The sequence below is a fragment of the Neobacillus sp. PS3-12 genome, from assembly GCF_030915385.1.
Taxonomy (GTDB): domain Bacteria; phylum Bacillota; class Bacilli; order Bacillales; family Cytobacillaceae; genus JAEVLT01.
Window position 1 is genome coordinate 173,015 of sequence record NZ_CP133268.1, and the last position, 115,343, is coordinate 288,357.

At 36.6% G+C, this 115,343-nt stretch carries 114 protein-coding genes, 8 pseudogenes and 1 riboswitch (1 of these 123 cut by a window edge); of the genes and pseudogenes, 29 read left to right on the forward strand and 93 right to left on the reverse strand.

The features are described 5' to 3' along the window. Window positions 1-349 precede the first annotated feature (349 nt). The 3 genes and pseudogenes from RCG17_RS00955 to RCG17_RS00965 all read left to right on the forward strand — a co-directional run. Window positions 350-568, forward strand: a pseudogene (locus RCG17_RS00955) (aldo/keto reductase); the annotation flags it as partial. Window positions 569-773: 205 nt separating this feature from the next. Continuing rightward, window positions 774-998: pseudogene (locus RCG17_RS00960) on the forward strand (pyridoxamine 5'-phosphate oxidase family protein); the annotation flags it as partial. Window positions 999-1,588: 590 nt separating this feature from the next. After that, the gene (locus RCG17_RS00965) at window positions 1,589-2,101 is read left to right on the forward strand and encodes a staygreen family protein (protein ID WP_308173439.1); all 513 of its coding nucleotides are present in this window, start codon (window positions 1,589-1,591) and stop codon (window positions 2,099-2,101) included. A 6-nt stretch (window positions 2,102-2,107) separates the two neighbouring features. On the opposite strand, the gene RCG17_RS00970 is transcribed toward RCG17_RS00965, so the two are convergent. The 3 genes from RCG17_RS00970 to RCG17_RS00980 form a co-directional block, all read right to left on the reverse strand. After that, window positions 2,108-2,494: a pepsin/retropepsin-like aspartic protease family protein gene (locus tag RCG17_RS00970; RefSeq protein ID WP_308173440.1), complete on the reverse strand. Its 387-nt coding sequence runs from the start codon at window positions 2,492-2,494 to the stop codon at window positions 2,108-2,110. Then, a complete protein-coding gene (locus RCG17_RS00975) occupies window positions 2,491-2,754 on the reverse strand; it encodes a hypothetical protein (RefSeq protein WP_308173441.1) in 264 nt (87 codons plus the stop codon). The genes RCG17_RS00970 and RCG17_RS00975 overlap by 4 nt, the downstream gene beginning before the upstream one ends. A 395-nt stretch (window positions 2,755-3,149) precedes the next feature. Beyond that, window positions 3,150-3,671, reverse strand: coding sequence for a DoxX family protein (locus RCG17_RS00980; protein WP_308173442.1), 522 nt, complete (start codon window positions 3,669-3,671; stop codon window positions 3,150-3,152). A gap of 327 nt (window positions 3,672-3,998) precedes the next feature. Between RCG17_RS00980 and RCG17_RS00985 the strand changes: the two genes are divergently transcribed. Both RCG17_RS00985 and RCG17_RS00990 read left to right on the forward strand, forming a co-directional pair. Further along, window positions 3,999-4,853: a hypothetical protein gene (locus RCG17_RS00985; protein WP_308173443.1), complete on the forward strand. Its 855-nt coding sequence runs from the start codon at window positions 3,999-4,001 to the stop codon at window positions 4,851-4,853. A gap of 90 nt (window positions 4,854-4,943) precedes the next feature. Then, window positions 4,944-5,519: a DNA-3-methyladenine glycosylase I gene (locus RCG17_RS00990; protein WP_374120886.1), complete on the forward strand. Its 576-nt coding sequence runs from the start codon at window positions 4,944-4,946 to the stop codon at window positions 5,517-5,519. Between the two features lie 83 nt (window positions 5,520-5,602). On the opposite strand, the gene RCG17_RS00995 is transcribed toward RCG17_RS00990, so the two are convergent. The 6 genes from RCG17_RS00995 to RCG17_RS01020 all read right to left on the reverse strand — a co-directional run bounded on the left by RCG17_RS00995 (window position 5,603) and on the right by RCG17_RS01020 (window position 13,308). Beyond that, window positions 5,603-6,181 carry a hypothetical protein gene (locus RCG17_RS00995; protein ID WP_308173444.1) on the reverse strand — a complete coding sequence of 193 codons (579 nt, stop codon included), beginning with the start codon at window positions 6,179-6,181 and terminating at the stop codon, window positions 5,603-5,605. 284 nt (window positions 6,182-6,465) lie between these two features. After that, on the reverse strand, window positions 6,466-8,949 hold the full coding sequence (locus tag RCG17_RS01000; protein WP_308173445.1) for a glycoside hydrolase family 3 protein: 2,484 nt from the start codon (window positions 8,947-8,949) through the stop codon (window positions 6,466-6,468). 449 nt (window positions 8,950-9,398) lie between these two features. Then, window positions 9,399-9,881 carry a cupredoxin domain-containing protein gene (locus RCG17_RS01005; protein ID WP_308173446.1) on the reverse strand — a complete coding sequence of 161 codons (483 nt, stop codon included), beginning with the start codon at window positions 9,879-9,881 and terminating at the stop codon, window positions 9,399-9,401. Between the two features lie 343 nt (window positions 9,882-10,224). Beyond that, a complete protein-coding gene (locus RCG17_RS01010) occupies window positions 10,225-10,872 on the reverse strand; it encodes an HlyD family secretion protein (RefSeq protein ID WP_308175740.1) in 648 nt (215 codons plus the stop codon). Between the two features lie 55 nt (window positions 10,873-10,927). Continuing rightward, complete coding sequence (locus RCG17_RS01015) at window positions 10,928-12,511, reverse strand: DHA2 family efflux MFS transporter permease subunit (protein ID WP_308173447.1); 1,584 nt, start codon at window positions 12,509-12,511, stop codon at window positions 10,928-10,930. Between the two features lie 92 nt (window positions 12,512-12,603). Then, complete coding sequence (locus RCG17_RS01020; protein WP_308173448.1) at window positions 12,604-13,308, reverse strand: TetR/AcrR family transcriptional regulator; 705 nt, start codon at window positions 13,306-13,308, stop codon at window positions 12,604-12,606. 614 nt (window positions 13,309-13,922) lie between these two features. Here RCG17_RS01020 and RCG17_RS01025 point away from each other — a divergent pair. Next, window positions 13,923-15,047, forward strand: a complete 1,125-nt coding sequence (locus RCG17_RS01025; protein ID WP_308173449.1) for an AbrB family transcriptional regulator — start codon at window positions 13,923-13,925, stop codon at window positions 15,045-15,047. A 342-nt stretch (window positions 15,048-15,389) separates the two neighbouring features. On the opposite strand, the gene RCG17_RS01030 is transcribed toward RCG17_RS01025, so the two are convergent. From RCG17_RS01030 to RCG17_RS01060, 7 genes are all read right to left on the reverse strand, one after another. Next, window positions 15,390-17,246 carry an APC family permease gene (locus tag RCG17_RS01030; protein ID WP_308175741.1) on the reverse strand — a complete coding sequence of 619 codons (1,857 nt, stop codon included), beginning with the start codon at window positions 17,244-17,246 and terminating at the stop codon, window positions 15,390-15,392. 102 nt (window positions 17,247-17,348) lie between these two features. Further along, entirely contained in the window at window positions 17,349-17,900 is a 552-nt protein-coding gene (locus RCG17_RS01035) for a hypothetical protein (protein ID WP_308173450.1), read from the reverse strand. Between the two features lie 251 nt (window positions 17,901-18,151). Continuing rightward, a riboswitch (cyclic di-AMP (ydaO/yuaA leader) is annotated at window positions 18,152-18,296 on the reverse strand. A 500-nt stretch (window positions 18,297-18,796) separates the two neighbouring features. Beyond that, a complete protein-coding gene (locus tag RCG17_RS01040; protein WP_308173451.1) occupies window positions 18,797-19,447 on the reverse strand; it encodes a Bax inhibitor-1/YccA family protein in 651 nt (216 codons plus the stop codon). Window positions 19,448-19,618: 171 nt separating this feature from the next. Continuing rightward, complete coding sequence (locus tag RCG17_RS01045; protein WP_308173452.1) at window positions 19,619-19,882, reverse strand: hypothetical protein; 264 nt, start codon at window positions 19,880-19,882, stop codon at window positions 19,619-19,621. Window positions 19,883-20,291: 409 nt separating this feature from the next. Next, window positions 20,292-21,251 carry an aldolase catalytic domain-containing protein gene (locus RCG17_RS01050; protein WP_308173453.1) on the reverse strand — a complete coding sequence of 320 codons (960 nt, stop codon included), beginning with the start codon at window positions 21,249-21,251 and terminating at the stop codon, window positions 20,292-20,294. A gap of 564 nt (window positions 21,252-21,815) precedes the next feature. Continuing rightward, window positions 21,816-22,163 (reverse strand): pyrophosphohydrolase domain-containing protein, encoded by a 348-nt coding sequence (locus RCG17_RS01055; RefSeq protein ID WP_308173454.1) that lies wholly within the window; start codon window positions 22,161-22,163, stop codon window positions 21,816-21,818. Between the two features lie 115 nt (window positions 22,164-22,278). Further along, window positions 22,279-24,198 carry a 3'-5' exonuclease gene (locus RCG17_RS01060; RefSeq protein ID WP_308173455.1) on the reverse strand — a complete coding sequence of 640 codons (1,920 nt, stop codon included), beginning with the start codon at window positions 24,196-24,198 and terminating at the stop codon, window positions 22,279-22,281. Window positions 24,199-24,399: 201 nt separating this feature from the next. Here RCG17_RS01060 and RCG17_RS01065 point away from each other — a divergent pair, with 201 nt between their 5' ends. Together RCG17_RS01065 and RCG17_RS01070 are read left to right on the forward strand one after the other, a co-directional pair. Then, window positions 24,400-24,771, forward strand: coding sequence for an ABC transporter ATP-binding protein (locus RCG17_RS01065; RefSeq protein ID WP_374120887.1), 372 nt, complete (start codon window positions 24,400-24,402; stop codon window positions 24,769-24,771). Window positions 24,772-25,041: 270 nt separating this feature from the next. After that, window positions 25,042-29,907: an AAA domain-containing protein gene (locus tag RCG17_RS01070; RefSeq protein ID WP_308173457.1), complete on the forward strand. Its 4,866-nt coding sequence runs from the start codon at window positions 25,042-25,044 to the stop codon at window positions 29,905-29,907. Window positions 29,908-30,342: 435 nt separating this feature from the next. Here RCG17_RS01070 and RCG17_RS01075 read toward each other — a convergent pair whose 3' ends face one another. The 9 genes from RCG17_RS01075 to RCG17_RS01115 all read right to left on the reverse strand — a co-directional run bounded on the left by RCG17_RS01075 (window position 30,343) and on the right by RCG17_RS01115 (window position 41,467). Then, a complete protein-coding gene (locus RCG17_RS01075) occupies window positions 30,343-32,031 on the reverse strand; it encodes a ScoMcrA-related endonuclease (protein ID WP_308173458.1) in 1,689 nt (562 codons plus the stop codon). 56 nt (window positions 32,032-32,087) lie between these two features. After that, complete coding sequence (locus tag RCG17_RS01080) at window positions 32,088-32,315, reverse strand: HTH-like domain-containing protein (RefSeq protein WP_308173459.1); 228 nt, start codon at window positions 32,313-32,315, stop codon at window positions 32,088-32,090. A 202-nt stretch (window positions 32,316-32,517) separates the two neighbouring features. Continuing rightward, window positions 32,518-32,691 carry a hypothetical protein gene (locus tag RCG17_RS01085; RefSeq protein ID WP_308173460.1) on the reverse strand — a complete coding sequence of 58 codons (174 nt, stop codon included), beginning with the start codon at window positions 32,689-32,691 and terminating at the stop codon, window positions 32,518-32,520. 107 nt (window positions 32,692-32,798) lie between these two features. Beyond that, window positions 32,799-35,549 (reverse strand): AAA domain-containing protein, encoded by a 2,751-nt coding sequence (locus RCG17_RS01090; RefSeq protein ID WP_308173461.1) that lies wholly within the window; start codon window positions 35,547-35,549, stop codon window positions 32,799-32,801. 323 nt (window positions 35,550-35,872) lie between these two features. Next, window positions 35,873-38,305, reverse strand: a complete 2,433-nt coding sequence (locus RCG17_RS01095) for a DEAD/DEAH box helicase family protein (RefSeq protein ID WP_308173462.1) — start codon at window positions 38,303-38,305, stop codon at window positions 35,873-35,875. Continuing rightward, entirely contained in the window at window positions 38,298-38,624 is a 327-nt protein-coding gene (locus RCG17_RS01100) for a nucleoside triphosphate pyrophosphohydrolase (RefSeq protein WP_308173463.1), read from the reverse strand. The genes RCG17_RS01095 and RCG17_RS01100 overlap by 8 nt, the downstream gene beginning before the upstream one ends. A gap of 1,141 nt (window positions 38,625-39,765) precedes the next feature. Then, window positions 39,766-40,170, reverse strand: coding sequence for a hypothetical protein (locus RCG17_RS01105; protein ID WP_308173464.1), 405 nt, complete (start codon window positions 40,168-40,170; stop codon window positions 39,766-39,768). A gap of 477 nt (window positions 40,171-40,647) precedes the next feature. Continuing rightward, on the reverse strand, window positions 40,648-41,226 hold the full coding sequence (locus RCG17_RS01110) for a dienelactone hydrolase family protein (protein WP_308173465.1): 579 nt from the start codon (window positions 41,224-41,226) through the stop codon (window positions 40,648-40,650). Then, window positions 41,213-41,467 (reverse strand): dienelactone hydrolase family protein, encoded by a 255-nt coding sequence (locus tag RCG17_RS01115; RefSeq protein WP_308173466.1) that lies wholly within the window; start codon window positions 41,465-41,467, stop codon window positions 41,213-41,215. Before RCG17_RS01115 ends, RCG17_RS01110 begins: the two co-directional genes overlap by 14 nt. Window positions 41,468-41,727: 260 nt before the next feature. Between RCG17_RS01115 and RCG17_RS01120 the strand changes: the two genes are divergently transcribed. Further along, window positions 41,728-42,252, forward strand: coding sequence for a CotD family spore coat protein (locus RCG17_RS01120; protein WP_308173467.1), 525 nt, complete (start codon window positions 41,728-41,730; stop codon window positions 42,250-42,252). Between the two features lie 179 nt (window positions 42,253-42,431). On the opposite strand, the gene RCG17_RS28195 is transcribed toward RCG17_RS01120, so the two are convergent. The 7 genes from RCG17_RS28195 to RCG17_RS01150 form a co-directional block, all read right to left on the reverse strand. After that, window positions 42,432-42,806: a glycosyl hydrolase family 18 protein gene (locus RCG17_RS28195; RefSeq protein ID WP_374120888.1), complete on the reverse strand. Its 375-nt coding sequence runs from the start codon at window positions 42,804-42,806 to the stop codon at window positions 42,432-42,434. Beyond that, window positions 42,743-43,474, reverse strand: coding sequence for a glycosyl hydrolase family 18 protein (locus RCG17_RS01125; RefSeq protein ID WP_308173468.1), 732 nt, complete (start codon window positions 43,472-43,474; stop codon window positions 42,743-42,745). The genes RCG17_RS28195 and RCG17_RS01125 overlap by 64 nt, the downstream gene beginning before the upstream one ends. Window positions 43,475-43,719: 245 nt before the next feature. Then, window positions 43,720-44,133 (reverse strand): Fur family transcriptional regulator, encoded by a 414-nt coding sequence (locus RCG17_RS01130; protein WP_308173469.1) that lies wholly within the window; start codon window positions 44,131-44,133, stop codon window positions 43,720-43,722. Window positions 44,134-44,146: 13 nt separating this feature from the next. Next, on the reverse strand, window positions 44,147-45,070 hold the full coding sequence (locus RCG17_RS01135; protein ID WP_308173470.1) for a metal ABC transporter solute-binding protein, Zn/Mn family: 924 nt from the start codon (window positions 45,068-45,070) through the stop codon (window positions 44,147-44,149). Between the two features lie 38 nt (window positions 45,071-45,108). Then, window positions 45,109-45,930 carry a metal ABC transporter permease gene (locus RCG17_RS01140; RefSeq protein WP_308173471.1) on the reverse strand — a complete coding sequence of 274 codons (822 nt, stop codon included), beginning with the start codon at window positions 45,928-45,930 and terminating at the stop codon, window positions 45,109-45,111. Between the two features lie 26 nt (window positions 45,931-45,956). Continuing rightward, window positions 45,957-46,730: a metal ABC transporter ATP-binding protein gene (locus RCG17_RS01145; RefSeq protein WP_308173472.1), complete on the reverse strand. Its 774-nt coding sequence runs from the start codon at window positions 46,728-46,730 to the stop codon at window positions 45,957-45,959. Between the two features lie 240 nt (window positions 46,731-46,970). Continuing rightward, a complete protein-coding gene (locus RCG17_RS01150) occupies window positions 46,971-47,456 on the reverse strand; it encodes a YiiX/YebB-like N1pC/P60 family cysteine hydrolase (RefSeq protein ID WP_308173473.1) in 486 nt (161 codons plus the stop codon). Window positions 47,457-48,097: 641 nt separating this feature from the next. Between RCG17_RS01150 and RCG17_RS01155 the strand changes: the two genes are divergently transcribed. Beyond that, window positions 48,098-48,952, forward strand: coding sequence for a peptidylprolyl isomerase (locus RCG17_RS01155; protein ID WP_308173474.1), 855 nt, complete (start codon window positions 48,098-48,100; stop codon window positions 48,950-48,952). Between the two features lie 390 nt (window positions 48,953-49,342). Here RCG17_RS01155 and RCG17_RS01160 read toward each other — a convergent pair whose 3' ends face one another. Further along, a complete protein-coding gene (locus tag RCG17_RS01160) occupies window positions 49,343-49,909 on the reverse strand; it encodes a CBO0543 family protein (RefSeq protein WP_308173475.1) in 567 nt (188 codons plus the stop codon). A 200-nt stretch (window positions 49,910-50,109) separates the two neighbouring features. Next, window positions 50,110-50,556, reverse strand: a complete 447-nt coding sequence (locus RCG17_RS01165; RefSeq protein WP_308173476.1) for a hypothetical protein — start codon at window positions 50,554-50,556, stop codon at window positions 50,110-50,112. Window positions 50,557-50,868: 312 nt separating this feature from the next. Between RCG17_RS01165 and istA the strand changes: the two genes are divergently transcribed. From istA to RCG17_RS01190, 5 genes are all read left to right on the forward strand, one after another. Next, the gene (gene istA / locus RCG17_RS01170) at window positions 50,869-52,371 is read left to right on the forward strand and encodes an IS21 family transposase (protein ID WP_308173477.1); all 1,503 of its coding nucleotides are present in this window, start codon (window positions 50,869-50,871) and stop codon (window positions 52,369-52,371) included. Beyond that, entirely contained in the window at window positions 52,371-53,090 is a 720-nt protein-coding gene (istB, locus tag RCG17_RS01175) for an IS21-like element helper ATPase IstB (RefSeq protein WP_308173478.1), read from the forward strand. The genes istA and istB overlap by 1 nt, the downstream gene beginning before the upstream one ends. 122 nt (window positions 53,091-53,212) lie before the next feature. Next, a complete protein-coding gene (locus RCG17_RS01180) occupies window positions 53,213-53,536 on the forward strand; it encodes a hypothetical protein (protein ID WP_308173479.1) in 324 nt (107 codons plus the stop codon). Between the two features lie 378 nt (window positions 53,537-53,914). Next, the gene (locus tag RCG17_RS01185) at window positions 53,915-54,406 is read left to right on the forward strand and encodes a Dph6-related ATP pyrophosphatase (protein WP_308173480.1); all 492 of its coding nucleotides are present in this window, start codon (window positions 53,915-53,917) and stop codon (window positions 54,404-54,406) included. 8 nt (window positions 54,407-54,414) lie between these two features. After that, window positions 54,415-54,612, forward strand: a complete 198-nt coding sequence (locus tag RCG17_RS01190; protein WP_308173481.1) for a Dph6-related ATP pyrophosphatase — start codon at window positions 54,415-54,417, stop codon at window positions 54,610-54,612. Window positions 54,613-54,740: 128 nt separating this feature from the next. Here the strand turns inward: RCG17_RS01190 and RCG17_RS01195 are convergent, their stop codons facing one another. The 7 genes and pseudogenes from RCG17_RS01195 to RCG17_RS01225 all read right to left on the reverse strand — a co-directional run bounded on the left by RCG17_RS01195 (window position 54,741) and on the right by RCG17_RS01225 (window position 59,204). Continuing rightward, window positions 54,741-54,974 carry a hypothetical protein gene (locus RCG17_RS01195; RefSeq protein ID WP_308173482.1) on the reverse strand — a complete coding sequence of 78 codons (234 nt, stop codon included), beginning with the start codon at window positions 54,972-54,974 and terminating at the stop codon, window positions 54,741-54,743. A 404-nt stretch (window positions 54,975-55,378) separates the two neighbouring features. Next, a pseudogene (locus RCG17_RS01200) lies at window positions 55,379-55,585 on the reverse strand (DUF5412 family protein); the annotation flags it as partial. 5 nt (window positions 55,586-55,590) lie between these two features. Further along, window positions 55,591-56,094 (reverse strand): P-loop nucleotide/nucleoside kinase family protein, encoded by a 504-nt coding sequence (locus RCG17_RS01205; RefSeq protein WP_308173484.1) that lies wholly within the window; start codon window positions 56,092-56,094, stop codon window positions 55,591-55,593. Window positions 56,095-56,484: 390 nt separating this feature from the next. Next, entirely contained in the window at window positions 56,485-56,847 is a 363-nt protein-coding gene (locus RCG17_RS01210; protein ID WP_308173485.1) for a GIY-YIG nuclease family protein, read from the reverse strand. Window positions 56,848-56,908: 61 nt separating this feature from the next. Further along, complete coding sequence (locus RCG17_RS01215; RefSeq protein ID WP_308173486.1) at window positions 56,909-57,385, reverse strand: helix-turn-helix domain-containing protein; 477 nt, start codon at window positions 57,383-57,385, stop codon at window positions 56,909-56,911. Window positions 57,386-57,554: 169 nt separating this feature from the next. Beyond that, window positions 57,555-58,415 (reverse strand): thermonuclease family protein, encoded by an 861-nt coding sequence (locus RCG17_RS01220; protein WP_308173487.1) that lies wholly within the window; start codon window positions 58,413-58,415, stop codon window positions 57,555-57,557. 432 nt (window positions 58,416-58,847) lie between these two features. Further along, complete coding sequence (locus RCG17_RS01225; RefSeq protein WP_308173488.1) at window positions 58,848-59,204, reverse strand: hypothetical protein; 357 nt, start codon at window positions 59,202-59,204, stop codon at window positions 58,848-58,850. Between the two features lie 208 nt (window positions 59,205-59,412). Between RCG17_RS01225 and RCG17_RS01230 the strand changes: the two genes are divergently transcribed. Further along, complete coding sequence (locus RCG17_RS01230) at window positions 59,413-60,570, forward strand: DUF5667 domain-containing protein (protein WP_308173489.1); 1,158 nt, start codon at window positions 59,413-59,415, stop codon at window positions 60,568-60,570. Between the two features lie 199 nt (window positions 60,571-60,769). Here the strand turns inward: RCG17_RS01230 and RCG17_RS01235 are convergent, their stop codons facing one another. Continuing rightward, on the reverse strand, window positions 60,770-61,069 hold the full coding sequence (locus RCG17_RS01235) for a hypothetical protein (protein WP_308173490.1): 300 nt from the start codon (window positions 61,067-61,069) through the stop codon (window positions 60,770-60,772). Between the two features lie 277 nt (window positions 61,070-61,346). Between RCG17_RS01235 and RCG17_RS01240 the strand changes: the two genes are divergently transcribed. Beyond that, window positions 61,347-61,745 carry a hypothetical protein gene (locus RCG17_RS01240; protein ID WP_308173491.1) on the forward strand — a complete coding sequence of 133 codons (399 nt, stop codon included), beginning with the start codon at window positions 61,347-61,349 and terminating at the stop codon, window positions 61,743-61,745. 870 nt (window positions 61,746-62,615) lie between these two features. After that, entirely contained in the window at window positions 62,616-63,185 is a 570-nt protein-coding gene (locus tag RCG17_RS01245; protein WP_308173492.1) for a CotY/CotZ family spore coat protein, read from the forward strand. A 411-nt stretch (window positions 63,186-63,596) separates the two neighbouring features. Here the strand turns inward: RCG17_RS01245 and RCG17_RS01250 are convergent, their stop codons facing one another. The 6 genes and pseudogenes from RCG17_RS01250 to RCG17_RS01275 form a co-directional block, all read right to left on the reverse strand. Further along, window positions 63,597-64,061, reverse strand: a complete 465-nt coding sequence (locus RCG17_RS01250; protein ID WP_308173493.1) for an S-Ena type endospore appendage — start codon at window positions 64,059-64,061, stop codon at window positions 63,597-63,599. Window positions 64,062-64,491: 430 nt separating this feature from the next. After that, window positions 64,492-65,751 (reverse strand): hypothetical protein, encoded by a 1,260-nt coding sequence (locus RCG17_RS01255; RefSeq protein WP_308173494.1) that lies wholly within the window; start codon window positions 65,749-65,751, stop codon window positions 64,492-64,494. A 538-nt stretch (window positions 65,752-66,289) separates the two neighbouring features. Beyond that, window positions 66,290-66,572 (reverse strand): annotated as a pseudogene (locus RCG17_RS01260) (radical SAM/CxCxxxxC motif protein YfkAB); the annotation flags it as partial. 162 nt (window positions 66,573-66,734) lie between these two features. Then, window positions 66,735-67,013: a dihydrofolate reductase family protein gene (locus RCG17_RS01265; RefSeq protein WP_308173495.1), complete on the reverse strand. Its 279-nt coding sequence runs from the start codon at window positions 67,011-67,013 to the stop codon at window positions 66,735-66,737. A 980-nt stretch (window positions 67,014-67,993) separates the two neighbouring features. Next, the gene (locus RCG17_RS01270; protein WP_308173496.1) at window positions 67,994-68,266 is read right to left on the reverse strand and encodes a hypothetical protein; all 273 of its coding nucleotides are present in this window, start codon (window positions 68,264-68,266) and stop codon (window positions 67,994-67,996) included. Between the two features lie 328 nt (window positions 68,267-68,594). Beyond that, window positions 68,595-68,807 carry a hypothetical protein gene (locus RCG17_RS01275; RefSeq protein ID WP_308173497.1) on the reverse strand — a complete coding sequence of 71 codons (213 nt, stop codon included), beginning with the start codon at window positions 68,805-68,807 and terminating at the stop codon, window positions 68,595-68,597. A 331-nt stretch (window positions 68,808-69,138) separates the two neighbouring features. Between RCG17_RS01275 and RCG17_RS01280 the strand changes: the two genes are divergently transcribed. Further along, entirely contained in the window at window positions 69,139-70,134 is a 996-nt protein-coding gene (locus tag RCG17_RS01280; RefSeq protein WP_308173498.1) for a DUF3231 family protein, read from the forward strand. A gap of 575 nt (window positions 70,135-70,709) precedes the next feature. Continuing rightward, entirely contained in the window at window positions 70,710-71,015 is a 306-nt protein-coding gene (locus RCG17_RS01285; protein WP_308175742.1) for a CPCC family cysteine-rich protein, read from the forward strand. Between the two features lie 142 nt (window positions 71,016-71,157). Here the strand turns inward: RCG17_RS01285 and RCG17_RS01290 are convergent, their stop codons facing one another. The 3 genes from RCG17_RS01290 to RCG17_RS28200 all read right to left on the reverse strand — a co-directional run bounded on the left by RCG17_RS01290 (window position 71,158) and on the right by RCG17_RS28200 (window position 72,477). Next, window positions 71,158-71,715: an alpha/beta hydrolase gene (locus RCG17_RS01290; protein ID WP_308173499.1), complete on the reverse strand. Its 558-nt coding sequence runs from the start codon at window positions 71,713-71,715 to the stop codon at window positions 71,158-71,160. After that, a complete protein-coding gene (locus tag RCG17_RS01295; RefSeq protein ID WP_308173500.1) occupies window positions 71,669-72,073 on the reverse strand; it encodes an alpha/beta hydrolase family protein in 405 nt (134 codons plus the stop codon). Before RCG17_RS01295 ends, RCG17_RS01290 begins: the two co-directional genes overlap by 47 nt. Window positions 72,074-72,345: 272 nt before the next feature. After that, on the reverse strand, window positions 72,346-72,477 hold the full coding sequence (locus RCG17_RS28200) for a DUF5412 family protein (RefSeq protein ID WP_374120935.1): 132 nt from the start codon (window positions 72,475-72,477) through the stop codon (window positions 72,346-72,348). Between RCG17_RS28200 and RCG17_RS01300 the strand changes: the two genes are divergently transcribed. Then, window positions 72,436-72,585: a hypothetical protein gene (locus RCG17_RS01300; protein WP_308173501.1), complete on the forward strand. Its 150-nt coding sequence runs from the start codon at window positions 72,436-72,438 to the stop codon at window positions 72,583-72,585. The two genes, RCG17_RS28200 and RCG17_RS01300, sit on opposite strands and share 42 nt — an antisense overlap. Window positions 72,586-73,001: 416 nt before the next feature. Here the strand turns inward: RCG17_RS01300 and RCG17_RS01305 are convergent, their stop codons facing one another. Together RCG17_RS01305 and RCG17_RS01310 are read right to left on the reverse strand one after the other, a co-directional pair. Beyond that, window positions 73,002-73,229, reverse strand: a complete 228-nt coding sequence (locus tag RCG17_RS01305) for a hypothetical protein (protein WP_308173502.1) — start codon at window positions 73,227-73,229, stop codon at window positions 73,002-73,004. A 285-nt stretch (window positions 73,230-73,514) separates the two neighbouring features. Further along, window positions 73,515-73,847 carry a hypothetical protein gene (locus tag RCG17_RS01310; RefSeq protein WP_308173503.1) on the reverse strand — a complete coding sequence of 111 codons (333 nt, stop codon included), beginning with the start codon at window positions 73,845-73,847 and terminating at the stop codon, window positions 73,515-73,517. Between the two features lie 230 nt (window positions 73,848-74,077). Between RCG17_RS01310 and RCG17_RS01315 the strand changes: the two genes are divergently transcribed. From RCG17_RS01315 to RCG17_RS01325, 3 genes are all read left to right on the forward strand, one after another. Next, the gene (locus RCG17_RS01315; protein ID WP_308173504.1) at window positions 74,078-74,206 is read left to right on the forward strand and encodes a hypothetical protein; all 129 of its coding nucleotides are present in this window, start codon (window positions 74,078-74,080) and stop codon (window positions 74,204-74,206) included. Between the two features lie 129 nt (window positions 74,207-74,335). Beyond that, window positions 74,336-74,524 carry a hypothetical protein gene (locus tag RCG17_RS01320; protein WP_308173505.1) on the forward strand — a complete coding sequence of 63 codons (189 nt, stop codon included), beginning with the start codon at window positions 74,336-74,338 and terminating at the stop codon, window positions 74,522-74,524. 154 nt (window positions 74,525-74,678) lie between these two features. Next, a complete protein-coding gene (locus RCG17_RS01325; RefSeq protein ID WP_308173506.1) occupies window positions 74,679-75,113 on the forward strand; it encodes a VOC family protein in 435 nt (144 codons plus the stop codon). A gap of 264 nt (window positions 75,114-75,377) precedes the next feature. Here RCG17_RS01325 and RCG17_RS01330 read toward each other — a convergent pair whose 3' ends face one another. After that, a complete protein-coding gene (locus RCG17_RS01330; RefSeq protein ID WP_308173507.1) occupies window positions 75,378-75,659 on the reverse strand; it encodes a hypothetical protein in 282 nt (93 codons plus the stop codon). A 451-nt stretch (window positions 75,660-76,110) separates the two neighbouring features. Here RCG17_RS01330 and RCG17_RS01335 point away from each other — a divergent pair, with 451 nt between their 5' ends. Both RCG17_RS01335 and RCG17_RS01340 read left to right on the forward strand, forming a co-directional pair. Next, window positions 76,111-76,512 (forward strand): hypothetical protein, encoded by a 402-nt coding sequence (locus RCG17_RS01335; RefSeq protein WP_308173508.1) that lies wholly within the window; start codon window positions 76,111-76,113, stop codon window positions 76,510-76,512. A gap of 198 nt (window positions 76,513-76,710) precedes the next feature. Continuing rightward, window positions 76,711-77,703: an HD-GYP domain-containing protein gene (locus RCG17_RS01340; RefSeq protein WP_308173509.1), complete on the forward strand. Its 993-nt coding sequence runs from the start codon at window positions 76,711-76,713 to the stop codon at window positions 77,701-77,703. Window positions 77,704-78,086: 383 nt separating this feature from the next. Here RCG17_RS01340 and RCG17_RS01345 read toward each other — a convergent pair whose 3' ends face one another. Then, window positions 78,087-78,938 (reverse strand): aldo/keto reductase, encoded by an 852-nt coding sequence (locus tag RCG17_RS01345; protein ID WP_308173510.1) that lies wholly within the window; start codon window positions 78,936-78,938, stop codon window positions 78,087-78,089. A gap of 36 nt (window positions 78,939-78,974) precedes the next feature. After that, complete coding sequence (locus tag RCG17_RS01350) at window positions 78,975-79,958, reverse strand: aldo/keto reductase (protein ID WP_308173511.1); 984 nt, start codon at window positions 79,956-79,958, stop codon at window positions 78,975-78,977. Window positions 79,959-80,280: 322 nt separating this feature from the next. Here RCG17_RS01350 and RCG17_RS01355 point away from each other — a divergent pair, with 322 nt between their 5' ends. Then, entirely contained in the window at window positions 80,281-81,198 is a 918-nt protein-coding gene (locus RCG17_RS01355) for an AraC family transcriptional regulator (RefSeq protein ID WP_308175743.1), read from the forward strand. 114 nt (window positions 81,199-81,312) lie between these two features. On the opposite strand, the gene RCG17_RS01360 is transcribed toward RCG17_RS01355, so the two are convergent. From RCG17_RS01360 to RCG17_RS01395, 8 genes are all read right to left on the reverse strand, one after another. Next, the gene (locus RCG17_RS01360; protein WP_308173512.1) at window positions 81,313-81,516 is read right to left on the reverse strand and encodes a cold-shock protein; all 204 of its coding nucleotides are present in this window, start codon (window positions 81,514-81,516) and stop codon (window positions 81,313-81,315) included. Window positions 81,517-81,684: 168 nt separating this feature from the next. Beyond that, entirely contained in the window at window positions 81,685-81,882 is a 198-nt protein-coding gene (locus tag RCG17_RS01365) for a sporulation protein Cse60 (protein WP_308173513.1), read from the reverse strand. Between the two features lie 132 nt (window positions 81,883-82,014). Further along, the gene (locus RCG17_RS01370; protein ID WP_308173514.1) at window positions 82,015-82,521 is read right to left on the reverse strand and encodes a CBO0543 family protein; all 507 of its coding nucleotides are present in this window, start codon (window positions 82,519-82,521) and stop codon (window positions 82,015-82,017) included. Window positions 82,522-82,722: 201 nt separating this feature from the next. Then, complete coding sequence (locus RCG17_RS01375) at window positions 82,723-83,118, reverse strand: zinc-binding dehydrogenase (protein ID WP_308173515.1); 396 nt, start codon at window positions 83,116-83,118, stop codon at window positions 82,723-82,725. Then, window positions 83,111-83,287 (reverse strand): hypothetical protein, encoded by a 177-nt coding sequence (locus RCG17_RS01380; RefSeq protein ID WP_308173516.1) that lies wholly within the window; start codon window positions 83,285-83,287, stop codon window positions 83,111-83,113. Before RCG17_RS01380 ends, RCG17_RS01375 begins: the two co-directional genes overlap by 8 nt. Before the next feature lie 73 nt (window positions 83,288-83,360). Then, window positions 83,361-84,095: a hypothetical protein gene (locus RCG17_RS01385; protein WP_308173517.1), complete on the reverse strand. Its 735-nt coding sequence runs from the start codon at window positions 84,093-84,095 to the stop codon at window positions 83,361-83,363. A gap of 231 nt (window positions 84,096-84,326) precedes the next feature. Then, a complete protein-coding gene (locus tag RCG17_RS01390) occupies window positions 84,327-84,752 on the reverse strand; it encodes a hypothetical protein (protein WP_308173518.1) in 426 nt (141 codons plus the stop codon). A 132-nt stretch (window positions 84,753-84,884) separates the two neighbouring features. After that, window positions 84,885-85,364, reverse strand: a complete 480-nt coding sequence (locus RCG17_RS01395) for a PAS domain-containing protein (protein ID WP_308173519.1) — start codon at window positions 85,362-85,364, stop codon at window positions 84,885-84,887. Between the two features lie 420 nt (window positions 85,365-85,784). Here RCG17_RS01395 and dld point away from each other — a divergent pair, with 420 nt between their 5' ends. After that, a complete protein-coding gene (gene dld, locus RCG17_RS01400) occupies window positions 85,785-87,467 on the forward strand; it encodes a D-lactate dehydrogenase (protein WP_308173520.1) in 1,683 nt (560 codons plus the stop codon). A gap of 227 nt (window positions 87,468-87,694) precedes the next feature. On the opposite strand, the gene RCG17_RS01405 is transcribed toward dld, so the two are convergent. The 17 genes and pseudogenes from RCG17_RS01405 to lepB form a co-directional block, all read right to left on the reverse strand. Beyond that, window positions 87,695-88,477, reverse strand: a complete 783-nt coding sequence (locus RCG17_RS01405) for an HpcH/HpaI aldolase family protein (protein ID WP_308173521.1) — start codon at window positions 88,475-88,477, stop codon at window positions 87,695-87,697. Between the two features lie 194 nt (window positions 88,478-88,671). After that, a complete protein-coding gene (locus RCG17_RS01410; RefSeq protein WP_308173522.1) occupies window positions 88,672-89,322 on the reverse strand; it encodes an alpha/beta fold hydrolase in 651 nt (216 codons plus the stop codon). A 191-nt stretch (window positions 89,323-89,513) separates the two neighbouring features. Further along, window positions 89,514-90,527 (reverse strand): LacI family DNA-binding transcriptional regulator, encoded by a 1,014-nt coding sequence (locus tag RCG17_RS01415; protein WP_308173523.1) that lies wholly within the window; start codon window positions 90,525-90,527, stop codon window positions 89,514-89,516. A 160-nt stretch (window positions 90,528-90,687) separates the two neighbouring features. Further along, window positions 90,688-91,449 (reverse strand): SDR family NAD(P)-dependent oxidoreductase, encoded by a 762-nt coding sequence (locus tag RCG17_RS01420; RefSeq protein ID WP_308173524.1) that lies wholly within the window; start codon window positions 91,447-91,449, stop codon window positions 90,688-90,690. A gap of 117 nt (window positions 91,450-91,566) precedes the next feature. After that, window positions 91,567-91,950: a cupin domain-containing protein gene (locus tag RCG17_RS01425; protein ID WP_308173525.1), complete on the reverse strand. Its 384-nt coding sequence runs from the start codon at window positions 91,948-91,950 to the stop codon at window positions 91,567-91,569. Continuing rightward, complete coding sequence (locus tag RCG17_RS01430) at window positions 91,934-92,668, reverse strand: cupin domain-containing protein (RefSeq protein ID WP_308173526.1); 735 nt, start codon at window positions 92,666-92,668, stop codon at window positions 91,934-91,936. The genes RCG17_RS01425 and RCG17_RS01430 overlap by 17 nt, the downstream gene beginning before the upstream one ends. Window positions 92,669-92,700: 32 nt before the next feature. Continuing rightward, window positions 92,701-93,990 (reverse strand): histidinol dehydrogenase, encoded by a 1,290-nt coding sequence (hisD, locus tag RCG17_RS01435; protein WP_308173527.1) that lies wholly within the window; start codon window positions 93,988-93,990, stop codon window positions 92,701-92,703. Between the two features lie 153 nt (window positions 93,991-94,143). After that, complete coding sequence (gene hisD, locus RCG17_RS01440) at window positions 94,144-95,409, reverse strand: histidinol dehydrogenase (RefSeq protein WP_308173528.1); 1,266 nt, start codon at window positions 95,407-95,409, stop codon at window positions 94,144-94,146. Window positions 95,410-95,543: 134 nt separating this feature from the next. Next, window positions 95,544-96,782, reverse strand: a complete 1,239-nt coding sequence (locus RCG17_RS01445; protein WP_308173529.1) for an ester cyclase — start codon at window positions 96,780-96,782, stop codon at window positions 95,544-95,546. A 33-nt stretch (window positions 96,783-96,815) separates the two neighbouring features. After that, the gene (locus tag RCG17_RS01450; RefSeq protein ID WP_308173530.1) at window positions 96,816-97,721 is read right to left on the reverse strand and encodes a carbohydrate ABC transporter permease; all 906 of its coding nucleotides are present in this window, start codon (window positions 97,719-97,721) and stop codon (window positions 96,816-96,818) included. Next, complete coding sequence (locus RCG17_RS01455) at window positions 97,721-98,599, reverse strand: carbohydrate ABC transporter permease (RefSeq protein WP_308173531.1); 879 nt, start codon at window positions 98,597-98,599, stop codon at window positions 97,721-97,723. Before RCG17_RS01455 ends, RCG17_RS01450 begins: the two co-directional genes overlap by 1 nt. Before the next feature lie 125 nt (window positions 98,600-98,724). Further along, window positions 98,725-100,080 carry an ABC transporter substrate-binding protein gene (locus tag RCG17_RS01460; RefSeq protein ID WP_308173532.1) on the reverse strand — a complete coding sequence of 452 codons (1,356 nt, stop codon included), beginning with the start codon at window positions 100,078-100,080 and terminating at the stop codon, window positions 98,725-98,727. A gap of 330 nt (window positions 100,081-100,410) precedes the next feature. After that, window positions 100,411-101,721 carry an amidase gene (locus RCG17_RS01465; RefSeq protein ID WP_308173533.1) on the reverse strand — a complete coding sequence of 437 codons (1,311 nt, stop codon included), beginning with the start codon at window positions 101,719-101,721 and terminating at the stop codon, window positions 100,411-100,413. Between the two features lie 532 nt (window positions 101,722-102,253). Further along, window positions 102,254-102,790 carry a VUT family protein gene (locus tag RCG17_RS01470; RefSeq protein WP_308173534.1) on the reverse strand — a complete coding sequence of 179 codons (537 nt, stop codon included), beginning with the start codon at window positions 102,788-102,790 and terminating at the stop codon, window positions 102,254-102,256. A 63-nt stretch (window positions 102,791-102,853) separates the two neighbouring features. Next, window positions 102,854-103,029: pseudogene (locus tag RCG17_RS01475) on the reverse strand (6-carboxytetrahydropterin synthase); the annotation flags it as partial. 207 nt (window positions 103,030-103,236) lie between these two features. Beyond that, window positions 103,237-103,821, reverse strand: a complete 585-nt coding sequence (locus RCG17_RS01485) for a hypothetical protein (RefSeq protein WP_308173535.1) — start codon at window positions 103,819-103,821, stop codon at window positions 103,237-103,239. A 116-nt stretch (window positions 103,822-103,937) separates the two neighbouring features. Continuing rightward, on the reverse strand, window positions 103,938-104,522 hold the full coding sequence (gene lepB, locus RCG17_RS01490; RefSeq protein WP_308173536.1) for a signal peptidase I: 585 nt from the start codon (window positions 104,520-104,522) through the stop codon (window positions 103,938-103,940). Between the two features lie 462 nt (window positions 104,523-104,984). On the opposite strand from lepB, the gene RCG17_RS01495 reads away from it, so the two are divergent. Next, window positions 104,985-105,299 carry a YjgN family protein gene (locus RCG17_RS01495; RefSeq protein ID WP_308173537.1) on the forward strand — a complete coding sequence of 105 codons (315 nt, stop codon included), beginning with the start codon at window positions 104,985-104,987 and terminating at the stop codon, window positions 105,297-105,299. Between the two features lie 101 nt (window positions 105,300-105,400). Here RCG17_RS01495 and RCG17_RS01500 read toward each other — a convergent pair whose 3' ends face one another. From RCG17_RS01500 to RCG17_RS01545, 12 genes and pseudogenes are all read right to left on the reverse strand, one after another. Continuing rightward, on the reverse strand, window positions 105,401-105,790 hold the full coding sequence (locus tag RCG17_RS01500; RefSeq protein ID WP_308173538.1) for a thiol-disulfide oxidoreductase DCC family protein: 390 nt from the start codon (window positions 105,788-105,790) through the stop codon (window positions 105,401-105,403). An 893-nt stretch (window positions 105,791-106,683) separates the two neighbouring features. Continuing rightward, window positions 106,684-107,466: pseudogene (locus RCG17_RS01505) on the reverse strand (IS66 family transposase); the annotation flags it as partial. 7 nt (window positions 107,467-107,473) lie between these two features. Next, window positions 107,474-107,554, reverse strand: a pseudogene (locus RCG17_RS28205) (acyl-CoA dehydrogenase family protein); the annotation flags it as partial. Between the two features lie 141 nt (window positions 107,555-107,695). Continuing rightward, window positions 107,696-108,037: an enoyl-CoA hydratase/isomerase family protein gene (locus tag RCG17_RS28210; protein WP_374120936.1), complete on the reverse strand. Its 342-nt coding sequence runs from the start codon at window positions 108,035-108,037 to the stop codon at window positions 107,696-107,698. Continuing rightward, entirely contained in the window at window positions 108,004-108,387 is a 384-nt protein-coding gene (locus RCG17_RS01510; RefSeq protein ID WP_308173539.1) for an enoyl-CoA hydratase/isomerase family protein, read from the reverse strand. Before RCG17_RS01510 ends, RCG17_RS28210 begins: the two co-directional genes overlap by 34 nt. Window positions 108,388-108,480: 93 nt before the next feature. Continuing rightward, window positions 108,481-109,326: a 3-hydroxybutyryl-CoA dehydrogenase gene (locus RCG17_RS01515; protein WP_308173540.1), complete on the reverse strand. Its 846-nt coding sequence runs from the start codon at window positions 109,324-109,326 to the stop codon at window positions 108,481-108,483. 40 nt (window positions 109,327-109,366) lie between these two features. Next, complete coding sequence (locus RCG17_RS01520; protein ID WP_308173541.1) at window positions 109,367-110,545, reverse strand: thiolase family protein; 1,179 nt, start codon at window positions 110,543-110,545, stop codon at window positions 109,367-109,369. A gap of 192 nt (window positions 110,546-110,737) precedes the next feature. After that, window positions 110,738-111,532 (reverse strand): enoyl-CoA hydratase/isomerase family protein, encoded by a 795-nt coding sequence (locus RCG17_RS01525; protein ID WP_308173542.1) that lies wholly within the window; start codon window positions 111,530-111,532, stop codon window positions 110,738-110,740. Between the two features lie 197 nt (window positions 111,533-111,729). Beyond that, entirely contained in the window at window positions 111,730-112,707 is a 978-nt protein-coding gene (locus tag RCG17_RS01530) for an electron transfer flavoprotein subunit alpha/FixB family protein (protein WP_308173543.1), read from the reverse strand. Window positions 112,708-112,720: 13 nt separating this feature from the next. Next, window positions 112,721-113,488, reverse strand: coding sequence for an electron transfer flavoprotein subunit beta/FixA family protein (locus RCG17_RS01535; protein WP_308173544.1), 768 nt, complete (start codon window positions 113,486-113,488; stop codon window positions 112,721-112,723). Between the two features lie 40 nt (window positions 113,489-113,528). Continuing rightward, a pseudogene (locus tag RCG17_RS01540) lies at window positions 113,529-114,670 on the reverse strand (acyl-CoA dehydrogenase). Window positions 114,671-115,006: 336 nt separating this feature from the next. Beyond that, a protein-coding gene (locus tag RCG17_RS01545; RefSeq protein WP_308173545.1) for a beta-keto acid cleavage family enzyme crosses the window boundary here: on the reverse strand, window positions 115,007-115,343 show its final stretch. It continues 497 nt past the right edge of the window; 337 of the gene's 834 nt are visible here — the last part of the coding sequence; the start codon falls outside the window, past its right edge; it ends in the stop codon at window positions 115,007-115,009.

Genomic DNA, 115,343 nt, shown 5'->3' on the forward strand with positions numbered 1-115,343 from the left:
ACTTCTAGGCAATAGGTCATTTTTAGCTTTATTTGAGCCTTAAATGGAATACCCTTGAGGCAATTCTCAAGGGTAACGAGTAAAACTGTGGAAGATTACTTCCATTAAGGAGATATAAGTCAGTATTTATCGTAACTTATGACTCTTATAAAAACATTGATGCCTGTCAATTTCCTTTTCAATTTAAGAAACAAGGACGTTGAAAAGGTGTGCGTTTGGTAAGGTAAAATGCTGTAAGAAACCTACATAATTTGGATAGTTATTTTACCAATTCACAAACTGGACAGTGCGGTAAAAAGTATAGTAATTTTATTTTGTATAACGAAATAATTAGGGAGGGCTACATAATATGCAATATCGCCGTTTAGGAAATACCGGGTTAAAAGTCAGTGAAATTAGTTTAGGAAGCTAGCTTACATATGGTGGTTATGTGGAAGAGCAAAATGCCACTGCATCAATTGATAAGGCTTACGACCTTGGCATTAACTTTTTCGATACAGCCAATGTGTATATGCGCGGGGAAGCTGAAATTGTGGTAGGTAAAGCGCTTAAAAAATATCAGCGGGATTGGTCTTCTGTCCATCATTGTACTCATGAATGACATTTCCCTTATTTCCTAGCCTGGTTTTGTCCTTCATCGTACTCATGAAGGACATTTCCATTACTTCCTAGCATGGTTTTGTCTTTCATCTGTGTCCGCTTTAAAGAAGACTAAATTAAATTTTGCCTTCTTTTGTCCAAAGATGTCCATTTCTCAACAACCAGGCGAAGGCATCGTTGAGGATTTAGACAAGAAAAAAGAATTGTGAAGCAATGCATATGAGAAAATTATGCAAACTTCTTATGATGATCCTAACGTTATCTTGATAAAGATAAAAACGGAAGCAGCCGAATATTGGGAAACCGATAATTTTACGAAGAAAATCGCCTTTCTCTATAAACGCATGACAGGGCAAAGTACTAAATCGACAGATATTAATGAAACTGTTGAGTTCTGATTACAACCATAAGAATGTACCACTTCTGCCATGTTTTTTAATAAAATTTATCGATTCCCTTTCTTGTTCTTTTTTCAGCTCCACGGGCATCGAGAATCGTTATCAATGCCCTTAAACTCCGAGTTTTCATCTTTAAGGGCATTGAGACACTGGATCAATTCCCTTGTACACTATTTTTTCTACTCTATGGGCATCGAGACGACCGATCGATACCCCTTTCATCCCTTTTTTCACTTACAGGGTAATTGATAATTATTATCCCTTACCTCAAACTCTAATTTTTCTAAATAAAGGGCATTGAAACACAGGTTCGAAGTCAAGTCGATTAAATTGGTAAAAGTATTTCGACATGCTCAAAATTATGATTAGTGGACAACACTTATTTCGAATTTACATTGAGGGGCGGGCCAGGGGTTGTAAAACCCCTGGCTTTACATCATTGAAATGAAGTTTTACAACTGTTAAATGACATGAATTTATTAATAATAAAGAAGTAGCAAAATTCAATTACCTGATTTTACAATCATATTGTTAGTGACCCACATAAAGTAATACATAGTAATTTATTTTTTGGGAGAGGAAGGATTTATATGTCCGTTTTTAGCCCCCAGAAATTATCAGTAAATCTTATTCAGCCTGCTACTTTCGCTCGGCCAGTTGAAGGAAGGAAATATACTCTCACACATTCAGATATTACAGCCGAATTATTTTTGGATATTGGATATGTGTACAACGATAAATCCATTGACCCCAAAAAGCATGACGAAGTGTTGGCAGAATGGAAAAAAGATTCACATGGTCGTGTAAGTTTACTAGGAGGAGTGTATGTAGATGGTGGGGAGTTCAGTCAAAAAATTGCTAGAAACCGTTTTGGTATATTCAAAAAAGAAATGGCCACTGCACTTAAAGGAATTGTCTACGGAGACCAACCCTTTTACGTATATTATCCCTTCCTCCTTAATGCACCAATCTTTATCCATTACCTCTCTATATATCCAGAATTTAGGCAGATTATTTATTATGGCACACCACGCCAACATTTGAACCAAATCTACCAAACTTCATTTACTTATGATACGGTTCACCGTAACGCATCTAAATGAGGTTTTCTATTTTCTAAACGCTTGCTTTTCATTGAAATCAATGATTAAACCTGACATAATCATAAAATCGACACCAAGAATTCCATTGAATCCGTATGTCTCTTTTGTTATTCCTAATTGTATATGAAAGGAATCCAGAAGAAAATTATCAATTTCAAACTGTGTTACAGTCTGTTCATAACATAATTCACTTTCACCACCGACGCGATACATTCTTCTCGGTCTTCCATTTTTATGGTCTATAAATGAACCCACCTTTTCAACTTCATCTGTATCAAAAATGGTGGTTGAACAACCGGTATCCAAAAGTACGTTTTCTAATTTAAGTATTCTCCCATTATATCCAATTGAGATAGTAACTATCGGCAACCCATCTTCCATTTGAATATTCATTGGAGTCGTCTCCTAACCCCTATAAATTTTTGTTCTTTTACTTCGATTGTTTCATGGTCCGTATGAAAAATATAATATTCACGAGAAGGATTGGCTAAATGTAGATTTTTGTATTCTTTCCATGCAGAAGTAGACTCGGGGAAATTTGAAATGACTGCCATTTCTTCGATATGGCGAGTTGAATTTTTGGAGTAGGCAGAGATAGCTTCGACAAGTACCCACTGTTCCGGATAATGCTCACGAATTTGCTCCCATTTCATTTTTTGCACCTCCATTTTTTAGTAAGTCCAGTATATCACTAAAGTTTGTCTATTTGGACAAACCTTGAAAAAGAACATTACCTGCCTCCCCAATATTTTGCAAACAGGATTTAATATTCGGTGGTGATACTTCAGACCGACGAAAACAATACATTCCTCTTCCAACTGAAATAAAAGCCAAAAAGTGTGATCCTATACTAAAATGTGTAATTTTAATAGCTATAGATGCTAAATTTGCTACTAAACAATCTGGCCCGTGTTGCTGAAGACTGTTCTTATTTGAAAATCAATCAAATTCCAACTAGAAAAACTCAGATATGTTCAAAAAAAGGAGACTCGTTTTGAAATGAGTCCCCTTTTTATACGACCTATTTAAATTCTTGCCTTCCTATCGTTTAGGCACTATGTTTAACAGAATTGATGGTATCCTTTTCTTTACCAGCAAATTTATGAATAAATGGGATCACCCAACGGTCTAAACCGATACGGCCTGCATTGAACCCTGCAGCTAAGATAATCACTCCTAGAAGAATGTCTAATGGGTTGGATGATACAACACCAGCCATTACATATGAGAAGTTCATCACAAGACCAAAGAATGCAGCGGCAGTTGTTAAGCAGCCAAGGATTAAACCTAAGCCTACTAAAAATTCACCGTAAGGAACAAGGACATTGAAAAGATGTGCGTTTGGTAAGGCAAAATGCTGTATGAAACCTACATAATTAGGATATTCAACTGCTTTTGCAGGACTTAGAACTGGATTATGAATAGCTCCTGCTAAGAATCCACTTGCATCAAATTTACCACCAGATATTTTTTCAAAGCCAGCCAACATGAATTCATAACCAACGTATAAACGAATGATCGTAAGAATATAGGCTGCTATTTTATTTTCTCTAAGAAATTTGTTAAACATATAAAAGACCCCTTTTCTAAAATCAATATTATTAACTTGATTACATTGTTATTATAGATCTTTTTTCTTTAACGGAGAGTACTATGTTCAACAATTCACATATAGTTCAAAAAAGATTGAACATTTATTGACATGATTCGTTACCTTTTTTAAATTTTGGCTTTTCACAAAACTTCAACAATTCCTTCCGCCTTTCCTTAGAAAGAAACGATATAATACAAATAGTCCTCTCAAATTCTCTCTTAAATTCCTCGATTTAAAAATTCCCCAGAAAGTTGGTCGATGTCTATGATTAGAAGAAGAAAGAAATCAAAGCAGCCCCCTCCAATGAAACCTCAAGTTCGGGTTAAAACCATTCCTATTAAGGATGAAAAAGAGCGGCAGCAAATTTTTATGGATCTAGCTACTAGTTCGGAGTTTGACATGAGGCACCGAGGTGTTTTTGAGTATTATGGGAAAGATTTAATTACCTACAAACGCGAAAAACCTTCTGACCAAGAGCGCAACGAATTTCTCCGGATTTTCTCCAAATTTATGACCGATTGTATAGAAGATAACTGCCCTTCTTCCTGGAAACATTGTCAGCCATCCTTTTGGGAAGAATTAATTCTCACTTTCTACCCCCACACAATGACCATTTCACCAGACGAAAAATCCACCGAAAACTTTCTAGGCCAATTGCTTACTTTTGTCCGCTGGCTTGATAAGAAAAACGGAACCAGCCATTATCCCATTGTTGAAAACTATGCTCTGAATGCTGAATCTGAATTGAAAACATGCGAGCGTTTGTTAAATACCCTGTTTCTAATCCATTATCCGCGAATCTTTCACGATGATTGGGATTTCGAAGCAGATCATGAGCGAATGATGCAAAACCTTGATGAATGTGTTGACAAACGTAGCGATTTATTTGAAGTGACCAGTATTGAGGATGATTCTATTGTCCTAACCACATTCAATTCGAAAAAGTCCTATCGTGTTGATGGAATGCCGTCAGAACTGATGATTCCTAGCATGCTTTTAATGGGCATGCTTGGAAAACATCATCGTTCACAACATTGGAGTTGGATTCTTACTGAAGGCGTTTATCCCCCTAGTGGGAAAAGGTTTATTACTTTGATGCCTCCAAACGTGCCAATCATTAAGAATGTCTGTTTAATGGACCCAATCTCTCCGCTTTAATACAATATAAAGTTCCACTTCGAATCCATTTTTTATTATAATGAGAAAAGGTTTGTTTATTAGGAACGTTATTTAGAAGGGAGAACATAAATGATTAAACGATGTGGTTGGTCTTCTGATAAAGACTTGTATATTCAATATCATGATACCGAGTGGGGCGTTCCAGTATATGATGATCGGCTTCTCTTTGAGATGCTTTGCTTGGAAGGGGCACAAGCAGGATTGAGCTGGTGGACAATCCTCCAAAAACGTGAACATTATAAAAAAGTATTTGATCATTTTGAAGCCGAAAAAATCATCCATTATACAGAGGATAAGTTAGCTTCTTTGATGGAGGATAAAGGGATTGTTCGCAACAAACGGAAAATCCAAAGTGTTGTTACCAATGCGGAGGCGTTCTTGCGAATTCAAAAAGAATACGGTTCTTTCTCCTCCTACATATGGAATTTTGTTGGAGGAGATCCCATTATCAATCATTGGGAGACTCTTCAGGATGTACCAGCTTCCACTGAAATTAGCGACAAAATGAGCAAACAGTTAAAAAAAGACGGATTCAAGTTTATCGGTTCAACGATCTGTTACTCATTTATGCAGGCAGTTGGAATGGTAAACGACCATATACTTGAATGCTTTTGTCACCCGATTAATAAAATTACCAATCACTAAACGGTGTTTGGTTTGGGGTCCCTCCCTACAAAAAAACTCTGCCACTAAAAGGCAGAGTTTTTATTTTGGTTTCTTAAAACCTTCTATTTCGAAAATTCCACATTCATAAGTTGAAGTAATGGTGTCATTTTTTGTACCATCGCGGCCGAGTAGGAATCGGTAACATTATCTAAAGTTGAAAGAAAAACCATCGTATTATATTCTAAAAATTCACTCATATACTCATTATTTTCCGGATTTATAAATATGCTGAGAAATTCAAGCTCAATATTAAATTTAACCTTGAATATAGCATAATTTAATTGAGAGATTGAGATTGATTCGGAAATATCCTCTTTTTCTACATATAGCTCCTTGAACTTTTCTCTTAAACCAATTCGATCTTCTCCCATTTTCTTTTGGGTATTCAAAAAGATCTCTGTAAATTCTTTGACATCTGGAAAAAACTCTTCCTCAATACAATGCCCTAACATGGACTTGACGATATTAGCAGACTCGATCATATAAACTAAATGATCAGTAACCAAATGGAAATGATCAGCGGGATGCTGCACTTGTTTTTTAAAATTGATCAATTCATCGCTAATTTCATTTTGAATATTCCTATTTTCAACATTATTGCAGATTCTATCTACTATATTTGCTAAATCCTCCTGTAGCACTTTGTTCCCCCTAACACTATTTTTGTATCAATGGGCTACCGTAAAATAACCCTTTCAGGTAGTAAAAACAGAATTTCAGAAAATGAATTTCAAGTATTCTCCTATTAAGTATTCTACTATTTTCTCATGAAGTAAAAAATACTTGGAATTTATTTTAATTAAAATAACTCTGTTATCACTGAATGTTGATTTCACTATGTTTGAAAAAATAAAGGAATAAATCAAAAATGTTGTTAATTTCCTAATGATTAATTGATATAACAAAATAATCCGCTTCAATCAGTTTATTCTTTGTTTTTTTCAAGTTCACCTCCATAATAAGGAAGCCCATTTACTTTAGCGAATGGAGCGCTAATTAATACGAAACGCAATACATTAGCAGCACAACGCTGCAATTCCCCTAGGGTGATCCCTTCTGGTTTAGCATAGGACTTCAACAGCGATGGATCCTTCCTTCTTTTTCTGAACATCTTTCTTTTCCCCCCAGGCATCAGAACATCAACCTGTGCTCGAACTCGATAGGCATTATCCCGCAATTTTGGGAAGTTTGGATCCTTTGAAGATTGAATCCACCAATCTGTCATGACATTACCTTTGTACCCCCATTCCTCCCTTAAAATAATGGTGCTGAGTTCAAAATGATAATGGCCCCACACCCCGTTGATTTTATTATAAGAGGTCATGATGTTTTGCGGTTTTGCTTCTTTTACACAGATTTCAAAGCACTTTAAATAGATCTCTCTAAGGGCACGCTCCGATACTCGGGAATCATGCAAAGTACGATTTGTTTCTTGATTGTTGCAGGCAAAATGCTTGGGACAGGCCGAAACACCTTGGGATTGGATCCCCCTGACAACGGCTGAAGCCATACGTCCTGTTAACAATGGATCTTCAGAGAAATACTCAAAGTTCCGTCCACAAAGAGGGTCTCTTTGAATATTCATGCCAGGTGACAATAATACATCCGATCCTTTTTTCAGCATTTCCTGTCCGAGCATTTGATGCAAACGTTCAACCAAATCTTCGTTCCATGAACAAGCGAGATTGCTGCCAATAGGCAGCAGAGATGCATATGCACTCAAACGGATACCAGAAGGTCCATCAGACGTGGTAATGGGCACGATACCTTTGTCTCTTAGTGATGGTAACACCCCGCCGAACACGGCAGCATTACCTGGTGTTCCTAACGGACTGTTCATGGTATAGTCTCCTCGACATAGACCCTCCAGTTCATCCAGGGACAGCTGAGCAATAAATTCAGCCATTGTCACAGTACCTTTTTTAACCTCTATTAACTTATACCCCTTGTCTCCCGTTTGGGCAACGGGCTGCGGCAGTCGAGACTGAACCGTATCCTTTAAGTCCGTTGTCACGATCGGAACCGATTCATATGCCAAAGTGATCCGTCCTGCTTTGCCTGTCTTGGCCACCATGCGTTCAAAGCTATGTTCCGGCTTTACGGCTGCAGCTTCCGAAAACTGCTCGATCACCTTTAGGGTCGACTGAGTATATGTGCCCTGAACATTTGCTGTTTGGACATGATTGCCCACATAGATCGGATAGTCTCCGGCTTCGAGGACCCAAGCAGATTTGTAACCCGTCTTTCCACCATCATCGTAGGAGGCCATTTGTGCCACATTAAAAGCCAGCGTCAACGTTTCGCTCCTACCGGGCTGCAAAAGTTTAGTTTTTGCAAATGTTGCCAATGATTTTACTGCCTTCCCCAGAACTCCCTGGGGGGCACCGTAGTATACCTGCACGACTTCCTTGCCTGAATATTGATCTCCGGTATTCTTTACCGTCACGTTTACAAAAATCTGTCCGCCTTTTTCCTCCACACTCCGTGTGACAATTTTAAATGTCGTATAGCTTAAACCATAACCAAAAGGATATTTTACTGAAGTCTTGGCAAAAGTCTCAAAGTAACGGTAACCGACAAAAATATCCTCCACATAGTTGTTAAACTTTTTATTGCCAAAGTTTTTAGAACTGGGATAGTCCTCGTATCGGTTTGCAATGGTAGCGGTCAGTTTTCCTGAAGGCGTAGCAAGGCCGAAAAGAATTTTTGCCACGGCGCGGCCGCTCTCCATACCGCCTTGCCATACGCACAGAATGGCCTTAATTCGATCACCAAATTGTTCCACCCACGACATGTCGATAATAGTCCCAAAATTGAGCAGAACGATCACCTTTTTAAAAACAGCTGTAACCTTTTCCAGCAGATTCATTTCTTGATCAGACAAATAATAGCTGCCCTTTTCCAGCACATTCTCCCGGTCCTCGCCTGCTCCTCGGCCAATGACGACAATTGCTGCATTGGAAGCTGCAGCAGCCTGCATCACAACATTCTCCGTTATCGGCATTTCCCGATGGTATCTAGGCCAATTACCCCAGGAGCCGTGATTTGCTTTGTTTTTACGGCACCAGGTTTCATAAATAACGGCCAATTGTTCGTTGATCTGTATGTTTGGATTTTCCCTTAAGCCTTCCATTAAATTTATAATATAAGGTGGTTTAACATCGCCACCGGACCCATATCCCACAGAAAAATAATCGAGTTGAACCCGCCCAAACACCGAAACGGTTGTGTCTCCCATAAGTGGCAGAGTACCGCTGTCATTTTTCAGTAATACAATCCCTTCAGCAGCCGCGTCTCCTGCTAAGTCGGCTAATCCCTCCTGTAATTCCTCAGTCCCATAAATTTTCGTATTTTCATCTTGAGTCATCATACCCGTTACGAGGTTAGCAAGTTTTCGGCCAATATTCATGACATTCACCTTCCTCGACTACAATATAATTCGTCCCATCCGCTACAATAATCAATCAAATATTCTTCCTTAACCTATAAAACATTCTTATTTGCACTCACCACGAAATATGAAGGCATCGCTTCCTTCAGTCTCCACAGTTTTTTAAAATAAAACTGAGCAGTCCTCATCAATTAGTTAAGATCTCGACCACAGCAGTTCCTCCGATCTCTGGAGTAACGAATGGCTTCATACCCATTCAAAAAGCCCAAAAGCACTATCATTTTCGTGCCTTTGAGTGCCCCCCTCAGGTTCTGAGCCCTGCCATTTAGATAAATCTAAATTCTTGAAAAAGTCCTTCATCTGGACTATGAAGGAGGAAAAGTTAAATGTAATAATGACAAAGTAAAGAAAAAGCTGACTCAAAAGGTCATTAATTATTGACACTCTTAAGTCAGCCTCCTTATCCTCTATTGAACAATTAGCTTTCCAGTCATATTTGAATGACCTGATCCACACATAACAGAACAGAAAAATTCAAATGTTCCAGCTTTATCGGCAGTAAATTCTGTACTGCCATTCCCTTGGATATTTACATTGTAAGCAGGAATGGCCAAACCATGACCACCATCATCACTATGTAGTGTGATCTTTACTTTATCTCCCTTTTTCACAGTAATTACCTTTTTATCATATTCAAAATCCTTTGCGTTCACATTAATCTCAACTACGCCAGCAGCAGGGGCTGCAGAAGCATTTGCAGTCTTAGCTGCTGTTGTATTGTTTGAATCTGTTTTTGATTTAGATGATGTACTATTTGAAGTTTCGTCTTTCTTTGTAGCAACTTTTGCCGTAGATGATTGATTCGTCTGGCTTGAATTACTGCTGCATGCACTTAACATGACGATACTCAAAATAGAAGCAGTAATTAATAGAGTTATTTTCTTTTTCAATTTAATGTTCTCCTTTTTATCAATTTTTCTAACTTTAACAAAATATCACACTATTAAACTTGTTTAATTAAATTTCCATTAAAAATCCATTAAATTTTCTATGAACTTATGGAACAAATCCTTTAAAAAAAGCCAAAGCTATATACTTTGGCTTTTAGCAGGGATTATCACATTCCTTTGTCCAATCATCTTTCCAAGGTATTTCGTAAACTCCGATTCCCTCGAGTTAGATAAACACAAATACTCCTTCACTTTTGTCATTTATTATTTTATTTTTCCGCAAAAAATGTTTTTAAAACAAGCCAGCACTCTTTTTCTTTTGGATTTTATGGCTTTTCTATCATTATTTGTGTATACGAATTCTTACGTTCATTCCAGGGACTAGTCCTCCTGGATAATCATTCAATTTAATCATTACCGGGATTACTTGTGTCACTTTCGTAAAATTAGCAGTTGTATTGGATGAAGGCAGCAAAGAAAAGGTTGAGGCAGTGGCCAGCCCAATTGATTTGACACTTCCATTCAAAGTGGTTCCTGGAAATGCGTCCACGTAAACGTCAACAATATCTCCAACCTTTACGTCCTGAATCTTTGTTTCATCGATGTTCGCTGTAACAAATAGGTTGTTCATGTTATAGGCATCAGCCAGCGGCGTACCCGGTGCAACAAATTGGTCCGTCGTTGCATCGTTTTGTACGATGGTTCCATTTTGCGGGATGGATATAAGTATAGATTGAGTGGTATTTCCATTTTGTACTTCAATTTGACCAACAGAATCTCCTGAATTAAATTTTGTTCCAACCGTACCGCTCCAGGAAACCAGCTTACCTGCCGCTGGGGCTGCGATGCTGATATTTTGTCCACTAACCTGTGCGTTGTCTGTTTCTAAGTAAAGGGATGATTGGTTATAAAAATAGTAACCTGCAAATCCGACAGCGGCCACAATGATAATCACAATCATATTAATGACTATTAACTTCCTGGTATTCATCAACTTTTGTCCCTCCCGCTTTTTCACATGAATGAAGTTTAGCAGCTATTGGCGGCTAATCCTGTACTGCTTCTTGCGTTTTTTCCAGTGTTGCCTCTTCACGATGTTTATTTCTTCTATAAAAGAAGACCATAATAACCCCGAACGCTGTTAAAAAGGAGGCCACCATAAAGGAATCATTCATCCCGGATACGAATGCCTTTTGTTGAATGAACCCATTCATCATGGTAAGAGCAGCCTGTTTTGCTCTAGATACTCCCATGCCGGAAGCCTGCATGAGATGCTGCATTTTCAGCAAAAATTGGCCTGACTGTGAAGTGGGAGTTACCTGCCATGACATTTGGGCAGCGGTAATTTTTGCCTGAGTAGTCATATAGGTAGTAAGGAGGGCTGTTCCCAATGAGGCCGCAACCTGGCGTACGGTGTTATTCATCGCCGTACCTTGACTCGTCAACTCAAACGGGACGGAGTTCATACCGGCTGTCATAAGCGGCATCATCGCCATCGACACACCTGCACTACGTAGAATGTATAACCACTGGATCGTGTTTGCGCTTGTATCCACCCCCAAATTTGTAAATCCCAGCGTGGCTACAGTAACAACCACTAATCCGGCAATACCAAGTGGCCGTGCTCCGATTTTGTCAAATAAGCGGCCGCTGATTGGCATAATGACAGCAGATGCAAGCGCAGCAGGCGTCATGAAAAGTCCCGTCCTTACTGCCGAAAATCCTCGGATATCTTGAAGATAGAGGGGAAGAAAGAAAATGCCCACAAACATGGAAATACTCACAACCGAAATGAGGAGGAGACTCATATTAAATTGATAGTTTTTGAACACCCTTAATTGAATCATTGGATGTTTCACTTTTAGCTCAACAATCACCAAAATAATCAAACACAAGACGCCTATAGTGAGAAAAGACTCTACCCATCCTGAACTCCACCCGTTGGAGGGTACCTCGTTGAACCCATACAATAGGCATCCAAAGCCGACCACCGAGAAGAAAAAACCTAAAATATCAAACTTACCTTTTGACTCATATGGAAATTCGTGCATCATAAGAGCTCCAAGAATGATGGCGACTATCCCAATTGGTACATTAAGATAGAAAATATACCTCCACGACCAATATTCTACTAAATATCCACTTAGTGCAGGGCCAAAAGCTGGAGCGGCCATCATGGCAATGCCAAAGACGCCCATAACGGTTCCCCGCCGTTCGGGAGGGTAAATACGGAAAATCATCGTCATCGCAACCGGCTGCATTAACGCCCCGCCAATTGCTTGAATGATGCGAAAGATGATGATGGATTCAAGGTTCCAAGCAATCCCGCAGAGTGCCGACCCAATGGTGAATGTGGTTAAGGCAAAAAGGAAGAGCTTTTTCCCTCCAAATTTATCCGTTAACCATCCGGAAATCGGAACCAACATTCCAAGGACGAGCATATATCCTGTAACAACCCATTGGATTCGATCGATACTTGCGTTCAGGGCTGTCTCCATTTTGGGAATTGCAACATTCACTACACTCGTGTCCAAAATGGCCATAAACACGCCAAGAATAAGGATGGTCATCTGTAAACCCGGGGACTTAATCCGGTCTATTTCATATACTGGGCCCGCTGATTGTTCCATGTTCTACTCACACTCCATTAAAATATATTAAGTTACACGGAACATTTAATTGAGTACTCACTCAACTCAACCTATGAATCTATCCTATTTCATTACTCCGGATTACCTACTCCATGAAGAAAAATATCAATCATCCGTCGAATTTCCTGTTCATCATCCTGTGAATCCCGAGTTTCTGGGCACATCTGCTTGATCGTCCTATGGGCGAATATCATACCTATAAAGACCTTCATTGCCGCCAGACTATCCACTTTACGAAAAGTTCCGTTTTCAATCTCGGAATCGATAATTTCTCGATTCGCCTGTACGACACCAGGAAGAATCTTGTCTCGAATGGATTCATACAACTGAGGTTGAAACATCGTTTCTGCAACCATGGTCTTTACCAAGCCCCCATGCTCTTCAATAAGTTTCACTCGATCCAGGGCAAGCTTAGTAAGTCCATCCTCTACAGGAACCTCTGGTCGTGAGGAAAGGAACGCCTCGGTACCCTTAAGAATGAAAGGCCGAATGACAAATTGAAAAAACGGAAGTAATAGTGCCTGCAGCAAGTCGTTCTTCGTTTTAAAATAATTGAAGATGGTTCCTTCCGAAACACCTGCTGCTTTAGCTATTTCACTGGTTCGACCTGCTGTGTACCCCTTTTCAGAAAACACCCGAATGGCTGCCTCGATAATGTCCCAATGTTTTTGACTAAAGTTCATTTCATGACCAAGTTCATTTTTTATTTCGATTAAAGAAGATTGAATGCTTTGAAAGTCCAATTTTAAACATGGACAGCCTTCCTCATTTGTCATACATTCACCTCTGCTTTTTTTGATTGAGTACTCACTCAAAATATGCCAGTGAGTGAACTTTTATGTCTGTGGCTACTTAACCACGATTATTATGCTAACTTTGTCCGAGAATGCAGTTTTTTTCAAAGGCGAACAGTGACAGTCACTGTTCGCCAGTCAAGTCATCATACCCGTTACGAGGTTAGCCAGTTTCCGTCCAATATTCATGACATTCACCTTCCTCAACAACTATATAATTTTTCCGTTTTGGTTGAACGGTTACCTTATGGGAGGGATTCGCAATATTCTTCCGTAACTATAAAACATTCTTATTTGCTCTTAGCACGAAATATGAAGGCATCTCTTCCTTGGATTTTACGTTTTCTATCATGTTTAAAAAGAAAAATAGAAGTAAATAACTTTGGAGGTAGTTGACACAAAAGTCCTGCATACTTTAGCAATTCAGTGGTAACACGTAATTGGAAATGATAGTTGGAATGAATTTAGGTCACACAGCCTACTTACTTTTAATCGTCTACTATATTTTAAGGTGTAGTTCACCATTTTTAACTCACGAAATTTGTGTGATTTGCAAAACTATATTTCACCAAAAAAGGAGACTTAACGTACCTATTATGGAAAAGATTTATAAATTACATCTTAATATTTTTTTGATATTGCTTAGTATGTTGGGAGGGTTTATTTTTTCTTTCATCGGATCACCAATCTCTTGGTTGCTTGGAAGTTTAATCTTTGCATGGTTGTTATGCACCATCGGAGCAAAATGGCTTAAGCTTGAAGAAGAAAAGCGAATCCATCCTTTTTGGCGGCAACTTGGGCAAACCATTTTAGGAATTGAATTGGGACAAAACTTTAAAGTGTCGATTCTAGATACTTTTGAAGATCATTTTATAGTAATCGTTATTGCTTTACTATCCACCATAGCGATTTCTATTTTGTCTGGAATTTTGTTATGGCGCTTTAGCTCTGCAAGTATGATGACTTGCCTATTCGGTAGTACTCCTGGTGGAATATCTGCAATGCCTGCAATTGCAGATGAAGTAGGGGCAAATGCTTTGGTTGTTACGTTCATCCAAACACTTCGTATTTTACTAGTTGTTGGTATCCTTCCCTTTATTGTTGGGGTTCTGCCTTCCCATTCTGGAAAAATCGATCACATTAATCACCAAAGTTATTCGCTATTCAGTTCGTTTTGGACGTGTGTTTTAATTATAGGGGCGTGTGGGGGTGCGTTGATAGGAAAGAAAATAAAAATGCCTGCCCCGTGGCTAATCGGAAGCATGCTAGGAGTAACATGTATTCAATTTATCGTCACACTTGTTTTCAAGGATGGGGTTAAGGCTCTTTGGTCTCATAATCTTATCATATTGGCGCAAATTTTAATCGGATCAAGCATTGGCTCCCGTGTAGGTATGAAAATGTTTAAAGAACTAGGGCAAACTTTCTTTGTTAGTTTAATCAGTACATCAAGCCTTGTTATACTTTTAAGTTTACTTTCAGTAGGAATTTCAAAGATCACTCATATACCACTAGTAACATGTATTTTAGCCTTTGCACCCGGAGGAGTAGCTGAAATGACAACTACCGCTATTGCTCTTCATGCCGACTCTACTTTTGTTTTAGCGGTTCAATCGCTTAGATTAATGACGATCCTTATTCTACTGCCTCCTCTTTTTCGATTCATAAATGATCGAATCATTATCAACTCTGAACACAAAGAATCAATGAGTAAAACATAATGACACAGGTGTGAACCAAATCGATACTGTATTTGGCAATTATAAAATGCTATAAATGGCAGCATCTTTTTTGAATATAACAAGAGCCAAAATTCGCAAGCCGTGAATAAAAACTTGCATATTTTAGGCTCTTTAATTTTATTCTTTATTGTTTTAAAGCACCCGTTTGTTTAAGTGTAATCATTCACGATCTTATAGCCATATTTGGGTTTAAAAAACTACGGGGTTATTCCAAATCCATGTTTATTAAGAAATACGCTCGTACTCTCCCTACTGAGAAGTAGCAAAACGCAAGACAAACTAATTATAAAAGGCATGGGAAAATTCCCATACCTATGTGATTTATTTCTTTAAATGATAAGGTACTGTAGTAATAACAACATCTTTATGTCTCATTAACCATAGTCGAAGTAATAGAGCAGTTTGATTGTGCAGCAAATTATGCCACCACTTTTTCGGAATAAATTGAGGGATAATAACTTGGATTGGGGCATTCAAATCTTTTTCCTCAATTAAATGAATTAATCTTGATAAAGGTTCTAACACGGACCTATATTTACTCTTCAGCGTTACCAATCTGCATGGGTTTCCCCATTCTTCCCATTTTTGCTCCATCTTTCTAATCGATTCATCATCAAACCCTACATAAACAGCTATTAAATCAGCCTGGCTTACACCCATTGCAAAAGACAAGGTATTATGAACAACTCGATGCAAACCAGAAACAAGAACAATGGTGATCACCCTATTTGCTTCAGGTTTTAACAATTGAAGATCAATCTTTAACTCATCAGCAATGTCTTGGTAATGACGATGAATAGCCAATGAAAAGAAAATAATTAGAGGGATTACGATTAAAACAACCCATGCTCCCCCTGTAAATTTTGTGACTCCAAAAATTACCGCAACAACACTAGTGATTATTCCCCCCACTGTATTAATAATAAATTTAATTTTCCAATTTGATCCTTTTACGCGTTTCCAACGTTTGATTAAACCAAATTGAGCAACTGTAAAGGATAAGAAAACCCCGATTGCGTATAACGGAATTAAGGCATTGGTTTGAGCACGAAAGGCGATGATCAAAAGACTCGCAATACCTGCAAGTACAATAATGCCATTAGAGTATCCCAAACGGTCACCTCTGTTCGTCAATCCACGAGGCAAGAATCCATCGGCTGCAACGATGGCAGCTAATTGGGAAAATCCCGTAAACGTTGAATTGGCTGCAAGAATGAGGACGATAAATGTAAACCAGATGATTAATTGATATATAATGTTATGTCCGAAATAATACCCGGTTAATTGAGATAACATGGTATTATTAGGATCTGGACTAATGCCCCTTACATATAAATGATAGGCAAATCCTAAAAGGGTCACTGCTGTAATAGTTCCTAATGCAACATAAGTCTTAATCGCATTTTTTTGTCTCGGTTCTCTAAAAACAGGAACGGCATTTGAAATGGTTTCAATTCCCGTTAATGCAGAGCAAGCAGAACTGAATGCTTTTAATATAAGTAATAGGGTCATTCCCTTTGGGATCGTTTCAAACGATGGTGTGCTAGGTTGAACAAAACCATGCTTGGTCTCGTTAAAAAAACCAGTAAAAACGAGTAATAACATACATGCCATGAACCCAAATGTTGGCCAAGCAAGGATTTTCGCGGATTCAGCAACGCCCCGAAGATTCACCACTAATAAGAGAAAGACACAGAGAACAGCAAGAACCGTTTCATAAGGTGTAACGGTCGGATATGCCGAGGCAACCGCCTGTACCGCGGCGGATACAGAAACTGCCACCGTTAAGATATAATCGACAAGCAATGAACTTGATGCAATTAAAGAAATCCAACGTTGTTTAAAGTTATCCTTTGCAATGGCATATGCTCCGCCCCCATTTGGATAGGCTAGAACACCCATAATGTAGGAAAGAATCAGAATTGCCAATAATACAATCGTAGAGATGGTAATAGGGATGATATACCACTTTGCTTCATTCCCAAACTTCGCAAGTTCCGTTATTCCCGCCTCTGGGCCGTACGCAACGGATGAATACAGGTCCGCAGAAAGAATTGGCAGAGCAATATACCAAAGTAATTTATTGTGCTGAGCGTGCAGTTCAGCCGTTCTCATTGGTCTTCCGATTAATAAACGCTTTAAACTGTTAAAATTTGAAATCGAAAACCAAATACCCATTAAGGCTATTATTGCTAGTAAGTATTCAATAACTTGAGCTGGATGAGTCACATTATTTATTCCTTTCTAATAAAAAATGAAAACACAATTATAAAAACTAGCCTATCCTTTCATTTCGGTTATTAATTTTATGCTATGCTCTGTATTTACCAAATTCAAAAATGTCGTAATATCCTCTTCAGTTTCACATACCTGTAAGTGCTCCACCCAAATTGAGAATTGTTTTTTTTGTATACAAGTTAACACCATAGGGAAATCGTTGGTTGATTTTAAAACGTACCATCCTTTCCTTAAATCCTTCCATGGTCTTTTCCATATCGTTAATATAGGCAACTTTCTTCTTTCAAACCAATTTTGAAGCTCTTGTTCTAATCGAATGGATTGATATACTTCTTTTATATCTTCAAGGTTTGAAAGTTTGAACTCAAAATATCCAGCATTTTTTACATCAAATTGAATTTCGTCTTCGCTGTCTCCAAACCAATAATTTAAAATAATTTTTTTCCCATCCATCGATTTCCAAACTGCACCAAAAACTCTATATTTCATTGCATGCATATCCAAACAATCTTTTTTTAATCCAAAATAGATTGGAGAAGTTTCATCTAAATCAAGACATGCATATTTGATATGCTGATAAGAAGTTTGACTCATAAAACTTCCTCCCAAAAAGCAATACTATGGCAAAGAATCAGGAAAATTATCCAAAATTTATTTTCCCCAAAATAAATTTAAAAAAGCCAACAACTATTCAGTCATGGTTAAACATGGTCTCTCTCGACTATCATTTCTGTCTCCCATATTCCCTTTTCCTCAAAATAGGCATAATAAAAAGACCTACTTAAAATGCTCAAGCTACCTTTTTGCTTACTAAACAAAAAAGCCCCCTGATCAGGCGGTCTTCTGACCTCCTTCGCTTTAGCCGACGAAGTTAGCTGACGGGTAGGATGGCGAAAGAGCATCTCATCCCTTCTACAACTTGTAGAATTAACCCCAGAAAAATTGGTTCCTCCGTTCCTGAGTTTCCTCAGGATTAAGCCTATATATGAATTTTATAAAATCTTCTCTCAAATCGCCTTCCATCTTCTTTTTTGATTTCCATTACTTCCAGTGCCCCTATTTCAAATAAATATATATGTATTTTATGTTCGTTTAAATAAGAAATACAGTTAAGATGTTGTTAATTTTTTTGTTAATCGAATTCATTTTGAAATTTTTATATTATATTATTAAATACTCGCTGCTTATCGACCGGACTATCCCGTAACATTTGTTATTATGCCGATTGCTGCGATTATCACAAGTACATCGACGACAAAGGTAAAAAAAGCCCTATTTATACTTGGCTGTTAATCGGTTAATACAATAAGCCCACTTGACATATATACATAAATATAAGCGTTTATACAAATTTGCATTAAGTAATGATTCAAAATGAATAATAAACATACTGCCAAAACCTACATTATCTTAATGCCAGAAACAATCGAGACCCTCGGCTAATGTAAAAAGCAGTAAAAAGGCTATCTGAATCAGATAGCCTTTGATTTCTATTTTCTTGAACCAAACAACCGGAGAATATACAGAAACATATTAATAAAGTCGAGATACAAAATAAATGCACCAAGTACTGGATAAGTTGCATAGACTCTGTTTGTTGTTATTTTTTGCGTATCATATGCCGTTAGCCCAATGAATAAAACAACACCAATGATACTAATCACAAAATCCATCGGACCGCTTCCAATGAAGAAATTTACCACAGATGAAAGGATAAGCCCGATCAAACCCATGAGCAGATAGCCACCCCAGCTGTTCAAATTCCTTTTCGTTGTTAGTGCATAAAAGCTTGATAACCCGAAAACTCCAGCAGTAGTTACAAATGCTGAGGTAACACTTGATTGAGTGTAAGCGAGCAAAATTAGACTAAGAACAACGCCCGTAGAAATGGAATATATGATAAACAAACCAGTAGCAATGAGTGGATGAATTCTTGTAATAAAAAAGCTAAATACAACAACCAGCCCTAATTGAAAGAGCACAATAAGGAAAAATGTGTTTCTTGTTAACTCAAGTGCTGCTATGTTTTGTGATACTTCGTATGAAGTTAACGCAGTTATCAAAAGCCCCATGAACATATAGGCATATACTTTCGCTAAAACACTTTGTTGTTTTTCTTTCGATAAAGAAATAGTACTCATCTTTTTCACCTCTCATCTAGAATTATCATCATTATATATCCCTTATATGATATGTCAATTTCTTTTTGTATCCTTTGTAAAAAAGATGTTACCAACCATCCCTTGATCCCCTTCTCTACCTTTCTACGGCTTCCATCCACTCGAAATGAATAGATCAGGTATTGAATTTTCTTAGTTAGAAAGATGGAGCGAATCATCGATTATATCGTTACACTTATAAGTGTTTTCAATAAAATTATCCAACTCCTTTTGATCCACTATTTGTTCAAAATCATATGGTTGTCCTAAAGTAATTCCCCTTTGACTGGCAACTGAAATAATTAGCCCTAATTCATAATACATCTTTTTTGTTAATAAACCTTTTTCAATGTTTTTCATCATTTCATCGTAAAAAGCAACTAAAAAGTCGTTAGGTAATTTTTCATAAAAATCCACTATTACATCTCCCTTTTACTAAATGTAGGAAAATCTTTCTGGACAGTAATAGATTGCCACTAATTACATTATAAATCATCCATTGAAAAATCTTTGTCGATTTCAGTGAATATTTACAAAAAATTCAACAACCAATCATCTTTCACTTTCACAAGCTAAATGGGCAACTAAAACCTTTTTGATTTTTTTCTTTATCATGTGGAGCGTGAAAGTCCTCATGTTCTGTATTAAATGGAGATTCTTTCTCATAAAAAGTGAAAAGGTGCCGCTTGGTTTTAATTAATTATTATACTATAATAATATATTTGAGCGCTGGTCAAAGAATGATAAAGTTAAAAAAATATCAGCCATCATAATTAGACTTTTGTCCATTAAAGATGACTGACACTAGATTTTTCATAAAAGTCACTTATTTTAATGTAGAAGGGTTTGATGCTTCTGGCGAAGTTACCTTGTCATAAAAATCTACAAACTTATCACGATCATTACTCTCACGGTATGCCATTGCAACACGAGGATGCTCATTAAGAAGACCAGAAATCATGTAAGGAATGATATATCCCCACTCCCACTTTTGACGCATTTCCAGCATATGTTTTTCGATGATCCCCAGAACTGGCTTAACCTCATAGCTTGGTTTTGGAATGGAGCCTACCAGGAGTTCTGTGTTACAATTACCGGCTGCACGTCCCATGCCATAAACAGAGGAATCCAGGAATGTAACTCCATTACGCAGCGCTGTTAAAGTATTGGCGAATGCTAATTGCATGTTGTTATGTGTATGGATTCCAAGCTGTTTATTAGGCAGCATCTCCTTGAACTTTTTCACCTGATGCTCGATATCCGCAGGATCTAAGCTTCCAAATGAGTCAACAATATAGACAACATCTACAGGACTTTTTTTCACCATTTCAAATGCTTCGATTAGCTGGTGCTCTGGTGCACTTGATAAAGCCATTATGTTTAGGGTTGTCTCATAGCCCAAGTCATGAAACATTTTTACAAGCTCTAAACCTTTATCCACTTCACGGACATAACATGCCACCCGAATCATATCTAACACACTTTGTTCACGCGGAAGGATGTCATTTGGGTCAACTCGTCCAATATCAACTAAAGCAGAAAGCTTCGTATACTTTTTCTCAGGGATAATTTCCTTTAGAAAGTGATCATCAAGAAATCTCCATGGGTTTGGCTCAGTTGCCTTAAGAAGTCTCGCGGAATTTTTATAACCAAGCTCCATATATTCAACGCCTGCTTCACTCAGGCCATTATACAAATCTTGAACAAATTCAACACTGAAATCCCAATTATTAACCAATCCTCCATCACGAATCGTACAGTCCAAAATTTTGCATTGATATTCCATGTTCGTTTCCCCCCTATGTAAAATTTTATTTTTATTATTTTTCCGTCGTACTCTTATATACCAAAATCACTTAAAGTGTTTATATCACCATTCGACCATAAATGTCAAATTTTTTCAAAAAATTCGATCAACTGTTTACCATGTTTCATTTTGGCTGGTTGGATTATACAGTCCAAATATTCATAAACAGAACGCATGTTAATTTAACTGGCTTTTTTGACTTTATTAACGTTTAATTGAGAAAAATTACCACAAAGTTCAAATCCAGCATTCACGATCTAAACGTTTGTGCAGAACGTCTGTTCAATTAATTGCTTTAAAAAGATTTAAATCTTATTGTGTTTTTAGCACATAGTGTAAGAAGTTAATTTGATGTGTGAATTTTAATGATGAACATTGTATCCTAATCTTAGTTTACATAAAATATTTACCGTTAAGTTTCCCTGAAAATTATTTTTAAATATTTTCAATTCCAGTAGATAACTACTAAAAATGGAAAATGAATATTACTTAAAACTTAACATTCGTTTATTTAACCACTTTTTAAACCAAAAAGCCTAAATATTAAACCTCAAACTCCATTAAATAGACCTTTTGTTTAAATCCCCCTTTTTCTTCAACCTTCCGTTTACGAATCTCTTCGATCTCATCTATAGTTACGCCATGATATTCAGCAAGGGCATATATGACCTCCAGTACATCAACTAATTCGGCAATCGTTTCTGCTTGGCTTTTTGAATGAATGTACTCATCCAATTCTTCGTATACTTTTTTCCATAATTCTTTCAGATATTCTTGGTTGTCTAATATTTTGCTAGTATACTGTTTTCCGTTTTTTTCGATTATTTCAGGGATGCGGTCCCTGACTAGTTTGTTATGTACCAAGGTCTTTTCTTTCAGTCTCCATTTCATCGCTCCCTTATATCTGTATAAAGATGTGCATGAACGGACCCGAACCATCCTAATCCTTTATTGGTCCGAATATGCTAAAAGTGGTATTTATGTTCTTACACCAAAAATTAATAGACTATAAATTTTGGCTTTTAGCAGGGATCTTTGTATTCCTTTGGTTTACTATTTTTTCAAGATATTGTGTAAACTCCGATTCCCCTGAAAAAGATAAACACAAATACTCCTTCGCTCTTGTCATTCCGATATAAAGAAGTGATACCTCCCGCTCCCGATCTTCCTCTAAAGGAAATGGCATAGAATCAGCATTAACAATAAAAACTGCTTGAAAGTCCAAGCCTTTACTGCTATCGATTGTGCTGATTTTGATTTTCCCATCTTCCTTTTCAAATGATCGTTTCGATGTGTCACTTTCTGTGATCCAGTAATAAGGAAGACCTTCCTCGGCTAAAGACCGCTTAATAATATCAATAATCGGGTATTTATGTGTCCGTTTCACCCGATAAAGAATCAGCATCTCATTTAAAGGAACTTTTCGTTCTACATGCAGCTTCTTCATTTGCCTTGCCACGATTCTCATTTCATCGAAAAAATTAGGAGCTTTGATGACGCCTGGTTCTGGTCCTTTACGCTTCGTACTTTGCGGTGCAATGATCTCCCCATCTAGATTCCGATTCACCACTTTATTTTTAAACATCGAATGCTCACGGTAAAAATCCCAAGCAAACTTCACAATTTGCGACGTGTTTCGATAGTTAATCGATAAAACTTTTGACCTTCCTTGAAAGCTCAATCCAGTATCCTGTATGTAAGACCGTTTACGCCTATAAATGGTTTGTGCCCTGTCCTCGACCAATAATAAAGATTGCGTTTCTTCATTGATTAGTAAGCTGACAAGTCTCAGCCAATCTGCTTCGAAATCTTGGCCTTCATCAATGAGAACCGCATCATAAGTGGGCAAAATTGTTTCCTTTCGCTCAATCTTTTCAATAATTTCAGGAAGTTGCTGCTCTCTTATTTTTAGATCATTTTTTAACCATGCATGGAAATTACGAACGACGATGTTCTGAGAAGATAATGGTTCATTTACACCCTCACCCGAAAAATCAAAGTCAAATAGATCTTCCGGTTCATTCAGCATATGATAGATCATTTGCTGAATAGCATTTGCCAGCGAGATATTATAGCAAAGGATCAAAATCTTCCAATCGGGATTTTGTTTGGAGAGCATCTTCGCCCGACTGGCTAAAATAATCGTCTTACCGCTACCTGCAACACCGCGAATCAAACGATTTTTATCCCCTATTTGTTTGGCCAGATTTTCCTGGTGAAGATCCATTGTTTTAATGTCATGAAGGGATAAAAGCAGTTGATCCTGATAAGGAACAGGCGGTTTGAATTCAGCGCTAATTCTGACTTCTGGGAATAAATGATAGCGAATGGCATTAATGTCTTCCATCGAAAGTGGTTCTCTTAATCGAAATGGAACAACAAACATATTCAAAATCTTTTCCATAAGGATTTCTTCAGAGAATTCATCCTTATCGGGATCAATTTCTTCTCTCGTTAAACAAAGATTTGGTTCAATGACAGAGTAAAGTCCCTCTTCAACAAAATCTTTTGCAAACATTCTCGTAAAAACAACACCAAACCCATAGGGGAATTTTAAATTGAATTTATATTTTCCATCTAATTGAATTAAGTTTTTATCCTTCTTTAGTACATCCACTACATGAAACATATTATCCCTAGCCTGTTTCATAGGACTTTTAATAATCGCTTGGTCCCCTGAAGTGGTAATAATATGCCATTCTTCATGATTGATTTGAAAAAGTGTCTTTTTGGTATAGTCCTTTACTTCTAGTACCAGAATTCCAAGATCAGGCCCAATAATCACAAAATCAGGTCTTTTGCCCTGAATTTCTGGTTCGAAATAAACAATATAATCATTCGGTAAAAATAGTTTTAATGTCCGAAATAATAACCGCTCACCCGTTGTAGCAGTGGATCGAATGGTTTCGGGAACAGTAATCGCCATATAACCACTCCAAATTTTGCATTTTTCTCCATTATACAACAAATAGTTCAATTTTCTTAACTAATCACAAATTATAGGTCTATAAAACTAACAATTTTCTCCAAAAAGTATTGTTTTTTCCATCTTTTCTTTTAATATTAAAGTTATAGGAAATTCTCGAATACATATAACAATTACTAGACAAATTAGGAGGTGGTTATTTTGCTTAAGGGAATAATTGAAAAATTATTTAAACCAGAACAAAAGCCAACCCAATCAGAAGTACCAACCATTAGCCATGAGGATGTAGAAGCACTAATAGATGCAAAGTTGAAAGAACATACTGCAGCGATCGAAACGTCAATTAAAGAAAATACCCAAATTGAACAAAATCAAGAAGATAATAAATTAACCGCAAAACAGGTTGATTATGCCCTCTCACTCATTGCCAAATTAAATGGAGAATATGTGTTGGCTGCTGAGCCATCTGACTTAACACTTAAAGATTTAAATCGTTTAATCGGCTATAACCGTTACAAAAACAAAGGGATTCTTGTTAATTTAGCTAAAAAAGGAGTACTGAAGAAGGGATAGCTTGAAGTAATATTCAAAGAAACCCCATCGTTAATTCAACTGGGGTTTCTTTGCTTTTCATTCAAATTGATAATGTAACCTATATTCAAATATCCTTTGTCCAATTAAATAATATCTGTTGATCTTCCGAAACAACATCCATTTTCAATATAAAACTATTATTTTCAAATGTAATTAATCCCTTATAACTTCCGCTCTATTCCATGATATAATTTTATGTTGTAACACGCATTTTTGTAAATTTATGTAAAATGATGGAGGATGATTAAAATGGAGGTTACTGCTCTCCATAAAGATAAATCGGAAAGACTTTTTACCTATTTAAAAGAACTTTCCATGTTAAGATCCCCATTAATTAGGGATTTACAACAATATGAAAATATTTTATTTTTAAACGATATACCAAAGAATCCGGAATGCATTTCTCCTTTAAATGACAATATAAAGGATTCATGGATTGAAATAAAAAAACCGATCAAGCCTCAATTTCCCACTCCTCCTAAAGAATTACTGGATTGGCTGGACCCTGCTACCCCAATTGATAATGTGAAATCAGTCATACAATTAGTAGATAACATTCCAAATCCAGACTATGAAGACGGGAATTCTGATGATATTGAAGAGGAAGAAAGAAATAAATACCTTTACCTTATGGATCATCCTGACATTTTACCAATCTTTGATTCTTATATAAGAAATGATTGGAATCGATGGAAAGAGGAATTTATTCGATATGATAAAATTCAAGAGATTTACACGAAATTATTCTCCATATATCAACAGCGAAAAAAACTTGGAGAACAATATGAGCTTGTAATCGGAATCGGATTATTAAATTGGAAAACATCTGATGGTCAGTTGGCCCATCGGCATGTCCTAACCGTTTCATGTCTTTTTCAATTTGATTCGTCAAATGGAATTATAAGAGTTGTCCCCTCAACAGAAGATATCAAACCAGAAATTGAACAGGATATGCTAGAGCTTGATTTCCGTTTAGATCAGAAAGCTCTTACTCCTATCAAAGAAGTTGTGGCAGATTTGCAATCTGATTTATGGAATAAGTCACTACTAGATTCTCTTTTTAGATCGTTTGTTTTTTCTTTATCAGCTAATGGTAACTATCAAGCTGATTTTTTTGATAACAAAAAAGAAGCATCGAAGGAACCTACTATTTCTTATAGTCCTGCTCTAATTTTTAGAAAAAAGACAGAAAAAGGTTTCCAACAAGCGTGTTCGACCATTATCGAGAATTTGAAAATTGGTGAAATAGCTATTCCTCAGGGTATTCTGAGAATATTTGAAGAGCTAGATGATTACAATGAGCAAAAAAGTCCCGAACAAAACCAAAATCATTGGGATGATCAAGACCAAACCATCTTCTTTCCGCTTGATGCAAATGATGAGCAAAGAAAAATCATCACAAATTTAGAAACAAGAAATGGGGTTTTGGTTCAAGGACCTCCAGGTACAGGAAAAAGTCATACGATTGCCAATCTTACCTCTCACCTTCTGGCTACAGGACGAAGAGTTCTAATTACAAGTGAAACGCCTAGAGCGCTGAAGGTTTTAAAAAACAAAATACCAAAAGAACTACAAGCTTTGTGTGTAAGTTTATTAGGAGCTGATTCACAGTCATTTAAGGACCTAGAAAGCGTGGTTCAGACGATATCGAATCGCCGAGATACGTGGGACAAAGAAAAAACAGAACAAAATATAAAGCAGCTCACGAATAAATTAAAACTAGATAATGAAAAAAAATCGGAATTACGGCTAAAATTACGATCAATAAGAGAGAAAGAAACATTTGAACATCATTTATTAAATGGGACATATAAAGGGACTGCACAAAAGATCGCAATGAAGATTGCTGCTGAACGTGCAAAATATGAGTGGTTTACAGATACCGTTGAAATGAATGCTGCTCCCCCACTCTCAAGTAATGAAGCGTCAGAACTATTGGAATTGCTTAATGAATTAAACGATAATATTCAGGAACAAATTCAGTTATTTCTTCCGTCACCTGACCTTTTATGGAGTGAAACTGATTTTAAACAAAAGGTAAATCGTGAACAAGAATTATTAGTAGCCATTGATCAATACCAAGATATAAGTGAAGATCAATTGGAGCCATTTTTCCTTTTAGACATTGAAAAGAGAAACGATCTTTCATCCTTGCTAAATGAACTTTCAAACCATTTATTGAAAGTTTCTGCAAAAAATGAACCGTGGATATCAACTGCTTTATCAGATCTTTTAGAAGGAAAGTTTAGACCTTGGGAAGAATTTTTCAATCAGATTAATGTTTATCTTCAAGATATCGAGAATCTTTCCAGCAAACATAACCTAACTGAAATAACAGGGCATGAACAGGTAAGTTTTACTCAACTACATTCAGATTCAAAACTGCTGCGTTCTCATTTTGAAAGTGGTAAAGGCCTGGGAATGCCAGGACTTCGACCAAAATTAGTAAAAGACGCCTGGTATATCATAAAAGAAGTCCGAGTTGATGGACGTAAATGCGAGTCACTTGAGTCAGTCACCTTATTAGAGGAAGTAGTTCATACCGATCATACGTTAAAGATGATCGAACAAATGATTACCGAGCAACTAAAAGTAGAAATGACGACAGTTAACTCACGTTTATTACGTCTGGCAAATATTAAAAATACTTTGGAGCCATTCAGCTTACTCCTTCAATCCAAACAATCATTGGAAACGATCAAGCAGGAGTTTCAAAATGTTCATTTCATAAGTCAAAATGTACTAAACAAAGAAACGATTACTGATCTAAATTCCCAGTTGGAATATGTAAATTTAAAAGAATCATTAGATGCCCTTCAATTGGAATGGTTCCAATTAATAGAAAATATCAAAAAGGTATCTGGATCCGATGGTGCCCACCCTGTTGTGGAAGTTTTAACAAACTCCATTCAAAGTCGTGATGTAGAAAATTATGTCTATGCTAGAGAGACAACTTTAAAGCTGGATGAATTCAGCCGTAAAAGTATCCGATGTGAGGCGTTATTGCAAAAAGTAAAAAGATTGCTTCCAAGGTTATATTCAAATCTCGTAGCAGACTTTGATTATACCTATTGGGCAAACAAATTTAGTGATTTTGAAAAAGCATTTGAATGGGCAAAGGTAACTACCTGGTACACTCAGTTTACTTCAGCCAATGAAACAAAGCTGGAAAAAGAACTAGACGAACTTGAAAATTCAATCAAAAAGTCCATTTCGCTATTAGGTGCCCAAAAAGCTTGGTATTCTACTTTGGAAACAATGACAGAGGGACAACGGCAGCATTTATTAGCTTGGACCACTTCGATGAGAAAAGTAGGAAAAGGCACTGGTAAGAATGCGTATATTCATTTACAGGATGCTCAAAAACATATGGCTGAATGTCGGGATGCCATCCCAGCGTGGATTATGCCATTATACCGGGTATTTGAAACATTTGAGGTAAAACCAAATCTTTTTGATGTCGTCATTATTGACGAAGCCAGCCAGTCGGGACCAGATGCTGTCATCTTGCAATACATTGCCAAAAAACTGATCGTTGTTGGAGATGATAAGCAAATTAGCCCAGAATATGTAGGGATTAACCGCGAAGATATTCAATATTTACGGAAACAGTATTTATATGATTTCAAGCTGGCTGATATGCTGGATATTGAGAACTCATTTTTCGATTTGGCCAACGTATTATTTGGCGGAAGAATTACTCTTAGAGAACATTTTAGGTGTATGCCAGAGATCATTCAGTTTTCTAACCGTATCAGTTATTCAAATACACCACTAATTCCGTTAAGGCAGTATCCGCCTAACCGATTGGATCCAGTAAAAACGATACATGTTCCAAATGGATATCGTGAAGGTGCGGGATCAAAGGTATTTAACCGTCCCGAAGCTGAAGCAATTGTTGCACAAATAAAAGCATGTATTACAGATTCCCTGTACAACGGAAAATCTATGGGAGTAATTAGTTTACAAGCCGAAGGCCAAGCCCAATTAATTGAAAAACTATTAATTGAAGAAATTGGACCAGAAGAGATGGAAAAACGCCATATTATATGCGGGGATGCTTATGCCTTTCAGGGTGACGAGCGGGATATAATGTTTTTAAGTCTTGTTGCGGCACCAGGTCAAACTGTGATGCGTGCATTGGTAACAGAGAAAGATAAACGAAGATTCAATGTTGCTGTAAGCCGTGCAAAGGATCAATTATGGCTAGTCCATACACCAACCATTAATGATATACGCAATAAGGATTGCTTAAGGTATCAACTGATCTCCTATTGTGAGAACCCAGAAAAAGAAATTTTGGAGTCTGATCGAGCATTATGTGAAAGTGAATTTGAAAAAGCAGTCTTTGATCAAATCACTTCCAGAGGATACCGTGTTATTCCACAGGTTGAAGTTGCCGGATATCGAATTGATCTTGTCGTGGAAGGGTCAAAAGGAAAAATTGCTGTTGAATGTGATGGAGATCAATGGCATGGTCCAGATCGCTTTGATTATGATATGAACCGCCAAAGAATCCTTGAACGTTGCGGATGGAAATTCTGGAGAGTTAGAGGCAGCGATTATTATTATAATCCCGAAAAAGCCCTTGCTTTCTTGTGGGACACACTCCATTATTACGGAATTCAGCCTGTGGAATCTATTTCTTCAAGAACAGAACCATTTGTTAAAAAAACAGATTCTACTTCCATACAAGATAATGTGGTAGAAAAGCCTTCTAGAAAAGAAAATGTTGAATCTAAAATGGAAATAGAAACAGCTGCTCCCCCTTCTGATATGTTCTTAGCTTTCCATGAAGCTGCAGCTGGGCTGGATGAAACAACCAGTGCAAATATTAATCACAATCATAGAGAAGAAAACACTCAAACGACGGAACAATTGGAATCAGTTAACACCCTATCACCAGTAAACGGATTAGAGAAGTACCTGATAGCCAATGGTTTTGAAGTGGTTGATAAACGGGATAAAGGTGGAGCTCTATGGCTTATAGGCGGCGAAGAACTTTCCCCTATCATTTCTGAATTAAGAGAATATCATATTCCATTTACATTTGCCTATAACGGAAGTAAAACAACTGACAAAAGACCAGCTTGGTACACAACTTATCAGGATTAAATATTAGGACCAATCAGAATAATGATTGGTCCTTTTGCTTGTAAAAAAGACTTGACGGGCAAGCATGTTCACTTAAAGAGAACGATTAGTTATTGACTGTTTTTTTATGATAAACTGATTTCTTGTTATACCTTCGTTTAAGTATGTCTATAAACTTTTGATAATCAAACTTTTGGAATTTCCCATTCCTTCTGATTGATTATCTTCTTCAAATAAAATGTGAACTGGGATTCCCTTTAAAGGATCAGAATTTCAAATCGGGATAAATAAATAAACCTGCATGGATCATTTTAACAATAATGATTGATTTTGATACATGCCTTTTTAGATTTTACCATGTCAGTGACATAATCTGTCTGAAATAGAAACGAATGCTTTGAATTATGGAATAACTTTTGAACCCAATACAGATTCCAATAGTATTGAATGGATCAGCTATATTTCATACAATTTAATTCCTACGATTTCATTAGCTTTAATGATGAAATCCTTATATGGTGATAATGGATTATCTGTATATTTCCAGTGTTTGGTATTTTCTTTCTTGCAATCCCAAATGACTCCTGTTGGCCAACCTTTTGGAATTATTCGATCAAAGAATACAGCAGCACCAAAAGTCGGACAGTTCCAATGCCTAGAGGCACCAGCAAAACCATGTCTAGCAAAGAACACATCCCCAGAAATGTCCTCTCCTATCGGATTAAATTGATGAACTAAATTTAAGATCACATCTACACCAGGATTCTTTAAATTTTGCTTTTTTACTCCGAAGCTGTCATAACATACAGCCAGATAGAACGTCCTCCCTTTAAGTTCAAATACTCTTGAATAACCATCTTCTAAAGTCAGGTAAGTATCAGCCCTTTCTATTTCTTCATAAGAAGTAGGATAAAACTTCCTTGCCAATGCTTTAATCCCTTGGTGTGTAATTATAACTCCCAATTGATCAAAACCATATCTTCCGTCAATGCCCAAACAAATAACTAAATGGCTGTTTTTTGTATGTAAAAATTTACCTATTTCCTCACTAACCTTTTTGTATAAAAATTTTGGAAAGTCCTTCGTCTCATAAAATCCTGCAGGCAAAAGCAATAGATCTGTTTTATCATCCAAGGATTCCACGATTTTCTTAAGTAACTCCGTTCTCTTCTCGTTCGTGTAGTTGCGGTCTGACTGTATGCAAGCAGTCGCAATATGTATTTTTTCTTTTAATTTCCGATCCTTCTCAGATCTCGTAGCTGTTTCTTCAAAAACGATCGATTTAAACTTAGATACATCTTCTTCCTTGTTCGGGTCAAGCTCACACCAAGTAAAATCCGCCATTGAAATCCGAACCGTTGGTTTTAACTCTTTAATGAACGGTAAAAAGTCTCGTAATGTGTCATACCAGGCTCTTTGCTCGTCCCTGTATACAGGATTACTGTCTTTAGCATTGATTGTTTCACATTTCTCTATCAACTTACTAACATTGAATCCCGTATTTAATTGATCAGGATAATTTGTTAATGCAATTTTTCTTGGTATTGAATAATGCTGGTTCTCATCAAGTTCAACAATAAAACCAGGAATTGGAATGTATAAATCACATGGCTGCAAAAATTTACTACGAACAAAATCTTGATTACCTTTATATGATTGTAACTCTTTATAAATGACTACCATGTCCTGATAGTAACTTTCATTTTTATAGTCTTCTAGGCGGGACTTAATTTGCGTTTTATGTTCTATCTTTACATTACCGTAAATGTGTCTAAACATTTCAATGATCGTATTTTTACACTCGCTGCAGTGTTGACTATGTTTTACAGCCTTCTGCTCTTTCTTTACGTAATTTGGCTTTTCTTCTTGAATTTTTTTGGCTTTCTCACTTTTTTTCGAGATAATGTTGAATCCTCTTTTTATAAGAAATTTATTAGATTCATCTCCCCCACTAAATTCCTGAGGATCTAACTCGAAACCACTAGAATACATATGAGCAATTGAAATAATATATTTAGGTGGATAACATTTACCCTTAAAGGAAAGTTGAAATTTGGTAGATTTGCGTTTCGTTGGTATCCCCTTTTTATCAATTTCATCAATTGCCTTCAAGATGTCTTTTCTACTTATGCTTTCAGGAATCAATTTTTTCCTCTCCCACAAAGAAATAATTGCAATATGTCAAATAAAAACCACTAAAATTATGGCTTTGGAATAACGTAATTAGATAGTTTTATACCTTTACTTACCTCTGTTGCATAAGTTGGATTAAGTCCGGAAAATGCAACTATATTTTTAACATTAAGATGGTTTCTTTGAATAATTGAAGCATACTTTACACCAAAGAAATGTATGTTTGCAACTTGATATCCTTTCGGTGCTTTATTATACAAATCTTTTAATATTTCCCCTAATTCCTTTTCATTCATTGTATCCAACTCCATTTATTTAAATTCTAAGTGAATAAAAAAATTACTGACTAACAGTAGATTCTTCATCCTTTCTTTCCCAAATATCCAAGTCATAATATCTAGCCCATTATTGGATCCAAAATATCTTCTACTTCTTTTGTTGTAAGCTTGTCGAATTTCAGTGCTTCGCCAACAATATTAAAATATTTACTGTGGTTCCTTATTTGTTAGCCACTCCAAGCATATTATTACGTTCAATTTCGAATGCGCATAAACCACATAGAACTACTTTTGTAAAAGAAACTTTTGCATATGGATGCAGTATTTTAAAGGCTTCGTGTTCTGACTCATTAAAATATTCACCATTACGGTCCACATAATAATATTGAGTCATAGAATCAAATCCTCCACATTTTTCGCACTTCAAGCTGGTTTACCCCCCATTATTTAAAATTTATGTTTTTGTAGATTAATTGTAACTCTTATTACAAAGTTACCATGTTAAGCAGAAACTTTAGTATCTAGATGTAATATTTCCATCAATTTTTGCCGCAGTCTTTCTTCTTCTCCACTCTCAGTAGTTTTCATTCTGATAATTGGTATATTGTATTTTCTCAATATATCATCCTTCATTTTGTCACGCTTCAGTTGAGTTGGATTATTTGCATGAAAAGAATACCCATCCACTTCTACAACCAATATAGGCATTTTATCGAGCTTGTTAAAAATAACAAAATCAGTATGAGTTAGCATATTCATCGTAAACCTTAACTCTTCACCACTAAGTTTAGCTGGGTCTTTTATCAACATACGAAGTGGTTGATGCAGAACCCAATCATAGCTTTGGAACTCAGATGAACTTAATACCTTTTCAATTACTGCGTTCATTAGATTTTCCGATCGATACTCCGACACTTTCTTTGTTTTTTTAAGTACTTCTAATAATTTCTCACTATAAGAGTTATAGAGAAGATCGAATACTGAATAAACCTGGCTTTGTATCATTTCAAAATTATGATATTGAATATATTTAACTAAATCCCCGATATTTGTTCCTTGCCAACTCTCACTCCCTTCCGAAACAACAACGATCAATTTATCAACTGCCCGAGAAACAGCAACATTTATTAAATTGGCATTATCGACAAAATCATTTACTTTAATATCATTGGAAACAGTTGTAAGAATCATAATATCTCTTTCCCTACCTTGATATTTATGAACAGTATCTGCATCAATGTTCTGTGTTCCAATAACCCTCTGTAGTTCATTAGCCTGTAAACGATAAGGTGAGATGATACCCACTGTTTGCTTTTCAATATCTATATGTTGTTCTGGGATAATTTCATTAAAGATAACGTCAATCTGCCTTTGATTGAACATCCCCCTAGCATGATTCCCTTTAGCCGTTTTATATAGAATAAGAGGTTTATCATTTTCCTGTTCATTTGTAAGAATAATAAGTTCATTGTTATAGAATTTTTGGTTACAGAATCCAATAATTTTTGGATGACACCGATAATGCTCTTTCAGTAGGGTTTTAGGAATGTTTTTGTATAAAGCCAATATTGATGACAATAAACTTTGATTTGCATAATTATATGATTCATTTAGGTCAAACGAATCAAATATTCTTTTCGTAGTATTTGCCACTTCGGGTGGAACAACATTTGGAAGCTGCTTTACATCCCCTACTATAACGACATTTTTGGCGCACGAAAGAGCCAAAGCACCTGTCAATAAATCAACCTGGGAAGATTCATCAATAATGACATAATCAAATAGATAATTCTTTTCTGCACTATTACGCAATGAATGTGTTGTACTTAAAATGACAGGATATTCCTTAATAAACGCATGAAAGTTCTTCCAAAGTGAATCATTAGAAAATATTTGCCTGTTCCCTCCTAAGCCATACCTTTCAGCTAATTTTGACTTAAATAACTCCATAGATCTTTTTGTGTATTTCCTCATTTCATTCTCAAAACTATAATTTTCAAGTTTGCAAGATAATTCATTGATTTCTTTCTTTACCTCTTGAATTTTTTTCTCATAAAACATTTTTTGTAAAAAAGAAATAATGATTTCTGGAGGATACATATAGAATTTTATGTTAAAAATTCCTCGAAAAAATAAATTGTAAAGTCTTTCTCGAAATGTAATTTTTCCTTTAATAATATTTTGCTTATACTCAACCAGTATTTTTAAAATCTTATCTGAACTATATTTAAAAAATGATTTCAATTTAGGAGTCTTGAAGTTGGATGCCGTATAGTATTGATTAAAATACTCATATTCTGTTTTAAGAATTGATATTTCCTGTTGCAATACAGCCCTTTTATTTTGGTATTCTAGCATCTGGTTTAATTTTTGATGGGATTCTTTTAATGTTGATTTAAGCATTTCAAACTCTGAATGTGGTATAAACCAATCATTTATTTTCGGGTATAAATTTGATTGTTCGTTAAAAAATTTTTCTTTATTTTCGTTGTTTCCTAAATAAGCTGCCATAAAATTCACACCGTATTTTTGCAGCTTTTCAAGTACATTTGCTGTTGCGGCGTTATTATTTGAAACAACCGCAACTGTTTTATCATTTAATACTGCATTTGCGATTATATTTAGGATGGTTTGTGTTTTTCCAGTCCCCGGTGGTCCCTCGATCACACTAATTTGTTCAGCCAATGCTTTTTCCGCTGCTACTTTTTGACTTATATTAAAGCCAAAAGGAAATATTACTTGATGCTCCCGCCCTTTTCTTTGATTGTAGGGTTTACCTACTAAATAGGCTGCCAATACACTCCTAGGACTTATCATTGCAAGTGAATTGTACTGTCTTTTCAGGAAACTAATGTCTTCATCAAGTTTTATACTTACGTGATTTGCAATATTTTTTAGATACTCAAAGGTGCTGCATGCTTTGGAATTTATTAAGCAAGTTTCTTCGATCATAATTTGAGTCCTCTTATAAATCTTTTTAAAACCAGTTTTAAACAAAAGTTTTATATAATCACCAAAATCAAGAATCTTAATAATTCCTGTTATTGGGTGATTATTTTCATAAATTATGCAATTTTCAGGATTGCTAATCTTTGGATTTCGAAACCAGATTATGTTTTCAAAACTGTAATGATATACTTTATTATTATTTTCGTACTTTACCATCCATTTGCCATTATCGTATTTACAAAATGCTATACTTGCTGTCTTATCATCTTCTTTTACTAAAATTAGATTATGATCTTCATTCAAAAATCTCACCTCTAAACATTAGGCCATATGGTTTTCATAGTTTTTTCCCACAGTTTTTAATTTCCAGTAAAATATACTTATTAATAATTTATCATTTCAATTATATCCCCTAGCATTTTACAATAAAAGACATATTTCTCCTCTTAAAGAAGGTATTTCCTCATAATATTTGATATCAATTATAATAAATAATAATAAAAATGGACCACTAAAAAAATTTTAGATGGTCCATTTTTATTAAGATGATCTTTTAATATTCGCTGATCTATATGTTTATATTAGAATAAACTGATTTCTATTTAAGTATCTTAAAAGTTCAAAAGTTAATGTTCAACAGTATTCCTTGCTCTCCGCTCAAAATGATAATGTAACCTATACTCACAAATCTCCTTAGTCCAATCAAATAATATCTGTTGATCTTCGGAAACAACATCAAAATTCAACTTAAAAATATTATTTTCAAATGATATTAATCCTTTTGAACTTCCACTCCATTTTGTCATCGGCATGGTTGCAATAAGATTACTAACTCCCTTTTGATTATAGCTCCAAAGTTTCACAGAGGACTTATCCGAGAAATCGATCCGTTTACGATATTCTTTTTCCATCAAAAATTGATGAAAAAATGGAGCCACCTCCACTGGAGTCATGGGGTCAAACCAATGTGTAGGACCACGATCTAACATGGCTAATAAAACAACCATTTTATAGCTCTTTGCCATACTGGTCCTTTCTGATTCCTCTATCCATGGTTTGTATCGAGCAAAAACCTCTTTTTCTCTGTCGGTTAGTTCTTCTGCCCATTCTAAGAAACCAACATACGATTTAAACTCCTGGCGGTATTGAACAGAATCTGCGCTGCCTTTAAGGTGTAGTTCTAAATAAGTTGGCCTTCTTCCAAGATCGTGCTTTAAAAATGTATAAGCGTTTAATAATTTTTCCCGACGTGGAAATTTTTTCGCAATCATTTCTTTTAATAAATTAATGACATTTACATCCAAATTCACTTCACAAAACTCAGGCACAGTCGGGTGTATTTTTTTAGAGCCAACTTCACCGAAGTCAGTATCAAATAAGCTGAGTTTAATATCTGCATTTCGATAGTTTCCAATTAAATCTATAATGACACAGGCTTCTTTTTCTGGGTAAATCCGTAGCCCGCGTCCAATTTGCTGGGTAAATACTGTGAGAGATTCAGTTGGGCGTACAAACAGCAATGTATCCACAGAAGGAATATCAATTCCTTCATTAAACAGATCCACAGTAAAAATGACATCAATTTCTCCTTTTGAAAGCTGGGAGATTACCTTTTTCCTGTTCACCCCTAGCTGCTGTGAGTGTAAGCTGACTGTTTGAAACCCATTGTTATTAAAGTAATTAGATAAGAAGTTTGCTTGTTTTATTGAAGAGCAAAATCCTAATGTTCGAGTTTGTTTCTTATTTTTCCAGGTTTGAAGAATCTTGTCTACCAAATCATCCCGTAATTGGGCATTTAACAGTTCTTCCTCATCATAGCGATTCCCCAGCCAAGTAATCTGACTATAATCCGTATCGTCGTAAACCCCATAATACTTAAAAGGTGCCAGCCATTTTCGTTGTATGGCATCTAAAAAGTCAAGCCGAAAAGCAACATTGCCATCACAAATTGCGTAAACATCTTTATTATCGTTTCGGTCAGGTGTCGCCGTAATCCCTAATAAAAACCTTGGTTGAAAATAATCGAGTGCCCTTTTATAAGAATCTGCTGCGGCATGATGAAATTCATCAACAATAATCAAATCAAACTCATCTGGATGGAATTTTTCTAGATGTGTTTTCATACTTAGGGTAAAGATAGACGCAAAAATAACATCAGCGTTGCTATCTTTCTCTTTTCCGTTATAAAAGCCATAATGTTTTTCAGGCATGATATTTTCAAAAGAGTTCTTAGCCTGATAAAGGATTTCCTCACGATGGGCAATAAAGAGAATACGATCAAAATTTTGTGCAAAAAATCCCGCCAAATAAGTCTTACCTAAACCAGTGGCCATAACTACCAGTGCTTTGCTATACTCTTCTTCCAATGTTTTTTGTAATTCTTCCAATGCTTCAATCTGAGCAAATCGCGGCTGGATTCTCCCGTAAGAAATAGGTGGATCAGCGATAAGCCCTTGCGAATCAGGTTCTTCGTCTATTTCGGAAGGCAGCATTAAATTCATTTCTACCATCTCAGACCACTTTTGAGCCAAATTTGAGTGGTTTTGATGATATCTATCGTAATTAGATCGATATTCTTTAAGAGTTTCTATATTTAACGGAACGGTTTGATCAGCAAAAAAGAGTTTAAGAAATTGAGTTTGTGCTTCATTGAATACTTCCTTTTCATCACTGATCTGCAAATTCCACTCTACTCCGTTTAATAGAGCTGATTTAGAAAGGTTAGAAGAACCAACAAACAAGCATTCTTGATTTTTTGATTGAACCATATATGCTTTGGGATGAAATGACACGCCATTGCTTTTCCAAATCCTTATACTTATTCGCTCGTCAATTGAAAGCAGCTCCTCAAGTGCATCAGGCTGTGTAACATACAAATAATCCCCAGTACAAATTTTAATATCTGCCCCATTTTCAGCAGCCTTTTTTAAAGCATCCTTTAAAAATTCCACACCTGACTTCATAACAAAAGAAGTTAAAATACAAATTGTTGAAGCATTTTCTAGTTTTTCAATTAAATGATTTCCGAGCCCTTGTGTGATTAACTGAACCTTAGTCATCTTCAACCTCAATTAAAAAGATTTTCTCTTTAAAGCCTCCCCGCTTTTCGGCTTTCTTCTTTCGGATTTCTTCTACCTTTTCAATGGATGCTTCATGACACTCAGCAAGAGCGTGGATAATTTCCAAAAGATCTGCAAGTTCCTCTAGTGCATCAGCATCATTGTCTGTATTTACATATTCCTTAAGTTCTTCAAAGCTTTTTTCTTTAAGAGCCTTTATGTAATCGTTATCACTTAAAATTTTTGTAGAAAGCTTTTTGCCATCTTTTTCGATTATTTCTGGGATACGGTCACGGACGAGTTTGTTATATATAGGCATAGATAATCCTCCATTTTTTTCTATTTATCGTTATTATACCTTCTGAGAAATTTAATGTAATTATAAAATAACATCCTTGATATAAATCCTAATAATAAGAATTATAGTTACTTAATCAATATATGGGGTCAGTGGATTCATATTTGAAAGTTTTAATAAAATATCTTTCTGAAACATTGTTTTGAATTGCAAACGTCTTTTAAATGTTTACTTAATGATTTTTGTAAAAAACTGTCCAACCCCTATTTATCACCAAATATCTTTTTAATCTTTTTAAGAAGGCCTTTTCTTCTACTTTCCTCTATAAAGTCAAAAAAGAGATCTTTCTTTACTACCAATACTGGTTCATCTTCTATGATACATTCTATTGGTAAATAGTTAATTTGGGTTTGTCGCTCTTTACTATTACCGCTGAAGTTTTCTATTTTTATACTTTTGGTGTTATCAGAACGAAGTTCAAAAGATTCCTTATAACTTCTATATAATTCTTTCCAAATTAATTTTGATAGTTAATCATAATCATTAAAATGCCCATTTGGAAAATAAAAAAAATTATAGGTATGTCTGGTTAGATAGCCTATAATATTCCCCCAATCATCCCACTTCGTTCAGATAAAATAATTCTCTTAAAAAACTAAAATACATTTTCAGTCAATCTTTATATCCCATTACGTTCATATAAAATGCTAATGATCGTCCGCAATGGATTCGCGAAGAAGACATTTATATCCTACTACATTCAGATAAAATTGCTGCAGCTTTTTATCAAACCAATCCGCTTCATTTTCTTTATATCCCACTAAGTTCAGATAAAATGTTGGTATTCGGCCTGATCTTAAGGCTTAATTTTATCCTTTATATCCCACTACGTTCAGATAATATGAAAAACCATGATGGTAAAATGGATTGCCAGAAATAACAAAACAATTTTGTTTAATTCTCACAAATAAAATCATCATAAAAACGCTAATGGTGTATACCAAAAGCGTTTTTTTTGCTGTTTTTTTACATTCCAATTATTAACAGAAACTACTAATGGTAAATGTCCTTGGTTTTCGATAATTAGAAAGTTAAATCATTTCCTTTTCTTTCTGTAGAAGTTCTTTTCTTGCTTCGATATCCATTCATCACCGTAAGGGCGTTAGAATCCATCGACTTTAGTCGAGGGAGGTTCAAAAAAGGATTCATAAAGGCTGCGAATGTCCTGTTTATGAATGGATTCCGAAACATTAAAGATAAGCGAATGGTCATCGATATCTTTTAATTCGGAAGAAAGACAATCCCTAAGCGGTTTCCCACCGTCATTCGGGAGATATTTCCCCCAATGTTTAATTGCAAGTTCTCTGGTTTTTGTATTGTAACGAATTAACTTATGATGTTTGATGAAACGATTCAGTAATAAAAGGACGCCATCAATCGAATAACCCAAATCGAAAGCCATTTGTTTTACCGTAATTTTATAGATCCCAATAGGAGTAGTTTCCGAATTTGCAAGTAGATAAAGGTAAAAATATTTATCCTCCGGACTCATTTTTTCCATAACCATAGGATTCTCCCAAATTTCATTACGCACGATTCTACTTGTTTCCATTGTCCACCACTGTCCTCTCTTTTAACTAATGTTCTTTTCACTCTTTATATACATTTTAATGAGGAAAAAAGACAGGATGGTTTTTAAAAAATATGAACATTCTATCAAAACACTAACAATGCTAAATTTACAACTTCGCAAATGTTTTAACGCTTTACATATAAGTTATTTTAATCAAAAATTACAACTTCCCGCATGACTGTAACCTTCTAACATAAAGATGGAATTTTCAAATGAATAAGAGACATTCTTGAACAGACGAAAACAAAAAACAATTATATAAAAACTCCCACTACCTATATTCATCTTTGGGAATGGGAACTTTTTTAAATTTTCGTGCTATTTTAAATCCCTTCTATTTACTTATATTAGCAATTTCTAAGTACACCTCTTTTATGGTGTCATTTTTCTTTTAGCCAATAATAATATTCCTCAATGATTCAAAATATCATAAAAAAAACGTAATACTCTTTGGAAAGCATCCCTTGCTGCAACCACATTATAGGATGCTCGAGTATCGTTAAAAAACGCATGTCCTGTTTGAGGATAAATTTGATAGTCAAAGTTTTTCCCGTTTTGTTTCATCTGTTCTGCAAAAGCTGGAACATTGTCGGTAATACGTTTATCTTGATCCCCGTAAAAACCATATACAGGACAATGAATATTCTGTAATTCTTCATCAGTTGGAGCATTCCCATAAAAAATAACCGCTCCATTTAACTGCTCATCACGACAGGCCAAAAGTTCGGAAAGGGCGCCACCCATACAGAATCCAATTGAAACAACACCTTGACCCTTAGTCGAAGTATTTTCTTCCCGTATGTATTTCGTGGCGGCTAAAAGTTTCTCGATATAGGCAGAAGAGTTTATCCCGCCAAACATTCTTTCAAAGGTTTTGGTCACACGGTCTTGTTTTTCTGCATCCAGTTCTGCTAACGCTTTATCTCTTTCGCCTGGATTGTTCCACGCAGAATGAGGAAGAGAATCCAAAAATGCCTTAACTTCTTCCACTCGTTCCGTTCCGGAGCTCCTCGATTCTCTCTCCGTCTTTGGCATATAAATCAGGCGCAAATGCCAAGTATCCAGCCTGTGCAAATCGATTAGTTATGTCCTGTATGTGTGCATCCACACCCCAGATTTCTTGGATCACTATGACAGCTGGAAGATTTTCATCTACACGATCCATCTTTGCCAAATATCCAATATTCTCGTTGTTTTTACCAAAATGAACCCACTGAGTTTCTAATGCCATACGATCCCCTCCATTTAAATATTTATTCCTAATAACATGTTAGCAAATAAAATTTTTTCCATCATCAAGCACCCCAATTATATTTATACATAATTACAAAATCAGGCTAATTGTATTAACTGGTAGTTTACTTGAATTAACTCAATCAGATCGTAGTATGTATTATTTCTTACAAAATAGGTATTAAACTAGTCCGTACAATTCTAAGTTCACATAGACTAATGTTATGCAAGACAACTTTACATGGAGGTCATTTATCTATGATGAGAAAAGAATTTCCAAAAGCAGTACCACCTAAGAAAGAGTTCCCAAAAGCAGTGCCACCTAAGAAAGAAATTCCAATCGCAGTACCACCTAAGAAGGAAATTCCAATCGCAGTACCACCCAAAAAAGAAATTCCAATCGCAATGCCACCTAAGAAAGAAATTCCGATAGCAATACCACCCATGAAACCGATGCCAGTCCAATACGTTCCACTTCAAGCATGTCCACCAACATATTGTCCGCCACCACCTTGTCCGCCGCAATACTGTCCACCGCAAATGTTTCCTGCTCAATATGATCCACCACTATTTAATCCACCACAACAATATGTAAAAACAAACTTATATAATAATGTAGTCTCTCATGTCCATCCCTCTCATACCACAACAGTCAACAAACTTCATGTAAATCATCAACATTATTTTCCCCACACAGAATCATGTGTAAATGAATGCTGTGAAACACATACAATGTGTGGATTTCCCGTTAATCCTTGCTGTCCATCACCATTTGGATACTAGCTTCATTTCCCCCGCCATTTAGGGGGATATTCTCTCTCTACACAATAATTTTCTATTTTTTGTTTTAATTCTATTCTAATTTTGTAAATTTTTATTATAAGTTTCTAAAAAAGAAACATAAAAAAGATCAAAGACACGAATCATACAATCTGTGTCTTTGATCTTTTTTTATATTCACCCTAATTCGAATATATCTGATTCCAGTAACTAGTGTTCATGAAATCTAAATTCCAAACTGCGGATCCACCAAGGTGGAATTGTGATATTAAATTTAGATAAATATTAAATGATTTTACTGTTGGCAGCCAGATCTTATATTGCAGGTTATTTACCTGATAAGAAGTATAATACTCTCCTAATGTTGAATCCCATGATAGATTCCTATGATTTTGTTCCACTAAACTTTCGATATACTGAATAGGTTCAGCAGGATCCTTTACAATACTACCCTGCTGATTTTGTTCCCATATTCTTGTATACGCTGGAAGCCCTAATATGATTTTTTCAGGAGAAATTCCGGTTGTATAAATTCTTGTATGTTCTGTTTTAACCATGATAAAGATGTTACAGGACCAGGAATGGGATCCGTTGACCAGTGTTGATCGTAGCCCATAAAAACAACATAATTACAATACTCTCCCAATACCTTGTGATCAAATGGTGATTGCTGATTCTTTTTTCCACTTGGATCTGGAGGGAGGTCTATGGAAAGAACAATCGATGTTTTTTTTAATTCATGTGATAACTGGATAATAAACTGTGAAAAAACTTCACGATCTCCAGCATTCACATTTTCAATATCTAGGTTAATTCCATTCCAATTATTCCTAAGGGCAGTTTGATGTATTTGTTTAATCAATTCCTGAACTTTATCTTGATTCGTTAGGAAAGCATGCACATTGGTTTTTGTATCAGAGTTCATGATGACTCGTGCCCAGATCGCTTTCCCCTGTGTGTGAATGGTGTTCGTAACTGCATCGGAGGTAACATGCAGATTAAATTGGTCATCGATACTTGCTAAAGCTGGAGAGACAATGTTTAGGTTTTGATAATCTGATAAATGTTGAAGAATCTGATTGTTCCCTGAAACCCAGCCAATGTTTAAGGAATATTTTTGTCTAGACTCTTGTCCTCCTTGAGATTTAGAGGAGATTTGCTTTTGATTCCACTGGTTTAATGTCTCCCAAAAACTATTACCACTCCTTGAACTATAAACAATCATACTAGGAAGGATCATTACTATAAAAAAGAGTGAAGAAAGGAATAAAACCCAGAATGACCTGCGAGATCGAAGCTTGCTAGAAAACTTATTTTTATGAATGTTCCCTCCCCCTTTTCCATTTAATCATGCTTTCATTCTCCTATTTATTTATATGAACATCGACAAGGCAAAGAACAGAAACGATCAATTTTCATATTTTCCATTTCCACACAAAAAACGCACCCATAGGCACGCTTCATGATTCCTTATCCACAATCACTGCAATAACCATATATTTCAAACTTATGACCTGTAATCTTAAAATCTCCGATCATATCTTGTAATTTCTGCATTGGACAAAGATCCAATTGGATTGTTTTTTTACACTTCGTACAAATCACGTGGTGATGATGATGGTCCTCCGATGAACAAGAAATACGGAACTGTCTTTCTCCCTGAAACTCCGTCGCTTCTAATATTCCCAGTTCCTCCAGAAGAGAGAGGTTTCGATAGACCGTGTCAAAGCTTAGATTCGGATAACTTTCTTCCATACGATTCCTGACTTCCTTGGCAGGCATGTATCGCTTTTCATTAAAAAAGAGCTCTAATATCTTTTCTCTTTTCCCTGTATATTTATATCCATGGTCCTTTAATAGTTTTAAAGCACTGTCTACATCCATGATTGCGTCCTCCTTATTGAATGCTCAATCCCTTAGCAACTTGGTCTAATTGATCATTCATCCATTGTAAGTAGGTCTTGCCCTTTGGTTCTGTTTCAGTAACTTTTATAACTGGAACTCCAGAGGATTTGGCCATTTTTAAAAGATTGTCAACTGTTGGACTAGAGTTTTGTACATTATAAACGAATAGTTTGATATTTTTCCCTTTTAGATCATTTTGTAATTGGCCAAAATCTGCAGCAGAGGGTTCAGTACCGTTATCAATTGCTAAAGAAAACTTCTGATCATTTACCTCCAAATTAAGTGCCTTAGCCATGTAATCAAAAACAGGCTCTGAAACATCAATCTTTGCTCCAGAAGTTTGTTTTAGTTTCTGAACTTTTTCTTGAAGTGGTGCTAGTGAATCAATATAAGTTTGAGCATTTTTTTGATAGGTTTGTGCATGACTTGGATCCAGCTTTGCCAAATCAGCTGCAAGTTTCTTTGCAAGTTTCGGCATTGTATCTGGATTATACCAGATATGTTCATTATCCCCTTCTTTTTTGCCCATCACGTTATCTGCGACTTTGATGATGGTTTTCGACTTTGAAGAGGAATCAGCATTGATAAGCTTATCCATCCAGCTGTCATATCCGACACCGTTATAGACAATCATTTGAGCCATACTAACCCTTCTCGCCACATCAGGAGTGGGTTCATAGTCATGCGGGTCAGTGTTAGGATTGTTTAAAATGTCTGTAACCGCCACACGATCACCACCGACGGCTTTTGCAACTTCTCCATAAAAATTCTCTGCTGCAACGATATTAATTTTTCCAGACGAATCTGATTTTGATGTCGATGTATCGTTCGAAGAACCACATGCACTTAGGAGAAAGAGTAAAGATGCCGATGTGGCAAGTCCTGTTATTTTCGTGATTCCTTTTAATTTTACCATTTTTCACTTCCCTCCTTAATTCATAGTTTCAAATATTCCTACACAGCGGTCGCCTCTATCGGTTTCATCCGTTCTTTAAGAGTTTTCCATCCGAGAGAAATAAAATACAATAAACCCTCAATGGCTGTAATCAAAAAGCTTATTGGTAAGTTTGTGTAATAGCCAACAACCAAGCCAACCCACACTCCGACTAATGCAATTAGCGAGGAAATCAATATCATTCTCCCAATTGAATGAGTTAGGTTACGAGCGGCAGATGCAGGCGTAGTCATGAGAGTAAAGACCAACAAAGCGCCCACCATCTGGGAAGCTTCTGTTGTTGCGACTGCAAGTAAGAGTAAAAAGCTAATAGAAATCAAACGAATGGGTAAACCTGCTGCTTGAGCACCCACATGATCAAATGAATCGAAATTCAGCATTTTATACCCTAGTGTTAGTAAAAGAATAACTAAAAGGGATAAAAGCGAAATTTGCCACACGTCATTTGAACTGATCCCAAGTATATTTCCAAAAAGAAGTGAGGTCATTGAGTTAGCGTTTTTGGTTGAAAGAGACAAAAATAATAATCCAAGACCAAGGAAAACACTAAGTACAACGCTAATCGATACCTCACGTTTAAAGACCTTGACGCCCATCTGACCTATAGCGAGTGCACTGGCAATCGTAAAAAGAAGAAACCCATTTAAAGGGCTAAACCCCATATACACAGCAAAGGCGGAACCAGAGAATCCAATGTGAGAAAATGTATGAGCAATAAAAGAGCTATTTCTAGCAATCACGTATACTCCTATTACACCACACATAATGGAAACGATTGTTCCTGCTATAAATGCATGTTGCATAAAATCAAAATGAAACATAAATAAACAAGCACCACCTATTCCGCCTATGTATGCACACAAATTGATGCGGCGGTTTCTTTTGTATTTGCAAATGAGACTAAAAGACTCGAACCTGCATGTACGACCTCTACTGGCATACCATAGAGTTTAGATAAAACAGAGGACTGCATGATTTCACCAACTGTTCCAATCGCATAAAAGTCCTTCGTCATGTAGAGTATTTTATCCGCATATCTGGAAATCAGATTTACATCATGACTTACAAATAAAACAGTTATTCCCCGTTCCCGGCGGACTTGATCCACTACGGATGCAATCGTTTCTTGGGCACCTGGATCTAAGTTTGAAGTAGGTTCGTCAAGCAACAATATTTGCGGGTTTCTGACCAATGCTTGAGCTAAGAACAGCCGTTGACGTTGGCCACCCGATAATTTTCCAATCGGCTTATCTGCATAATCCATCGAATTCGTCAATTCCAACGCCTCATCAACAATAGTTCTATCTTGGTAAGATAGCCATGGTCTAAATTTATGAGGGAGCCCTAAGCTGACAAAGTTCCGAGCAGACAATGGTGTATCAGGATCAATTTGTCTGGATTGTGGTACATACCCTATTCTATATCCACCTTCAATGGTAACCGTACCTTCCTGTGGTTTAAGCATGCTAAGTAAGACTCTCATTAGAGTAGTTTTCCCTGATCCATTCGGGCCAATAATTCCTAAAAACTCACCAGATTCAACTGAGAAAGAAAGGTCTCGTAAAACCCATTTTCCATCAAAAGATACATTTACATTTTTAAGGGACACCGCTTCGGTCAAATCTACACATCCTTCTTGATGATAATAAATCGAAATTATTACTATTTATAAATAGTAACGATTTCGTTTTATTATGTCAATTACTTTTCTTTGGAATCTAAATCAACTGAAAAAAAGCCCAGCACTTCAGCTGGGATTTGGTATTTGTTTTTCTTTCAAATTGCATAAACTTGCAAAAGACCTCATTATTTAAGGACTTTTAAAAATAGGATTATAGTACAATTCCTTCTAGTATTGACCTCAAATATCAGCAATTTTCATTAACAGCGGGGACTCAAATATATCCTCTGGAGATGGAAGGTTTTGTTTCGTCAATCTTATTCCAACACTTGCATATGCAGCATTTACGAATGTGGAACATATGAATCTACCTTTTTCTTCTTCATTATTTGGAATATGGAATACATACCGTAGAAACATGTCGATCATTTCTTCATAATCATATGGTTTACCAAGCTGTGTTTCTGCATAAGTGACAATACTTTCTGCCTGTTGATCGGTTAAATTCTCCATTCTTAAAACAGTAGAAACACCTGTAAATTCTTTTATATTCCTATGAGCTACACCATCACGAAGTACTACATCAATAAGCAAATTTTTATCTGGATCTACGACTAATGCAGCATGGCTAAATTTCGAATGGGTAATAACTTCAATACCTTCACTGATTGCTGCAGTACCTCTTCTAAGGATAATATCTGCTTTTTTTAAAACTATGTTACCCAAATTCTTGTGCTCCCCTATAGTCATTTTGATTCTATAAGGTATGAAAATAAAAAAGCCTTGGTGCTAGGTAATTATTTATGTCCTAAAATTTTTAAATAACAAGCTGTGTTAAAGTGAGCGGTTGATACGAACGAAAAGACCGCTTTCCGCTGGCGGTCTACACTTAGCTGATCCTTCTACCATCACCTAAGCAACATCATCCTTGACTAATGGATAAAGAACAATAAGTTTTTAACAATAATTTTAAGGTTTGCTAAAGCTAGAGAAGAAATAGAGTTCAAATAACTTATCTTTCAGGTTTCAATTTCGGGTATTGGTGTTAGTCTCCTACCAGATTGCGTTTTTAAAGGGATTAATAAGAAAGAAGAATCACTTCATATGGAAGTGATTCTAAAATATAGATTATTCAATTCTAAAAGGGTTAATAAACTTCAGTTGTTCAAGCCAATCATCTACATATTTAGGAGAGTCAATATTCCATTCTTCTTTAAGATAAGAAATCTTTCATTAAATCTTCATTAGAAAATTATTAATTTATTCTTAACTTGTTCAACTATTATTCATATTTGCTAACTATGATAGTTCTAAATTATCAAAAATTCAATGATATCTGTGATAGATAAAAAATTAGGAGCGTAGAAATGAAAAAATGGATTCTGGCAGGAGTTATGATCGGTTCATTAGGATTGTCCGCTTGCAGCAGCGGCAATGCGGTGATGAAGTCCGATGCTGGTAATATCTCACAAGATGAGCTATATCAAGCAATGAAAACAAAATATGGAACCCAAACCCTTCAGCAGCTTGCATTGGAAAAGGTGTTGTCCAGTGAGTATACTGTTTCAAAATCAGAAATTGATGCTCATGTTAAAAAGTCAAAAGATCAACTGGGAGATCAATTTCTCACCACGATTAAACAATATGGCTATCAAGATGAGAACGACTTCCGAGAAGCATTAAAAATTAATCTTTTAGAGCAAAAAGCGGTGTACAAAACAATTAAAGTAACGGATAAACAGTTAAAAGCCGCATATGCTTCGTACAAGCCTGATATTAAAGCCCGGCATATCCTCGTGAGCGATGAAAATTCAGCGAATGATATCGAAGCAAAACTTAAAGCTGGTGCCAAATTCGAAGATTTAGCAAAACAGTATTCCACAGATACGGCAAGTGCATCAAATGGTGGGGACCTTGGATGGTTTGGCACCGGCGAAATGGATTCCGATTTTGAAAAGGCGGCCTTTGCGTTAAAACTGAACGAAATTAGCTCCCCGGTTAAAACCCAATACGGCTACCACATCATTCAAGTAACTGGGATTAAACAAAAACCATCATTTTCAAAACTGAAGAGTACGCTCACCAACCAGGTGAAACAGTCGAAAGTTACCTCGGATATGATCACAAAAGTATTAAAAGCAGAGTTTAAAAAGGAAAATGTATCGATATCGGATAAAGATTTAAAACAAGCAGTAGATTTTTCATCTACGACTGCCCAATAAAACACAGATCAAAAAGAAATCGATGTTTAAGCCTTTCCTTTTTTGGTAGCTTTACATTTTTAGCACAGCTTAACCCTTAAACTTATACAATTAAATGACCCTTTCATGCAAAAATGTGCAGATCTGTAATATTTTGAAAATGCACGCAATTTCGGAATAAACGAATGAATATTTGATTATTACTACGCATTATCGGTCATTTTTTTCTTTATATCATCTCTTGGATTCCAACAATTAAACTTGTAATATGTTTTTGTTTCATAACCTTGTCGATTACATATTGTTATTATTTTCCTACTTTCCCTTTTTACGAGAAAATATTTACATGTTGCACAACAATGATAATCTTTACGGTTCATTTATTTCCTACCCCTAACCACTCAATAGTAGTTAGGGAATTGGTTCAAAATTTTTAACTTTACTAATTTTATTGGCTAATAAGTACATAATGAAATATATAGGGAAGGAATAAATGATGTGCCAATCCTTTATGACGTAAAAACCTAACCATAAGAAAAGAGGTTCGCCTATAAATGTACTTACACTTGCAAAAATAATTGCTTTTAGTATAGGAGAAATTTGAGGTTTGATTTGAATTAATGTCATAATAAGTACAGGAATTATAACCCAGTCCCAAGGTACATACGAAGGAATAGAAGGAATAACCTTTCCAGTATAGTACCACTTTCCATATTGCACTCCTAAGAAATCAAGCCAAGAAGAAATAATGAAAACTAACATTCCTACAAATAAAAGACGATTTGAGCTTTCTTTTTTGCGAATTTTTATCCAAAAAACTATTGGTACAATAGTAAAAACTATAAGTGATAACCAAAAATCCCAATGAAACAACGTATTATCAAGCCAATATTTTAAGTAATCCTCATTTGCTTTCGAAACATCATTATAAAATTCACTGACTTTTTTTATTTTCTCTTTTGATTGCAATGTTTTCATTTTAATCTTTCCTTGTACTTTTTTTTAGTATTAGAAGAACATAGGAATGATATTCCCTCTTAAACTAAACTGCACTTTTTTTCAATAAGAAAAGGAGGTGCGCCAGCTACCTCCGTTTTCAAACTCAAGCACCCTTTACTTGAATAACAAAAAGCAATTACCTATTTAAGCCAATCTCCCTAGTAGGGAAAAATATAGCATTATTTAATTCTTTTTATTAGCACCTCATACCCATAAATAATTAGAGAGAAAGTAATAAATGAGAAAAATATGTGTTTAGGTCGAAAGTTAACTAGCTTAAAAAGTTTTAACTTTTGAAACAGATAGCTCAGTGGGAAAGAAAAAAGGGTATCTATTATTAAGTTAACCCCAAAATATCGTTTTAAATTTCCAAAGGTTAAATGAAAAATCCATAATGTTCCTACAAGGAAAGGTCCAAAAATAAAGCTACCATCATTTAAAAGTTTAACTTTCCATCCCCCTTTAACAACCCACCACTTATATGGGACAGCTAACAAACACATTCCTGTAACAAGTAATGAGGCAAAAAGAGAAACGGGTAAATAATGTTTAAATGACTTTTTTGGAAGAAAAACGATAGAAATCCAAGGCAATATAAGCTGAATGATTCTAATTATATTAGGCATATAAATGATTTCCCCTTTTTATCTTAATTTCCCCTTTTAGTTGGGAATAATTCACAGAGAAATCACTTAAATTATGTGTTGCTTAATTAAATAACCTGTATCGTTACTTCAATAAGAAAAAGCATTACCGTTGTTCCAGTAATGCACTCCTTTACTTTAAGTGTGTCTATGGCAGAATAAAAATGTAGGGTTTGGCAGTTAATTTATGTAGGTGCTTAGGAGGCTATATAAATAAAAAAGCCACTTGTCAACAACTTCTCATACAAGTAAACTCTCTGTTATTGGGCTAACAATTACAGGGAGGTATAAGGAGTGTTAACAGTGACCGACATCAATTATATCAGACAAGAAGTAAATATAAAAGGTCGCTCTTACTCAGGAGTGGCTAAACAAATGGACAAAGATCCAAGAACAATACAGAAATATGCGGATAAAGAAGACTGGAATGAAGTAAAACATAAGCAAACACGGAAAGGACGTGTAATGGACTCTGTTAAGCCGATTATAGATCAATGGCTTAAGGAGGACATGCGGAAAAAGAAAAAGTTTCGTAGAACATCAAAGCGAATTTTTGATCAATTAGTTAGTGATTATGGTTTTAAGGGAGCTGACAGAACAGTAAGAGAATATGTGTCTAAGAGAAAAGTAGAATTGTTGGATGAGACTGTTAATGCAGCATTGCCATTGGAAGCAAAGCCTGGTACAGCTCAAGTGGATTTTGGGGAAGCCCCGTTCAAACATAATGGAGAGATCATTGATCTACCATATTTGGTTTTATCCTTTCCTTATAGTAATGCTTTTTATTTTCAAGTTTTTCAATCACAAAATAGGGAGTGTTTTTTAGAAGGATTGCGGAGAATATTTCACTATATAGGTGGAGTGCCGAAGGCAATCAGGTTTGATAATCTCACCCCAGCTGTTAAGAAGGTACTACCAAATGGAGAAAGAGAATTGACAGAGGAATTTCAAAACTTCGTTTTTCATTACGGTTTTCAGGCTGAATTCTGTAATCCGGCCAGTGGAAATGAAAAAGGCCACGTAGAAGCGATGGTGAAATACATACGAAATAACTTCCTTTTACCGGAAATCCCTTTTTCCGATATAGAGGATTTAAACAAAAGTTTTTGGCAAGCTGCGGAAAAGGACCGGGAAAGAAAACATTATCAAAAAGAACGTCAAATTGCCGAACTATATTTGGAAGATAAGGATTCGTTATACCAGTTGCCAGCAAAAGAATATCATTGTGTCCGGCTTGAAGAAGTAAAGGCTGATAAATACGGTTATATCAAAGCAGACAATAAAATTTATTCTACTTCCCCTCGCTTTGCCAAATGTGAGGTTTTGGCAAGATTATCATTTGATAAGGTTGAAATTTTAACTAAAAAACATGAACTCATTATCGAGCATAGAAGGTTATATGGAAAACAGAATAAATCGATGGAATGGCAGCCATATTTAAATTTAATGGCCAAGAGGCCTACTGCCATTAAGTACACTAGTTTTTATGAACAGTTACCCGAAGAGTGGCAAACATACTTAGAACAATGTACTGTTCCAGAAAAACAGGAGGCCCTTCGTTTATTATCTGTTTTATTAAAAGAACATGATTTTACATACGCAACTCAAGCACTTACCACGGCTTCTGAAAATGGTCATCCATCAGTGGATTCTATCAAGCAGGTTTTCTATCAACTAATTAATGGTCGTGGGCAGAGAAAAGAAATACAGATTAAAGGTATGGTTCCTCCATTGCCGACCGCCACAAGAGGTCTGGATCATTATGATCAGTTCTTTCAAAAAGGCGGTGTTTCCTAATGAATTCTACGATTCAGGAATATGCAAAAAGATTGAAATTGAGTTGGATTAGACAAAACTACCAGGATGTCAAAGCGACATCCAATGAAGAATATTTGTTAAAACTATTAAAGCTTGAAGTAGAACAAAGGGAAGAACGTAGAATCAACTTAAACTTAAATCAAGCTTCATTGCCAAAAATTCCTAATGTTCCTTTTAGATGGGATGAAATTGAATACAAGCAAGGATTAACAAAGGAATATTTATTGGAAGGACAATTCCTAAATAACCAAGAGAATTTAATTTTCTTTGGAGGAGTTGGAACAGGTAAAACCTTTTTATCTGCTTTAATTGCATTAAATGCCATACAGAAGTACGGCAAACAAGCCAGATTCTTCACAGTAGCAGGGTTAGTCAATAAATTATTAGAAGCTAATGAAAAAGGATCGCTGAGTCGGTTCTTTAAGCAAATTGAAAAACTAGATTTATTAGTGCTAGACGAATTGGGATATATTCCCTTACACAAGCAAGGAGCAGAACTCCTTTTCCAAGTTATTAGTCTGTGTTACGAAATGAGAAGTCTAATAATTACAACAAACCTCCGGTTTGGAGAATGGAATCACGTATTTGGTGACCCTATCTTGACAGAAGCCGTCATTGACCGCCTTATACACCACTTGCATTTAGTTGTCTTTAAAGGACCCAGTAACCGAATGAAGGAATCATTACTACAAAGCTAATAAAAGTGGCGAGAAAGTCATTTTTAATTGCCAAATGCGATTTGGCATCTGACCAGAATGGCAATTAAGTTGGTAGATAGTAAGATATTTAACTAAAAAGTAAAACCGGAGGTTTAAAGTTCATGACTGTTTTAAATGAGCAAGAAGCTACATTTCTACTGCATTCACACGGAATAAAGTGTGATAAGAAAATGGTGAAACAATGGCTGATTGAAGGAAAAATCAAAGGAACTGAAAATATTGGGAGTTATATTATCGAGGAAGAAGAAGTATTTGAATTCCTGGAAACCTACAGATGGGAAGGAACTGCCTACGAAAAAGGAATTGATAATGAAACTAAAATAAAAAGATTATTGGAAGAAATCGCTGATTATAAAAAGCGTATTGAGGATTTAGAGCAAGAAAACTACAAACTAATGGATCAATTGGGAATCCTCCCATTCTAAATTTTTAAAGGCCTAATCCCCCTACTCTTTCCACATTGAGTGGGGGAATTATTAAAGAAATATACAAAAAAGAGGAGATGGCGAGTGGCACACTTTTAATTGCCATTCGATACATTTTTTACTTGCCAAAAACATTAAGTGAAAAAATTCACATAATCTAAGATTAAAATAAATCAGATTCCTTATTTAAAAAGTTAAGACATGGCAATATAAATTCTTTTATATCATCTATATACATTTTCTATATGTTATTTCAAACTCTCCAATATAAATTTGAACCAATCTCTCTTAAATAGATGGACGCCACAATATATTGGACAGTAGAATAATTAAAGAGAAAGAAGATGATTTAATAATCATCTTAGAAAGGATGAGACCATGGAAGAAACAATACTTGAAAATATCGTCGTTGCCTTTTCATCCGGAAAAGACTCCATTTTCTTAGTCAACCAATTGTTAAAGGATCCAAGGTATAAAATCATTTCGTTAGTAACAACCTGTACGAACAATGGAAACGTCACTAGTCACCACATTGATGAACAACTAGTAGAAAAACAAGCAGAAGCCATCGGACTGCCTCTATACAAAATAAAAATGAACGATTTTACCACGGAAAATTTCGAAGATGGTTTAATCAGCACCATGGTTTATTTCAGTAAACATTTTGGAGTCACAAAAATCGCTTATGGTGACTTATTTTTGGAAGAGGTCAAGACATATAAAGAAAAATTACTCGCGAAATACGGATTTGAATTGCTACTGCCATTATGGGGACGGAATACGAAAACATTAGCTCGACAATTGGTGGAAGAAGGATGGAAAGCAACTGTCATATCCATAGATTCAACCAAATTGTCGTTCCGTTTTTAGGGAAAACCTTGACAAAAGAATGGCTGGAAGCATTGCCTCCTGATGTAGACCCATGTGGAGAGTACGGAGAGTACCATACCTTTGTATATTATGGACCAATCTTTCAATATCCTATTCCAATAGAAATTGACTATCAAATTATAAACGGAAGGGATCGTTGGAAATTCGTTGGAATTAAATTAAAAAGTGAGGAAGATTTGAGATGATGTTATTATAAAAAATACTTTTAGAAATGTGAAAAAGGAACGGAATTATTCCGATGCCTTTTTCACTATTGCGCCCGATTGTTGAATATCGTTATTTAAGTAAAGCCCCCAATAGTTTAAGTGTAATTTTATTTTTTACCTTTAGACCATTTTATCGTATAGAAACTCGAGTAATATATCACTAATAAAATAACCCATCCACGAATACTATCGCTATGGATTTTAATACCGTCGGCACGAAGACACGATAAAATTACAACTGAAATAACAACAGAAATTAGAATAGCAATTAAATTATCTTTAAAAGTCATATCCTTCTTGGTTGGTTCCCCTTTTTCAAAAAAAAATTCTAAAATTCGCATTTATTATACCGCCTTTATTAGAATAGTTTTAATGAATGCACTCCGTTTCATCCTCTTAAATCCTATTCTATTACATATTTAGATTTCTAAAAATTAATATTATTGTCAAATTATTGAGTATCTTTATTCAACTAAATTGCCTGTTAGCACAAGAAGAAAGGGGATCGCCGCAACCATCCCGTCTTTAACATAAGCCCCCGTAACTTTAAGTACAATCCTTCACAAACTTTATAGTGAACAGTTTTTTAACTTATTGAGTCCAACAATGGTATTCTGAATAACAGCCTTAAAAAGTCATCAAAACTGTCTGCCACTTTAGTTCAATAAAAAGAAGGCAGCCGTAGTTGCAACCCTTTTCTTCAAGAAATGCACCCGATAATTTAATATGAAAACAAGTTAAAATACTAATTTTGTCGAAAATCAAAAGTTTTATCAGGAACATCTAATTTATGTCCATTTATAACAACAGTGTCATTATCTATCCATTTGATTTTGGCAGTTTCTTCGTGGTAGTTCCAATATATATTTTTAGGTTTTTTATCGTCCTTGTTAAAATTCAATTCGCCTCGAATGGCAAAATCAGTGGTTGCACCACCACTAGATACATAAGCCTAACTCAATTTTTTTCATTTCCACTAAACTCCAAAATATTTAAACCCTCGGATGCTTCTGGTGCTTCAAAAAATTTAGTAACATGATTAAACACCGCTTCCGTATCAAAAGCTGCTCTTTCGGGTTGTTCGTTACGCCTTTGTGCAATTTGACGTAAGCATTGCTCGTTATTCAGATTAAGAAAAATTAGTTGATGGCTTGCGTTGACCTCTGACGCAATATCCAAAAACCAATTTCGTAGTTTTTGAGTATTAGCTGGAAAATCCATCACTACATCTGTACCGACACTTAATATGTTTTGGACATGTTTTTTCACCAACGGCTTGAGCTGCGCTGAGAATTTTAGATAGTCCTCAAATGATGCAATCTGATTGGGATAAAGAGATGAAAGCCATTCATCCTCAGACAATAGTACCGCATGTTTTTCTATCGCTAATTGTTTTGATTTAGTTGATTTTCCTGCGCCCATTTTTCCACAGAAAAAGTATAGCGTCCCCAGTTGTTTCATATTTTTTAAACCCTCGCGCTTATTTTAGTTTAAACTTTTTACTTCGTTAGTTCCCATATACATTCTCTTCTTATTAATATTTAGACGTTCAGATTTATATCCATTCGGTTAAATTCTCCATTCTTAAAACAGTAGAATTTCCAATAAATTCTTTTAATATCCCTATGAGTTACACCATCACGAAGAACTACATCAATAAGCAAATTTTTATCTATTTTAAAATAACAAGCTGTTTTAAAGTGGGCAGTTGATACGAACGAAAAGACCGCTTTCCGCTAGCGGTCTACACTTGGCCCTTCTACCTTCACCTTTATTTAGATTCATTTGGTCAGTTTCATAAGGTTGCTAGAGTTAGAACTGAAAATAAAGCAAATAGATTGGTTTTTCCGGTTACATTTCATTTACTGGCTTATTGTATCCGCTATCGCCGTAGGGTTGCAATTTCTCCAGCCATTTCTTTTTCATTTGCTTTAATTCCCACCGCTTATCTATAAATTCACCAGCGTCTTTCTCTTCCAACACCTTATAAGTAAATGCTTCAACCCCTAGTTCCTGCCAATCCTTTTGTAACTGAGAGTTGGCGAACCTCCCCATATTAAGTTGCATTTGTAGGGTCAACCATTTGTTTTTAAGATTGGGATAGCTGTCTACGTAAATTTTTCCATTGATTTGATTTGCTATTTGGAATACACCCATATAGGTCTTAATTTGTTTGTATTCCTCTTGCAACTCCTTGCGTTTATTCTTGTCCATGATTTCCTCCTTAAATTTTCTTCGAAGTTATCCCCCACATTGTTCACAAACTGTTTTCTAATCATTTCTTAGTCATTTCTTTCTCCCTTATCAGTTGCTCCATTTCTGCCAAGAATAGATCAATTCTTCGGTCTATTTCTTTATCATCATGATGGAGGATCGAAGCCAATCTTCCTATACGAATTTGTTTCTCTCTTTCCTTTTGAAGCCTCTGGATTTGCTCTAGGTAAGGCTCTGTCTCGTCAACCCCTTCATTGACTCTTTTCTTAGTGAGCAGCATTTGGATATCAATCTTATTAATTGGGTCGAGATTTTTTGTGAAATGATTCTCATCCACTAAATACGATTCATCAATATCAAAATAGTCACTAAGTGTTTTCAATCTTTCTTGCGGAATTGGTCTGCGTTTCTTAATCCAATCTGAAAATTGTTGAGGAGTAATATTTAACTCTCTACCGATTCCTGAATATGACTGTTTATTGACCAATACAAGGTATTCTAAAGTGGTTTTAGCGTTTAGAATGTTCTGAGCACTCATTCTTTTCACCCTTCGACGTAATTTACGTCAATAATAACAAAAAGACATAAATTACGTCAATGCTTTTTGACATAATTTATGTCCATAGTAATCCCACAGCAAAAAAATTTTTTTTAAAGTAATCTGTTCCATTTAGTTGAATAACAAAAAGTCAGCTAGAACAGCCGGCTTAATATTTTTCACATGCATATCCGTCTTGGTCTCGATCCATTTTCGCCTGATAGGCTGGGTGCCCCTTCGGAACTCCGTCCGGGTATTTCTTTCTTAGTTCGGTACAGTTAGCAAAATACTCCGTTGCTCCGCTTCCGTTACTTGTAGTTGGTGGAGGCGGTGTCGCAGACGAAGTCGAGTTGTTCACACACATTCCTGTATTGAAACCATTACTCGTGACGAATCCTGGGACAGACCAGATTCGAAGGTTCTGCGACTTCGCAACCGCTTCGTCCGCTTGGAAACTACTTAGATATTTGTAGGGCGGGTAGTAAATATAGGCAACTCGTCCGTATCCTTCTTTCAGAAGAGTTCCCTCAACGGACTGACCGTTCACGAATACATAAGCGAGTTCGCGACCGTATTTGTCAACCTTGTTTTTTTCTTCGAATTCGAGCGTGATATTACCACTTCGAAGCAAAGCTTCGTTGCGTTCTGCTGCTTCCTTGGAAAATAATTCTACACAGGTATTTGGCTTATGCTCTTCGGATGAATCAAAGAGTAGATAGCGAACCGTCACGATTCTTCCATTCTGATTTACTTTGATCGTATCACCATCAGTGACAGATACGAGTGTAACAGCTACCTGGTTGCTGGGTGTCCCCTCCATTGGAGCTGGTGTAGGTGCGGGTGCAACTGGATTTGGAGTAGGTTCGTTTTCTTGCTTCTCCGTTGCGGATCCCGAGCTACCATCATCAGTGGTTTCTGGCTTTGTTTTGGGAGTTTTATGGGTTCTTGGAGTCGTTTTTTTCGATGATTGATCCGTGCCAACTGAGCCGCAAGCACTCGTTCCCGTAATAATGAATAGCGACAAAACCAAGATAAGCCATTTTTCCATCCTTCTCCCCCTGTCAAGAAAACTCTGTACATCGCAGAACACCTAAATTGATAACCGTAATAGGTAATATGGTTTTCCTCTTTTAAATAAGCTATTCATAATCATAATTCAGAAGGCATTTTTTAATATGAGGGTTTATTCAAAGAAAACAAGTGCCATGGAGAAGGAACAAATTACATAACCGGGTATAGAGGAAAAGTTGAAAATGGTGCATTCCATTCACCCCTCATACTTGGGTTTTCCATTCCCCCAAAAAAGAGTTCCTTTTCCATTCGGTCAACCTTCTTGTAATAATCCCTTGTACTTAAGTGGTCCAGTTTGGTGATATACATCTCCACGCCCGTGAATTAGCCCTTTGTTCCAATTTCCTATGTATTTGGGTTTGCCCCTAGTTGTATTTTCATCCTATATAATTTACTTTCGGATCGTAACCAATTTAAGCAGTGATTTTAGAGTCTCTCTTCTCATCCCGTACAGTTCTTTTATTGCTAGCCCAAGTGAACACCAAATGATGGGGCCATCAGAATTATTTTGCATTGGTCCGACAGAAGCTTCAAAAATGTCAGACAGTTCAATGGCTTGTAGGGATCGGTACTGATAATTATATTCTTGAAGATTATTTAAAAGTTTGACAAAATCATTAAACTGCCTGTCTTTGAGTAACTTCTTGGTACTTGAATTTTGACCTCCATTAATTCCGTATACACAATCAAATATCGCATTCATTCGATCAGAGTCTAAATAAATTAATCCCTTATCATTCAACTTCATTTTATCTTCACCTACTAATTCGGAAAATTATTACTTTCCTCTATTTTATGGCATCCAATACATATGTCTAGGGGCATTGGTAGATCTCCGTGAGACCTCCTCGGGTAAAAGCAATAACCTTCTTCTTATTTTTTGAATTGCCCCCAAAAAAAGCTCTTTATCTCCGAACCTCTGTTACGTAAAACAAAACATAAGAGGTGCAGAAAAAATGTTAAAACTTACAAACCCGTTAAGATTAAAGAATATTGCAAAAGGAACGTTAGCCATCGTATTAACTGGCTCTTTTGTATTTGGTGGGACAAGCGTATTTGCCGATACTACCCAGCCTTCTCCAGAAACTCCGACAACTGTTGGTGTCACGACTGGAAATACGAATGGAACGGTTTCAGATACAACAGCTCCAACCAATACGACTTCTGGAACTTCACCGTCCACAAGTTCTACCACAACAAAAACACAAGAGACTCCGTCTCTCGTACCGGGAGACTTCTTCTATTTCGCAAAGATCTGGTTCGAAAAAATCCAGCTTGCATTGACATCGAACCAAACGGATCAGGCAAAACTTTTAGCCAGCAATGCTGCAGAACGTTTGGCTGAAGCCCAAAAATTGTTTCAATCGGGGGATCAGCAAAAAGCATATGATACCCTTCAAACATCCCTTGATGATATGAACAGTGCAGAGAAGATTGTGGACAACAAAAAAGCAAAAGATGAAAACAATGAAGAAAAAAATCAATCGAACTCGACTCCAGGTACTACAACAAACAGTTTAACCAATGCAACGACTTCGACATCTACGGCTCAAGTATCACCTGATTTAAAATTGGTGGAAACGCAATTAACACAAAACATCCTTGCACTTGAAGCAGCACTGGACAAGGGGCATAAAAGCGACAAAGCGAAAAAGGCGCTCAAAAAAAATATCGAAAAGTTTCTGAAGGCACTTGAACAAAAGGGTGTAGCCGTTCCAACAACAGCAACAACACAAGATAGCAATACGACAAATACATCAGGAACTACAACTGATTCTTCCAACACACAACCAGCTACAACAGATGGAACAACTGCCAATACTGAATCAAATACATCGAGTGTAGCACCAGAAACACCAGCAACTACTAGTCAACCGGCATCAACACAACCTGTAGGAACAACTGTTGCTCAACCAGCGCCTACGCAAGCACCAGCTTCTGCAACTCAACCAGTTCAAGCACAGGCGCCACAAAATCACGGGCAGGAAGTTTCACAAGTGGCAAAACAAAAAGACAAAGAAAATGAATCTAAGCATTTCCATAAACAAAACGATAACCAAGATAACCAAGGTAATGACGACGAACAACATGGTCATGACGGTCAAGATGATTAAAACAAAGAAAATGGCATGCGAAATCGAAATTCGCATGCCATTTTTTCATACTGTCATGCCTACCTTTCTTCCAACTTGGTTTGGCTATATATTTATGAAAAAGAAACTTCCAGGCGAATCGTAAAAGGCTGCCCTTTTTGTGGCCGCCAGTTTTTTAAGGAAGCCCCCGTTAGCTTAAGTATATTTTTTCACAATATACTTAAATCTGCTGGGTACAAATTATATATAAGTCTTGACCGTCTCTAATTGTTTTCTCTCTATGGATACTAATTTTTGCATTATTGTAAGTAGCCCATTTAGGTAAAAAGTATTCTAAATAGTTGATTACATCTTCATCAGGGGTCTCATACCCAACGTTGACCTGACTGATTAAATACGGACCGAACTCTGGAAGTAGTGAGTCAGCCCATTCTTTTGCTTGAATTTTCGAATCAAAAATACGGTTGTCCTCTTTGTAATTACCGTTTATCCAAATTATTTTCTTCACCAAGTCACCCACTTTTGACCTCTTGCACCATGTACTTTCATAACGAGGATTTAATATGGTTAATAAATAAATTGGCTGTTTATATGATAAATTCAAAACCAGTCGGTTTACTGAATGGAGCTTTACATTCGCTAAAAACTAATTTAATTTCAGAAAAATCTTCTGGTAATGGAGGGGATACAATAAAAGCAAATGACATATGACCTATAGAGCCTCCGCCTCCTTCGTTTCGGCAGTTGTATTCAATCCCATTCCCCTCGTTTATAGAAAGTTCAAACCAGGTATGTTTATGCTCTCGATCATCACCATTAATCTCATCAAATTTGGCGTAATGGCAACAGACGCCCCAAGTAGCACTATATTTAATTTTGGGGAAGGATTTCTCTTTGTCCAGGAAAAAACAAACATTAATATGTTTGCTTTTTCTATGGATATCATAACTGAATTGGCAAATACTAATTCTAATTCAAGACTTCGCAGTCCTTCAAAAAAAGGCGGTACTTACATGAAAAAATTTATGGTACTAATGCATTTAATTTCAGGTACTTTTGCAGCTTCCTTCGTTTTATACTTTGTTAGGAAAAACTCTTCCGAACATAGAAGAATTATGATGTCGATTATAGGAACTCAACTTCTATCGTGGGTATTTCTTTTAATAAGGTCTATAATAGAAAAAGCGAAACCTTAGGATTTCGCTTTTTTTACGCATTCAAGCACCTTATTTATATTCAAATTCAAAACATCCTCCGTCGGTTAAAGAATGTAGTTGTTCATTATTTTGTCTTTACCCTATGATTGGTATTTAATTCAACGCAACTTAATTGGAATCCTCCTTCAACAAACCTGAACCGTTAGTAAAAAAGCGACTGCTGTTATTGAGCAATCGCCCCCGTTAGTGTAAGTACATTGTTTCACAATCTCTTTAAAAAAAATAAAGAAATATGATTAACAACCACCATTCCCAGTGAAGGTACGAGTCACGAAACAAATTTTGTATCTGTACGTTTATAAGTTTTTTCTTAACTGTTTCTGCTGTATGATTGCTAATCATTTTCTCGCCACTCTTTTTTACATACCCTTTGCCAAACTAGCCTTCCACTTTAGATTTATAAGGTATGCCGCCTTGATGGCAGCTGAATTTTCTGCATACGAGTACCACTCTCATTTAGTACTCATTTTTGTCGTAATGTGAATAATACCCATTTTCTGATAATTGGATTTTTCAACTAGTCCTTAAAATAAAAACGACATAGACTAATGATGTAGCAAGACAAATTCATATTGATGTTATAAAAGCACAAGAGACAACCACGATGGTTCAATAACAAAACAAAAGGCTACTGTTTGGAGCAGTCAGCCTTTAAGCAAAGCCCTTTTTATTTTAATCCATTTCTTTCTAAATTATTTTAAAAATAGTTTTCATGGATTTATTAAATTCTGTTCAGTTAACTATATCGATACCAAAAAATTGATAGATGAATACCCACTCCAACCCATGTCTAGTTCCATAATATAAATTTATAAGGACAGGAAATACAATTTAAGGAGAAGATATTTTATGTCACCTGAGTTTTGGCATCTTGATAAAAAAGAATGTCATTATGGTCAAAGAGAATGTCATCATCATAAAAAAGATTATTGTCATGATAAAAAAGAATGCAATTGTCATCATCATAATAATTGTTTGAAAAATACTTTAGAAAAAATACTAAATGAACAAAGAAAAGTAAGGAAGAAAGAATGTGACATACCGTCTAATGGGTGTTTTGAACATTTAGGAAGAACTTCAACAAACACAATCCCCTTTATTTTGTATAGTAATACAGAACCATTTAAAGTTGAAGGTGTAACAAAATGTTTCGACTGTGATACAAATAAGGAAAAGTTTGTTTGCTTTAAATCATTTATTTTTCGAATAATTGATTTAGAAGGAGATTGTGCTTTTTTGGAATTGCTAAAATTTAAAAATCATCATAAGAGTACCTCAAACTGCGATGATCATGTATGTTCTCCTTGTTGTCAAGTACATTGTGAAGATGTTGATGATTTGATCGCCACAGGTGTATGTATTCAAGTGGAACTTTCATGTTTTTGTGCTATTCAATGTTTACCTGCTGTATGTATGTAAATGTTTCAAGTTAGCAGGAATATGAAAATTGTAAAAAATATCCTATTGACTATATAATAAACACCTGATTGAACAGGATGTATGTAAATATACTAGATATAAAGAACAAAATGCTCTTAGTGGGTTTTGCGGTTTCAGTTGGAATGGTTGGTGGCAAACTCATCATGTTGCCACCATTATTTTAATTAAAATCCTATTAGGTCACAGAATTTACACTGAAAGAATTGGGTCATTTTTTTTCCCAATATGATTATGATTCCGACTCGAAAAAGTTATAAACAAGTTAAAAAAATCTGTGATCCCAAAAAAGGATTACAGATTTTTTTAACAGGAACTAAATTAGATAGAAAATCAAATTGAATGTGTTTTGATGGGATTTATTAAAACCTAACCCCCAAACCTTAGCAGATATTAGAAACATACTCTTGAAGCACAGTAATCTAAGTCGAAGACGATTTCGCCGCTGCAAGTTGACAGGGCTGCGGCAGGTTCCGTAGGATTTGGAATACATGCAATTTCAAGTAAGGTTATACCTTCCACAAAAATTGGAATGGATGCTCCAGGATTAACGGTTGCAACCACCGCTCCTGCAGGTGAAAGTCTATCAGTTATACGAACTGACATTGAACAACCGCTAGTTGGATTACCCGTGTTTGTTACCACAATTAATCCGCTAAATTCAATATTGGTTCTACTTGAAAAATAGGGTTGAAAATTCGAATCACATGGTTGTGAAATAGGTTCGCAATGTTTAAAGCACCTTAATTCTTGTCTTCTTCTACATAGATTAAACCCTTTTACAGGATTGTGGCAGGGATTTTTTTCATGCTCAAAGTGGCACTTAGGCACGTTTTCGCACACATGATGGTTGCCCATAGAACGTTTTCCACAAGAACATTGTCCCTTACATCCACACTGTTTACCTTCCGATATATTCAATTAAAATTTCCTCCTTGGATTTTTAGATTTTTAGAATTTCTACATAATCAATGTATGTCCGATAGGACATACCGTATCAGCTAATCCATCAATATAAACATCTATTTTTGGAAAAATAGTTAATTTATTTTTTTAATCCCTGTAACTTTTTACCTATGATAAAATGAGAACCATATGCCGAGGAAAAATGGACTATGGGGCGAGAAAAAATGATTAGTATTGCTGGAAGTTGACTTAATAGAAGTTATTGCCTTGCAGCTTGTACCATTTAAAACCTTAGGCCGCTGTTGCAAAAAGATTGCATTAGATATTCTTTATCACCTGAATATAATCGAGTTCAGCATCTTACAATTTCAAGTGGATTCTATTACCCTAACGTTTGACTTACCACAGTAAACCCAGCGATAGCACACAAAGAGAATACGCAGATCTCGGTTGGGTTAATTAAATCGTTAACGAAATAGGCTAAACAGTCTTTTACTTTTAATACATAGAGAGGAGGTAGTGCAGGTGTTGTAGAAATCGGTAGACCATTAATCAATACATTAAGTTTCAGCCCAAATTTGGCTGCACAACTCAACTCTTCTCCAATTCCTCTGGCACAGCATGGACACTTACAAGGTTTATTTTTCTTATTGCATGAACAGTCTTCCGTTTCGTTATTTGCCTGTTGAAGTAGAAATTGAAAAATATTAGGGGTAGGTGTAGGTGTAGGAGTAGTCGATATTGTCGCACAAATGCCTGCAACGTCACATAATTGTACTGTTGTATTGGGAACAGGTGTAGTTTGTCCTGCTGTTCTAAACGTAACAACAGAACAATCCACTACATCGGTAATGACTTGCCCTGTAGTCGGATTCCTTAGCCCCGTCACTACGCTAAAAAAGATATTAATTGCAATTTGTTGTAGATCATTTGGTGGAATGGTAATTGGAGTTGTAGCTTGAAACTGTCGAACCTGATTTAACAAATTCGCTAGATTGCGGACACAACAATTACAGTCTTTCGGGCATTTATCTTCTTCATTTTCTTGGCAATCACAATTTCCCATGTCATCACACCCCCCATCACAATTATTCATATTCCTTTGTTTTTTATGGAAGTTGAATGGAAAGCTTGGAAAAATAATAGGCTTACAATCTCCGCACTTTACATTTAAGGTAACTCCATCCACATCCACTGTGGTTGAAATAGACTGATTGTTTTGTTGGTTTTGATCCCCATGTCTTTGGGTTTGTGTCTGTGCACCTTGGGCTTGGTTTTGATTTTCGGTTTGTGCTTGGTCTTGAGCTCCTCCCGTTTGGTTCTGAACTTCAGTTTGTGCTTGGCTTTGAGGACCTTGCTGCTGGTTTCCTTGCGTTTGTGGTCCCTGCTCTTGTTCCTGTGTTTGAGGACCTTGCCTTTGACCTTCTTGAATTTGCTCTTGCGTTTGAGGACCTTGCTCTTGTTCAAGCCCTCCCTGTTGTTGTTGCTGCTGCTGTTCCTGTTCCCCTATTGATTGGGATAATGGATTATGCTCACAAAATGTCTGGTCACAAGGATTAACCTCCTCTTGACATGTGCAAAATTGTTTTTGTTTATAGCATTTTTTACAGTATTCATAGTCATTACTATTATTAAAACTCATGAGTATCACCCCCTTTCATACTGACTTTAATTCATTATATTTAGAAGAAAGAGTATATGAGTAGACGTATAGAGTAAGCACAAAAAAAAAGGCTGTCCATCGACGAACATATTTTAAACAATTAGGATCAAGTCTAAAATTCTTAAGGAGATTTCTATGGATGATTATCAAAAGCTGGTAAACCGAATTTATAGCATATCAAGTTATTTAGATGAAATGAAAAACATAGAGAAAAACAGGTGGGAATTTTAGAAACCCAAATATGCACAAAAAAAAGTTTTGAAAAAATTAATGGACAGTGGTGTAGTTCGGAAAGTAAAAGTTGATTCAGAGCAGATTCAAAAGGTCCGCCGTTGTTCTCCTTTAGAATTACCTAATGGTGACATTCATTCGGATAATCTTGGATTTTGGTCTGTCGGGATAAATCACGTTTCAAAATTGTGCTTATTGAAGTAAACTGTCAGTTACTTTAAGTGAATTTTTTCACAAATATAATAAAACAAAAAAGACGGTAATCAAATCCGCCTTTTAGAAAATCTTAATCTTTTGTAGTTTTCGCCTTTTTAATTGGAAAATCCTCATTTTGATAATAACTGTTCTTCACTAATATATTGGGTCCTAATGGGTCCTAAGCAAGCAACACCAGAACAACTACAGCTGATTTCTTTTGCTATCTTTGAGCTTTTCCAATTTTCATATGCCCCTTGCAGACTAGTAGTTTGAATATTTCCAAGCTCAGGAATATCCCCAAAATCGGTCACGATAATATCCCCTGTAAAGATATTGGCATTCAAATGCGACCGACCATAAGGATCTATCCTGTTAAAATAATAAATGCGACTGCCCATATTGAACAGTCACCTCAAACTTTATTTTTTTGGCTATATTAATTCTCAATGTTGATTTTCAGCCAAAACTATAACCGCCCCGTAAAGGGCGGTTAATTAAGCTATCGTTCTCCGTTAGCTGAACACCTTGTACGGCTATTTCTCCAACTCATAGCGGGCTGCGATAATGCCCGACTTGAGCGTTCGGCTGGACAGCAGCTTGAGCCTGATTTTCTCGCCGCCGTCGAATACCGATTTTCCGCCGCCCAGGACGACCGGACAAATTGTAAGCTGGAATTCGTCAATAAGGCCGAGCTTAAGCAGCGTCTTCGCCGCTCCCGGACTGCCGAAGATAACGAGATTTTGCCGGGCTGCTCTTTGAGTACCTTTATTTCCTCTGCGATATTGTCCTTGATCAGCATCGTATTGTTCCATTCCACCTTGTCCATCGTGCCGGAAATGACGATCTTCTTAACGTCCTGCAGCCATTTGGCATGCTCCATGTAGCTCTCCATCATACGATACGTCGTGCGTCCATAAACGGGAGCTCCGACTTCGGCTACGATCTCCTCGGCGTATTTCTCAAATTCCTCGTTGTACGGAATCCAATTGAGTCCTCCATTCGAATCCGATGCATACCCGTCAAGCGACACATGCATGAACAATACGAGTTTCCTCATGTCCGTTTTTCCTCCGATTTCGAGTTTATTTTGTTCGATTTTTTTGGCCGCTGGCCCGCGTTTCATCCTGCTGTAACGTTCATTATACATCATTAAGTTACGTAAGGCACAAGTAGAAATCTCAATTTTTTGAAAATGACATTGTTGTGCAAAACTGCCTTAGTTCAACAAGAGTGTTTCGTTTTTCAATCACCCTTCATCGCTTTATCAATACGGACAGGTCGCCCTCAAAAACTTTTTCATCTCTATCGTTAAAGGTTTATCTGGTTCATAGTCGATTCCGGTTCGAAAATCGTATATATCACCATATCAGTTTAACGTTTATCTCAAGTGCCTATTTACCATTCTCGTAAATTCCCATTTCTCAAATTGTTTGACCAATTCTAGGGAAAATTACAAAAAGTTCAAATATTATTTTTCCCATAGGTACTCGCGCCTTTCAATTTTCGGTATATAATCTATAATTTTATTATCTTTAAATTACACAGGAAAAACTAACCTTATCCATTATTTTAATAAGAAAAAAGCGTCTCCTCTTATTTTAGAAACGCCCACGTTCGAATAAGTGTAATAATTCACAAACTTGTTTAGATGAAAGAGCTGACTCTCATTTCGTCCTTTAGTAAACATATGTATTTTTGGATTAAGTTCCATACGGTGTCACTTTAAGTTCTTTTTCCATGTCAAAAATCATTGGATCTTATTCTGTGAAAGAAATCTGAACGGGATATTAGGTTAGAGCCAGCCCACCTCCGTCAAAATTGCTCTTAATTTCTCTGAACGCAGCAAAATTTTGAGAACATTTTGATATTCGTTTTTATCTTCCATACCGCGGACATCTTCTATTGAAAGACTTCCGTCATTATACAAATCCGCTGAATACTTTTCGGGCTGCTCCCCAGCACGAAAAGTGATGATCAGGTTTCTGAATTCATCGGTATGATTTTTCGTCACTCCGTATGGGCAATTGATGGAGTTGATTTGTATGTCTTCCGACTTGAATGCCATATTAATTACCTCCATTGTCTTTTTTTCTACAAAAGAAAATCTGGCTGTTCCTGCAACTAGACTACAACATGTTCTTGAGACTCCATCTATGTTGTTTTTCCGTCGTTACTAATAGTAAATTTATCACCCTTTAGGAACCTCGCTTTTTGGTTTTTAACAACTTTTGTACTATTCTATTCGATATTAAAAATAAGAAATACTTCCTATTTACTCATAAATTTAAGAAAAAAATATAATTAAAACAAGAGAAAATAAATAATTTTTTTGAAGTAACGCACCCGTTAGCTGAATAAGGATTATTGGTGAAAATATATATCACATTTTGTTATTAAGGTCTTTTTAAAATAAATCTTGGTGGAGGTCCGTAACTCTGTTCAGATTCAAAATAAGCAAGCTTTCCTGAAATACAAGAAATGATTGACGGCATTATGTATCCAACAGCCTTTTCTAATGCGGTTAATAAGGGCAGTTCTTTACTTTCAATTTCTTCACAGTCCGATAATGAGTAACAAAACTCTCCAGCACCGTGATTTTTCAACATTTCAGCTATCTTTTCAAAGTTTGAATTAGGTTCGGGAATTTTAATCATAAAATCATTGCGAAGGGTGTCATAGTACTTGTGACGTAATCCTCTTAATGGGTCTCATCTTTTTTTCGGTGAAGATAATTCAAATAATACCCTTTGTTGAATCCTTTTGTTAAAGAAAGATTTAACAATGATTTCTTCAATTTCTTTATTCATTCCAACCCCCTCCTCAGCTTATCAAGTAAGAATGATTATTTATGTAATTTTGAATGCATTGAGGAATTTAGAGTAAAAAAACAAGTATAGAGAATAATGTAGTTAACCATTTAATTTAGGGGGCAACAACGTGTCAAACTTACCTTTATCGGCTTCTGAGCTAGGAAACTTATGGCAGGCTTATCGAGAAAAATCAATGGCGCTTAGGGTTCTGGAATATTTTATTGAAAAGGCTAATGAGAAAGAAACTAGAGATGTTTTACAAAATATTTACATAACCGAAAGTGAAAATGAAGAAAAAATTAAAACGATTTTTAATAATGCAGGAGCTGTTATTCCCACCGCTTTTACTGAAAGTGATGTAAATAAAAATGCACCACAATTATTTGATGATAACTACGTAATTTTGTACATTCGAATGATGAGTAAAGTTTTGACAGGCCTTTATTCCTTACACTCTGGAATGTCATATAGACCAGACATCCGTGAATTGTACATGGACTTTACGACGGATACTCAACGAGCTTATTCTACAACTACGCAATATCTTTTGGATAAAGGCATTCTAACGCTTCCCCCCGTTGTGCCTATGCCTAAAAAAGTCGACTTCATTGTAGATACGAGTTATACAAGTGGTTTAAATCCATTTCAAAAGAAGAGGCCGCTCAATACTGTGGAGATTGGTTTGGTTTACCAATCGTTAGAGTCCAATCTTTCAGGGATGCAATTAATGATTGCTTTTGAGCAAGTAGCTGAAGTACCGGAAGTCAAGAAGTATTTTGCCAGAGGAAAAGAATTAGCTAAGGAAATAGTATCAACCATGAGCAATCTTTTATTAGAAAGCGATATACCTGCTCCTTCTTCATGGGGGGGCGTCATTACAACCTCGACCATTTCGCCTTTTTCCGATAAACTTATGATGTATAATACTAATTTGTTAACCATGTTCGGACTGGGAAGCAATTCAGTTGGGGCTGCCTTCAGTTTTCGGAGCGACTTACTACTTCATTTGGGGAATATCATGACAAAACAGTTTGATTTCACTAAAGATGGAGGAATAATTTTAATGAAACATGGCTGGATGGAGGAGCCACCTTCTTCTTCACGTGAGAATAGTCAGCTTTAGACAGTTTTGCAACATATTTCATTTTAAGTGTAAGACTTTGTAATTCTTGGGGCTATACCTGAATGTAGTGCTTATTAATACGAAATAACTCATGCAGAATGCTTGATTTTTTCGAAAAAAGAGTAAAATGACAAAGTATTTTTTGTTCTCATTGCTATATTCTACCTGGGCATTGATTATTTTATCGATTGCGTACCCGCATAATTGCCTCCCAGTTCCATCTATGGACGATTCCCTGATAACCCAATGCAATTTGTGAGAGAACCGTGAAATATTCTGAGTCTAATATTTAGCACGATAAACTAATCGTATGAAAATAATTGACCAAAGCTTTTAAATCAATTAAAAAACAAAAAAGATGCCTTCAGGAAACATTTATTAATCTAATAAAACAGCACCTTTCCTATTTAGTGGAAGGATGCTGTTATTTTTTTTAGAAAAAATCTTATTTACTTATGGTAAGGTTCACTACTATTAATACTGAACTACATCCTCAACAATCTTTCCCGATTGCTTAATTAGAGCTAAAGGCGATTCTTCCACTAAACTGATCCGTTAGCCCTGATGATTATGATATTTGTCCAATTTGTGGTTGGGAAAATGATGGACTACAAAGAGAACAAAAAGACTATTGGGGCGGGGCTAATGATTTGAGTGTAAATGAGGCAAAAACAGTATATTCGCTTTTACGGGATAAAACCACCAAATCTAAAATGTCTGAAATTGTGGATAAATATGAACAAAGAAAAAGAGAGATACATGGTCAATTCAGGGGAATAGACCATAGAACTACTAAAGGTGAAGAATGCCATAAGGCTTTTGCAAAAGCTAATAGTGATTTTATTATTGAATTAGGCAAAGTTTCAAAGGCACAGCGATAGAAAGTGTAATCATTGAAAATATTGAAAAGTGACACTTATGCAATAATATATGTATCTTTTCGGAGGCGTTATAAATGAGATATTAAAAACATCTCATTCTTTTTAACATATAGTATATTGCTGGGACTGTAGTTACAAACTTTTACATAAAATGCTCATTTAAAAACGTAAGAACACGTCTTTCATATTCTTCCTTGAAGACAAGATATGAATTGATATGTTCAGCATTTTCTGTCAACCATAACTCTTTATGGTGTCCTGAAGATATTTCTTGATAGATCTTTTCGCTTTCCAAGTATGGTATCGCTTCATCACTCTTGCTGTGAATTAATAAAAATGATTTGCCAATTGCATTTTTTACAATATTCATGGGTGATACATCACTTGAGTCTATTTTTAAAAGTTTTTTCATGGAATAGATAATCATAGGGGTAAAAGGTCGGCTGGGTAACTTTGACCAAAACGAAAGGTTTTGTCTTAAATAAGATTCTAAATCACTAAATGGGCTATCAGCAATGATAGCGCTAACATTTGGGTGCTCGCATCCGGCAACAAGAGCTGTAGAAGCTCCCATGCTCCAACCAAGAAGGGCTATTTTCTCCTGTTTTTTTTCCTTAATTGAAAAATCAATTGCAGAAAATAGATCATGTTTTTCAAAATACCCGATTCCAGTGGTTCTTCCCTTTGATTTGCCAGGCATTCCGAAAATCAAACATGAGAACGTTATAGCCGTTTTCCGAAAGAAATTTAGCAAGCAGTAACCCCTCAATCCCCTCCATGGCACGTTCATTGGTATAGCCATGGGCTGTAATGACCACTTTATTACTTCTATTCGGTGTACAAGCGTCGATCCACCAGCCTGAAAGCCTCACTTTGTCTTTTCGGCTGAGGAATTCAATTTCTTCAAATTCAAGTCCGTATTCTCCCGGATTTTTTATGGTTCTTGCTGGAATAGGATGGGTGAGATAGAATCCTACGGTAAGAGGAGCAAGCAAAAATAAAATTGGAGCGGCCAGAAAGGATTTCCAAGATAATTTTCTTATTTTCCTCTTTTTCATTAACATCCCCTCCTTTCCCATTCGAATTAGATTGTTGATGTTGTTTTAGCATATGCAAATGTACATTATATTGATCAAAAATATAGCCAATGGGCAAAGGAGCAATTCATTACTATACACAAGAACTCAACTAAAAAATCACCTAATTAATAACTGTTCATGTTTGAAGTACAAAATTTTTAAATAGTTGTGAAAACAACAAGTTAATTTGCATACCAAAAAACACCGTAAATGGACGGTGTTTTTTGGTTGTCTTTTAGTAAGTTGCTTGTTCAACAAAAAGCTACCCGATAGTAGTATGAAATCCAGTTAAAATGCTTATTTTGGCGAAAATCAAAAGTTTTATTAGGAACGTCTAATTTATGTCCATTTATAACAACAGTGTCATTATCAACCCATTTGATTTTGGCAGTTTCTTCGTGGTAATAAGCAAAAAGAACATCGCAGCGATCATTTCAAGCCGAAAAGATAATATTAGGGGAAACGTTACAGGAATTAATAGATTTGGTTAATAGGTAAATGAGTGATTTTCCGATCGATTAAGAGTGAATTTTTGTGGTAGTAAGATCTGTTGAAAAACCATTTCTTGTTTAACTAACCTGATCCTTTAGCCCCATAACAAAAGGCTTCCATTTTTGTAGCAGTCGGTACATCGAAGAAAGCCCCTGTTATTCCAGTAAGGACTTCAATAGACTAAGTTTTGGAGATGTTCACGTAGAACCAAAAAAGGTAAAATAGTAGATGGTAGGGGCCAATCTTCATCTTTCCAGAAAAGGGGTTGGACTATCGTTTAGTTTTGGAGTTGGAGGTGTTGGATAATTTGTTATATACCGGACTTTTGTTAGTTTTTATTGCTATTGGAAATTGAACATTACTCTTCTTGCACTCACCTGATCCGTTAATTAAAGAAGATCGAAATCATTCAGCTTTAGCTGAAATCAAAATCGATCACGAACACCTCATCAGAAGGATCGGATTTGTCCAGGCTATAGAAATTCTCGATGTCACTCTCCAATTGTTCGCCCGAAGACTGGATGAGAAGGAAAATGGTTTCGTTCCTTACTTCCAAACTCAGGCGGCGTCCGGGGAACAGCCCTTTAGCCCGTTTATGTGCCTTAATGATGCGATTTTTGAGTTTTGATACATACTCCTCCATGGTTCTCCTCCTCTTCCTTCCACAAAAGCACCCCGTTCGTAATTAAAGAACATTCATATGGAAGAAATGAATTTATTTTTTCCTTTTCGATCTTCCCAATAAGCCTATTGCAGCCGCTATGCCAATGCCGATGCCAATCCAAGCAGCTATACCCAATTGATTCGCCTCATTTAGACTTCACGTTTTCTTTTTATATTTATACGCCTTCAAGATACTAAAGTTTCTCAAAAAGAAAAGTGACCGTAGCAACGATCATTGAAGCAAAACAAATGAAGGGCTTCCCCGCTACATCGTATTCATCTTAGTTAACAAATAACAGCTTCCATCTTCCGCAAACCATAAAAATTCTCCAAATTTAATATTAAACTCAACAGTATTTTTATTGTAAATTAGTTTTGTTACTTTTTTATATTGCTTAAGTAATTCCATTGGGGGATCTGTGATAATTTCCTGAGTGTCGTTAGTAATGACAAATCCTTTTGGGTCTAATCTTCGATCAGGTTTTACTTCTGTCGTCCAATTTCCGTTCAGGAGAATCGCTTTAGCCGTTATCCTCTTTTTTCGATTCTGGATAGACCAGATCTTTCGACAATTACATCGATGTATTTTACACTTCATCCATAACCCTCTTTTCTTATAAAATAAGGTCATGGTTCATTATATTTAGACGTGATGCAAAAAATTATGATAAGATGGTTGTCTTTGATTAGTTTTTTAGTCAACTTTTCATATTACACTATAATAAGAAGTTAATTCGTTTGTCATAATTATATGCTATTTACTGATATCAGCATTTTCACGAAATACGATTTTGGAATATTTGTCAGAACTTTTCTAATGGTATTGAAATGGAAGAAGAAAACAATATACAAGGTGCTAAAATTGCAGAAAAAAGAAAGAAGGAATTTAGAGAAAAATACAGAATAATATTCTCACCTTCAACAATGGCAAGAGTTTGTGCAAATAAGCAATATTAACACTTGTTAAGTATTTATCAGGTAAACAAAGGGACAACTGCTGTTCCTGCCAATGTAGAAGAATTAGAACAAATGTTTAGAAAATAGCACAAACAAATAATATTATAATTCATCACTAGAGGTTATTAAATGAAGTTATATGGACTAAAAAAGCGGTTTAATGGATATAAAAAAGGAACACAGTTTTACTTGATTAGTGAATCAGAATTTATAGGTGTTAAAGAGTTTGTATTAAGAACGAAAGATTTAACGAATAGGATATCGATCAATGAAAATGAACTTCTTAAGAATTTTACTTTCATAAAAGAAATCTTTTAATAAATTAAAGACCCTATTGATAACTTTTTTTATTGAACAAACTGGGCAGGTTTGTTGAAGAAGGATATTTTCTGTTTTAAGCGAGTTTGAATTTCAACCCAACCTTACACGAATACAGGTATTGATAAAAACAGGAAAATAGGAGGTATGAGATATGAAGATCAATAGAATAGATCATGTGAGTATTAATGTAAATGATCTTTCAGAGGCTACAGAGTTTTTTCTTGATTTAGGACTTGAAGTGCAAGCGGAATGGGAATTGGATGGAGAACAGTTGGACAGAATAGTTGGGCTTAATGATGTTAAAACGGCATGTGTAGGATTGGGGATGCCAGATGGTCAGGCATGGATAGAGCTAGTCAAATTTTATACGCCGTCAGATGAAAAAGATAATCAGCAACCTTTTTCCAATACGCTGGGTATCCGACATATATGCTTTGCTGTTGAAGATATTGAAGCTATTGTTGCAAAATTGAAAAAGAAGGGCACGGAAATCTTTAGTGAGATACAGCAATATGAAGAAAGTTATAAGTTATGCTACGTTCGTGGTCCAGAGGGAATTATTTTAGAGTTGGCGGAGAAAGTCTGATAAATATTGAATGTGACTTTAAATCATATAAATCTCCAACTTTAAAAATTTCTTCTTAAACTATCGGGGGCTTTAACTCAAAGATCCAAAACAAGAACAGTGAATCGCTAAGTTCATATTAAATAAAAAAGCACCGCAAATATTTGCGGTGCGAATTGATATTGATTTTATTTTACATTATTAGATGTAAATACACGTTTTGTGATAGAAAAGGAACCGGTTTATCAATTTGGCTTTTTTCAAAAAAATTATCTATATTGAACGTTAAAATTCCACTATTTCGTATACTTGTGTAGCAGCTCCTTTAATGTATTCTCCGAATTCCTTCTGGAGGAGTGGGAAAATCTTTTGTGTAGCCTCATCTGCGTCTTCCTTTGTTTCCCAAACGGTGATAACAATGCTTGCCCCGATTTCATCATTTGTCCCAAAATATACTGTTTTAAACCCTTTTTGCTTTTTAAAAATTTCGTTGAAATATTCCCCTATTTTTTCTGCCGTTTGTCGACTGTTTGGTTTCAACATAACGTTTGTAGATCGTAAATACATTTTTATTCCCCCATTCCATTCATTTCAACAAACTGCTTTTTCACCTGCAATAGCTAAAATAATTTTTCCAACGGCAAGCGGGGTGAACATCACCTTATTAACAAAGATGTCCGAGAAAATTTGGAGCTGGCAATTTTTCAACCACTTCAACAGAAACCCGATAATATGGCTTGTAAAATTCCTCCTAAATCCAAGCTGGTTAAATCTTACCATATATTATTGAAAAATTCTGTAAATTATATCTCTTCAATAAAATTTCATTTACAAGTGGAATCGGATCCAAAAGAAATCCGTATAATAATGTATCAAATCTTGAGCTAAAGGATCAGGTTAGCGACAGAAGGAACTATCAGCAATTAGGTAGAACTTATTGGTAAATCACTATTCGTTGTACTTACCCCTAATTAGAATAACTGGTAAATTTTTTACTAAGAAAAGGAAGGTATCTTAAATGAAAGAATTATTATTAATCCAAATAGCTGCTATCATCGTGGCAGTTGTATCGGTTGGCATTGCGGTCTTTCAATTCTTACTCTTTTTGGGGTTGCCATTAGCGGAATATAGCTGGGGTGGAAAATATCAGGGTGTGTTACCGAAGAAAATGAGAATCATGAGCTTACCGTCTGCAATATTATTACTATTTTTTGGTTTCATTTTTTTAATCCATTCAAAAGTTCTATCAGTGGGATTCCATTTACCAACAAAATTATTTGTGATAATTATTACTGTTTTCATGGGATTAAGTACATTAGGAAATTTAGTTTCAAAAAGTAAAAAAGAGAGGTTGGTCATGACTCCTTTGGCAGGTATAACATTTTTATCATGTGTACTCGTACTTTTATATAGTAAATAAATTGCAATCTAATACTTTGTGTTACTGAAGGTTGGTTTCGGCAGCCTTCTTTTTTATTGCACTAAACTGTTAGTTATACAAGTGATTCCAAATCTTACATACACTCCACCCTTTTTGTAAGGGCTAACTAGACTGAAATATTAAAAAAAACTTTCTATTCAGTATAAAACCTTATTTTCGAACAAAATGTGGTATCATGTGAAAAGAATTTTTAGTGCATTTTTACTATCTTTTTCTAAACGAAAGGAAGTCAAAATGGGGAACTTCAGTAAAATTTTGGATAATTCCACTTATTTTCGCTTTGGGTTTGTGCTGTTTTTATTATTAAGTGTACTAATCAGCATTGTTCTTCCTAATAATGATAATTTTTTTATGCTTTATATTATTTCTGTCATTTTTTTAGGTATTGGTTTTTATAATAAACCTGTTTTTTTGATTGTTTTAACTGTTTTGACTGTTGCTTGCAGATATTATTTCGTGCCGAATGCAGAAGAAAGTACATTTTTAATTTTTTTAATGACCTATTTTTTAGTAACGTTTATTTCTGCAGGAATGATGAAATATGTTCAAAGGGTAAAAAATCATACTTTAGAATTAAAATTGGCTCTTGTAAATGCTTTGGATTCAAGAGATCGTTATACTTCGCATCATTCAGAAAATGTATCGAAATATGCAGTACAAATAGCGGAAAAGATGAAGTTATCTAAAGACTTATGTAATACTGTTCGTGTTGGTGGATTGTTGCATGATATTGGGAAAATTGGTATCCCTGAACATATATTGAACAAGTCAGGGAAATTATCAGAGGATGAATATAATATAATAAAGTCGCACCCAACGATCGGTTATGAAATGCTTATGCACGTTGCGGATTATAAGAAGAATGGTGTTTTAGACATTGTTTTATATCATCATGAACGATATGACGGAAAAGGTTATCCAAAAGGTTTAAAAGGTGACGAAATCCCATTGGCTGCTCGCATAGTCGCTGTTGCAGATACATTTGATGCTATGGTTTCCAAACGTGTTTATAGAAATGAAATGAATTTAACCTATACTCTGAATGAGATTCGTCAAAATAGAGGAACACAATTTGACCCGGAAATAACGGATGCGTTTCTTTCTATATTTCAAGAAACGGATATGAAGGTTGATGGCTCGGCAATAAAATTATTGGACAAAAACTCTTAAACTGTAATTATAGATTCAAAAAGATGGGAAGTATACATGATTACTCCAGCCTGAACTTTTGGATTATAGAGTTTTTTACAATAACATTTAACGGTTGCTAGAGTAGAACAGAAATATAAAGCAAATAGATTGTTTTTCCTGGTTACAATTCAATTCGGGGTATTGGTATTAGTCCCCCTTCTGTATTTGGAATTTAAAAATGCTATAAATAGCATTATCTTTTCGTATATAAAAAGAGCCAAAATACGCAAGAAATGAATAAAAACTTGCATATTTTAGGCTCTTTAATTTTATTCCTTATTGTTTTAAAGCTCCCTATAGGATAAGTACATTATTTCACACCTAAACCCAGAATATCTTTTGATTGTTGATAAGAATGAAAATTAAATATCAAGTTTACGTGTCCCGATCCATTTCACCATTTCAGGGTCTTGATGTGAAAAGAATAGGCTTTGTTTCGTATCTAAGGTAGCAATTTTCTCCATATCTTCTTGACTTAATTCAAAGTCAAAGATATTGAAGTTTTCGATAATTCTTTCCTTACGAACAGACTTTGGAATCACAACGACACCTCTTTGTATCAACCAACGTAAAACCACCTGGGCAACGGTTTTGTTATAGTTTTCAGCAATTGATAACAAAGTTTCATTTTGGAACATGTTATTTTTTCCTTCTGCAAACGGTCCCCAAGACTCAATCTGAACATTGTTCTCTTTCATAAAGTTATGACTTTCAATTTGTTGATTGAAAACATGTGTTTCGACCTGATTTACGGCAGGAACAACTTCATTATGAATGATTAAATCAATTAGGCGGTCTGAATAGAAGTTACTTACTCCGATTGCTTTGATTTTTCCCTCCCTGTATAATTCCTCCATAGCTCGCCATGAACCATGTACATCTCCGAATGGCTGATGAATCAAATACAAGTCTAAATAATCCAATTGAAGTCTTTTTAGTGAATTGGCAAATGCTTTCTTTGTGCTCTCATAACCAGTATCCTGAACCCATAATTTCGTAGTAATAAACAATTCCTCTCTTGGCACACCGCTCCGCTTAATAGCTCTGCCAACCGCTTCTTCATTTAGATAAGAGGCTGCGGTATCAATCAGTCGATAACCAGCCATAATAGCATCATAAACAGCTTGTTCACATTCTTTTTCATCTTGAATTTGAAAAACACCAAAACCAATTATCGGCATTTCAACACCATTATTTAAAATAACTTTTTGCATAAAAAATTCCTCCTGTTTATTAATTTTGAATGTCTTTTATTTACCCACTCTATTTGCGTATTCTGCCGGGTAGCGCTCTCCCGAAACTTCAATCTTTGATAGTGCATCGTTCAAATCATGTAGTTCTTCTGCAGTCAGCTCAACATCCGCTGCGCCAAGATTTTCTTCCAGACGTTCCAGTTTCCTTGTACCGGGAATCGGAACAATCCATGGTTTCTGAGCAAGTACCCATGCTAATGCGATTTGAGCAGGAACTGCTTCTTTCCCTACCGCAATATTCTTTATCAGTTCCACCAATATCTGATTGGCTTCGATATTTTCCGGTTTGAAGCGAGGAACAATACTGCGAAAATCGGAACTAACGAATGTTGCATTTTTATCAATCTTTCCAGTAAGGAAGCCCTTGCCCAGAGGGCTAAACGGTACAAAGCCGATTCCAAGTCCTTCAAGGGTAGGCAGCAGTTGTTCTTCAGGACTTCTCCACATCATGGAGTTTTCACTTTGAATCGCAGTCAAAGGCTGAACTGCATGTGCGCGACGAATCGTTTCCACACCTGCTTCAGAAAGCCCCCAATGTTTAACCTTACCTTCCTTAATTAGGTCTTGTACAACACCAGCTACTTCCTCAATCGGCACATTTGGATCAACCCGATGCTGGTAGTAGAGGTCAATAGTATCAACCTTTAGTCGATTTAGCGAGCCTTCAACTGATTGTCGAATAATTTCCGGTTTGCTATCAAGCACCTGCTTGCCATTTTCCATTTTGATACCGAATTTAGTGGCAAGGGCCACTTTTCCCTTGAAAGGTTCCAGAGCCTCACCAACCAACTCCTCATTCACATATGGACCATAAACTTCGGCAGTGTCGAAGAAAGTAACGCCTCGATCAATGGCTGCATGAATCAGCGAAATCATCTCTTTCTTGTCCGATGGAGGACCATAGCCATGACTCATTCCCATACAGCCAAGACCTATAGCAGAAACTTCTAAGCCGCTATTCCCTAACATACGCTTTTGCAAATTTCATCTTCCTTTCTTTTTTATCCTTTTTCGGCAAAAAGACTCCATCTGAGTTGTGTTACGGGCGAAAGCGATGAATTGCCTGATTTGTTAAACCATTCGAGCATTTGTGCTATTCTACATCTGTAAATGCGATATTTGACATTGCTCCAGCCTGTTTTCCTGGAAGTGAGATAACTTGCATTCTTATTATGCAACAAATGAAAATACGACTGGTATCACAATCCTTTCAAATGATTGCCTAATCCTCTCACAGCCATTTACACAAAAAATGAACTTACATTATAATGGGACCATCACGGATGAAGAAAAGGGGGATTATATGTTTGAACAATTATATAAACAAAGAGTTGAGCTGACCAAAATCATAGAGCGTTACACAGGACGTGACGGCTCCCATGCTACTGATATTCCGTCTTTATATTTCTCTCGGTACTCTAACGATACTGGACCAAATTACGGAGTTTACAAGCCTTCCTTATGTATTATCGTTCAAGGGATGAAGGAGGTATTACTGGCACAGGAACCCTTCAGGTACGGTCCTGCCGATTACTTGGTTGCATCCGTTAAATTGCCCGTAACTGCACAAGTGACAGAAGCCTCTTCCAATGTTCCGTATTTGGCTCTCAAACTTGAATTTACACCGAGTGAAATTTTAGAGGTGTTACGTGAAACTGAAATGGGTGTTGAAAAGAAGGAAAATGCTACGCGAGGTTTGTTTGTTAGCAAAATAGAGCCATCTCTTCTGGACGCAGTAACCAGATTAGCTCGACTACTAGATAATCCGAAGGATATCCCGGTACTTGCTCCTTTAATTATGAAAGAAATCATTTATCGAGTTTTACAAGGAGAATATGGTAGGATGCTGAAACAAATCGCAATAGAGGGGAGCTCTGCTAATCAAATCAGTGACGTGATTGAACACATCATGAATAATTATGAAAAGTCGTTTAAGATTGAGGAACTAGCTGAAATCGCGAATATGAGTGTTTCTTCGCTTCATAGGCACTTTAAAGAGGTAACTGCTATGAGCCCGATTCAGTTTCAAAAACAACTAAGGCTACAAGAAGCTAGGCACCTGTTATTATCTGAATCAGCGGATGCTGCTGATGTTGCATTCCGGGTCGGCTATGAAAGTCCATCGCAATTCAGTCGTGAATATTCCCGTATGTTTGGGTTACCACCTAAAGAAGATGTAAAAAGCCTGAGGGATAAATATGACCAAACAATAAACGGATGAATCCCCTGCCTGTTTTCATGTCCCCTACTCCTTTACGAGTGGGGTTTCTTTGTTTCACAAGAAAAAAGAAAAGCAGACTCCCATAAAAGAGCCTGCCTTCCCTGTTTTGTATAATTAAGCAGCTTTACGTACGTTTGAAGCTTGAGGTCCACGTTGGCCTTGCTCAACATCAAAAGTCACTGCTTGACCTTCTTCTAAAGTTTTGTAACCTTCACCTTGAATCGCTGAGAAATGAACGAATACATCGTCTCCACCTTCACGTTCGATGAATCCGAAGCCTTTTTCGCCATTAAACCATTTTACTGTACCTTTTTCCATTTGTATTGCCTCCTAGTGTGTATACACACACAACGTAATACTATCCTTGCTCTCAGTGATCATCAAGATGAAAATTTACAAATCCTTTACACCGAACAAAAATAATTCTTTTTAATCATAACATTTTTTGTAAAAATTGGCAAGAGACAAAAAAATCCATTGAGCTCCCTATTTCTTTATAATAATCATTGCCGTATATTTTGTATCAGGATTCGCTCCATATTCTGTGTGCATACTTGCAGCAAGAGGAACAGCATTGTATTTAACATCTATAAGCTTTCCTTCCTCTAATGAGCCAAGAAAATCATTAACTACCCGAATAAGTTCTGCGAAGTCTGTACTTTGAAAACCTTTTGCCTCAAACATAATTTTATCCCTCCCTTCATCTTATATTTAAACACAAAAGGCATATTCTCCTATAAGAACTCCTATTATTTTTTTTCAACGAGAGTACCTTTAGTAAAGTATGAACAAGTATGAACTGCTATGGGCTTTGAGCTATATATCAAATTTAAATGGAATATTAAAGTAAGTTATTAAGAAGATGATAATAAATAAAGAAAAAATATATGCTAAGAATGGTTTATACTGATGGAGCGCTATAACTGAAAACATTACGATATCAAACAAAAATGAATACCAAAATTTCCATCCATTCTGATAGGAAATCCTCTTAAATACATTTAATATCCACTCAACTAATATGTAAATCCCTGACCAAAGCATTATAAACATCAGTCTTTGAAACCATTTTTCAGGAAAGTGGGAAAGAAAAATTAAGATACTAATAGGCATTGTAATAAGAGCATAAACAATAACAATCATTTCTTGTCCATATAAGAAATCCGGGTGAAATTTCCATAATGTATTTTCTTTTACTATATATTCGTAAAGCAAACCTCCCACACAAATAAAAAACATACTTGCATGGTATTCTCTCCAGTTTTTCCAATTGCCCCACTTCAGGGATGCCATTATGGTTAGAACTGCAATAGTGACATGCATTAAACAAAGTCCTTTCGACTGTTTCCATATAGCTTTCCCTTTTTACAACCGAACAATGTAATACTCAAACTACTAATTTTGAAACTTTTGTTGGAAAGTATAGCGAAAGCAAGTAAATATTTATTTGTCTTTAAAACCAATTCAAGATAACTCCTAACTAATTCTTTAACTGATAGCTATACTCAGGAGGCAGTTACATTATTAATTAACAACCACAATTTTTCCGTTTGCAGCATTGCTTTCTATTAATTGATGTGCTTTGTGTATTTCATCCAATGAGAAAACCTTTGCAATAGGCACTTTAATTTTATGTTGTTCAAAATGGTTGAATAGTTCAACTAGCAATTTCTCTTTAAAATTTACTCCGCTATCAAACTGAGTAAAATACGTACCAGCAGGAATATCCATCATAGGCTCAAAATTTTCTAACACCCACTCACCGCCTAATATTCCGGTCATACATAATACTACACCGTGATGGGAAAGTAACTTCAGTGAATGTTTCAATGTGACCGTACCTACTAGTTCTAAAACTTTGTTCACGCCATTTGGAAAAACTGAGAAAAGTTGTTCTGATAAACTTCCATCATCAAGCAAAACATAATCCGCACCATATTCTTTTAAAAATTGTAAAAATCTCCGAGCGATTGATTCCAAAGGCATTAATTTTTACCAGTACCCATCCCGATTTCACTTTAGGAATTGGAACTTCCTGTACAGCCAATTCACTTGCTGTACAGGTTTTTTCTAATACAACAGCTTTCATTTTTAAATCCCCGTTATACACTATTTTTTCAGGAGACCTTCCTTTAGTACACAGTACCTGAATTTTTTATAATTTATTTGCTGGCTACAGCGATAAAATTAAAATACTCATCCTCTGGATTCCCATTTCCATCTTTCAAATTGAGAATATAGGATGCAGCACCACTCGTCAAATCGTATCCTACCCCGCCGTTTATATTAACAAAATGGGTGCCAATCGTATCACTCACTGTGGCGGTCAAAACAGGGATGCTGTTGAAACTGCCTGCCGGAAAATCTATTCTAAAGAGACCTGTAGATAATTTTTCAATACTAAAACCATGACCGACTTCAATGTATCCATTTGAAGCAACCATACCTGAAATGATTTGCATGGATGCTCCCGGAGGTCCCTGAGGTCCTGTGTCCCCTTTTGATCCTTGTGGTCCAACGGCGCCTGTTGCACCAGTATCCCCCTTATCTCCTTTTGGTCCTTGGATTCCAGTATCCCCTTTGTCACCCTTAGGTCCGACTAGCCCCATTTCACCGGTTGCTCCCGTGGCGCCAGTATCACCTTTTGGTCCTTGTGGGCCGACGGCACCGATGTCACCTTTGTCTCCTTTTGGTCCCTGAATATTCCATGTTACTCCCTGTTCGTTACTTTTTGTGGTTTCTCCAGGCTGCAATAGGCGGACGGAACCATCGTTTGTTTTGACTGCTGCCCTTAATGTGTTGTCGGGATTCACAAATGTCGCGTTTGATGCCGCATAAGCAACACCTGATAATAATAAAGCAGAACCAAGAATGACGCTTATTATTGTTTTTTTCATTCATACACCCCCTGAAAATCACTTTATTCAAAGAGTGATACGATATGCCTATTTTGTTAAGGTTCGAAGGGGCTTCGTGTTTAGGAGTGCGTTACTTGAAAAAAGACATCGCCTTTTTTGAGGGTATAAATATCTGTCACCACAGTCCTTGATACTGTGATATTTTTTATACAGCTTAGCACGTATATTCATTAGTAGACGAAACCAAAAAAGCAATTTTAACAAATCAATTTAAATTTTATTATTTTTCAAATAGTTTTTTCTTGTTCCATAGCTTCTCCGATAAACGAATTTTCTTAAATCAACGTCTTTTAAATACCCGTCATAACACAAGAAGAGTAAAGATTGAAACTCTTTATAGTTTTCCATGACAAAAAGAGCGAACTCTTTTCGTTCTCTCTTCATTTTCATCTTCATTTCTTCCTTTGAAAGGATATTGTCAAGCTGATCTTGGTAATAGGCTTTCGTATCTTCCCACTTATCTTTGCGATTCACCAAAATATCCTGACCATACTTCGGTAACTTTTCAATAACAAGGTCGATATATCCCTCCGACCACATTACCATTTTATCTTTTTCTGGAAGCTCAAAAACCAATTTTAATAATTCCGTTTCATCCATATCTTTTTCCATTGCATATTTTCCGACCCGATTCATTTTATCACCTCAAATATGAATCTTTTGGCCTTAGTTTGTTTCAAAACAGCCACATTTAAGTAAAGAAAAACACATTGAATTAGGGAATTCAATGTGTTTTTCTTTAGCTTCTCAAATGAGAAGGGTATTTTTTTATTTTTCAGACTTAACAGCTATAAATTCGGCAATAGTTTCAGGGGTATTTTTACCTTCTTTTCCTTGGAAAAGGTCGATATTAACGGTCACATCCATACAGCCAAGGTATTTTCCATTTTCATCTCGAACAGCCATAAATTTTTGATAGATTTGACCTGGCTGTCCGTTATGTTTTGGGAACCAAAATTCCCATTCATCACGCTCACCAGAACGGAAGTCATCAAGTAATTTCTTAACATGGTGTGCAGCTTTAGGATGAAGTTCTAGTACAGGACGACCAATTGCTTCCTTACGACGACCATGTACACGATCAGGATTATTTGAATACCAGCGGAAGATATCATCTGCATCGCAGAATCCCATTTCAAATGGCAATAACTTAATGATTGAATCCAAAGTACTTGCCTTGATGGCACCTGTTTCAAAGTTAATTACAGCTTCTGGACTAATTAAATCTGATAATTTTTCTTCAGACATACTCTTCTCCCTTTAGATATTTTAGGACATATTTATCTTACGAAATGCCAGTCGAGACACCATTACGTGGGAGGACGCTAGAGCGCTCACGCGTAAACCCCTCGGGCGTTAGTTCCTAAAAAAGAAATTTTTGTAACTAACACTAATATAGTATAAAACCATTACACTTGGTGTGACTTTAATCACGAAACGATATGACTGTTGTATAAATATAGTTTTTTCTTTAGGCACCCGTTCGTAATATTAGGTTAACCACATTTTTACGGTTGATATGTTATTATTTTAGTATTATTATAGCAGTATAGTGAAAGTTTTATTGCAAAAGTTTAACAAAGTTAGTGATTCACGCAAATATGTAATCGCTCACAAAATCATGAGTCCTTTTAAAAGGAATTCTTTTCATACTTAGGAGGCGGTAGAATGGAAAATCCATTTATTACAGCACTTGAAACGATTTTAGATCGCAAATATATAATTACCAATCCCTCAAAAACCTTACGTTATCGCAAAGGCTATCGCTCGGGACGCGGGGATGCACTAGCTGTTGTCAAGCCAGGAAATTTGACAGAGCTCTGGCAAGTTCTAAAAACGGCTGTCAAATTTGACAAAATCATCATTATGCAAGCGTCAAATACAAGTTTGACAGAAGGATCAATTCCTGCAGGCGGCTATGATCGTGAGGTCATCATTGTATCAACAACAAGGATTACACACCTTCAGTTGATCAACCAAGGCAGTCAAGTTTTGGCCTTTCCAGGCACAACGCTCTATACACTTGAAAATGCGTTGAGACCGCTCGGACGAGAGCCGCATTCTGTGATCGGCTCGTCTTGTCTCGGTGCGTCGGCCATCGGCGGAATTTGCAATAACTCGGGGGGCTCGCTCGTCAAACGCGGCCCTGCTTATACGGAGCTGTCTCTTTTTGCCCGCATTGATGAAAATGGCGAGCTGCAGCTGGTGAATCACCTTGGTATCGACTTAGGCGATACGCCTGAGCAAATCGTTGCCAATCTTGATGCTGGAAATTTCGATCCGAATGCTGTCCCGGAATCCCCAAAACACGGGCACAATCACACTTATCAAACGCGTGTGCGTGACATTGACGCAGATAGCCCAGCTAGATACAATGCCGACCCCAATCAGCTCTATGAATCTTCAGGTTCTGCTGGCAAAGTAGCTGTGTTCGCAGTAAGGCTCGATACTTTCCTTAAAGAACAAAACGAAAAGGTTTTCTACATCGGGACCAATACCCCGCACGTGCTAGAATTGATTCGGAGAAAAGCACTGTCGGAGTTCGAAAATCTCCCTGTCGCTGGCGAATACATGCACCGTGAAATCTACGACATCGCCAAAAAATACGGCAAAGATTCATTCATAGTCATCAATAAACTTGGAACTGACCGTTTGCCCTTATTATTTGGTATGAAAGCTAATGCAGAGCGGATTTTGGACAAAATGAAAATTTTCAAGCCTTATCTTCCTGACCGTGTCTTGCAAAAACTGAGCTATCTTTTCCCCAACCATTTGCCAAAAAGAATGGAAGAATTTCGCGAAAAGTATGAGCACCATCTGATCCTCAAAATGTCAGGCACAGGTAGTGCTGAGGCGGAGGCTTATCTGACGGAATTTTTTAAAGAAGCTGAGGGTGACTTCTTTGTCTGCACGCCAAAAGAAGGAGCGGATGCGTTCTTGCATCGGTTTGTGGCGGCGGGCGCTGCGATTCGCTTCCAGGAGGTGCATCAAGACGAAGTCGATGATATTTTGGCGCTTGATATCGCACTAAGGCGCAATGATCTGGACTGGTTTGAAGAGCTGCCTGAAGAAATCTCAAGCCAGATTGAGCATAAGCTTTACTACGGACATTTCCTTTGCCACGTGCTGCATCAGGACTACATTGTGAAAAAAGGAGTCGATGCGCATGCCTTGAAGGAAAAAATGCTGGAGCTTTTGGATGCGCGCGGTGCGATTTATCCAGCGGAGCATAATGTTGGTCATCTCTATGAAGCCGCACCATCACTGGTTGATCACTACAAAAATGGCGACCCAACCAACAGCTTCAACCCAGGAATCGGAAAAACCTCGAAACTTAAAAATTGGGCTTAATCATCATTATGAAAGACCATTTTAAGAGTACACTTTTTGACAAATTTGATTTTCAAGTAAAACGAAGAAAATAAGCTAAATTTCATTTTGGTACGATTGAAAAAGGAAACTGAAAGTCTACGGGCTTTCAGTTTTTTTATTTTAGCCATTATTCACTAAAAGGCTGGTTCTATTAGTAAAATATTAGTTTTAAAATTACCTAGTATGGTTTTCACGCACATTTATACTTATAAAATCCTATTCTTATCATCCATTTTCATTGTTTCATTTACTATTTGATCCAACGCTTGCATAATTACTGAAGTCCCTGTGATTCCAATATAAGAAGCTCCCAATTCAAAACCCTTAAGGGCTCCTTGAGCATTAGCAGCAACAGTTCCAATCTTAAACCCATACTCCTTGCCAATTTTGTACAACTCTTGGATGACCTGTTGAACTTCAGGATGTTGGGCACCTTCCGCCTTATATCCCATATTTACAGATAAATCCGTTGATCCAATAAATGCCATATCAATTCCAGAAACACTCATAATTTCCCTAAAATTTTGAACTGCTTCTGGGGTTTCAATATGAACACAGATGAGTACATTTTCATCTGACTCATTAAAATAGGATTCTCCTCCATCCATTCCGAAACGCGCTGCCCGGATAGCAAAAGCTGCCCCCCGTTGTCCCTGTGGAGGGAATTTAGCCCTTTTTACAACGAGTTCCGCATCCTCTTTCGTATTTACCATAGGCACCTGTATTCCTTTAGCACCTCTATCTAACGCCTTTTGAATACTTGAGGCATCATACGAAACTCGGATAATTGGCACTAAATCAACCAATTCTGCAGCCCTAACCATATCTTCAATTTCTGAATGGCTAAATGCCCCATGTTCATCATCAATTACGACAAAATCATATCCAGTATAGCCAATCATCTCGATAAGGGAGGGAGCAAAAATTCCAAGGAAAACTCCAAGCACATTCTCACCATTCATAATTTTTTGCTTTACTTTGTTTTTCATATAATTTCACTCCAATAATTGATTGTTTTAAAATAAAGAGCTTTTTTGAGTTATTGTATTTGTTCCACGAATTATATATCGGGTATAAGTTTTACGGGTTTTCCCAGGTAATACTAGTTTTCTATGAAGGAAAACAATATGGGTATAGCATATTCGGTGATTTTCGTGGATAAAAATTCCTTCAAATACTATAATTACTCCCCATACCCCTGTTGAAGAATCCAGTCACGTAAACGGGAGGTAACCTCCTCGGGTCTTTCTAATGTACTTAAGTGACCACACTCTTCAATAACGGAAAGACTTGCATTAGGAATATTGGAAAAAAGATATTCATGCATTTCCATTGAACAAAGCATATCCTGTCGACCAAGAAGAACAAGTGTAGGACATTCAATTGCGGATAAATTCTCCCGTCCGTCGGGACGTGTCATAAGCGCCTTCATTTGGTTGATCATCGCCTTTGGCCCAACGTCTTCTGCCATTTTCCTAATTGTTTCAATTAAATCTAAATCCTTTTGCCGATCAGGATGAATTAATACTGGCAGGAGATATTTTTCTGTTACATCCATAAATTTTCCGTGTGTAGCCATGTCAATAAAATTTTCCCATCCTTTAATTTGTTCTAGGAGGGGAGGATTCGGATTGGTATCTAAAAGGGCTAACTTTTTTACTCTTTCAGGTGCTTGGCGTATTATTTCCATTGCAACGATTCCACCCATTGACAGGCCTGCCAAGGAAAACGCAGCTGGTGCTTCATGTAAAATGGATTTAGCCATTCCCTGTATGGTATCGTCCTTAGTTAAATCACCAACTTGTATATCTGCTACATCTGCCAAATCATCCATTTGATATCTCCAAAGATTTTCATTACATAATGTCCCTGGTAGCAAAATTAAATGTTCTTTTGACATCATTATCCCTTTCTTTCGTTTGACTACGCATTCAAAATTTCTCAAAAAAAGGATCAACAAGACATGGATTGTCGTAGTTGCTTACTATTGATATCCTTTCCGCTCCTGCTTCACATCATTAAACTCTATAATACGAATGTAGTTTTACGAATTTTTAATTCCGGTTCAAGAATTATTTGAATCGGGACAGAAGGAACCGTTTCACAATCGATCAAATCTATTAATTTTTCCAATGCAAGAGACGCCATTAATTCCATATGCTGAGAAACTGTAGTTAACCCAATAAAATGATTGCTCGCTAGGCTAATATCATCAAAACCCACTACAGACACATCTTTAGGAATTTTCAAATTTAAACTTGCTGCAGCATCTAAAATTGCTAAAGCCATTTGATCCGAAACTGCTAAAAAGGCTGTAGGCCTATTTTTTTTGTTTAATAAATCCTTTGTATACTCAAAAATCTTTTGATAGGAAAATTCTCCGTTATAAACTAATTCTTCCTCATATGGAATGCCATGTTGCAATAGTGCTTCTCTGTATCCTGCAAATCGCTGATAAGTTGTTAAATACTTAAAAGGGCCTGCAATATACGAAATTTTTTTATGCCCCAGTTCAACCAAATGATTTATGGCTAATTTTGCACCTTTGATATTATCAATAACCACGAAATTCGCTTGGGGATCATCAATGCTGCTATTGTATAAGACAATCGGAAATCCCATATCATGCAGCTGTTTTATTTTGGTGTCGTTCCGCTTAACGGAAGCAACAATAATACCATCCACCCTTTTTCCTATCAAAGTATTAATGGATTTATCTAAGTTTTCATCATCATGATTGGTATTGCAAATTACCACATCGTAATCTAATTTCTGTGCCTGTTCAATAATTACTCCAGCAGACTCGGCAAAAAATAAGTTTGAAATATCCCCGACAATCAACCCGATGGATCTTGTTTTCTTTTCAACTAGACTCCTTGCAATCTCATCACGGGTAAAACCTAATTCATTTATAGCTAAAAGAACTTTTTCTTTTGTAGAGTTTTTTATAAAAGGATAATTATTTAAAACTCTCGACACAGTCGATTGAGAGACTCCCGCTTTCCTTGCCACATCATCGGCTGTAACTCTATCATTCATCGTTATTTTCCTTTCACCAAACAAAATATGATATACATATTATTAACTCTAAATTTGCTTATACAAAACTATCATAACGAATTCTATTTATTTGAGTTATTAAACGTTTTTAAAAAGGTAGAAGCCAATCATGGCATATCCCTTATTTTGGATACCATATTTAAATAGCCGTCCAACCACCGTCTACTTTAATGGTCTCCCCCGTGATAAAATCAGACATTTCAGAAGCTAAAAACAGAACAGATCCAGTTATATCGGAAGGGCGAGCCAATTTCCCCAAAGGAATTCTGCTTACCACATCCTGATAAAAACTTTGATCCTCAAACATTTTTTTTGTTAAATCTGTCTCAATAAATGTTGGGGCGACAGCATTTACCTTGATATTGTATGGAGCCCACTCAATCGCTAATGCTTTGGTAAGTTGGACTGCGCCACCTTTGCTTGAACAGTAGGCAGCTCGTTTAACATATCCCACAAATGCCATTTGAGATACGATATTGATAATTTTTCCTTTTTTCTGGGGAATCATGTATTTCCCGACACGTTGAGAACCAAAAAACACGCCTTTCAGGTTCGTATCCAAAACACGATCCCAATCATCTTCTGTCACTTCCATTGCCGGTTTTGGGATATTAATCCCCGCATTATTGACAAGAACGTCTATCCCATTATTCCGAATGTACGCTTCATCGACCATTTCATATATATTTTTGACATCTTGCATATCACAAACGATATAGGAGCATTCAGATTGAAGCTCTTTTAATTGATCCGCCGTTGTGGAGAGTGCTGATTCGTCCCGCCCTGTAATGATTACCTTAGCACCCAACTTGGCAAAAGAAAGAGCAATATCCTTACCGATCCCTTTGCTTCCACCTGTAACAATAACTTTTTGTCCGCGTAGCTCCGTAAAATAGCTCACTTTTTTCCCTCCTATTAATCAGCCCACTGCAAAAGATAAAATACTGGGATCTAAAGTGGTTTCATCCTGACGTCCCCCCAATCTTCCATAAATAAAAGGTCAGGGGGACAGATCATACTATAATTTTATTAGTCTATTATTTTCATCTAGAGATAAGCCGGTTTCACGTGCCGCTTTTACCACTTCGGGTGCCCATTCAAGCTTTGGACGATCATCCCCGCTGTTAATAATAAAGAGGAATCCAGTCTCCTTGGCCACACAGTCTATTCGACGATAAACGTCCGTTGGAATAGACATGATATCCTTTTCCTTTAGCACCACTTCTCCGTCCTCACCATTTTCTCCCAACGAAATCTTCCATTCGCCTTGTTGAACGAAAACGACTTGTTTGGTGGATTGTTTAAATGTGTGGAATCCATTACCCGACTCAGCCTCCACTAACTCAAAGGTAAACGAATGCTTGTAGTTTAAGAGAGATAAGCGATCAGCAGCCTCTGCCATTCCAGGCCCGATCAGGCCGTAGCTTTTTTGGCTCCCCCGAAAGGCGGCAATCCAAATACGATTCCTCATGGGGAACCCGGTCCTGAAAGCGAAAAATCTGTTTACACATCACTTCTTCGCTAATTTTTGGAACCTTGGCCAGTTCTTCATTACTGATTGGAGTCACCACTTTTGCATGGCCTGGTACTTCCTCGCCTGCAGTGGTATCAATTAATCGTCCATCCTCCAGCAAAACAAGCCCATATCCTTCAGCAGTACGCAGTACTTGGGGAGCCCAAGTAACCTTGCCAGGATTGTCTTCACCTAAAATACAGTACAAGAAACCATCATCGGAGCCAATATTTTCAAAAGCCCGAAAAATCTTTGGAGGAATGGAGAATACATCTCCTTCTTTTAAAATAGCCTCTCCTTCTGTTCCATCATTCCCCCAGAAAAAGCGCCATGTCCCTTTAGCAACAATAAATACCTCAGCTGTTAAGTGTGAATGCAGCGAATTTTTTGTTCCATATGGCATTGCAGCCGCTCCAAAGTTAAACCCATGTGCCTCCACCAAATTTATCACTCTTTTGCTGCTTTCCGATACACCTGGACCAATAATTGTGTAGTTCTCTTTTTTGTCAGAACCGGGAGTTTTCGCATCAATAAAAGCAGTTCGGTCCGCCACCAAATCTTCGAATAAAATCACGCGCTTTTTAAATTCTTCCTTCACAATTGTCATCAACTCTACTTTCCCTCCTTTACATTATTAATCTAGCTCATTACACTTTTATTTCCATACCGTCTTACACGTAGCAAGGCCTGTTCCCGATGGCCCATAAAATTTTCTAATTCACAAAGACGAGCAGCATATTCCCCTATTAACACGCTCGCTTCAGGAGTACATCTTTGATAAGTACACGTTTTAATGAACTTTCCAACCCAAAGCCCCCCTGTATAACGTGCCGCTCCTTTTGTAGGAAGGGTATGGTTTGTTCCAATCACTTTATCGCCATATGCTACGTTTGTTTCAGGCCCCAAGAATAAGGCTCCGAAGTTTTTCAAATTTCCCAAAAAATAATCTGGGTTTTCTGTTAGTATCTCTACATGTTCAAATGCTAACTTATCCGCTTCTCTCACTGCTTCTTCTTCATTTTCAACAAGAATAATGATCCCGTTTTCTTCCCAAGCGATTCGAGCAACATCCGCAGTAGGCAGAACTTCCAATTGTCGCTCAATTTCGATTATGGTTTCTCTTGCTATCTTTTCAGATGTTGTGATTAAGGCTCCTGGAGATGTAGGACCATGTTCAGATTGACCAAGGATATCACAGGCAATCATTTCAGGATCTGCCTTTTCATCTGCAATCACCAACGTTTCTGTAGGACCTGCAAGTAAATCTATACCAACAATTCCAAAAAGCTGACGTTTTGCCTCCGCCACAAAAGCATTTCCAGGTCCGACTATCATATCTACAGGCTGGATTGATTCAGTTCCTAAAGCCATTGCAGCTAACGCCTGAACACCGCCGAGCACATATATTTCATCTGCACCAGCCAAAGACATTGCTGCAATGGTTGCTGCGGGAATTTCACCGTTAATCGGTGGTGTACAAGCAATCACTCGCTTAACTCCTGCAACTTTTGCAGTTAATACGCTCATATGCGCTGAGGCGACCATTGGATACCTTCCACCAGGGATGTAGCATCCAACACTTCCAACAGGAATATTTTTATGGCCCAAAATAACTCCAGGTAGCGTTTCAACTTCTATTTCCCGGATGGCTGACTTTTGTACTTCAGCAAATCTTCTAACTTGTGCTTGTGCAAATTTAATATCATTAATCGTTTCTTCTGGAAGGGATTTTATGATTTCATCTACTTGCTCTTTTGATAATTTAAAATTTTCAGGTGACCACTTATCAAGTCTTCTAGAATATTCTCGAACAGCCTGATCACCATTTTTCTTTACTTCTTCAATCATACTTTTAACTGTTTGTGAAACATTCATCTCTGTTTCGGCAATTTCTTCTTTTGACTTGCCCATTTTTAAAAATTTTGCCATACCAATCACTCCATTTTTTATAAATACGATGTGAATTACTAACTTCATCTTTTAGGATACGTTCGCTCTAATTTTAATGATTAAGTGATTTTTTCAACCTTTACGAAATAGATTCATAGATCCTTGAATCCATGTTTCCTAAAGCTAAGGAATCTACGATTTAATACTCGATAATCTCATTTCTGCCGATAAACGATGACCTTCTAACCCTTCAATTTCAGATTGTTTAGATGCATGTGAGGCTAAATATTGAACACCCTCACCCGTAATTTGTTGATGGGTGATTACCTTCACATAACTTCCAACCCAAAGACCACCTGTATATCGAGCAGCTTTATTTGTCGGTAGAGTATGGTTAGTTCCAGAAACCTTATCTGAAAATACGACTGAGCTGTCCGAATCTATGAATAATGAGCCATAATTATAAAGACGATCCATTGAATCTCTACTATTTTTTAAATGCAAATGAAGGTGCTCGATTGCATATTCATTACAAATATCTATTCCTTCCTGTAATGACTCTGCGATAATGACTTCTCCTAAATTTGTCCATGACTCATGTGCTGGTGAATGAGGAGAGAATTCATGGAGTAAATGCTCAACCTCTTCTACTGTTCTATGGGCCGTAGAAATTGATGTAGTTACAAATATAGCACGAGCATATGGATCATGTTCCGCCTGTGCCAGGAGATCGGCAGCACATTTTTTTGGATCAGCCGATTCATCTGCAAACACGAGAACCTCACTAGGACCCGCAATGAGATCAATCCCCGCTTTTCCAAATACCTGACGCTTAGCTTCTGCGACATAGCGGTTTCCTGGCCCAGCTATAATATCAACCTCAGGAACCGATTCTGTACCATAGGCCATTGCGGCAATTGCCTGTGCTCCTCCAATTGCAAAGATGTCAGTTGCACCTGAACGGACAAGGCCATAAAGGACTGCTGGGTGAATTCCCCCTTCATAATTAGCAGGGCTACAGGCAACAATCCTTTTGGCACCCGCTACCTTGGCAGGTGTTACCACCATTGGACCTGATGACAAAAGTGGAAAACGGCCACCTGGTACATAGGCTCCCACCTTTTCAATTGGAATGATTCTATGTCCCATTTGGATCCCTGGCCCGAATTCTTTTTCAAGGGGTAAGATACATTCAAGCTGCGCTTTTGAAAAGGCAGAGATTCGTTCCACCACGCGATCAATCAGCTCCTTTACATCGCTTGATAGAGCACTTACACATCTCTCTATTTCCTCTTCACTAACTTTAAGAGGACGGTCTGAATGACTAAATCGTTTTTCATATTCCTGTACACCTGCATCTCCTTTAGATCGTACAGTGGCAATAATTTCTTTAACGGTTTGCTCCACATCATTAATAGTCGTTTGTTCATTTTTTTGTGCCTTTTTTAGATATTCCAACTTAATACCCCCCTTGAATTGGTTATATTATTAAAAAATATTATTTTATAAATAACAAAGAGAAAAACTATTAAATACCTTTTTAATTACTTGAAAATCTTTATTTAGTATTCAATCCAACGCATTTTTACTTATTAAGAAACACCAGTAAAGTTACCGTCTTCTGATTGAGGACTTTCTGCAGCTATTTTTTCATCTGAATCAGGTAAATAAATTTGGCGTAATACTTCCATTCCATCAAATAATAGCCATTCTTCTACAATTTTTTCATTTCTGATTTTGTAATGATTAATTCCAAATATATCAATTGGTTTTCCACTTGGGGCCCCAAAATAACCTGTTCCCTCATGGATACCTTGCAATCTCCAACGAACTGCCACATCCCAGTCTTGATCTGAGTCTCTTTTGTTACAAGTAATTCGTTCGAGTACTAACTTTGCATTCGGTACAGAGGCAAACAAGCTAATAAACATTCCTTGAATTTCGTTAACACCTATTAAATCTCTGTTACAAATATAATGAACGACTGCTTTTACCTCATAGAATTTCTTCACATTGTTAAAAGAACGCCTCTCCCAAACCTTGTTAAAAAGTTCAAGCATAAATTCTCCAATTTCAAACTCATCTGACGTGGGGATAAAAGGTTTTGGCGGCAGTCCTGCCTCTGCGGTTTCTGGAAGTCCAAAGGTTATGGTAGGAGCAAGATGTTGAGTACTTTTCGCAGCCTTCTTGGCCACCTCAATTGGATCTAAACCGAGTTGTTGAACAAGATGATACGTATCCATTACAAGCCATTCTTCGTAAATTTTATTCGCATTAATCAGGCAATCTGCTGTAGTCCGAAACATTACTTTCTTTCCAGTGGCAGGGCCATAGTAGCTATCTCCCGTGTTTGTGGCCACTGATTTTCCACGATGAGAAGTAAAGAAGCCATCTCGGTCATTCCCAGACCAAATGACACTCCAACCTAAACCTTTTCGATCAGGAAAAGCATGCAGAGTCTGAAGAGTACCTGAAATTACCTCATTTACTCCATGGCTGTTTATTAATCCCTTATGGACACTTACTCCTGTGCTATAGGTATCATAAATCAACCCAATATCTTTTTCCTTCCAAATTTGGCGGGTTATTTTTACTATATAATCAACAATATTGTTATACTCTTCACTAAAACCTCTCATACTTTGCTTTTTTTGTTCACTAACACTGATATTGACATAATCATAATCATCCTTAGAATCAATTGGGTTCACTTCATTAGCGTTAGCATAAAAGATTAAGTTCCCGTAGTTCTTCAATTTGGGTTGATTTTGTTTAGTTGCTTCTTTTGGATTAATCACATTAATTCCTTCTTTAGTCAATGTTTCTTCCATTTTAAAAACCTTCCTTTATATTTGGATATGTTGCTATTTAACTCCACCTGAGGTCATTCCTAAAATAAATTGCTTTCTTACAATGATCATTAAAATAATAGTTGGCAAAACAAAGAGAATTCCTGCTGCTGACATCTGGTTCCATAAAACTCCTTTTTCACCATTGAAAAATTGTAGTGCTACAGGTAAAGTAACTGCATCTTGGTTCGTTAAAACTAACGCAAACATAAATTCATTCCAAATGGTTACAAAACAAAATACCGTTGCGGTAATGATTCCTGGTTTAACTAAAGGTAACAAGACATGCCATATGACTTGAAATCTCCCAGCTCCATCTATGGTTGCTGCTTCTTCCATATCCGGTGGGATTCGATCAATAAACCCTTTTATTAGCCAAATTGCATATGGAATAGTTTGACCTAAATTTACAATAATCAGGGCGGTCGTTGTATCTAACAATCCCCAATTCCTGAACATGATAAAGTAAGGAATAACATTAACAATCATAGGGATAAATTGAGTAGCTAAAATGGCAAACATAAATATTTGTTTCCCTGGTATTCGGAACCTAGAAAGACTATAGGATGCCAAAATACTGACTGGTATCGTGATGAGTAACGTTACCGCGACTACTATAATACTATTTGAGTAATATTTTCCTACATTAAAAGCTGGGCTAAAAACCGTCTTAAAATTTGCTAAGGTAGGTTTAAAGAAAACACTTGTGGTGTAAACTTCATTTTCAGGCTTAAATGCTGTAATAACGATCCAAAAGATAGGCAGGAAAAAAACTAGAATAATAATGAGGACTCCCAAACCTTCTAATATGGAAAAAGGAAGCCGAGCCCGTAATCTCTTCCGATTTTTTTCTAAAATTAATGTATTACTCATTAATTCCGAGCCTTTTTCATTTTTACTTAAATCCAATGCATTACTCATTAATTCCAATCATCTCCTTTAACAAGCTTTCTCATGTAAAGTGCAACAAAAACGATTGTAATCAATGCTAAAATATATCCCAGTGCTGAAGCATATCCCATGTCAAAGTACTTGAAACCTGTCTTATAAATAAGGAAGTTCAATACTTCAGTTGAAGATCCTGGACCACCTTGAGTAAGGGTAACAATTGGGTCAAATGCCTTTAGCGAAAACATCGTCATTAAGATAGCAGCAATTAGAATAATTGGTTTTAGCATAGGCAATGTAATATAAATGAGTGTCCGAAACCGAGATGCTCCATCAACTTGAGCAGCTTCAAATACTTCTTTTGGCATCCCCATTAACCCGCTAATAAACATTAGGCTTATAAAAGGAAGCCAAATCCAAACTACTACTGAAATTAATGCGATCATTGCAGTCTGGGGGGAACCTAACCAAACAGTCTTAGCAAGAGGTGGAATCAGAAAGCCAATGATTTTATCGAACAAACCGTAGTCTGAATTCAACATAAATCGCCATGAATATCCGATGAGTGCTGCACTCATCGCAAAAGGAATGATTAAAATGGCCCTTAGATAGGCCAATATCCGTTTTTCTTTACTCAGCAATATCGCAACTACAATCCCAAAAGTAATCGTTAGGAAAACCGTGAATACGGTAAAAATCAGTGTAATGAGAATACTATTCCAAAATTGCGAATCTGAAAAAGCCCGTAGATAATTTCCAAATCCAACAAATGAACCCATATCAGCAGAATTCTTTAAATCCCAATTATGGAGACTGATCCAAAACGATCTTATAAGTGGATATATTGTCGTTGCTAACACTAGAAGAAACGCTGGTGCTAATAAACCATATTTAAAAATCCTATTACTCAACAAAAGATCCCCCTTTATAAGATTAGGAAATTGATAAACTTCTGATTTTATAACATTATTCCTATCTATTTTTAGAGGTTTAGAAGTTTTTAAAACCTCTAAACCTCTTACTAATAGAAATTTCATTATTTTTTGTAGTATCCAGCTGCTTTCATAATTTGCTCAACTTGTTTTGCAGCCTCATTTAAAGTTGGTTCCACTGGCTGCCCTGTTGACATCTTTGAAATAGCCGAACTAATGGCATCAGAAACTTGAGGCCATTCCTTAATTAGTGGCAAATGCCGGCCGTTAGCAAAATTGTCTGCTGCTACATTGAAAAATCCTCCGGAAAGATCGTTTAGCTGTTTGTTTCTAAGATTAGTCATTTGTGTAACGACAAGGTTTTGATCTTTAGCAGGAATTGTATTTTTTAGAGATTTTGTAGCAATATCGAGTTCCTCACTAGAGCTGGAAATCCACTTAAGAACTTCCCATGCTGCATCTTTATTTTTTGAGTCCTTCATCATTGCCAATGGAAATGATGAGACGTTAGATGTGCTTTGTTTTCCTTCCCAACCAGGAACAGGTGCATACCCTACATTTCCAGCAACATCCTTTGCAGATTGCTCAGGATTATTGAATTCAGGGTACACCCACCACCATCCTAACCACATTGCTGCTTTACCCTGTTTGAAAAATGTTCTGGAATCTTGTTCTCCAAAAGTAGTTGAACCCTGTGGCGCAACCTTATCTTTTACAAGAAGATCAATATAACGCTGAGTTGCCTCAACACCTTGCTTGTTATTAAAAATTGGTTTCATGTTTTTATCAAAGATGTCCCCGCCATTACTCCATAGATATGCAGTCCACATGTAAAGATTTTGGCCATTATTACCTGGAGCATAATATGGGACGATTCCAGATATCCCTGTATCCTGAGTTATTTTTTTGCTGTCATCTTCTAACTGTGCCCATGTAGTAGGTGGAGTAATTTGTAATTTGTTAAAGATATCTTTTCGATAAAATAACATTTGTACATGTGCTCTTACTGGCATGCTGATCAATTTTCCGTTATATTTTGATTCATCAAGAACGGCACCTGGCCATTCTTTTAAATCAATCTTATCTCGTTTTACATATTGATCGAGTGGTTGTAAAAACTGGGAAATGGATGGTCCCATTGTATCTAGGTACACGGTTAAATCATATTCACCCCGATTTGAAATACCGTCTGTAGTAATGTTTTGCAGAAGATTTTCATAAGGTGTTTCAATAAATTTCACGTTAATTCCAGTTTTTTTTGTAAAATCCTTCGCTCTATCTTTCCAAGCATTAAATTGCCCAACTCCACCCGCAGAAAGCAAGACGGTAACCGTCTTCCCCTTTAGTGATTCCTTACTAGGAGGAGTTTCACTACTAGTTGATTTACTACAACCAGCAATCGTAATGGATGCAATTAACATTAAGATAGCAATTAAGCGAAATCCATTTCTTTTTCTCATTTGAACGTTCCTTTCTTTTTAAGAATAGAATTTTTAGTGAACCCTTCCTAAAACTCTAGCGATTTATTTGATTAATCATATTTTGCTTAATGATTATACTTAAAATAAGAATTAATCATTTATTTGATTAGCATTACTGGTTATTTGACTAATCCATATACATTTTCTTTCATTCTTGAATACGCATTCAACTTGCATTAATTTTTCTTATTGCGTCCCAATTCCAGGATGGATCTACCATGATTTTTTTGAATACGCATTCAATTTGTTCATTTTTTCTTCTTAAACAACAAAACGAAATTCATATTCATTAGATATTCCTATTTCATCCTAACTCATTACCATTCCTGATCTCTTATTATAGAATTCTAATAAGAAAGTTTGTTCATATGAAAATGCAGTCTTTATTAAGAGGTCCTCTCTATTGTGGTTTGCGATTAATTGTAAACCTATAGGAATAGATTCATTAAGTAAGCCGCAAGGTAATGATAGTGCTGGATGACCTGTTATATTAAATAAACAAGTGAACCGAATTAAACATTCCTCGACTGATTCCATCTCTCCACCTAATATGAACTCATCTTGATCTATGTCTGGTGGAACTGCAGGTATTGTTGGTGTAACAAGAATATCGACAATCTCAAAGAGACGCGTTATTTCGCTATTCATTTGTACGCACTTATTTAACCCTTCCATGTAGGCGTGGGCAGAAAACGATTTACTTTTATCAAATGTTTTTTGAGCCTCTGCACTATATTGATCTAACGATGATTTAATTAATTCACGATGGACATATCCAACCTCTGAAGTAGCTATTACATGTGCGACATCTCGAGGGTCTTCAACAATAGGGATGTCAATTTCTATAAGAATTGCTCCCAATCCCTCTAATTTTCTAAAAGTTTCTTTGTAGAAGTTCTTAACATGAACATCTAACCGTTCATTAAAGTACTGCTTCGGCACTCCTACTCTCATTCCTCTTATGTCACGAATACAATTTTTTTCGAAGGGTTTCTTGGTAATCGCTTCCATTATCAATGCTAAATCCTCAACATTTCGAGCAATTGGACCAATATGATCAAGTGAATTAGATAGGAGAATTCCTTTTTTATTAATCAGATCATATGTTGGTTTCAATCCAACAACACCACAACACGAAGAAGGGACTCGAATGGATCCCGCTGTATCTGTACCGATGGATCCCATACAAAGATCAGCTGCAACTGAAACTGCTGATCCGCCACTAGAACCGCCAGCGGTAACACCAGCATTCCAAGGATTTTTTATGTCTCCAAAATAGGAATTTTTCGAGGTTATTCCAAATCCAAATTCAAACATATTTGTTTTCCCAATATTTATGGCACCTTCATCATGCAGCTTTTTGACAACATCTGCATTACTTTCAGGAATTCGATTTTTATGAATGGGTGAGCCACTAGTAGTTAATATCCCTTTTGTATCAATGCTGTCTTTAAAGGAGATTGGGATTCCCTCAAGGATACCTATGTCCTCACCTGCCAATATTTTCTTTTCAGACCTAACTGCTTGTTGAAAACCCTTTTCTTCATTAATTGTTATAAAAGCGTTTAAATTTGGGTCATGAGTTTTTATTTTTTTTACATATTCTTCGAAAATCTCCACCAGAGAAATTCTTTAACTTTATATCCATTGATGACTTCTCTAATGGACTTGGTCAATGTCATGCTGGTCCCCCTTCAAAAAAACGATTGTTTCTCATTTTTAAGAGAATCAATCTTCTTTCAGCCCATTTACTTTTTCGATTCCATGCCAACTTAATTAATGATCAATTCATAAAACCTCCTTTTATTTTTCAATAAATAGGATAAAATATCACTTGATTAAATTGAATACGCATTCATAAATTTTCAAAAATGGCCTTTTGTAAAAAGGATCAATGAACCAAATCAAAAATACATAACCACTAGTTATGAAATATGTATTCTTTATATTCACTATCATAAACATATAAACTTTGAACGTCAATACAAAATATTCAAAAAATTTTTAATATTCTCTTTTTACTATTGGGATTTAAATAAGTATGTTAAAGCGACATAAGGTTGCTTTTCAGATTTAATGCCTGGTTCTCCGATAATTTAAGCATTTTCTTTCATTTTGTTAAAAAAAAAGACCTAAAGGTCTTTTTTTAAAATTAATTAACGATTATGTTTTCCTTCTTCATTATTACCTGATGAAGAACCATAGCCCCAATTGCTTGTATTGCCGTTTTGACTATTATTTGCCCTAAAATAGCCATTGGAACTGCTGCCCATGGCAAAATATTAGATCCTAATGGACTCAATCCAATAATGACGAAAACCACTGAATCAAAAAAACCACCAACGATTCCACTATAGAATACCTTCCATACCATCGGCAATCTTAATCGAGTATAGATCTCTGTGTCACTCGTTTCTGATAGTGCAAAGGAAACTGCCGATGCAGCAACAATTGATAAGGTATCACCGTGCAAATATGATACGAGAGCAGACAAAACTAATGCAAGTCCAATATAAATATATGTTTTTACGCGTCCGTGTTTGTTCTGTACCAAATCTCGTAAAATAAAAGTTGCCCCAATTAAGAAAGTACCCATTGGAACAATGAAAATGCCAAGTTGTAACGGGGCACATGCTGCAGTTACTACGTTGGCAGCAATAATCGCTACTAAGTAAAATAATATTCTCAATTAATCACCCCATTATACTAAACTATCTCTAAAAATTAAGAACATACGTTTTGATAACGATTTTAAACTTATAATGACCTTATAAATATAACCGTGAAGGTTCTTACATTTGCCCTCATAATTATGCAAATGGTAGGCAGCGTCAAACGTAAATTCCCTACTTACTATATCTCTTTTAAAAGATGTTTTAATTGATTACGATCAATATCTTCATCTAATTTTTGGAGTATGTCTACGATGCGAAAACTATACCTATCCTATAACTCCTTTCGTCTTTTTAAATAATGATCCAGTCCTCTTTTTCTCAACTTTCATGAAGGGCATTTATCGCAGCTATCTGCAATGATGCCTCTATAACACGGTAATGTTTTTTCCCGTACAAAATCTAATCCAAAAAAATACGCCCCATCCCCGAAAGGGTGGAGCTAACTTTTAAGGTGTTGCTGTTACTGAAAATCTAAATCGATGATAAACTCCTCGAAGGGCGATGATATCGAAAGCAGCTTTTGCAGGGTTTTGATGTCCTTTTCGTCTTTCCCTTCAATCTCCAGGAAAAGGAGCTCTCCGCGAATTTCCAAGGTTATTCTACGATCTGGGAACAGATCCTGTGCCTCTATTACAGCAGTATTAACAAGGTTCCTAAGTTCCTTATTTTTTGGATTCGATAGATGCTCTGTAACCTTTTGGTCGGTTGTAATTCCAGAGAGTCCATCATCCTTTTGAATGTCCTCTTCGACTGTCGTGCTGATTTGCTCCATGGTTTGCAGGTCTTCCTCATACTGTTTTTCAGTATCTTCTGCCAACGGGGTTCTGGAATAACGTTCAAAGCGTGTCTGAATCTTAACATCGCTTTCTTCAATCGGCGTATCCGTTTCTATCGAAGGCGACAAATCTTTGATGATGGACCTTCGAAGGCTATCTATTTGATCTTCTAAGTGCTCTTGACCTGTTTTAAATGCTCCTTCTAATTGTTGTTGCCTCATTTTAAGTTCTTTAAGTTCGTTCAATATCTGCTCTAATATTTTTTCCATGTTGCCCTCCTACTACAAAGGCCCTTCACGCCTCGTTTCATTTTGGATTTTACCTTTATTCCAAAATGTTTACAAACAATTAGCTGGTTTTTTTCGTTCCACTTCACAGGGAAAAACTACCCTAATCTATTTTTCTTAGGTAAATACCCCCACACCAATATCCCGATAATCACGATATAGACAGGATATATCCAAACGGAAGGCACAGGGAACAACTCTGCAATAACTTCCCCTTTAATCTGTGCGTTCGTAAACGGTCCGAAATAACGGCTGTCCTCGCTAATGTTCCGATTATCCCCCATCACAAACACATGCCCTTTTGGAACAGTATAAGGCTGTTGCACTAAATTATACGAAGTATTAAACGGGTAGGTGTCCGTCATTTTTTCATTAATATAAGGTTCATCGACCACTTTTCCATTACGATATAATTGTCCATTCTTAATCTGTAATGTATCACCAGGCAGCCCTACAACTCTTTTAATGATGTTCATTGATCCTGCATCAACGATAACAACCTGATTATAAGTGGGAGGATGAAACACATTCGTTATATGTTCCCTCAACACTACTTCATGGTTATGAAAATTAGGCAGCATTGAATTTCCTTCCACAATATTTGTACCAATCGCCCATCGCAGCACGATAACGATCGGTATTAAAATCATAATAAAGTATATCCACTCTTTAATTTTTTTCAAAAATAGACCTCTTCTCTCGTAGTAATTTTCCAGTATTTTTACCCTTTTGTCGGGCATCCATAAATGAACAAATCGGCTGTTTAATTATAAACTCTTGCACAATTTGATCCCAAACTTTTCATATTAATTTAGAATACCTAATAAATGTTTCCTATTTATGAAATTTTATTGAATGAACTTTTTTCATTATTTCCATAAGAAAAAAGCGACCTTCATTATCGAAGTATCACTCCTTTTTACTTTCCCTACAATTTCCCCCAAGCTTTTTTTGGAATCTATTGACGAACAGTAGCGAACAGTGACTGTCACTGTTCGCCTGTTCGCAACAGAATGGGACTATTGATATATCACACCCCGGAGTGTCATAGGATAATCGACGTGGTAATTTAATCTCCTTATTCAATTTTGTCATCCAAAGCAGTATAATTGTCCTGTTGTTAACAAAACAGGGGGAAAAAGATCATGCAATCAGAAGATAAATCATATTTTGATGGAGGCTTACTTCAATATATAGGGTGGTCTGTTTTAGGATTTCTCGTCACCATTTGTACATTAGGAATATGCTACCCATGGGCAATTACTATGGTCCTAGGTTGGAAATATAGACATACCGTTGTCAACGGCAGAAGATTACAATTCAACGGAACGGCAATTGGATTATTCGGTAATTGGATTAAATGGTGGTTTTTCGTCATCATTACATTGGGAATCTACAGTTTCTGGTTGATGATTGCCATGGAGAAATGGAAAGCAAAACACACAACTTTTGCAAACTAAAAAAGCATTCACGAATAACAAAGCACCCAATCGTTGGGTGCTTTATTTAGGAAGTTTATTAAGTCCAATTTCTAGGATCCCAAAGAGCTTTTCTTCTACTTCTATAAGAAACGTTTTCTATCTTCTGTAGAAGGGATCATACAATCATTCTTTTTGCCGAAAAGTTGATATCTATATTTTGAAATAATACTATAAAAGAAGTCTCTAATGGGCCTTGGAACCATTAATAAGTACTTCGTCACCCTCCATGCGCCGTTTAAGTTTTTGAAAATGCGGAGGGCTGCTGTTGATTTGAGGTAGCAATGGTCATCTTCGATAAGAACGAGACTGTCGATATTTCCTGGAACATTATACTTAAGTAACATTCCTTTTCCAACAACACTTTGTAAAGAAGAGAATTTAAAGATTCCTGTAGGATCCCTTTTAATGATGAATTGGACCATTCGGTTGCAAAAATTACACTCACCGTCAAATAAAATAATTTTTCCCAAATCGACACCTCCTTTTTATCCAAATGGAAACCTTCTGTTCTATATGCTACTATACGATATATAATCTGCTCGCTTACTTTAATATTATTTCATAAGAAAAATTTCCACAAATATTTCCTTTCATTTTATATTTCTACCGTAAAGTGTCTGTTGAGGAGATTGCAAGCGTCACTTTCATGTTGGACTATATTACGGGCTTCCTAAATTTGCTCTTCTCTCTCAGCACCTTCTTGTGAAATATCCCGCTATAGCCGGAAAACTCCTGAATTCCTTTTTCATGTCCCGAAACGAAATGTTACCACTTTCTCTATTAAGCTCAAATTCTAGCGGATATTCGTGACAGTTCAATGGGGTCCTATGAAAGAACTGGTGATAGAATTGGATGGCCTCATCCTCACTTCTTGCATAGATAAACACAAATGCCTTTCGGCTCATCTTCAATGAGAAGATACAAGTTTTGTATATACCTAATACATTGTTTTGGATCAAAATCAATACTTTCTGATGATCCGCTTGTTCTAAATCTATTTTAGAAACGTCGTCATCTAATGAAATTTTCTTCTCCGCAAGTAAATGGTAAAGGTAATAGGTCAATGTGGATTCTTCATAATATAGACAATCAGATACATTTCTTTAACAAGCATGTCATTACACCTCGTTTAGTGATTTTTTTTCGGTAGAATTAAATCCAACCTGAAGACCGCAAATAACAATCCTTACATATGCCTTAACTGAGGCACTTTACTCTATCCTATTAATACCTATAATATTTAAAGGATATTAGCGTTATTTTATATATAAGCGGCAAATAACCCCCACCTTTATAAGATGGGGGTTGAATAGTATTATCTAGATAACTTGTTAAAGACTATGCAAGTAACTGGAAGCGTTGTTTACCAAGGAGGTAACTTGTCTAAGGCATTTTCACCTGTCGTATCCATATTGGGAAGCTGCTCAAAAAGATAGCGAAGATAGTAATATGGATTTAATCCATTCGCTTTTGCTGTCTCCACAATGCTGTAAATAATAGCACTGGCTCTAGCACCTCGCGGTGTATTCGCGAAGAGCCAAGCCTTCCTTCCGATCACAACAGGCTTGATCGAGCGTTCACTACGATTATTATCGAACTCTAATCGCCCATCCTCTAAAAATGCAACTAACTTATCCCATTGGTTTAGACAGTATGTGATGGCTTTCCCAAGCCCACTCTTAGGTAATACTTTATGTTCTTGAATTTTTAACCATGACAAAAAAATATCTAGTATTGGTTTGCTTAGTTTTAGACGTTGTTTATAGTGTTCTTCGGGACTTATTTCTTTTAATTCTCGCTCAATGGCAAAAAGTTGATTACAGAAATTTAGTCCTTCTGTCGCAGTCAAGGGTTTCATATTTTTAGCAGGTACAGCTTTCAGTACATCTGTAAATCCCCTTCGGGCATGTGCCCAACAACTGACAAGTTTTACATCAGGGATTTTGTGATACCCAGCTTAGCCATCTACTTGCAAATATCTTTTATAACCGTTAAGGAATTTTTTTGCATTTTCTCCTGCTCGGGTTTTTTTGTAATCATAAAGAATGATCGGAGGTCCTTCTTTTCCTGTACGATATAACCATAGATAGGCATTAGAAGTAGCCGGTCTACCAGGTTCACAAAGTACTTGCAGAACAGTTTCATCCTTCGACTGTTGGTGTAATTTCGTTCCTCGCAAAATCCCGCACCATTTTTCGTATCATTTCATGCTCTTCTGATAATTGAAATTGCATCATTTCATCCCCTATTGGTAAAAGTTCATTTTCTTCTCTGAAATTCTCAATCTATTATTTAGTGGATCTAATGATACAAAGGATATCCCTGTATTTTCAGAAAATAATCCAGCTCATTCTCTCCATCATGTTCACCTAAATTTAATTAAATTGAGGAGCGCGTTTTTCATAAAAGGCACTAATTCCCTCTTCGTAATCTTCCGATTTCATCAGCATGGCTTGAATCATATTTTCTTGCTTTAAGACATCATCCCAACTTATCTGAATACCATGGTTCATCATCTGTTTTACATATTTATTGCTGACCTGCGGTCCATTTAAAATAAACTGAGAGAATTCAATGGCTTCCTGGAGGACATCTCCTTCTGTGATCCGATTAATGATCCCACAATTTTTGGCTTCTTCTGGTGTTATAATTTTCCCAGATAAGATCCATTCTTTCTCTAGGCTTAATGTACCCGCTCGGAAAGTAGCTTCATTAATCCCAGATCAGGAATGACCCCTACATTAACAAAATTCAAGCCAAACTTAGCGGATTTGTTTGCAACAATAAAATCAGAGGCAAGCGCATTACTATAGCCTGCTCCTGCTGCAAATCCATGAACAGCGGAAACGACATATTTGTCCAGGTTCAGGATGGTTTTGGTTAAAGCTGAAGCTTTTTGCATATACTCCAGCTTGACATTTGCCTCTGATAAATTCTTCATTGTCTCTAAATCTCCGCCTGCACAAAATCCTTTTCTTTCACCCGACACAATAATGACTTCCACTTTTTCGTTTTTTACAAAACTCTCTAAGTTATGAGTGAATGATTCAACTAAATCTCTGGACAATGAATTGAATTTCTCGGGCGATTTAATCTAATGAATCCGATTTCATTTTCAATCTTTACTAATTTCGCTTCATTCATGCCCATCAGCTGATTTTTAGTATTGATAAAATCCCTTGCCTGTTTTCCTGCCTAAATGTCCGGCACGTACCAGCTTTTTCAATAATGGACATGGGCGGTATTTACTGTCAGATGTCTCTGTGTATAATGTTTCTATGACAAACAGTAAGGTGTCTAAACCAATCAGATCCGCCAGGGCAAGAGGTCCAATCGGATGATTGGCTCCCAATTTCATGCCTTCATCAATATCCTCCGCACTGGCCGTTCCCTCTGCGAGCACAAAAATTGCTTCATTGATCATCGGAACCAAAATACGATTAACGGCAAATAATGGTGCATCATGTACAGTTATCCCTTTTTTGCCAAATTTCTCAACCAATTGCTTAATCTCTTCATAGGTTTCGTTGGATGTTTCCTGACCGCGGACAATCTCCACCAGCTTCATGACTGGTACCGGATTGAAAAAGTGCATTCCGATCACTTGAGATGGACGGTTTGTACAGTTTCCAAGTTCAGTAACACTTAACCCTGATGTATTGGAGGCAATGATCGTATTCGGTCTGCACACCGCATCAAGCCTTTGGAGCAATGACTTTTTGCTCTCCATGTTTTCAATGATCGCTTCGATGACAATATTCGCTTTTGCAAGTTCTTCAATATCAATCGTTCCCTGTATACGTCCGAGCGTTTGCTCCGCTTCCTGGCTGGAAAGTTTTTCTTTTTCAACAGACCGGTTTAGATTACGCCGAATGTTATCAAGTCCTTTTTGTAAAAATTTTTCCTGTACATCCTGCAGAATCACTTGATACCCCGCAGCAGCAGCTGTCTGCGCTATTGAGTTTCCCATTGTTCCTGCACCGATTACACCGATTGTCTTTCCCATTTCTCAATCCCTCACTTTTTGACTTATCGTTTTTTAAGTTTTATAGAGCTTCCACAATCATTGCTGCTGCAGGTCCACCGCCGGCACAAAGAGATGCACAGCCATACTTAGAACCGCGACGCTGCATTTCATAGATTAACGTGGTCAACAATCTGGCTCCCGTACAACCAACTGGGTGACCTAATGAAATACCGGAACCATTTGCATTCACTTGATCCATTGGAATTTTAAGTTCACGACTGACAGCTAAAAATTGGGACGCAAAAGCTTCATTTAGTTCCCAATAATCAATATCATTCATTTGCAAGCCGGCAAATTGTAAGGCTTTTTGAACTGCGGGAACAACCCCAATTCCCATCTTTTTAGGATCTACTGCAGCGGATGCGGAAGCGACAATTCTAGCTAATGGCTTCAGTCCCAGTTCGATTGCCTTTTCCTTCGCCATCAGAATGACAGCTGCTCCGCCATCATTAAGGCTAGAAGCATTTCCGGCTGTAACTGTTCCTTCTTTTTTAAAAGCGGGACGCAATGTTGACAATGTTTCGATACTTGTATTTGGATTGGGATGTTCATCAGTATCAATTATTTTTGTGGTTCTTTTTGACTTAACTTCAACTGGTGCAATTTCCTGTTTGAATTTTTCATTGCGAATGGCCTCACACGCCCTCTGATGACTAATGACTGAAAGTTCATTTTGTTCTTCACGGCTGATCTGATACTCCTCAGCAAGAGTTTCAGCGGTTACGCCCATGTGATAATTATTGAAAGCATCTACCAATGCGTCATTAAGTAAGGAGTCCACGATTGAACTATCTCCCATCTTCAACCCCCCGCGAACCTTTGGTAACAGATAAGGAACATTCGTCATACTTTCGTATCCAACTGCTGCTCCGATATCAATCTTGCCTAGCATGATATTTTGGGCGACGATTTCTACTGCTCGCAAGGATGACGGACACTGTTGATTAATCGTGGAAGCAACCGTCTCTACAGTACACCCGGCTCCTAATGCAACTTGCCGCGCGGTATTCCCTTTACAACCAGCTTGGTAAATATGACCTCCCACCACTTCTTCAATTTGATTTGCCTCAATCCCAGATGCTTCAATGGCCGCTTTTAAAGAGTGTACTCCTAAGTCCACTGCGGTTATATCCTTAAACGCTCCGAAATAATCACCAATTGGTGTTCTTTTTGCACTAACAATAACAACTTCACGCATAGCTAATTCCTCCATTTGAAATAAGATTGTAAATCTATTCATTTTTTCCATAAATGAAAATTGAAATTTCTAACGGTCAATCTGCTTCAGACCATCCTTTATATGGTTGGTTTAGATGGAGTGAAATAAGTTCATTTCATAATTTAGAAAGCAAAAAAAATTCAGATAATTATTTATATAAAAAAGCAGGGGTTACTTCCCTGTAAAAACAGGACGATCTTTTTCAAGAAAGGCACGTACACCCTCTTTTTTATCTTCTGTCTCACATAATTCGCCAAACAATTCGGCCTCACGCTTGAGTCCTTTTTCCAGTTCAAGAAAACTTGCCACATCAATTGCCTTTTTAGCTTTGCTTACCGCAATGGGGGCCTTATTGAAAATCGTCTTTGCAAGCGCTATGGCTGTAGGTAACACTTGTCCTTCTGAAACTAATTTTTCGATTATACCGAATTGCAGCGCCTCTTCTGCACTAAACTTTTCACCTGAAAGAATCAAGAGCTTTGCTTTTCCTGCCCCGATTAATCGCGTCAATCGCTGTGTTCCTCCGTAACCTGGAAGGATTCCTAATCCAACTTCAGGCAGCCCGAAAAAAGCTGAACTATCGGCAACCCGGATATCGCATGATAAAGCCAATTCGAGCCCTGCACCGAGAACATATCCTTGTATAGCACAGATTACTGGCATCTCTAGGTCTGCTATGTTTGTGAAAATCTTTTGCCCTTTATGGCATAATGCAATTGCTTTTTCTTTATCTAGGCCGATAAACTCCTTGATATCTGCACCGGCGACAAAAGCCCTGTCACCTGAACCTGCTATTATGAGAGCACGACATCCTTTTTCCTCACGAATCCTTTTGATAGCTTGATCCAATTCCTCCATGACCTCTGCATTTAATGCGTTTACCGGTGGATGATTGATCGTTAACATGCCGATCTGGTCTTCCATTTTCACTTTTACCAGCTTTTGTTTTAAGTTAGTAAAAACCATCTCATAACCTCCCAAAATAGCTTTTTATTTTCTGGCTGAAGAAGCATATTAAACATCTCTTTTTCATCAATGCAAAGTATATATGCGTTATAATCGCTTTTTCCATTTTTTCTATGGATGTTGCTTCTAATGCTAATTTTTAGAGGGGACTAAATTATACAACACGCTACAACTTACAGCTTTCCTGTACTAAATATTTAACAGGTGACCAGTGCCTTTTTAAACTCTTCTGTTAAAAGAGGAACAACCTCAAACAAATCACCTACGATTCCATAATCCGCTACTTGGAAAATCGGCGCTTCCGGATCCTTGTTGATTGCCACGATGAATTTTGAATTAGACATTCCTGCTAAATGCTGAATAGCACCAGAGATTCCGCAAGCGATATATAGATCCGGGGTAACCACTTTTCCCGTCTGTCCAATTTGCATTGAGTAATCGCAATATTCGGCATCACAGGCCCCACGAGAAGCACCTACTGCAGCACCCAGAACATCCGCTAACTCCTGTAGCATGTTAAAGCCATCAGCGTTTTTTACCCCTCTACCGCCTGATACAATAATTTTCGCCTCCGAAAGATCTACTCCCCTTACTGCTCTCCGAACCACTTCTTTTACGATCGTGCGAAGGTCCTTGATGTCAGCAGGGAAGGCAATTTCTTCAACTGATTTTTGAGGATCTACTTCCTCCACATCAATATTATTCGGGCGAATCGTTGCAAAGATAGTACCAACCGATACCTTTTTCTTTTGGAAGGCCTTCCCCGCATAAATCGGGCGAGTAAAAATAATTTCTCTTCCCTCCAACACCACATCTGTCACATCTGAAATCAATCCTAAGCCTAGCTTCGATGCAATACCAGGTGCCAGATCCTTACCAATGGACGTATGCCCCATGAAGATGACATCAGGGTTCGCCTCCTTTACTATTTGGGTGAACGCCTGTATATAGGCATCTGGTGTATATTGATTCAACCGTTCATCTTGAACCGTGTAAACTTTGTCCGCCCCGTATTGTCCTAGCGAAGATACAAATTGGGAGGTTCCGTTGCCTAATAAGGCAGCGATGATCTCTCCTCCTTCGGCTATTTTTTGGGCTGCCGATAAAGCCTCAAAAGAAACGTTTCTTAAATTCCCATCACGAATTTCTGCCATTACTAGTACTTTTTTGCTCATCTTCGATTCCTCCTTAGATTACTTTTGCTTCTTGGCGAAGCAATTGGATAAGTTCTTTTACTTGATCAACCAATTCACCAGATAAAACCTTTCCTCCTTCCTTCTTTGGAGGTAAATATTGATCCAGAATCTCAGTTTTAGCTTGGATATCTTCTGCCTTCACGCCGATGTCTTCTGCAGTAAGCCTTTCAAGAGGCTTCTTTTTCGCTTTCATAATACCTGGTAGTGACGGATAGCGGGGTTCGTTTAACCCTTGCTGGGCAGTAACTAATAAAGGAAGAGAAGCTTCGACAGTTTCTGAATCACCTTCCACATCACGGACAACTGTGACATTTTCAGACTCGATTGTTAGCTTCGTAGCCGAGGCTACATGTGCGATACCCAATTCTTCCGCCAGGCGCAAGGCAACTTGCCCTGCCCCGTTATCAACCGATATATTCCCAGCTAAAATAACATCGTAGGAACGATCCTTAATCACAGCAGCTAGTACCTTAGAAATCATATACTCATCCCCGAACAGCGACTCGTCATCAACTATGATGGCTTTATCTGCCCCCATTGCTAATGCCGTTCTCAGTGCATTTTCCGTGCGGCTCGGGCCGACAGTAATGGCTGTTACTTCACCGTGAAATTCATCCCGAATCTTGATTGCTTCTTCTACAGCAAATTCGTCATAAGGATTGATGATGAATTCTACTCCATCCTCCTGAATTCTGCCATCCTGGATGGAGATTTTCTCTTCAGTATCAAATGTTTGCTTTAAGATAACTAATATGTTCATGGATAAATCCTCCTCATTATCTAAATGAATATTTTTCCAACTAGCCCTTTAACAAATATCCTCCGATAACAAGACGCTGAATTTCATTGGTCCCTTCATAGATTTGTGTAATTTTAGCATCCCTCATAAAGCGTTCAACTGGATATTCTCGGGTATATCCGTAACCGCCAAAAATCTGGACTGCCTCTACTGTTACTTCCATAGCGGTATCACCTGCAAACAGCTTAGACATGGCGGATTGTAGTCCGTATGAAACTCCTTGATCCTCACGCCATGCCGCTTGATAAGTTAGAAGCCTCGCCGCCTCGATCTTGGTAGCCATATCTGCCAGCTTGAACTGGATGGCCTGCATTTTCGCCATGGGTTTACCAAATTGTACGCGTTCTTTGGCATAAGCAAGAGCGTGATCCAACGCACCTTGGGCTATCCCTACCGCCTGGGCGGCAATCCCATTTCTACCGCCATCTAAGGTCATCATGGCAATCTTGAAACCGTCTCCAATTTGTCCCAGCATATTTTGTTTTGGAACTATGCAGTCTTCGAAAATGACCTCAGTGGTTGAAGAGGAACGTATCCCCAGCTTTTTCTCTTTTTTACCAATCGAAAAGCGGGAAAACTTTTTTCCACGATGAAGGCCGCAATTCCTTTATGCTTTAGTTCGGGATTTGTTTGTGCAAATACAATAAAAATATCTGCATAGCCACCGTTTGTTATAAAAACTTTGGAACCGTTTAGTATCCATTCATCTCCCTTTTGCACTGCTGTCGTCTTCATCCCTACTGAATCAGAGCCGGAGCCAGGTTCTGTAAGACAGTAAGCTCCGATCATCCTACCTTCTGCCAAAGCCCGCAGGTATGTCTGTTTCTGGTCTTCTGTACCGAATTTATAAATAGGCCAACTTGCCAAGGAACAGTGAGCGGACAATATTACTGAAGCCGAAGCATCGACTCTTGACAATTCTTCAACAGCCAACACGTAGCTTAAAAAATCCGCACCTGCGCCTCCGTACTCCTCAGGCCAGGGTATTCCCGTAAGACCAAGTTCCGCCATCTTATTCCAGATCTCCATATTCCATATTTCTTCTTCATCACGTGAAGCAGCTGTAGGTGCGACTTCTTTTAGGGCGAATTCACGAACCATTCGCCGCATCATTTCATGTTCATCCGATAATTGAAATTGCATTATATTGTCCCTCCAAATGACTTACTATTGTCTTAATAAGTGTAACTGACCGGTCAGTCAGTTTATAACAGGTACAGAAGATAACCTCTAGGTATTTTGACAAAATGGAAGCCTTCTATTGTTAGCATAGGTATCCGCCAAAGACCTGAACCGCTTCTATCGTCACTTCCATGGCGATATCCCCGGCAAACAGTTTGGGCATCGCGGAAAAGGCCTGTAAACAATGTTTTCTGACCCATTTTTTCTTGAAGGAGACAGGCTACACATCCTGAATCCCATCTATATCCCCGTGCCATGAAGCTTTTAAGTCCTTGCTTGCATTATTTGATGATTACATCAAGGAATAAGTACACTCCTTTTCTTTAAACCTAGCATCTCTCTAGCTTCCTTTGGTGTGGCGATTTCTCGTCCCAGTGTGTTGGATAAGTCTACTATTCTCTTTACAAATTGAGCGTTGGTTTTAGCTAACTCACCCTTACGATAATAAATACTATCCTCCATCCCTATGCGCACATGTCCCCCAAGTAAAATGGACATGGTGTTGATGGCTAATTGATTCTTACTCGCCCCAATGGCTGACCAAATGGAACTTTCTGGAATACTCTCCTTGAGAAACATGAGATTTTTAGCTGTAGCGGGCATCCCACCCTTTATACCTAGTACAAATTGAAAA

Bases quoted from the DNA above. Each gene is read 5' to 3' on its own strand.
- RCG17_RS01215 (WP_308173486.1), bottom strand. From the start codon at position 57,385: ATGAGTGCTCAGAACATTCTAAACGCTAAAACCACTTTAGAATACCTT.
- RCG17_RS01070 (WP_308173457.1), top strand. From the start codon at position 25,042: ATGGAGGTTACTGCTCTCCATAAAGATAAATCGGAAAGACTTTTTACC.
- RCG17_RS01520 (WP_308173541.1), bottom strand. From the start codon at position 110,545: ATGCGTGAAGTTGTTATTGTTAGTGCAAAAAGAACACCAATTGGTGAT.
- RCG17_RS01460 (WP_308173532.1), bottom strand. From the start codon at position 100,080: ATGAGAAAAAGAAATGGATTTCGCTTAATTGCTATCTTAATGTTAATT.
- RCG17_RS01345 (WP_308173510.1), bottom strand. From the start codon at position 78,938: ATGCAAAAAGTTATTTTAAATAATGGTGTTGAAATGCCGATAATTGGT.
- RCG17_RS01095 (WP_308173462.1), bottom strand. From the start codon at position 38,305: ATGACTAAGGTTCAGTTAATCACACAAGGGCTCGGAAATCATTTAATT.
- RCG17_RS01255 (WP_308173494.1), bottom strand. From the start codon at position 65,751: ATGAGTTTTAATAATAGTAATGACTATGAATACTGTAAAAAATGCTAT.
- RCG17_RS01195 (WP_308173482.1), bottom strand. From the start codon at position 54,974: ATGCGAATTTTAGAATTTTTTTTTGAAAAAGGGGAACCAACCAAGAAG.
- RCG17_RS01360 (WP_308173512.1), bottom strand. From the start codon at position 81,516: ATGGAAAAAGGTACAGTAAAATGGTTTAATGGCGAAAAAGGCTTCGGA.
- RCG17_RS01165 (WP_308173476.1), bottom strand. From the start codon at position 50,556: ATGCCTAATATAATTAGAATCATTCAGCTTATATTGCCTTGGATTTCT.
- RCG17_RS01085 (WP_308173460.1), bottom strand. From the start codon at position 32,691: ATGACTCAATATTATTATGTGGACCGTAATGGTGAATATTTTAATGAG.
- RCG17_RS01385 (WP_308173517.1), bottom strand. From the start codon at position 84,095: ATGAAAAAAACAATAATAAGCGTCATTCTTGGTTCTGCTTTATTATTA.
- RCG17_RS01430 (WP_308173526.1), bottom strand. From the start codon at position 92,668: ATGACAATTGTGAAGGAAGAATTTAAAAAGCGCGTGATTTTATTCGAA.
- RCG17_RS01140 (WP_308173471.1), bottom strand. From the start codon at position 45,930: ATGTTTCATTTTGATTTTATGCAACATGCATTTATAGCAGGAACAATC.
- RCG17_RS01040 (WP_308173451.1), bottom strand. From the start codon at position 19,447: ATGAGTACTATTTCTTTATCGAAAGAAAAACAACAAAGTGTTTTAGCG.
- RCG17_RS01525 (WP_308173542.1), bottom strand. From the start codon at position 111,532: ATGGTTTTTACTAACTTAAAACAAAAGCTGGTAAAAGTGAAAATGGAA.
- RCG17_RS01120 (WP_308173467.1), top strand. From the start codon at position 41,728: ATGATGAGAAAAGAATTTCCAAAAGCAGTACCACCTAAGAAAGAGTTC.
- RCG17_RS01060 (WP_308173455.1), bottom strand. From the start codon at position 24,198: ATGGCGATTACTGTTCCCGAAACCATTCGATCCACTGCTACAACGGGT.
- RCG17_RS01050 (WP_308173453.1), bottom strand. From the start codon at position 21,251: ATGGAATATCAATGCAAAATTTTGGACTGTACGATTCGTGATGGAGGA.
- RCG17_RS01000 (WP_308173445.1), bottom strand. From the start codon at position 8,949: ATGAATATTGGCCGAAAACTTGCTAACCTCGTAACGGGTATGATGACT.
- RCG17_RS01180 (WP_308173479.1), top strand. From the start codon at position 53,213: ATGACTGTTTTAAATGAGCAAGAAGCTACATTTCTACTGCATTCACAC.
- RCG17_RS01020 (WP_308173448.1), bottom strand. From the start codon at position 13,308: ATGACAAATGAGGAAGGCTGTCCATGTTTAAAATTGGACTTTCAAAGC.
- istB (WP_308173478.1), top strand. From the start codon at position 52,371: ATGAATTCTACGATTCAGGAATATGCAAAAAGATTGAAATTGAGTTGG.
- RCG17_RS01355 (WP_308175743.1), top strand. From the start codon at position 80,281: ATGTTTGAACAATTATATAAACAAAGAGTTGAGCTGACCAAAATCATA.
- RCG17_RS01210 (WP_308173485.1), bottom strand. From the start codon at position 56,847: ATGGACAAGAATAAACGCAAGGAGTTGCAAGAGGAATACAAACAAATT.
- RCG17_RS01495 (WP_308173537.1), top strand. From the start codon at position 104,985: ATGCAATCAGAAGATAAATCATATTTTGATGGAGGCTTACTTCAATAT.
- RCG17_RS01370 (WP_308173514.1), bottom strand. From the start codon at position 82,521: ATGCATGTCACTATTGCAGTTCTAACCATAATGGCATCCCTGAAGTGG.
- RCG17_RS01115 (WP_308173466.1), bottom strand. From the start codon at position 41,467: ATGGCATTAGAAACTCAGTGGGTTCATTTTGGTAAAAACAACGAGAAT.
- RCG17_RS01230 (WP_308173489.1), top strand. From the start codon at position 59,413: ATGTTAAAACTTACAAACCCGTTAAGATTAAAGAATATTGCAAAAGGA.
- RCG17_RS01410 (WP_308173522.1), bottom strand. From the start codon at position 89,322: ATGGATGATTTGGCAGATGTAGCAGATATACAAGTTGGTGATTTAACT.
- RCG17_RS01155 (WP_308173474.1), top strand. From the start codon at position 48,098: ATGAAAAAATGGATTCTGGCAGGAGTTATGATCGGTTCATTAGGATTG.
- RCG17_RS01125 (WP_308173468.1), bottom strand. From the start codon at position 43,474: ATGATTGTTTATAGTTCAAGGAGTGGTAATAGTTTTTGGGAGACATTA.
- hisD (WP_308173527.1), bottom strand. From the start codon at position 93,990: ATGGCAAAATTTTTAAAAATGGGCAAGTCAAAAGAAGAAATTGCCGAA.
- RCG17_RS00990 (WP_374120886.1), top strand. From the start codon at position 4,944: ATGATTAAACGATGTGGTTGGTCTTCTGATAAAGACTTGTATATTCAA.
- RCG17_RS01035 (WP_308173450.1), bottom strand. From the start codon at position 17,900: ATGAGTCAAACTTCTTATCAGCATATCAAATATGCATGTCTTGATTTA.
- RCG17_RS01080 (WP_308173459.1), bottom strand. From the start codon at position 32,315: ATGAATGAAAAGGAATTAGGGGAAATATTAAAAGATTTGTATAATAAA.
- RCG17_RS01335 (WP_308173508.1), top strand. From the start codon at position 76,111: ATGAAAGAATTATTATTAATCCAAATAGCTGCTATCATCGTGGCAGTT.
- RCG17_RS01185 (WP_308173480.1), top strand. From the start codon at position 53,915: ATGGAAGAAACAATACTTGAAAATATCGTCGTTGCCTTTTCATCCGGA.
- RCG17_RS01310 (WP_308173503.1), bottom strand. From the start codon at position 73,847: ATGAAGTGTAAAATACATCGATGTAATTGTCGAAAGATCTGGTCTATC.
- RCG17_RS01055 (WP_308173454.1), bottom strand. From the start codon at position 22,163: ATGAAATGGAGACTGAAAGAAAAGACCTTGGTACATAACAAACTAGTC.
- RCG17_RS01265 (WP_308173495.1), bottom strand. From the start codon at position 67,013: ATGGAACAATACGATGCTGATCAAGGACAATATCGCAGAGGAAATAAA.
- RCG17_RS01270 (WP_308173496.1), bottom strand. From the start codon at position 68,266: ATGGCATTCAAGTCGGAAGACATACAAATCAACTCCATCAATTGCCCA.
- RCG17_RS01030 (WP_308175741.1), bottom strand. From the start codon at position 17,246: ATGGGTATTTGGTTTTCGATTTCAAATTTTAACAGTTTAAAGCGTTTA.
- RCG17_RS01445 (WP_308173529.1), bottom strand. From the start codon at position 96,782: ATGGAAGAAACATTGACTAAAGAAGGAATTAATGTGATTAATCCAAAA.
- RCG17_RS01405 (WP_308173521.1), bottom strand. From the start codon at position 88,477: ATGAAAAACAAAGTAAAGCAAAAAATTATGAATGGTGAGAATGTGCTT.
- RCG17_RS00980 (WP_308173442.1), bottom strand. From the start codon at position 3,671: ATGTTTAACAAATTTCTTAGAGAAAATAAAATAGCAGCCTATATTCTT.
- RCG17_RS01395 (WP_308173519.1), bottom strand. From the start codon at position 85,364: ATGTCTGAAGAAAAATTATCAGATTTAATTAGTCCAGAAGCTGTAATT.
- RCG17_RS01275 (WP_308173497.1), bottom strand. From the start codon at position 68,807: ATGTTGAAAAATCACGGTGCTGGAGAGTTTTGTTACTCATTATCGGAC.
- RCG17_RS01245 (WP_308173492.1), top strand. From the start codon at position 62,616: ATGTCACCTGAGTTTTGGCATCTTGATAAAAAAGAATGTCATTATGGT.
- RCG17_RS01325 (WP_308173506.1), top strand. From the start codon at position 74,679: ATGAAGATCAATAGAATAGATCATGTGAGTATTAATGTAAATGATCTT.
- RCG17_RS01130 (WP_308173469.1), bottom strand. From the start codon at position 44,133: ATGGATGTAGACAGTGCTTTAAAACTATTAAAGGACCATGGATATAAA.
- RCG17_RS01530 (WP_308173543.1), bottom strand. From the start codon at position 112,707: ATGAGCAAAAAAGTACTAGTAATGGCAGAAATTCGTGATGGGAATTTA.
- dld (WP_308173520.1), top strand. From the start codon at position 85,785: ATGGAAAATCCATTTATTACAGCACTTGAAACGATTTTAGATCGCAAA.
- RCG17_RS01205 (WP_308173484.1), bottom strand. From the start codon at position 56,094: ATGAAACAACTGGGGACGCTATACTTTTTCTGTGGAAAAATGGGCGCA.
- RCG17_RS01295 (WP_308173500.1), bottom strand. From the start codon at position 72,073: ATGAAAAAGAGGAAAATAAGAAAATTATCTTGGAAATCCTTTCTGGCC.
- RCG17_RS00965 (WP_308173439.1), top strand. From the start codon at position 1,589: ATGTCCGTTTTTAGCCCCCAGAAATTATCAGTAAATCTTATTCAGCCT.
- RCG17_RS28195 (WP_374120888.1), bottom strand. From the start codon at position 42,806: ATGGTTAAAACAGAACATACAAGAATTTATACAACCGGAATTTCTCCT.
- RCG17_RS01535 (WP_308173544.1), bottom strand. From the start codon at position 113,488: ATGAACATATTAGTTATCTTAAAGCAAACATTTGATACTGAAGAGAAA.
- RCG17_RS01330 (WP_308173507.1), bottom strand. From the start codon at position 75,659: ATGTATTTACGATCTACAAACGTTATGTTGAAACCAAACAGTCGACAA.
- RCG17_RS01025 (WP_308173449.1), top strand. From the start codon at position 13,923: ATGGAAAAGATTTATAAATTACATCTTAATATTTTTTTGATATTGCTT.
- RCG17_RS01485 (WP_308173535.1), bottom strand. From the start codon at position 103,821: ATGGAAAAAATATTAGAGCAGATATTGAACGAACTTAAAGAACTTAAA.
- RCG17_RS00975 (WP_308173441.1), bottom strand. From the start codon at position 2,754: ATGAAATGGGAGCAAATTCGTGAGCATTATCCGGAACAGTGGGTACTT.
- RCG17_RS01425 (WP_308173525.1), bottom strand. From the start codon at position 91,950: ATGGCAGAGGCTGCTGATCGCTTATCTCTCTTAAACTACAAGCATTCG.
- RCG17_RS01415 (WP_308173523.1), bottom strand. From the start codon at position 90,527: ATGAATGATAGAGTTACAGCCGATGATGTGGCAAGGAAAGCGGGAGTC.
- RCG17_RS01225 (WP_308173488.1), bottom strand. From the start codon at position 59,204: ATGAAGTTGAATGATAAGGGATTAATTTATTTAGACTCTGATCGAATG.
- RCG17_RS01315 (WP_308173504.1), top strand. From the start codon at position 74,078: ATGGAAGAAGAAAACAATATACAAGGTGCTAAAATTGCAGAAAAAAGA.
- RCG17_RS01105 (WP_308173464.1), bottom strand. From the start codon at position 40,170: ATGGTTATGGAAAAAATGAGTCCGGAGGATAAATATTTTTACCTTTAT.
- RCG17_RS01100 (WP_308173463.1), bottom strand. From the start codon at position 38,624: ATGCCTATATATAACAAACTCGTCCGTGACCGTATCCCAGAAATAATC.
- RCG17_RS01305 (WP_308173502.1), bottom strand. From the start codon at position 73,229: ATGGAGGAGTATGTATCAAAACTCAAAAATCGCATCATTAAGGCACAT.
- RCG17_RS01380 (WP_308173516.1), bottom strand. From the start codon at position 83,287: ATGAAAGCTGTTGTATTAGAAAAAACCTGTACAGCAAGTGAATTGGCT.
- RCG17_RS01450 (WP_308173530.1), bottom strand. From the start codon at position 97,721: ATGAGTAATGCATTGGATTTAAGTAAAAATGAAAAAGGCTCGGAATTA.
- RCG17_RS01240 (WP_308173491.1), top strand. From the start codon at position 61,347: ATGCTCTCGATCATCACCATTAATCTCATCAAATTTGGCGTAATGGCA.
- RCG17_RS01135 (WP_308173470.1), bottom strand. From the start codon at position 45,070: ATGGTAAAATTAAAAGGAATCACGAAAATAACAGGACTTGCCACATCG.
- RCG17_RS01390 (WP_308173518.1), bottom strand. From the start codon at position 84,752: ATGAATCGGGTCGGAAAATATGCAATGGAAAAAGATATGGATGAAACG.
- RCG17_RS01515 (WP_308173540.1), bottom strand. From the start codon at position 109,326: ATGGGAAAGACAATCGGTGTAATCGGTGCAGGAACAATGGGAAACTCA.
- RCG17_RS01290 (WP_308173499.1), bottom strand. From the start codon at position 71,715: ATGCCTGGCAAATCAAAGGGAAGAACCACTGGAATCGGGTATTTTGAA.
- RCG17_RS01015 (WP_308173447.1), bottom strand. From the start codon at position 12,511: ATGGAACAATCAGCGGGCCCAGTATATGAAATAGACCGGATTAAGTCC.
- RCG17_RS01320 (WP_308173505.1), top strand. From the start codon at position 74,336: ATGAAGTTATATGGACTAAAAAAGCGGTTTAATGGATATAAAAAAGGA.
- RCG17_RS01010 (WP_308175740.1), bottom strand. From the start codon at position 10,872: ATGAATACCAGGAAGTTAATAGTCATTAATATGATTGTGATTATCATT.
- RCG17_RS01160 (WP_308173475.1), bottom strand. From the start codon at position 49,909: ATGAAAACATTGCAATCAAAAGAGAAAATAAAAAAAGTCAGTGAATTT.
- RCG17_RS01365 (WP_308173513.1), bottom strand. From the start codon at position 81,882: ATGTTTGAGGCAAAAGGTTTTCAAAGTACAGACTTCGCAGAACTTATT.
- RCG17_RS00970 (WP_308173440.1), bottom strand. From the start codon at position 2,494: ATGAATATTCAAATGGAAGATGGGTTGCCGATAGTTACTATCTCAATT.
- RCG17_RS01300 (WP_308173501.1), top strand. From the start codon at position 72,436: ATGTCCATTTATAACAACAGTGTCATTATCAACCCATTTGATTTTGGC.
- RCG17_RS00985 (WP_308173443.1), top strand. From the start codon at position 3,999: ATGAAACCTCAAGTTCGGGTTAAAACCATTCCTATTAAGGATGAAAAA.
- RCG17_RS01250 (WP_308173493.1), bottom strand. From the start codon at position 64,061: ATGGGCAACCATCATGTGTGCGAAAACGTGCCTAAGTGCCACTTTGAG.